At 71.5% G+C, this 113,066-nt stretch carries 100 protein-coding genes and 2 pseudogenes (1 of these 102 running past the window's edge); 46 read left to right on the top strand and 56 right to left on the bottom strand.

The features are described 5' to 3' along the window. Positions 1-390 carry the start of an NADP-dependent oxidoreductase gene (locus tag ACIOHP_RS41095; RefSeq protein ID WP_361549910.1) on the bottom strand. The gene continues 561 nt to the left of window position 1, outside the view, so the window shows 390 of its 951 coding nt (coding positions 1-390); its start codon is at positions 388-390; the stop codon falls past the left edge of the window. 80 nt (positions 391-470) lie between these two features. Between ACIOHP_RS41095 and ACIOHP_RS41090 the strand changes: the two genes are divergently transcribed. Both ACIOHP_RS41090 and ACIOHP_RS41085 read left to right on the top strand, forming a co-directional pair. Next, on the top strand, positions 471-1,421 hold the full coding sequence (locus tag ACIOHP_RS41090) for a GlxA family transcriptional regulator (RefSeq protein WP_401895619.1): 951 nt from the start codon (positions 471-473) through the stop codon (positions 1,419-1,421). A gap of 65 nt (positions 1,422-1,486) precedes the next feature. Next, the gene (locus tag ACIOHP_RS41085) at positions 1,487-2,344 is read left to right on the top strand and encodes a hypothetical protein (RefSeq protein ID WP_401895495.1); all 858 of its coding nucleotides are present in this window, start codon (positions 1,487-1,489) and stop codon (positions 2,342-2,344) included. A gap of 4 nt (positions 2,345-2,348) precedes the next feature. On the opposite strand, the gene ACIOHP_RS41080 is transcribed toward ACIOHP_RS41085, so the two are convergent. Together ACIOHP_RS41080 and ACIOHP_RS41075 are read right to left on the bottom strand one after the other, a co-directional pair. Next, positions 2,349-2,912 carry a TetR/AcrR family transcriptional regulator gene (locus ACIOHP_RS41080; protein ID WP_401895492.1) on the bottom strand — a complete coding sequence of 188 codons (564 nt, stop codon included), beginning with the start codon at positions 2,910-2,912 and terminating at the stop codon, positions 2,349-2,351. Then, a complete protein-coding gene (locus ACIOHP_RS41075) occupies positions 2,909-3,271 on the bottom strand; it encodes a DUF1304 domain-containing protein (RefSeq protein ID WP_361549916.1) in 363 nt (120 codons plus the stop codon). Before ACIOHP_RS41075 ends, ACIOHP_RS41080 begins: the two co-directional genes overlap by 4 nt. A gap of 83 nt (positions 3,272-3,354) precedes the next feature. Here ACIOHP_RS41075 and ACIOHP_RS41070 point away from each other — a divergent pair, with 83 nt between their 5' ends. The 8 genes from ACIOHP_RS41070 to ACIOHP_RS41035 all read left to right on the top strand — a co-directional run bounded on the left by ACIOHP_RS41070 (position 3,355) and on the right by ACIOHP_RS41035 (position 12,123). Beyond that, on the top strand, positions 3,355-3,861 hold the full coding sequence (locus ACIOHP_RS41070) for a GNAT family N-acetyltransferase (RefSeq protein WP_401895490.1): 507 nt from the start codon (positions 3,355-3,357) through the stop codon (positions 3,859-3,861). Between the two features lie 113 nt (positions 3,862-3,974). After that, the gene (locus ACIOHP_RS41065) at positions 3,975-5,216 is read left to right on the top strand and encodes a glycosyltransferase (protein WP_401895489.1); all 1,242 of its coding nucleotides are present in this window, start codon (positions 3,975-3,977) and stop codon (positions 5,214-5,216) included. Between the two features lie 155 nt (positions 5,217-5,371). Then, positions 5,372-7,537 (top strand): RNA polymerase recycling motor ATPase HelR, encoded by a 2,166-nt coding sequence (helR, locus tag ACIOHP_RS41060; RefSeq protein ID WP_401895488.1) that lies wholly within the window; start codon positions 5,372-5,374, stop codon positions 7,535-7,537. A 307-nt stretch (positions 7,538-7,844) separates the two neighbouring features. Further along, positions 7,845-9,506: an ATP-binding protein gene (locus ACIOHP_RS41055; RefSeq protein WP_401895485.1), complete on the top strand. Its 1,662-nt coding sequence runs from the start codon at positions 7,845-7,847 to the stop codon at positions 9,504-9,506. Further along, positions 9,503-9,922 carry a roadblock/LC7 domain-containing protein gene (locus ACIOHP_RS41050; RefSeq protein ID WP_046256912.1) on the top strand — a complete coding sequence of 140 codons (420 nt, stop codon included), beginning with the start codon at positions 9,503-9,505 and terminating at the stop codon, positions 9,920-9,922. Before ACIOHP_RS41055 ends, ACIOHP_RS41050 begins: the two co-directional genes overlap by 4 nt. After that, positions 9,919-10,290 carry a DUF742 domain-containing protein gene (locus ACIOHP_RS41045; RefSeq protein WP_361549926.1) on the top strand — a complete coding sequence of 124 codons (372 nt, stop codon included), beginning with the start codon at positions 9,919-9,921 and terminating at the stop codon, positions 10,288-10,290. Before ACIOHP_RS41050 ends, ACIOHP_RS41045 begins: the two co-directional genes overlap by 4 nt. Continuing rightward, positions 10,271-10,876 carry a GTP-binding protein gene (locus ACIOHP_RS41040; RefSeq protein ID WP_401895484.1) on the top strand — a complete coding sequence of 202 codons (606 nt, stop codon included), beginning with the start codon at positions 10,271-10,273 and terminating at the stop codon, positions 10,874-10,876. The genes ACIOHP_RS41045 and ACIOHP_RS41040 overlap by 20 nt, the downstream gene beginning before the upstream one ends. Then, positions 10,873-12,123 carry a cytochrome P450 gene (locus ACIOHP_RS41035; RefSeq protein ID WP_401895482.1) on the top strand — a complete coding sequence of 417 codons (1,251 nt, stop codon included), beginning with the start codon at positions 10,873-10,875 and terminating at the stop codon, positions 12,121-12,123. Before ACIOHP_RS41040 ends, ACIOHP_RS41035 begins: the two co-directional genes overlap by 4 nt. 75 nt (positions 12,124-12,198) lie before the next feature. Here the strand turns inward: ACIOHP_RS41035 and ACIOHP_RS41030 are convergent, their stop codons facing one another. The 3 genes from ACIOHP_RS41030 to ACIOHP_RS41020 form a co-directional block, all read right to left on the bottom strand. After that, complete coding sequence (locus tag ACIOHP_RS41030) at positions 12,199-13,902, bottom strand: hypothetical protein (RefSeq protein WP_401895480.1); 1,704 nt, start codon at positions 13,900-13,902, stop codon at positions 12,199-12,201. A gap of 180 nt (positions 13,903-14,082) precedes the next feature. Next, the gene (locus ACIOHP_RS41025; protein ID WP_401895478.1) at positions 14,083-15,723 is read right to left on the bottom strand and encodes an amidohydrolase; all 1,641 of its coding nucleotides are present in this window, start codon (positions 15,721-15,723) and stop codon (positions 14,083-14,085) included. Between the two features lie 136 nt (positions 15,724-15,859). Then, the gene (locus ACIOHP_RS41020) at positions 15,860-17,359 is read right to left on the bottom strand and encodes an APC family permease (RefSeq protein ID WP_401895476.1); all 1,500 of its coding nucleotides are present in this window, start codon (positions 17,357-17,359) and stop codon (positions 15,860-15,862) included. A gap of 137 nt (positions 17,360-17,496) precedes the next feature. On the opposite strand from ACIOHP_RS41020, the pseudogene ACIOHP_RS41015 reads away from it, so the two are divergent. From ACIOHP_RS41015 to ACIOHP_RS41005, 3 genes and pseudogenes are all read left to right on the top strand, one after another. Further along, positions 17,497-18,195 (top strand): annotated as a pseudogene (locus tag ACIOHP_RS41015) (TetR/AcrR family transcriptional regulator); the annotation flags it as partial. 75 nt (positions 18,196-18,270) lie between these two features. Beyond that, positions 18,271-18,735, top strand: a complete 465-nt coding sequence (locus ACIOHP_RS41010) for a pyridoxamine 5'-phosphate oxidase family protein (RefSeq protein ID WP_361550084.1) — start codon at positions 18,271-18,273, stop codon at positions 18,733-18,735. A gap of 79 nt (positions 18,736-18,814) precedes the next feature. Then, positions 18,815-19,207 (top strand): VOC family protein, encoded by a 393-nt coding sequence (locus ACIOHP_RS41005; RefSeq protein ID WP_401895474.1) that lies wholly within the window; start codon positions 18,815-18,817, stop codon positions 19,205-19,207. Between the two features lie 2 nt (positions 19,208-19,209). Here ACIOHP_RS41005 and ACIOHP_RS41000 read toward each other — a convergent pair whose 3' ends face one another. Beyond that, entirely contained in the window at positions 19,210-19,512 is a 303-nt protein-coding gene (locus ACIOHP_RS41000) for a DUF4235 domain-containing protein (RefSeq protein ID WP_361549940.1), read from the bottom strand. A 24-nt stretch (positions 19,513-19,536) separates the two neighbouring features. Continuing rightward, complete coding sequence (locus tag ACIOHP_RS40995) at positions 19,537-20,529, bottom strand: glutathione S-transferase family protein (RefSeq protein ID WP_401895471.1); 993 nt, start codon at positions 20,527-20,529, stop codon at positions 19,537-19,539. 85 nt (positions 20,530-20,614) lie between these two features. Between ACIOHP_RS40995 and ACIOHP_RS40990 the strand changes: the two genes are divergently transcribed. After that, positions 20,615-21,595 (top strand): cation diffusion facilitator family transporter, encoded by a 981-nt coding sequence (locus ACIOHP_RS40990; protein WP_361549944.1) that lies wholly within the window; start codon positions 20,615-20,617, stop codon positions 21,593-21,595. Between the two features lie 77 nt (positions 21,596-21,672). Here ACIOHP_RS40990 and ACIOHP_RS40985 read toward each other — a convergent pair whose 3' ends face one another. Further along, on the bottom strand, positions 21,673-22,122 hold the full coding sequence (locus tag ACIOHP_RS40985; protein ID WP_401895469.1) for a nitroreductase family deazaflavin-dependent oxidoreductase: 450 nt from the start codon (positions 22,120-22,122) through the stop codon (positions 21,673-21,675). A 185-nt stretch (positions 22,123-22,307) separates the two neighbouring features. On the opposite strand from ACIOHP_RS40985, the gene ACIOHP_RS40980 reads away from it, so the two are divergent. Further along, positions 22,308-22,745 (top strand): nuclear transport factor 2 family protein, encoded by a 438-nt coding sequence (locus tag ACIOHP_RS40980; protein ID WP_401895467.1) that lies wholly within the window; start codon positions 22,308-22,310, stop codon positions 22,743-22,745. A gap of 3 nt (positions 22,746-22,748) precedes the next feature. Here ACIOHP_RS40980 and ACIOHP_RS40975 read toward each other — a convergent pair whose 3' ends face one another. Beyond that, positions 22,749-23,378 carry a LysE family transporter gene (locus tag ACIOHP_RS40975; RefSeq protein WP_401895465.1) on the bottom strand — a complete coding sequence of 210 codons (630 nt, stop codon included), beginning with the start codon at positions 23,376-23,378 and terminating at the stop codon, positions 22,749-22,751. A 270-nt stretch (positions 23,379-23,648) separates the two neighbouring features. Here ACIOHP_RS40975 and ACIOHP_RS40970 point away from each other — a divergent pair, with 270 nt between their 5' ends. After that, positions 23,649-24,836: a cytochrome P450 gene (locus tag ACIOHP_RS40970; RefSeq protein WP_401895463.1), complete on the top strand. Its 1,188-nt coding sequence runs from the start codon at positions 23,649-23,651 to the stop codon at positions 24,834-24,836. 12 nt (positions 24,837-24,848) lie between these two features. Beyond that, positions 24,849-25,040 (top strand): ferredoxin, encoded by a 192-nt coding sequence (locus ACIOHP_RS40965; protein WP_401895461.1) that lies wholly within the window; start codon positions 24,849-24,851, stop codon positions 25,038-25,040. A 35-nt stretch (positions 25,041-25,075) separates the two neighbouring features. Here ACIOHP_RS40965 and ACIOHP_RS40960 read toward each other — a convergent pair whose 3' ends face one another. Next, positions 25,076-25,633: a TetR/AcrR family transcriptional regulator gene (locus ACIOHP_RS40960; RefSeq protein ID WP_401895459.1), complete on the bottom strand. Its 558-nt coding sequence runs from the start codon at positions 25,631-25,633 to the stop codon at positions 25,076-25,078. 95 nt (positions 25,634-25,728) lie between these two features. On the opposite strand from ACIOHP_RS40960, the gene ACIOHP_RS40955 reads away from it, so the two are divergent. Both ACIOHP_RS40955 and ACIOHP_RS40950 read left to right on the top strand, forming a co-directional pair. Next, positions 25,729-26,187 carry a nuclear transport factor 2 family protein gene (locus ACIOHP_RS40955; RefSeq protein ID WP_401895456.1) on the top strand — a complete coding sequence of 153 codons (459 nt, stop codon included), beginning with the start codon at positions 25,729-25,731 and terminating at the stop codon, positions 26,185-26,187. 9 nt (positions 26,188-26,196) lie between these two features. Continuing rightward, on the top strand, positions 26,197-26,712 hold the full coding sequence (locus ACIOHP_RS40950; protein ID WP_401895453.1) for a flavoprotein: 516 nt from the start codon (positions 26,197-26,199) through the stop codon (positions 26,710-26,712). Here ACIOHP_RS40950 and ACIOHP_RS40945 read toward each other — a convergent pair. The 5 genes from ACIOHP_RS40945 to ACIOHP_RS40925 all read right to left on the bottom strand — a co-directional run bounded on the left by ACIOHP_RS40945 (position 26,702) and on the right by ACIOHP_RS40925 (position 32,879). Then, positions 26,702-27,478 (bottom strand): MBL fold metallo-hydrolase, encoded by a 777-nt coding sequence (locus tag ACIOHP_RS40945; protein ID WP_401895450.1) that lies wholly within the window; start codon positions 27,476-27,478, stop codon positions 26,702-26,704. The genes ACIOHP_RS40950 and ACIOHP_RS40945 overlap by 11 nt on opposite strands. A gap of 57 nt (positions 27,479-27,535) precedes the next feature. Continuing rightward, complete coding sequence (locus tag ACIOHP_RS40940) at positions 27,536-28,333, bottom strand: alpha/beta hydrolase (RefSeq protein WP_401895448.1); 798 nt, start codon at positions 28,331-28,333, stop codon at positions 27,536-27,538. Between the two features lie 29 nt (positions 28,334-28,362). Beyond that, complete coding sequence (locus ACIOHP_RS40935) at positions 28,363-29,187, bottom strand: alpha/beta fold hydrolase (protein WP_401895447.1); 825 nt, start codon at positions 29,185-29,187, stop codon at positions 28,363-28,365. A 22-nt stretch (positions 29,188-29,209) separates the two neighbouring features. Beyond that, complete coding sequence (locus ACIOHP_RS40930) at positions 29,210-30,034, bottom strand: alpha/beta hydrolase (RefSeq protein WP_361549966.1); 825 nt, start codon at positions 30,032-30,034, stop codon at positions 29,210-29,212. Positions 30,035-30,131: 97 nt separating this feature from the next. Then, positions 30,132-32,879, bottom strand: coding sequence for an AAA family ATPase (locus tag ACIOHP_RS40925; RefSeq protein ID WP_401895445.1), 2,748 nt, complete (start codon positions 32,877-32,879; stop codon positions 30,132-30,134). Between the two features lie 178 nt (positions 32,880-33,057). Between ACIOHP_RS40925 and ACIOHP_RS40920 the strand changes: the two genes are divergently transcribed. Next, entirely contained in the window at positions 33,058-34,026 is a 969-nt protein-coding gene (locus tag ACIOHP_RS40920; RefSeq protein WP_401895616.1) for an aldo/keto reductase, read from the top strand. An 88-nt stretch (positions 34,027-34,114) separates the two neighbouring features. On the opposite strand, the gene ACIOHP_RS40915 is transcribed toward ACIOHP_RS40920, so the two are convergent. After that, the gene (locus ACIOHP_RS40915) at positions 34,115-34,921 is read right to left on the bottom strand and encodes a phytanoyl-CoA dioxygenase family protein (protein WP_401895442.1); all 807 of its coding nucleotides are present in this window, start codon (positions 34,919-34,921) and stop codon (positions 34,115-34,117) included. 63 nt (positions 34,922-34,984) lie between these two features. Between ACIOHP_RS40915 and ACIOHP_RS40910 the strand changes: the two genes are divergently transcribed. Together ACIOHP_RS40910 and ACIOHP_RS40905 are read left to right on the top strand one after the other, a co-directional pair. After that, a complete protein-coding gene (locus ACIOHP_RS40910) occupies positions 34,985-35,899 on the top strand; it encodes a helix-turn-helix domain-containing protein (protein WP_401895441.1) in 915 nt (304 codons plus the stop codon). A 311-nt stretch (positions 35,900-36,210) separates the two neighbouring features. Continuing rightward, on the top strand, positions 36,211-38,079 hold the full coding sequence (locus tag ACIOHP_RS40905; protein ID WP_401895439.1) for a ricin-type beta-trefoil lectin domain protein: 1,869 nt from the start codon (positions 36,211-36,213) through the stop codon (positions 38,077-38,079). A 9-nt stretch (positions 38,080-38,088) separates the two neighbouring features. Here ACIOHP_RS40905 and ACIOHP_RS40900 read toward each other — a convergent pair whose 3' ends face one another. The 4 genes from ACIOHP_RS40900 to ACIOHP_RS40885 form a co-directional block, all read right to left on the bottom strand. Then, entirely contained in the window at positions 38,089-39,345 is a 1,257-nt protein-coding gene (locus tag ACIOHP_RS40900) for an arsenic transporter (protein WP_361550088.1), read from the bottom strand. A gap of 74 nt (positions 39,346-39,419) precedes the next feature. Beyond that, positions 39,420-40,064: a DUF4232 domain-containing protein gene (locus ACIOHP_RS40895; RefSeq protein WP_401895437.1), complete on the bottom strand. Its 645-nt coding sequence runs from the start codon at positions 40,062-40,064 to the stop codon at positions 39,420-39,422. A gap of 80 nt (positions 40,065-40,144) precedes the next feature. Continuing rightward, a complete protein-coding gene (locus ACIOHP_RS40890) occupies positions 40,145-41,437 on the bottom strand; it encodes a serine/threonine-protein kinase (protein ID WP_401895435.1) in 1,293 nt (430 codons plus the stop codon). Positions 41,438-41,541: 104 nt separating this feature from the next. Continuing rightward, a complete protein-coding gene (locus ACIOHP_RS40885; RefSeq protein ID WP_401895434.1) occupies positions 41,542-43,920 on the bottom strand; it encodes a SpoIIE family protein phosphatase in 2,379 nt (792 codons plus the stop codon). 259 nt (positions 43,921-44,179) lie between these two features. Between ACIOHP_RS40885 and ACIOHP_RS40880 the strand changes: the two genes are divergently transcribed. Together ACIOHP_RS40880 and ACIOHP_RS40875 are read left to right on the top strand one after the other, a co-directional pair. Then, a complete protein-coding gene (locus ACIOHP_RS40880) occupies positions 44,180-47,278 on the top strand; it encodes a glycoside hydrolase family 2 TIM barrel-domain containing protein (protein WP_401895432.1) in 3,099 nt (1,032 codons plus the stop codon). Between the two features lie 257 nt (positions 47,279-47,535). Further along, a complete protein-coding gene (locus tag ACIOHP_RS40875; protein WP_401895430.1) occupies positions 47,536-49,779 on the top strand; it encodes a glycoside hydrolase family 9 protein in 2,244 nt (747 codons plus the stop codon). Positions 49,780-49,841: 62 nt separating this feature from the next. On the opposite strand, the gene ACIOHP_RS40870 is transcribed toward ACIOHP_RS40875, so the two are convergent. Together ACIOHP_RS40870 and ACIOHP_RS40865 are read right to left on the bottom strand one after the other, a co-directional pair. Then, positions 49,842-50,582, bottom strand: a complete 741-nt coding sequence (locus ACIOHP_RS40870) for a 2OG-Fe(II) oxygenase (protein WP_401895428.1) — start codon at positions 50,580-50,582, stop codon at positions 49,842-49,844. Next, positions 50,579-50,770 carry an MGMT family protein gene (locus tag ACIOHP_RS40865; RefSeq protein ID WP_401895426.1) on the bottom strand — a complete coding sequence of 64 codons (192 nt, stop codon included), beginning with the start codon at positions 50,768-50,770 and terminating at the stop codon, positions 50,579-50,581. Before ACIOHP_RS40865 ends, ACIOHP_RS40870 begins: the two co-directional genes overlap by 4 nt. Positions 50,771-50,927: 157 nt before the next feature. Between ACIOHP_RS40865 and ACIOHP_RS40860 the strand changes: the two genes are divergently transcribed. The 3 genes from ACIOHP_RS40860 (at position 50,928) to ACIOHP_RS40850 (ending at position 53,676) form a co-directional block, all read left to right on the top strand. Next, on the top strand, positions 50,928-51,173 hold the full coding sequence (locus ACIOHP_RS40860; RefSeq protein WP_361549988.1) for a hypothetical protein: 246 nt from the start codon (positions 50,928-50,930) through the stop codon (positions 51,171-51,173). Positions 51,174-51,176: 3 nt separating this feature from the next. Further along, positions 51,177-51,554 carry a toxin Doc gene (locus ACIOHP_RS40855; protein ID WP_361490757.1) on the top strand — a complete coding sequence of 126 codons (378 nt, stop codon included), beginning with the start codon at positions 51,177-51,179 and terminating at the stop codon, positions 51,552-51,554. Positions 51,555-52,077: 523 nt separating this feature from the next. Continuing rightward, positions 52,078-53,676 (top strand): RICIN domain-containing protein, encoded by a 1,599-nt coding sequence (locus tag ACIOHP_RS40850; RefSeq protein ID WP_401895423.1) that lies wholly within the window; start codon positions 52,078-52,080, stop codon positions 53,674-53,676. Here the strand turns inward: ACIOHP_RS40850 and ACIOHP_RS40845 are convergent. The 4 genes from ACIOHP_RS40845 to ACIOHP_RS40830 all read right to left on the bottom strand — a co-directional run bounded on the left by ACIOHP_RS40845 (position 53,673) and on the right by ACIOHP_RS40830 (position 58,238). Continuing rightward, the gene (locus ACIOHP_RS40845) at positions 53,673-54,650 is read right to left on the bottom strand and encodes a 2-hydroxyacid dehydrogenase (protein WP_401895421.1); all 978 of its coding nucleotides are present in this window, start codon (positions 54,648-54,650) and stop codon (positions 53,673-53,675) included. The genes ACIOHP_RS40850 and ACIOHP_RS40845 overlap by 4 nt on opposite strands. Next, positions 54,647-55,816, bottom strand: coding sequence for a lactate 2-monooxygenase (locus ACIOHP_RS40840; protein WP_401895419.1), 1,170 nt, complete (start codon positions 55,814-55,816; stop codon positions 54,647-54,649). Before ACIOHP_RS40840 ends, ACIOHP_RS40845 begins: the two co-directional genes overlap by 4 nt. Positions 55,817-55,898: 82 nt before the next feature. After that, positions 55,899-57,482: a purine-cytosine permease family protein gene (locus ACIOHP_RS40835; protein WP_401895417.1), complete on the bottom strand. Its 1,584-nt coding sequence runs from the start codon at positions 57,480-57,482 to the stop codon at positions 55,899-55,901. Between the two features lie 204 nt (positions 57,483-57,686). After that, positions 57,687-58,238, bottom strand: coding sequence for a hypothetical protein (locus ACIOHP_RS40830; RefSeq protein ID WP_401895416.1), 552 nt, complete (start codon positions 58,236-58,238; stop codon positions 57,687-57,689). A 324-nt stretch (positions 58,239-58,562) separates the two neighbouring features. Here ACIOHP_RS40830 and ACIOHP_RS40825 point away from each other — a divergent pair, with 324 nt between their 5' ends. Continuing rightward, entirely contained in the window at positions 58,563-58,985 is a 423-nt protein-coding gene (locus ACIOHP_RS40825; RefSeq protein WP_361550000.1) for a protease inhibitor, read from the top strand. A 131-nt stretch (positions 58,986-59,116) separates the two neighbouring features. Here the strand turns inward: ACIOHP_RS40825 and ACIOHP_RS40820 are convergent, their stop codons facing one another. From ACIOHP_RS40820 to ACIOHP_RS40795, 6 genes are all read right to left on the bottom strand, one after another. After that, on the bottom strand, positions 59,117-59,485 hold the full coding sequence (locus ACIOHP_RS40820) for an STAS domain-containing protein (protein WP_361490743.1): 369 nt from the start codon (positions 59,483-59,485) through the stop codon (positions 59,117-59,119). A 709-nt stretch (positions 59,486-60,194) separates the two neighbouring features. Then, positions 60,195-60,392, bottom strand: coding sequence for a CDGSH iron-sulfur domain-containing protein (locus tag ACIOHP_RS40815; protein WP_401895413.1), 198 nt, complete (start codon positions 60,390-60,392; stop codon positions 60,195-60,197). A 112-nt stretch (positions 60,393-60,504) separates the two neighbouring features. Further along, positions 60,505-61,518, bottom strand: coding sequence for an iron-containing redox enzyme family protein (locus ACIOHP_RS40810; RefSeq protein WP_401895411.1), 1,014 nt, complete (start codon positions 61,516-61,518; stop codon positions 60,505-60,507). Between the two features lie 210 nt (positions 61,519-61,728). Next, positions 61,729-62,736, bottom strand: a complete 1,008-nt coding sequence (locus tag ACIOHP_RS40805; protein WP_401895409.1) for a Ppx/GppA family phosphatase — start codon at positions 62,734-62,736, stop codon at positions 61,729-61,731. A gap of 27 nt (positions 62,737-62,763) precedes the next feature. Continuing rightward, positions 62,764-63,258 carry a methyltransferase family protein gene (locus ACIOHP_RS40800; protein ID WP_401895407.1) on the bottom strand — a complete coding sequence of 165 codons (495 nt, stop codon included), beginning with the start codon at positions 63,256-63,258 and terminating at the stop codon, positions 62,764-62,766. A gap of 70 nt (positions 63,259-63,328) precedes the next feature. Then, entirely contained in the window at positions 63,329-64,834 is a 1,506-nt protein-coding gene (locus ACIOHP_RS40795; protein ID WP_401895404.1) for an MFS transporter, read from the bottom strand. Positions 64,835-65,039: 205 nt separating this feature from the next. Here ACIOHP_RS40795 and ACIOHP_RS40790 point away from each other — a divergent pair, with 205 nt between their 5' ends. Beyond that, positions 65,040-65,384 (top strand): metalloregulator ArsR/SmtB family transcription factor, encoded by a 345-nt coding sequence (locus tag ACIOHP_RS40790; protein WP_361550014.1) that lies wholly within the window; start codon positions 65,040-65,042, stop codon positions 65,382-65,384. Between the two features lie 6 nt (positions 65,385-65,390). Then, positions 65,391-65,903: an SRPBCC family protein gene (locus tag ACIOHP_RS40785; RefSeq protein WP_401895402.1), complete on the top strand. Its 513-nt coding sequence runs from the start codon at positions 65,391-65,393 to the stop codon at positions 65,901-65,903. 4 nt (positions 65,904-65,907) lie between these two features. Here ACIOHP_RS40785 and ACIOHP_RS40780 read toward each other — a convergent pair whose 3' ends face one another. From ACIOHP_RS40780 to ACIOHP_RS40760, 5 genes are all read right to left on the bottom strand, one after another. Next, positions 65,908-68,724: an NHLP bacteriocin export ABC transporter permease/ATPase subunit gene (locus ACIOHP_RS40780; protein ID WP_401895400.1), complete on the bottom strand. Its 2,817-nt coding sequence runs from the start codon at positions 68,722-68,724 to the stop codon at positions 65,908-65,910. A gap of 1 nt (position 68,725) precedes the next feature. Beyond that, positions 68,726-70,948 (bottom strand): NHLP family bacteriocin export ABC transporter peptidase/permease/ATPase subunit, encoded by a 2,223-nt coding sequence (locus tag ACIOHP_RS40775; RefSeq protein WP_401895399.1) that lies wholly within the window; start codon positions 70,946-70,948, stop codon positions 68,726-68,728. Beyond that, positions 70,945-71,751, bottom strand: a complete 807-nt coding sequence (locus ACIOHP_RS40770; RefSeq protein ID WP_361550022.1) for an HlyD family efflux transporter periplasmic adaptor subunit — start codon at positions 71,749-71,751, stop codon at positions 70,945-70,947. Before ACIOHP_RS40770 ends, ACIOHP_RS40775 begins: the two co-directional genes overlap by 4 nt. Before the next feature lie 117 nt (positions 71,752-71,868). Then, a complete protein-coding gene (locus ACIOHP_RS40765; protein ID WP_327721157.1) occupies positions 71,869-72,084 on the bottom strand; it encodes a type A2 lantipeptide in 216 nt (71 codons plus the stop codon). A gap of 445 nt (positions 72,085-72,529) precedes the next feature. Further along, positions 72,530-72,943, bottom strand: a complete 414-nt coding sequence (locus tag ACIOHP_RS40760; RefSeq protein ID WP_401895397.1) for a PaaI family thioesterase — start codon at positions 72,941-72,943, stop codon at positions 72,530-72,532. Positions 72,944-73,132: 189 nt separating this feature from the next. Between ACIOHP_RS40760 and ACIOHP_RS40755 the strand changes: the two genes are divergently transcribed. Continuing rightward, entirely contained in the window at positions 73,133-74,506 is a 1,374-nt protein-coding gene (locus ACIOHP_RS40755; protein ID WP_401895394.1) for a S1 family peptidase, read from the top strand. 294 nt (positions 74,507-74,800) lie between these two features. Beyond that, on the top strand, positions 74,801-75,409 hold the full coding sequence (locus ACIOHP_RS40750) for a response regulator transcription factor (RefSeq protein WP_361490719.1): 609 nt from the start codon (positions 74,801-74,803) through the stop codon (positions 75,407-75,409). Between the two features lie 231 nt (positions 75,410-75,640). Here the strand turns inward: ACIOHP_RS40750 and ACIOHP_RS40745 are convergent. The 4 genes and pseudogenes from ACIOHP_RS40745 to lanKC form a co-directional block, all read right to left on the bottom strand. Then, positions 75,641-76,774 (bottom strand): annotated as a pseudogene (locus ACIOHP_RS40745) (ATP-binding cassette domain-containing protein); the annotation flags it as partial. A 407-nt stretch (positions 76,775-77,181) separates the two neighbouring features. Next, positions 77,182-78,870 (bottom strand): ABC transporter ATP-binding protein, encoded by a 1,689-nt coding sequence (locus ACIOHP_RS40740; RefSeq protein ID WP_401895391.1) that lies wholly within the window; start codon positions 78,868-78,870, stop codon positions 77,182-77,184. Between the two features lie 83 nt (positions 78,871-78,953). Beyond that, positions 78,954-79,067, bottom strand: coding sequence for a SapB/AmfS family lanthipeptide (locus ACIOHP_RS40735; RefSeq protein ID WP_327721162.1), 114 nt, complete (start codon positions 79,065-79,067; stop codon positions 78,954-78,956). A gap of 58 nt (positions 79,068-79,125) precedes the next feature. Then, positions 79,126-81,708, bottom strand: coding sequence for a class III lanthionine synthetase LanKC (gene lanKC, locus ACIOHP_RS40730; protein ID WP_401895387.1), 2,583 nt, complete (start codon positions 81,706-81,708; stop codon positions 79,126-79,128). A 198-nt stretch (positions 81,709-81,906) separates the two neighbouring features. Here lanKC and ACIOHP_RS40725 point away from each other — a divergent pair, with 198 nt between their 5' ends. From ACIOHP_RS40725 to ACIOHP_RS40700, 6 genes are all read left to right on the top strand, one after another. Further along, positions 81,907-84,363, top strand: coding sequence for a SpoIIE family protein phosphatase (locus tag ACIOHP_RS40725; RefSeq protein ID WP_401895385.1), 2,457 nt, complete (start codon positions 81,907-81,909; stop codon positions 84,361-84,363). Between the two features lie 77 nt (positions 84,364-84,440). After that, complete coding sequence (locus tag ACIOHP_RS40720; protein WP_361550096.1) at positions 84,441-84,620, top strand: hypothetical protein; 180 nt, start codon at positions 84,441-84,443, stop codon at positions 84,618-84,620. Positions 84,621-84,772: 152 nt separating this feature from the next. Next, positions 84,773-85,840 carry a glucose-1-phosphate thymidylyltransferase gene (locus ACIOHP_RS40715; protein ID WP_401895384.1) on the top strand — a complete coding sequence of 356 codons (1,068 nt, stop codon included), beginning with the start codon at positions 84,773-84,775 and terminating at the stop codon, positions 85,838-85,840. After that, positions 85,837-86,817 carry a dTDP-glucose 4,6-dehydratase gene (gene rfbB / locus ACIOHP_RS40710; protein ID WP_401895381.1) on the top strand — a complete coding sequence of 327 codons (981 nt, stop codon included), beginning with the start codon at positions 85,837-85,839 and terminating at the stop codon, positions 86,815-86,817. Before ACIOHP_RS40715 ends, rfbB begins: the two co-directional genes overlap by 4 nt. Beyond that, entirely contained in the window at positions 86,814-87,674 is an 861-nt protein-coding gene (gene rfbD, locus ACIOHP_RS40705) for a dTDP-4-dehydrorhamnose reductase (RefSeq protein WP_401895379.1), read from the top strand. Before rfbB ends, rfbD begins: the two co-directional genes overlap by 4 nt. Before the next feature lie 25 nt (positions 87,675-87,699). Further along, positions 87,700-88,557, top strand: coding sequence for a hypothetical protein (locus ACIOHP_RS40700; protein ID WP_401895376.1), 858 nt, complete (start codon positions 87,700-87,702; stop codon positions 88,555-88,557). 92 nt (positions 88,558-88,649) lie between these two features. On the opposite strand, the gene rfbC is transcribed toward ACIOHP_RS40700, so the two are convergent. Both rfbC and ACIOHP_RS40690 read right to left on the bottom strand, forming a co-directional pair. Beyond that, on the bottom strand, positions 88,650-89,258 hold the full coding sequence (gene rfbC, locus ACIOHP_RS40695) for a dTDP-4-dehydrorhamnose 3,5-epimerase (RefSeq protein WP_401895375.1): 609 nt from the start codon (positions 89,256-89,258) through the stop codon (positions 88,650-88,652). Positions 89,259-89,262: 4 nt separating this feature from the next. Beyond that, positions 89,263-91,215, bottom strand: a complete 1,953-nt coding sequence (locus ACIOHP_RS40690; protein ID WP_401895372.1) for a glycosyltransferase family 2 protein — start codon at positions 91,213-91,215, stop codon at positions 89,263-89,265. Positions 91,216-91,374: 159 nt separating this feature from the next. Between ACIOHP_RS40690 and ACIOHP_RS40685 the strand changes: the two genes are divergently transcribed. Together ACIOHP_RS40685 and ACIOHP_RS40680 are read left to right on the top strand one after the other, a co-directional pair. Next, positions 91,375-91,881, top strand: coding sequence for a metallophosphoesterase family protein (locus tag ACIOHP_RS40685; RefSeq protein WP_401895369.1), 507 nt, complete (start codon positions 91,375-91,377; stop codon positions 91,879-91,881). Between the two features lie 200 nt (positions 91,882-92,081). Further along, positions 92,082-92,312 (top strand): hypothetical protein, encoded by a 231-nt coding sequence (locus tag ACIOHP_RS40680; RefSeq protein WP_401895366.1) that lies wholly within the window; start codon positions 92,082-92,084, stop codon positions 92,310-92,312. On the opposite strand, the gene ACIOHP_RS40675 is transcribed toward ACIOHP_RS40680, so the two are convergent. Genes ACIOHP_RS40675 through ACIOHP_RS40645 form a run of 7 tightly spaced genes read right to left on the bottom strand, consistent with a single transcriptional unit; the run spans position 92,309 to position 99,691 of the window. Continuing rightward, positions 92,309-92,896, bottom strand: coding sequence for an SRPBCC family protein (locus ACIOHP_RS40675; protein WP_401895364.1), 588 nt, complete (start codon positions 92,894-92,896; stop codon positions 92,309-92,311). The two genes, ACIOHP_RS40680 and ACIOHP_RS40675, sit on opposite strands and share 4 nt — an antisense overlap. 11 nt (positions 92,897-92,907) lie before the next feature. After that, complete coding sequence (locus ACIOHP_RS40670) at positions 92,908-94,005, bottom strand: XdhC family protein (RefSeq protein ID WP_401895362.1); 1,098 nt, start codon at positions 94,003-94,005, stop codon at positions 92,908-92,910. Continuing rightward, positions 93,998-95,116: a VWA domain-containing protein gene (locus ACIOHP_RS40665; protein ID WP_401895360.1), complete on the bottom strand. Its 1,119-nt coding sequence runs from the start codon at positions 95,114-95,116 to the stop codon at positions 93,998-94,000. Before ACIOHP_RS40665 ends, ACIOHP_RS40670 begins: the two co-directional genes overlap by 8 nt. Positions 95,117-95,121: 5 nt before the next feature. Next, positions 95,122-96,006 (bottom strand): AAA family ATPase, encoded by an 885-nt coding sequence (locus ACIOHP_RS40660; RefSeq protein ID WP_401895613.1) that lies wholly within the window; start codon positions 96,004-96,006, stop codon positions 95,122-95,124. Between the two features lie 6 nt (positions 96,007-96,012). Further along, on the bottom strand, positions 96,013-96,867 hold the full coding sequence (locus ACIOHP_RS40655; protein WP_401895358.1) for an FAD binding domain-containing protein: 855 nt from the start codon (positions 96,865-96,867) through the stop codon (positions 96,013-96,015). After that, positions 96,864-99,224, bottom strand: a complete 2,361-nt coding sequence (locus ACIOHP_RS40650; protein ID WP_401895355.1) for a xanthine dehydrogenase family protein molybdopterin-binding subunit — start codon at positions 99,222-99,224, stop codon at positions 96,864-96,866. The genes ACIOHP_RS40655 and ACIOHP_RS40650 overlap by 4 nt, the downstream gene beginning before the upstream one ends. Continuing rightward, on the bottom strand, positions 99,221-99,691 hold the full coding sequence (locus ACIOHP_RS40645) for a (2Fe-2S)-binding protein (RefSeq protein ID WP_401895353.1): 471 nt from the start codon (positions 99,689-99,691) through the stop codon (positions 99,221-99,223). Before ACIOHP_RS40645 ends, ACIOHP_RS40650 begins: the two co-directional genes overlap by 4 nt. A gap of 269 nt (positions 99,692-99,960) precedes the next feature. Between ACIOHP_RS40645 and ACIOHP_RS40640 the strand changes: the two genes are divergently transcribed. The 4 genes from ACIOHP_RS40640 to ACIOHP_RS40625 all read left to right on the top strand — a co-directional run bounded on the left by ACIOHP_RS40640 (position 99,961) and on the right by ACIOHP_RS40625 (position 105,928). Beyond that, positions 99,961-101,940, top strand: a complete 1,980-nt coding sequence (locus ACIOHP_RS40640; RefSeq protein WP_401895350.1) for a GTP-binding protein — start codon at positions 99,961-99,963, stop codon at positions 101,938-101,940. A 92-nt stretch (positions 101,941-102,032) separates the two neighbouring features. After that, positions 102,033-103,883, top strand: coding sequence for an endoglycosylceramidase (locus tag ACIOHP_RS40635; protein ID WP_401895348.1), 1,851 nt, complete (start codon positions 102,033-102,035; stop codon positions 103,881-103,883). A 51-nt stretch (positions 103,884-103,934) separates the two neighbouring features. Beyond that, complete coding sequence (locus tag ACIOHP_RS40630; RefSeq protein WP_401895347.1) at positions 103,935-104,723, top strand: MerR family transcriptional regulator; 789 nt, start codon at positions 103,935-103,937, stop codon at positions 104,721-104,723. Continuing rightward, entirely contained in the window at positions 104,720-105,928 is a 1,209-nt protein-coding gene (locus tag ACIOHP_RS40625) for a glycosyltransferase (protein ID WP_401895345.1), read from the top strand. The genes ACIOHP_RS40630 and ACIOHP_RS40625 overlap by 4 nt, the downstream gene beginning before the upstream one ends. Positions 105,929-105,931: 3 nt before the next feature. On the opposite strand, the gene ACIOHP_RS40620 is transcribed toward ACIOHP_RS40625, so the two are convergent. Then, complete coding sequence (locus ACIOHP_RS40620) at positions 105,932-107,176, bottom strand: YncE family protein (protein ID WP_401895343.1); 1,245 nt, start codon at positions 107,174-107,176, stop codon at positions 105,932-105,934. A gap of 178 nt (positions 107,177-107,354) precedes the next feature. Here ACIOHP_RS40620 and ACIOHP_RS40615 point away from each other — a divergent pair, with 178 nt between their 5' ends. Continuing rightward, positions 107,355-108,002 (top strand): TetR/AcrR family transcriptional regulator, encoded by a 648-nt coding sequence (locus ACIOHP_RS40615; RefSeq protein WP_401895340.1) that lies wholly within the window; start codon positions 107,355-107,357, stop codon positions 108,000-108,002. 111 nt (positions 108,003-108,113) lie between these two features. On the opposite strand, the gene ACIOHP_RS40610 is transcribed toward ACIOHP_RS40615, so the two are convergent. Further along, a complete protein-coding gene (locus tag ACIOHP_RS40610; protein WP_401895610.1) occupies positions 108,114-109,343 on the bottom strand; it encodes a glycosyltransferase in 1,230 nt (409 codons plus the stop codon). A 212-nt stretch (positions 109,344-109,555) separates the two neighbouring features. Here ACIOHP_RS40610 and ACIOHP_RS40605 point away from each other — a divergent pair, with 212 nt between their 5' ends. Beyond that, on the top strand, positions 109,556-111,508 hold the full coding sequence (locus ACIOHP_RS40605; RefSeq protein WP_401895338.1) for a ricin-type beta-trefoil lectin domain protein: 1,953 nt from the start codon (positions 109,556-109,558) through the stop codon (positions 111,506-111,508). 75 nt (positions 111,509-111,583) lie between these two features. Here the strand turns inward: ACIOHP_RS40605 and ACIOHP_RS40600 are convergent, their stop codons facing one another. The 3 genes from ACIOHP_RS40600 to ACIOHP_RS40590 all read right to left on the bottom strand — a co-directional run. After that, on the bottom strand, positions 111,584-112,042 hold the full coding sequence (locus ACIOHP_RS40600; protein ID WP_401895336.1) for a MarR family transcriptional regulator: 459 nt from the start codon (positions 112,040-112,042) through the stop codon (positions 111,584-111,586). A gap of 33 nt (positions 112,043-112,075) precedes the next feature. Then, the gene (locus tag ACIOHP_RS40595) at positions 112,076-112,405 is read right to left on the bottom strand and encodes a hypothetical protein (protein ID WP_401895334.1); all 330 of its coding nucleotides are present in this window, start codon (positions 112,403-112,405) and stop codon (positions 112,076-112,078) included. Then, on the bottom strand, positions 112,402-113,066 hold a 665-nt coding region (locus ACIOHP_RS40590; RefSeq protein WP_401895332.1), incomplete at its 5' end, for a cbb3-type cytochrome c oxidase subunit I. The genes ACIOHP_RS40595 and ACIOHP_RS40590, both read right to left, overlap by 4 nt.

The following is a 113,066-nucleotide window of genomic DNA, read 5'->3' as shown; positions in this document are numbered from 1 at the left end:
GGGCAGCGCGCCCGCCTCGGCATGGCCGACCGACGCCGGCTTGTGCGCGAACGTCCGGGCCGGCGCCGTGACGTACTCGGCGTGCGAACCGTGTCCGTAGGGGTACGACAGCATGCCGAAGACCTCGTCGCCGGGCTTGAACCGGGCGACGCCGATCCCGACCGCCTCGACCACCCCCGACACGTCCCAGCCGAGCACGAAGGGCGGCTCGCCCAGGAAGCCGCCGGTGGCGCGATGCTTCCAGTCCGTCGGGTTGACGCCGGCGGCCCGTACCCGGACCAGTACCTCGTTGGTGCGCGGCTGAGGCCGCTCCAGCTCGACTTCCTTCAAGACCTCGGGACCGCCGAGGACGTCCTGGCTGATGGCTCGCATCGTCTTCACAGTGCTCATGGTGAACCAGCGTGCCCGCGTCCGCCCGCGCGGAAAATGGCATGATTGCCAACCTTCGATAGAATCGTGCCATGCGTGACATGCAGCGGGTCGAACGAGTCGTGGTCCTGGCTCTCGAGGGCGTGTACCCCTTCGAGCTCGGTATCCCCAGCCGGATCTTCAACGCCGCCGGCGGCCGGTACGAGGTGCTGACCTGTACGGTCGACGGCCGTCCGGTGCGCAGCAACGCCGACTTCACGATCGCGGTCGACCACGGTCCCGAGGTGCTGGCCACCGCCGACACGGTGGTGATCGCGCCCGTCTCAGCGGAGCGGGTGACCGCCGAGCTCTCCGACGAGGTGAGCTCCGCCCTCGCCCTGATCCCCTCCGGCGCGCGGATCGTGTCGATCTGCACCGGCGCCTTCGTCCTCGCGGCGGCGGGCCTGCTCGACGGTCACAGGGCCACCACCCACTGGCAGCTCGCCGACCGGTTCCGGGCGATGTTCCCGCACATCGCCCTCGACCCGGACGTCCTCTTCGTCGACGACGGGCGGATCCTCACCTCGGCCGGAGCGGCCTCCGGTGTCGACGTCTGTCTGCATGTGGTGCGCACGGACCACGGCAGCGAACTGGCCAACTTCGTCGCCCGCTGCTGTGTGGTCCCGCCGTTCCGGGACGGCGGCCAGGCGCAGTACATCGAGCAGCCCGTGCCGGAACTCGGGGCGACGAGCACCGCCGCCACCCGGGAGTGGGCGCTGACGCGCCTCGACGAACCACTGACCCTCACCGACCTCGCCGCCCACGCCCGGATGAGCCTGCGCACCTTCGCCCGCCGCTTCCAGGACGAGGTCGGTCTCAGCCCCGGCCGCTGGCTGATCCAGCAGCGGGTGGCCCGGGCCCGGCACCTGCTGGAGTCCAGCGACCTGCCGGTGGACCAGATCGCGGGCCATGTCGGTTTCGCCACCGGCGCCTCGCTGCGCCAGCATCTGCACGCGGCGATCGGGGTGTCGCCGCAGGCCTACCGGCGGACGTTCCAGACGGCCGCCCGCTGAACCGAACGTTTCCCGCCCCTGCCACGTCGGAGGATCAGGACTGCGGTCGGTGAACAGGGGTGGGGATGCGCAGAGGCTTGATGGCACTGACGGCGCTGATGGCGGTGGCCGCCGCGGGGTGCGGGAGCGGGACCGAGGAGGACATGGTCGTCGAGGGCGCGGCGCCGCCCACGCCCTACAGCGGACCGATGTACATCCACGGCAAGGCGTGGGACGAGGAGAAGGACGACCGTGCCGACCTCGTCGACACCGGCGCGGCGGCCCGGGCCCTGGAGTGCGACGGGGAGATCTTCACGGCCGGCGGCAGCGAACCGTGGAGCAAGGGCGACGGAGGAGAGACGCCGGAGGGCGGGCTCGAGGCGTACTTCGAGATCGAGCAGCCCGAGGTACCGCTCGAGGGCTACCGGGTGGAGCGCGAGGAGGGCGGCCGTGTCCTCTTCTCCTACGACGTGGACGGCCGGACCAAGGTGGCGGTGATCGTCGCCAAGGACCGCAAGAACCGGCCCGGTTGGGGCCCGGAGACCAGTGCCTCCTGCGATCCGGCCGAGTTCCCGGCGAGCTGGACCGACTCCAGGGACTACGAGGTCTGGACCGACCGGAACGGCGAGCGGGTGCCGATCACCGTCATCAGCAGCTCGGTCGGATCCGCCCACTGCGACTGGCAGAAGGCGCACTTCCTGGGCACGGGCGAGGGAAAGGACAGTGTCCTGTACGCCCGTGATCCGGACGGCGTGCTCGGCGACGAGATGCTGGAGACCCCCTACCGGGGGGACGTCACCATGCCCGCGGACGCCGAGGACACCGGATACCGCCTGCGGGACTGGAAGTTGTGGCTGACGGACGACAAGGAGACGGCGTACGTCCGCACCTCCGACGGCGTGGAGGCCTGGCCGCGGGTCAAGGACGGCATGGGCTGCGCGTGAGGCGTCACCGGCTGGCGTGCAGGGCGACCAGCAACTGCCAGACCTGGTCGGCGATGTCCTGCGGGCCGCCCCCCAGCAGTCCGTGCAGCCAGTCGCCCAGCACGCCCGCGAACGTCGCGGCGACCGCCGAGGCCACCAGCGGGGCGTCGGCGGCACCCGCGAGTTCGCGCTCGCGGAGACTGTAGGCCCGCAGGTCGCGGTGGAGGACCCGGCCGAGCGGGCCGCCGCCGCCCGGGCTGAGCAGGGCCCGGTACAGCGCGGCATGGGGGGCGAGCGAGGCGAAGAACGCCGGCAGCGCGGGCGGTGCGTGCACCGGGTCGGGCCGTCCGCGCCAGGCGTGCAATGCCTCCACGGCCTCGCGTACGACGTCCGCGCAGGCGTCGACGGCCAGCGCCTCCAGGCCGTCGTAGTGGACGTAGAACGTGGCTCGTCCGACCCCCGCCCGGCGTACCAGCGCGGCCACGCCGACCTCCGCGAGCGGGCGCTCGGCGCACTCCGCGAGCAGCGCCTCGCGCAGCTTCGCCCGGGTGCGCGCCGCCCGGGGGTCCTCGGGTGCGGTGCGGGTCATCGGGCCAGCAGGACCGCGCCCAGGGCGAGCGCACCGGGCAGGGCCTGCGCGGCGAGGATGCGGATGTTGGCGGTGACCGCGCCGTACACGCCCGCGACGACGACGCAGGACAGGAAGAACACCTGGGCGCCGAAGCCCGTCGGGTCGGCGGCGATCAGACCCCACACCAGGCCCGCCGCGAGAAAGCCGTTGTAGAGCCCCTGGTTGGCGGCCATCGGCGCGGTGGCCCTGGCCATCTCGCGGTCGAAGCCGTGGAAGGACATCCCCGGCTTCTTCTGCCACAGGAACATCTCCATCACCAGGATGTACGCGTGCAGCACAGCCACCAGGGCCACCAGCACGTTCGCTACCGCTTCCATGATCTCCCTCAGTATCTTGGACAGGCGTCCACTATAGCTGGACAGGTGTCCAGGATGTCAGCGGCTCCCGATACCCTCCCGGGATGACTGATCAGGACGTGACGGTGCGGCGTGCCCGCGCCGAGGACATACCGGGACTCGTCGCCTCCAGCGCGGCGCTCTTCGCGGAGGACGGCGGCACCCGGGACGCGACCATCAACGTCCACTGGCCGCACGAGCACGGGGCGGCGTCGTTCGCCGCCGCGCTGGAGGACCCGGAGCGCCTCGTGCTCGTCGTGGACCATCAAGGGCGGGTGGTGGGACACCTGATGGGTTCGGTCACCGGAGCCACGGCCAGGCGGCTGGTCACGTCCGCGACCCTGGTCAGCATGTACGTCCGCCCCGAGCACCGGCGGGCCCGCGCCGGGGCCGCTCTGGTGACGGAGTTCCTCGACTGGGCGCGGGGACAGGGCGCCGAGGAGGCCGAGGTGACGGCGTACGCGGCCAATACCGACGCGATCCGCTTCTACGAACGGGGCGGATTCGCACCGCGGTTGGTGACCCTGCGGCAGGCGCTCGGCGGCGACAAAAAGAAAGGGCAGGGGGACTGAGCCCTCCTTGCCATGTTCAACATATAGCGCACCGGGGGGCTTGCGGCAAGGCCCCCGTGGTACCGCAGAATCTCCGCTCGAAGCCGGAAAACACGAGAACGGGGAGTCACGACGTGCGAGTTCTGTTGTCGACGTACGGGTCGCGCGGGGACGTCCAGCCGATGGCGGCGCTCGCCGTGGAGCTGCGGGCGCTCGGCGCGGAGGTACGGGTGTGCGCACCGGCGGACGAGGAGTTCGCGAAGCTGCTGGACCGGATCGGCGTGCAGCTGGTGCCGGTCGGCCCGTCGGCGCGTGCGCTGACCACCCAGGCGCCGCCGCCGTCGGCCGCGAACCTGCCCCAGCGCGCGGCCGCCGTGCTGGCCAGTCAGATGGAGGCGGTCACCGAGGCCGCCGAAGGGTGCGACCTGGTGGTGGCGACCGGCATGATCTCGGCCGCGGCCGGCGCGCTGTCCGTGGCCGAGAAGTCCGGCATCCCTGCCGTGTCCGTCACCTTCCAGCAGCTCACCCTGCCCTCCCCACGGCGCCGCCCGCTGGCGTATCCGGGCAAGCCGCTGCCGACGGACGTGACCGACAACCGGGTGCTGTGGAAGCTGGACGCCGAGAACATCAACGCGCTGTTCGGCGAGGCGCTCAACTCCACCCGGGCGTCGATCGGCCTGCCCCCGGTGGACGACGTCCGCGACTACGTGATCGGCGACCGGCCGTGGCTGGCCACGGACCCCGTCCTGGACCCGTGGCAGGAGACGGCGGACTTCGACGTCGTACAGACCGGCGCGTGGGCCATGCCTGACGAGCGCCCGCTGCCGGAGGACCTGGTGGCCTTCCTGGACGCCGGTGCACCGCCGGTGTTCGTGGGCTTCGGCAGCATGCCCATGCGTGAGTCGACGGATGTCGTCGAGGTGGCGGTCGAGGCGGTCCGCGCGCAGGGGCGCCGCATCATCGTCGGGCGTGGCTGGGCCGACCTGAGCCTGATCGACGGCCAGGACGACTGCTTCGCCGTCGGCGACACCAACCACCAGGCGCTGTTCCCCCGGGTGGCGGCCGTCGTGCACCACGGCGGCGCGGGCACCACGACGACGGCCGCCCGGGCCGGCACGCCCCAGGTCGTCGTGCCCCAGCTCGCGGACCAGCCATACTGGGCCGGGCGGGTGGCCGAGCTGGGCATCGGCGCGGCCCATGAAGGTCCGACGCCGACCGTCGAGTCCCTGTCGGCCGCGCTCGGCACCGCCCTGGCCCCCGAGACCCGCGAGCGGGCGAGGGCCGTGGCCGACGCCGTCCGTACCGACGGGGCGACGGTGGCCGCGAAGCACATCCTCGACATCGTCGGTCAGGAGAGGACCACCGCGTCCGGGTGATCCACGCGTGACCCCGAGCCGGCACTCACACCTCCGGCGACGCGCCGACCACGGCGACGGCGCGTCGCCCGGCTCGACCCCAGGTCCGTCGAGTCGCCTTCGCACACCCCGCCGCGCGCCATGGCCGCACGCGACCTCATATCGGAGCTGATTACTTGAACACCCTGCCCACCAGCGCGTTCGACCTCCCCGACCGTCTCTCGTCCAAGGCCGACCCGGCGCTGATCGCCGGCGACGAGCAGCACTTCGCGGCCCTCGCCGAGTGCCTCGAGCAGTCCATCGCCGAGGTGTCCGGGCAACTCGACGCCGCGCGCAGGGCACCCGGCGGCATGGGCCGGCACGCGATGGACCGGGACACGGAAATCCACCGGCTGACCGCCCGCCTGCGCACCCTGCGCCGGTTCGGGCTCGACCTGTGCCTGGGCCACATGGTCTCCGCCGACGACCCCGAGCCCCTCTACGTCGGACGGCTCGGCCTCACCGACAGCTCCGGCCGCCGACTGCTGGTCGACTGGCGCTCGCCCGCCGCCGAGCCGTTCTTCGGCGCCACCCACGGCAACCCGATGGGGCTGACCAGCCGCCGCAGGTACCGCTGGACCGGCGGCCGGATCAGCGACTACTGGGACGAGGTCTTCACGGCCGACGGGCTGGAGCACCACGCCGCGCTCGACGACCAGTCCGCCTTCATCGCCAGCCTGGGCAGCAACCGCTCGCCGCGGATGCGGGACGTCCTGGGCACCATCCAGGCCGACCAGGACGCCATCATCCGCGCGGGATCGCGCGGCGCGCTCGTCGTCGACGGCGGTCCGGGCACCGGCAAGACCGTCGTCGCCCTGCACCGCTCCGCCTACCTCCTCCACTCCGACCCCCGCCTCGGTCACCGTCGCGGCGGCGTGCTCTTCGTCGGCCCACACCGGCCGTATCTGTCGTACGTCTCGGACGTCCTGCCCAGCCTCGGCGAGGAGGGCGTGCAGACCTGCATCCTGCGGGACCTCGTCGCCGAAGGAGCCGCTGCGGGGATCGAGGCCGACCCGGAGGTGGCCCGGCTGAAGTCGTCCGCGGCGCTGGTCGGGGCGATCGAGAAGGCCGTCAGGTTCTACGAGGAGCCGCCCGCCAAGGGGATGACGGTCACCACCCACTGGTCCGACATCCCGCTCAGCGCCGACGAGTGGGCGGTGGCGTTCGACGCGGCGGAACCCGGCACCGCGCACAACGAGGCGCGCGACCAGGTCTGGGAGGAACTGCTCACCATCCTGATGGACAAGCACGAGGGCGACGTGTCACCCGACCTGCTGCGCAAGTCGCTGCGGCAGAACAGGGAACTGCGCACCGCCTTCGACCGCGCCTGGCCGCTGCTCGAAGCGACCGACCTCGTCGGAGACCTGTGGACGGTACCCGCCTACCTGCGGATGTGTGCCCCCTGGCTCACCCCCGACGAGGTGCGCACGCTCCAGCGCGCGGAGGCCCAGGCCTGGACGGTGTCCGACCTGCCGCTCCTGGACGCGGCCCGGCAGCGGCTCGGCGACCCGGAGACGGCCCGGCGCCAGGTCCGGCACAAGGCCGCCCTCGCCGTCCAGCGGGAGCAGATGACGCGGGTCGTCGACAGCCTGATCGAGGCCGTCTCCAACTCGGGCGCCGACGGGGACGACGGCGAAGGCCTGGTGAAGATGTTGCGCGGCGAGGACGCCCAGGTCAGCCTGGTCGACGAGTCCGAACTGGCCATCGCCGACCCGGACCTGCTCGCGGGCCCGTTCGCGCACATCGTCGTGGACGAGGCCCAGGAGCTGACCGACGCCGAGTGGCAGATGCTGCTGCTGCGGTGCCCGTCGCGGAGCTTCACCATCGTCGGGGACCGCGCGCAGGCCAGGCACGGCTTCACGGAGTCGTGGCAGGAACGGCTGAAGCGGGTCGGGCTCGATCGGATCGAGATGGCCTCCCTGAGCATCAACTACCGGACGCCGGAGGAGATCATGGCGGAGGCCGAGCCGGTCATCCGGGCCGCGCTCCCGGACGCCAACGTGCCGACCTCCATCCGCAGCAGCGGTGTCCCGGTCGTCCACGGAGCGGTCACGGAGCTGGAGTCGGTCCTGGACACCTGGCTCGCCGCGCACGCCGACGGCATCGCCTGTGTCATCGGGGACCCCGCGTTCCGCGCGACGTCGAGGGTGCGGTCGCTGACCCCGGAGCTGTCGAAGGGGCTCGAGTTCGACCTGGTCGTCCTGGTCGACCCGGAGAAGTTCGGCGAAGGCGTCGAGGGAGCGGTCGACCACTACGTCGCGATGACCCGCGCCACCCAGCAGCTCGTCGTGCTCACCGGCTGACCCGCAGCCGCAGCCGCAGCCGCGTCCTCGTCCGGAGGGCGCGGCTGCCGCCGGTCCACCTCCGTTCTCACAACTGTGCTGGTCAGTATGGGCATTTGTCGATGTGTGGTTGCTGGCTGAGCGTGACGGAACCCTCACTTCCGCCCGGGTCGTGAGGTTGATCTTTTCGGGTCCAAACCCGATAAGCTCCCCTCTGACGCCGCGAGTTGACCCGCTCACCATCGGTCGTCACGCGACGCGTCCCACTCAGTGCGATTCCCCTTGCACACCCCCCCGTTGTTCGATTGTGTTGCTTCGAAGGATGCAGATGGAACTCGCCACTCCGCCACCGGCGGCGCGGGCCCCTGTCGCCTGGTACGGCTGGTGGCTGATGCCGCTGGCCTTGGGAGGCGGGACGGTTGCCGCCACGTTCATGAGCTCGGAGGGCGTCACCGCTGCCGTCGCCGGGGCCGCCGCGACGGCTGCGAGCTCCGTGTGCGTCCGGCTCCTGGTCCGCACCCGCAAGGAGTTGCGGCGCGCCGAGGGATCCTTCCGCACCTCGCAGGCCGAGCACTCCCAGCAGTGGCAGCAGCATGTGGCCGCCCTGGAGCGGAAGTTCGCCGCCGAGTACACCGCCCAGGACCACCGGCTGGCCGAGCGGTCCGCCGCCTACGAGTCCCAGCTCGCCGACCAGGCGCGCGCCTATGAGCAGCGGCTGACCGACCAGGCGGCCTCGTACGAGTCCCAGCTCGCCGACCGGGCCGAGATCTGGGAGGAGCGGCTGGCGCACCAGCTGTCCGCGGTCGCCCGGCTCGCCGACGAGCAACTCCCTCAGGCGCTCGTGCAGTTGCGGGCAGGCGACGCCATCGACGATCTGCTCCCGGCCACCGAACAGTGCGCCAAGGTGAGCGCCGAGCTCCAGGCCGAGCTGCGCAAGGTCCTCAGGACCTCGCTGATCGGTGTCGAGCGGGAGTTCGACCGCTCGACCTCCGCCGAGCAGGCCGTGATCAGCATCGGCAACCGTATCCATGTGCTGACCAGCAAGCTCCGTGGCCGTCTGCACGAGATGCAGGGCGAGCACGGCCGACTGCCCTCCGTGGCACGCGGTCTGATGGAGCTCGACCAGGAGATCGGCCCCGCCGACTGTCTCGCCGCCAGTATCGGTGTGCTGGGCGGCTCGGACCGGCCCGGCCGGCAGTGGCAGGAGCCCCAGCGGCTGCTCAGCGTGGTCCGCGGCGGCATCGGCCGGATCAAGGAGTTCCAGCGGGTCGACGTACGCCATCTGCCCGAACTCGGCGTCGACGGCGGTCTGGTGGACCACCTCACGCTGATCTTCGCGCACCTGTTGGACAACGCGGCCCGCTACTCGCCGCCCACCGAGCCGGTGATCGTCTCCGGCAAGGAGGTGCCCAACGGCGTCGGCATCGAGATCCAGGACTCCGGCAAGGGCCTGAGCGAGCAGAAGAAGCTCGAGGCCGAACAGGCACTGACCGGCACCGGGGCCGGACCGGGTCTCGGCGGCATCACCGAGGACGCCACCATCGGCCTCAGGGTCGTCGGCATCCTGGCCCGCCGCTACGGCATCCGCGTCACCTTCACCGACTCGCCCTGGCTCGGCACCTCGGTGGTCGTGGTGGTCCCGCACAAGTACTTCAGCCCGCTGCCCGCGGCGACACCGGTGGCGCAGCCCGCCGCCACCGCCCCCGCCAGGGCAGCGGCCCCGCAGGCACCGGCCGAGGAAGCGGCGGACAGCACACCGGGCGGACTGCCCCGGCGCCGCAGCAGGCGCGGTGAGGAAGAGCGGCAGCAGGCGGCCGAGCGGACCGGGGCGACCACGGGGGCGAGCGCCTTCGCCGTCCCTCCGGACGCGTCGTTCGCCGGCCTTGCCGCGTTCGCCACCGCCGGACGCGAGTCCCAGGAGGCGGCCGGCCGGCCCGACGGCCGCGAGTCCACCGAGCACCGCACTGAAGAGAGCGACAAGTCCACATGACGCAACAGGGAACCGACGTGAGCTGGGCGCTCCGGGACCTCGTGGAGTCCATCCCGGAGATCCGCTTCGCCCTCGTGGCCTCCAGCGACGGCAAGGCCATCACCTCCTTCGGCGCCGAGGACCCCGACGACGTGGACCGTTTCGCAGCGGTGGTGGCGGGTCTGCAGGCGCTGGCCCAGCCGGTCGCGGAGCAGTTCGTCCGGCCCGGCGGACAGCGGGGACAGTTGCGGCTGGCGATGATCGAGGTCGACGGCGGCCACCTCTTCGTCGTCCGTGCGGGGGTGGAGACGTATCTCGGTGTGCTCGCCCGTGAAGGCCTCGACCAGGGCCTGCTCGGGCACCAGATGAGGGACCTGGCCCGCAGGATGGGCGAGCTCCTCGGCACCTCTCCGCGCCTGGAGGAGCACTCTGGATGAGTGCTCGTTCCGGGCCCACGGACCCGTCCGGTCTCGAGCGTTACTACGTCCTCACCGGGGGACGCAGCGGGCCGGCCGGTTCGGCGTCGAGCCTCGATGTGGCGACCCTCATCGTCTCCCGCACCGCCCCTGTTCCGGGGCTCCAGCACGAACACGAGGAGATCCTCCGGCGCTGCCGCGAGCCGCTGTCGGTGGCGGAACTCGGCGCCCACCTGGGACTGCCCTTCAACATTCTCGCGGTGCTGCTGACGGACCTGCTCGAGGCGGACCGCGTGGAAGCCCGTGACCCCGTCCCGGCGCACGACGCCCGTCGCGGGCCCGACCTCGCGCTCCTTGAGGAGGTACTCAGTGGACTTGAACGGCTTTGACCGGCTCGGCCGGCCGGACGACGGGGAGACCCGCTCGGTCAAGGTGATGATCGCCGGTGGATTCGGCACCGGGAAGACCACGCTGGTCGGCTCGGTGAGCGACATCAGGCCGCTGACCACCGAGGAGACCCTCACCGAGGCCAGCGCCGGCGACGACCGCCTCATCGGGGTCGCCGACAAGACGGAGACCACCGTCAGCCTGGACTTCGGCAAGATCCGCCTCAACGACGGCCTGATGCTGTACCTGTTCGGCACTCCGGGCCAGGAGCGGTTCTGGTTCCTGTGGAACGGCCTGTTCAAGGGAGCGCTCGGCGCCGTCGTCCTGGTCGACACCCGGCGCCTGGCCTCCAGCTTCCGGGCGATCGAGGAGATGGAGCGGCAGAACGTCCCCTTCGTCGTCGCCCTGAACATCTTCCCGGACTCCCGGCATTATCCGGTCGAGGAGATCCGGGACGCCCTGGACATCCCCCCGCACATCCCGGTCGTGGCCTGCGACGCCCGGGACCGGGCCTCCAGCCGTGACGTCCTGGTCGCCCTGATACGTCATGTGAAGGACCGCTTCGCCGTCGCCCTGGAGCCCCGATGAACGAGCAGACTCCACCCGATCCCGAGGCGCCCCGCGGGTGCCCCGTCGCGCACGGCGGGGCAGAACTCACGCGGCTGTACGGTCCGGACGCGGCCACCGACCCGCCGGCCGTCTACGAGCGGCTGCGCAAGGAGCACGGCTCCGTCGCACCGGTGCTGCTGGAGGGCGACGTCCCCGCCTGGCTGGTGCTCGGCTACCGCGACAACCGGCGGGTGTTGGACAACCCTCGTCAGTTCAGCCGGGACGCCCGCATCTGGCGGGACTGGCGGGAGGGCCGGATAGCGGAGACCTCGCCGCTGGTGCCGATGCTGGGCTGGCGGCCCGACTGTGTCTCCCAGGACGGAGAGCCGCACCGCAGGCTGCGCGGCGCGGTCACCGACGGACTGCTGGCCGCCTCGAGCCGCGGCATCCGGCGGCACGCCACGTACTTCGCGCACCGGCAGATCGACATGTTCGCCGACGCCGGGCACGCCGACCTGGTGGCCGACTACGCCGAGCACCTGCCCATGCTCGTGCTCACCCGGATCCTGGGCCTGCCCAAGGCGGACGGGCTCCGCCTGATCGAGTCGTGCGCCCAGGTCTTCAAGGGCGGCGAGGGCGCCCTCGTGCACAACGAGCGCATCATGCAGATCCTGGGCGAACTCGCCCGGCGCAAGCGGTCCGAACCGGGCGCGGACTTCACCAGCGCCCTGCTGGAGCACCCGGCGGCGCTGGACGAGGACGAGGTCGTCAGCCATCTGCGGCTGGTGCTGATCGCCGCCCACACCACGACCAGCAACCTGCTGGCCCGGGTGCTGCAGCTGGTCCTGACGGACACGGCGCGGCTGTCCGGGCTGATCAGCGGTCAGCTGAACGTGTCCGCCGTGGTGGAGGAGGTCATGTGGAACAGCCCGCCGCTGGCCGTCCTGCCGGGGCGGTTCGCCACCAGTGAGCTGGAGCTCGGCGGGCACGGCATCCAGGAGGGCGACCTGCTCCTCCTCGGCCTCGCGCCGGGCAACGCCGACCCGGAGATCCGGCCCGACGAGGGTGTGGCGGTCCAGGGCAACCAGTCGCACCTGGCCTTCAGCGCCGGTCCGCACGAGTGCCCCGGGCAGAGCATCGGCCAGTCCATCATCGAGGTCGGTGTGAACGTCCTGCTGCACCGGCTGACGGGCCTGAGCCTGGCCGTGGCGCCGGAGGAACTCAGCTCGACCGCCTCCACGTGGGAGTTCCGGCTGGACAGTCTGCCGGTCGAGTTCGCCGTCTAGGCCGCGCCGGGGGGACCGCTGCCCGGCCGGCATCCGGCCGGGCAGTGCCGCGTCTGGAGGAACAGGACCGAGGCGTCAGCCGTCGAGCCAGTCCCCCTCGACGCCGGTGGGACGGTACCCGGTGGCGTTCCAGAGGAAATGCGGGTGGGCGCCTGCGAACATGTAGGCGAGCAGCGTGGTGTCCTCCCTCCCGGTCCGGGGGTCGTGCAGGGTGTGGAACCTCTCCGATCCGACCACGCCGGAGTCCTGCTGGACTTCACGGGCGCGGGCCGGGGACGGTGTGGCTCTGGACGCCTCCACGGCGGCGATGTAGGTGCGGCGCAAGATCTCCCAGGTGCTGTCGATGTCGCCGTACCAGGGGCCGTGCAGTGCTTCGAAGGCATGGAGCTCGGCGTCGAAGAGGGGCCAGGTCCCGGGGTACCGGTCTCGGCAGCGTGCGGAGAGCTCGGCGGTCCGCGTGCTCAGTGCCGGCGCGGTGGGCCGCGGGGCCATGGTGAGGGTGGTGCCGTCGGTGAGGATGCCGGTGCACGCGTTGGGCTGGAGGTCGCACAGGGGGCACGCCTCGACCGGGGGGAGGCCCTGGGTGATGCCGTCGAACCACAGGGCGTGGCGGCCGGTGAGCCCCATCCAGACGATGGTGGTGGTCATCAGCCAGGTGTTCCACATCGGTTCGTGCGCCTCGGGCATGCAGCCGTACTTGACGAGGGCTATGGCGCAGGCGGCGTAGAGGGCCTTGGTGTGGGTGGGCATGTCGGCGAGCCAGAAGTTGCTGATCTCGCCGGTGAGGGCGTCGGCCCGTACGTCGGTCATGTCGTCGATGACGCGGCACAGCAGCAGGGAGGCGAGGTTCTCCTCCTGCCAGAGCTCGGTGTCGGGTGCGACGTGCCAGAACAGGCAGTCCAGCATCTGCAGGACCGAGTAGGCGCTCTGGCTGAGCGGGTTGGTCTGGGGGAGCGTGACGCGGCCCGAGGCGTGCTGCTGGAGCCAGTACTCGTCGACGGATCGTTTGTGGGCCGAGAACAGCCCGCTGACCAGGGCTCGTGCGCTGTTGGTGCTGAAGTTCTCGGCCAAGCGGCCTTCGACGTGTCGGGTGAGGCGGGTCGTGTCGATGGTGTCGATCACGCGTTTGTACTCGTGGAAGACGAGGATGTCGTCCTCGAAGCGGTGGCGGTGGCCGAGGTCTCGTTCGAGGTCGTTCAACTGCCGGGTCCAGGACCAGCCACCGGTCAGGACGCTGTCGAGTTCCCGGCGGTGTGGCCAGGTCTTCACGGTGAGGGGACGACCGGCGCTCTGCCGCCAGCGGTAGTCGTCCAGGGTGCGTGCGGGGGGCGTGGGTATTCGACGGCACAGCGGGCAGGTGCAGACGGTCGTCCGCTCCTCCTCGCGCGGCGGGGTGAGCGCCCGGCTCCGCCAGGCCCCTTCCAGCATCGCGCAGGTCAGTCGGCAGAGCTCGATGTCGGTGCCGACCTGGGGGAAGGCTGCTTCGATCACGCGCAGGCCGGTGTCGAGGCGCCTCAGCCGGGCGTGTCCCTCCTCGTCGGGCGGGAGGAACGCGGGCTGCGCCTGCTGGAGGGCTCCCTCCAGATGGAGGGTGGTGCCCCGGTGGCGGGACCCGAGGGCCCCCAGCCGCTGCCGGGCGGCGTTCTGGGACTTTCGGGACTGTTCCGTGCTCCCCTTGACCCGCTTCGCCAAGAGACGGGCCAGGATGTCGCCCGCCTCCGCGGACCGGCCCTGGGCGGGGGTGTCGAAGGGGAGGCCGAGGGTGACGTCCTGAGGCATGCGGTTCCTTTCGGGAGACGGCGCGCAGAGCCCCCCGCCCCTGCGGACGCGGGCGGCAGGGGAACCGCCCACGCGCTCGAACTGCGCCTCCCGGTACGGAAGTTGAACCGAAAAGCGGAACGAGACTCCCCAGAGAGTAAATGATCTACGGCATGCCCCGGCCGTGATCTCCGTTACTGCTCAGGCCTCTTGAGCTGCGTACACTCCCACCCCTCCCACATAGGTGAGCGCCACCCTCGTCCCCGCGATCTCCTCAAGCGGACGATCGAACGGGTCCCGGTCCAGGACCACCAGGTCCGCCAGCGCCCCCACGCGCACCTGGCCGGATTCGTCGAGGTGGTTCACATACGCCGAGCCCGCGGTGTAGGCGGTCAACGCCTCGGTGAGGCTGATGCGTTCGGCGGGCAGGAACACCCGGGCGCCCTCGCCGTCGGGGGCCACGCGGTTGACCGCGACATGGATCCCCTCCAGCGGATCGGGGCTGCTGACCGGCCAGTCGCTGCCCGCCGCGAGCCGGGCGCCGGAGCGGAGCAGCGCGCCGAACGGGTACTGCCACGCGGCCCGTTCGGGACCCAGGAAGGGAATGGTGAGTTCGTCCATCTGGGGTTCGTGGGCCGCCCACAGGGGCTGGATGTTGGCGGTGGCGCCGAGCCGGGCGAAACGCGGCACGTCGTCGGGGTGCACGACCTGAAGGTGCGCCAGATGGGGGCGGGTGTCGCTCGGTCCGTTGGCGGTGCGGGCGGCCTCGATCGCGTCCAGGGCGTCGCGTACGGCCCGGTCGCCCAGGGCGTGAAAGTGGCACTGGAAGCCGAGCGCGTCCAACTCGGTGACGTACTTGGGCAGTTGTGCGGGATCGATGAAGCTCGTGCCCCGGTTGGCGGTGGCGCAGCCGCACCTGTCCAGATACGGGTCGAGCAGCGCGGCCGTCCCGGTCTCGGCGACCCCGTCCAGCATCAGCTTGACCGTGCCCGCCCGGAACCGGCCGTGGCTCAACGCGGCCCGCAGCTCCACGAGTTCGGGGATCTGCTCGGCCCCGCGCTCGCGGTCCCACCACAGGGAGCCGACGACACGCGCGGTGAGCGAGCCGTCCCGGGCGGCCGTCAGATACGCGTCGGAGGGGTCGTCCATGCCGAGGAAGGTTCCGACGAGGGCGTCCTGCCAGGCCGTGATGCCAAGGGAGTGCAGATGGCGCTGGGCGTGCAGCAGGGCGGCGAGCCGGTCGGCCGGTGTGGCCTTGGGAGTGAGGCGCCCGACGAGCTGCATGGCGCCTTCCTGGAGCGTGCCGCTCGGCTCGCCGGAGCCCGAGGCGTCCCGCTCGATCCGTCCGTCGGCGGGGTCGGGCGTGTGCCGCGTGATGCCGGCGAGTTCGAGGGCGCGGCTGTTGACCCAGGCGCCGTGATGGTCCCGGTTGGGCAGATAGACCGGCCGGTCGGGGACGACGGCGTCCAGCAGTTCCTTCGTCGGCGTACCGCCCTCGAAGGCCTCCATCGACCAGCCGCCGCCGGTGATCCACTCGCGCTCCGGATGGGCGGCGGCGTACGCGCGCACGGCGGCGACGGTCTCCTTCGCCGTCTTGGCCCGGGTCAGGTCGCACTGGGTGAGCTCGAGACCGGCCGGGACCGGGTGGATGTGCGCGTCCTGGAAGCCGGGCAGCAGCAACCGCCCCGCCAGATCGACCACTTCGGTCCGGGGCCCCCTGAGATCCAGGACCTCGTCGTGTCCTACGGCGGTGATGCGGTCGCCGGTGACGGCCACGGCGGTCGCGGTGCGGCCCTCGGGCGTGAGGACGGGGCCGCCGGTGAAGAGGAGGTCTGCGTACATGATCCGTTCCTGTGAGGTCGGTTGGGTGTGGCTGAGCGTGCCGGGTACGGCAGCGTCCCTTTCAGGGGCGCGGGGCTGTATCGATATGCGGCTCCGCCGTGTGGGCGCGACAAGCCCCCACTCGCCCGCGGACGAGTCACCGCGCCTCCAGCGAAGTGCTGAGCAGCTGCGGCGCGTCCGCATCCGTACCTGAGCCCGTACGGAAGTACGGCGAGCGCCGCACCCACCTGGCCCACGCGGCGGCCACGAAGCCCGACGCGATCATCGCCAGGGGAGTGCTGAGCAGGAACCAGCCGTTGTCCGCGCTGAGTTCGAAGTGGTCGGTGGAGGTGTAGAAGGACCAGCCGAGATAGCCGCCGAGGCCGAGCAGGGCCAGTGCGCTCAGGGTGGGCAGCACCACGGCCCGGACGCCCTGTCTCCAGTCCTCGCGCAGCAGTGAGCGGAAGCGGACCGCCGCCGCGAGGGCAGTCAGGGCGTACGACAGGGCGACCACGATGCCGACCGCGCTCACCGTCGCCATGATCATGTCCGCGAGCCGCGGGATGACCAGGGCGAGGGCCGCGACCCCCGCCGCCAGGGCGCCGATCAGCACGGTCCCGGCGGCCGGGGTCCCGTACCGGGAGCTGACCTTGGACCACACCGGGCCGAGGGTGCGGTCCCGGCTCATCGCGAACATCCCCCGAGCCGTCGGGATCACACCGGCCTGGAGCGAGGCCACCGCCGAGAACATGAGCGCCACCAGGGGCAGCGCGGCCAGCGGCTGCGAGGCGAGCCGGTCGCCGAAGTACGCCAGCCCCTCGGCCCCGTGCCCCGCCAACTCCTCTTCGGACAGCACCCGTTGGAACGCGACCGAACCGAGCAGGAAGAGCACCAGCATGGTCACCAGGGTGGTGAGTCCGGCGCGGGACGCGTCCCGCGGGTCGCGCACCTCCTCCGACACGCTGAACGCGCTCTCGAAGCCCCAGTAGCAGAACACCGACAGCAGCATGCCCTGTGCCAGCGCCGTCGCCGACGGGATCGCGAACGGGTCGAACCAGCTCAGGCTGAAGGGGTGCGGGCCGGTGACGATGCCGTATCCGCAGAAGCCCAGCAGGACGACGTACTCGAAGACCAGCAGTCCGCCCTGCAGCCGGGCCGCGGTCCGCACCCCTGTGACGGCGGTCAGTGTGACCGCGACCAGGACGAACACGCCCAGCGCGGTCGTCTGCGCCGTCGACCCCGGGTCCAGTGCGAGGCCGCCCAGCCGGTGCAGTCCGGCCTCGCCCGCCAACTGGATCAGTGCCGAGCCGGTGACGGCGGTGGTGTAGGCGAGGAAGGCCACCGTGGCCACGATGTTCACCCAGCCGACCATGAAGCCGAGCCAGGGGCTGAGTGAACGGCCCACCCACACATAGCCGTTGCCCGCGTTGGGCTCGACGCGGTTGAGCCGGGAGTAGGCGCCGGCGATGCCGAGGACCGGCAGGAACGCCAGCAGCATGATCGCCGGCAGATGCAGTCCGACGACCCCGGCCGTGACACCGAGCCCGATGCCGATGCTGGTGGTCGCGGCCGTGCTGGAGGCGGCGATGGCGACGCCGTCGAGGACGCCGAGGGACTTGCGCAGGGTGGGCCCTGTGGAGGGGGCGTGGTCGGGCATGGCCGGTTCTCCGCTCGCAGCGGGGGGCCTGACAGGCCCCGGTGAGCCGATATGAAACTGTCCCGGGGGTTAACAGGTCAACGGTGTTGTCATAAGGTGCGGCCACGAGCCGGCGACCACGGCCCACGGAGGCACCCATGAGTGACCGCGTCGTCCCGCCCGCCGCCCGGCGGCGCAGGCGCCCCACCAAACAGGGCGTCGTCCTGTCCGAGGAGCTGATCGTCGAGACGGCGCTCAGGCTGATCGAGGAGCACGGCGCCGACGCCCTCTCGGTGCGCCGCCTCGGGCACGCCCTCGGCGCGGACCCCAGCTCGCTGTACCGCTACTTCCGGCACACCGACGACCTGATGCTGGCCGTCGCCGACGAACTCATCGGCCGGACCCTGCGCATCTGGCGCCCCACCGGCGACTGGCGCGCCGACCTGCGCGACCTCGGCCTGCGCATGCACGCGGGCGCGCTCGCCCACCCCCGCGCGGCGGTGCTCAGCTCGCACCGGGTCACCGGCCGCGCTCACGAGATCCAGGCCGTCGAGACCATCCTCGGCGTGCTGCGCGACGCGGGCTTCCCCGACGCCGACGCGGTGCGGATCTACCACGCCTTCGTCGACCAGGCCCTCGCCTTCGCCGCCCTCGACTCGGCGAGCACCGCGCTGCCGAAGCCGGCCCGGGACGCGGAGGCGACCGTGTGGCGGACGACGTACGCCAAGCTGCCCGCCGACACCCACCCGCACATCGCCGCGACCGCCCGCCACCTCGTGACCGACATGCCGCGCAGCTCCTACCCGGCGGCCCTGGACATGCTGCTGAGCGCGGCGGCGGCCCGACTCGCGGAGATCGGCGACCAGCGCGAGGCCCCTCGGGTCACACTGGGTACGTCCGTCAACACCGCCCCGACAGGAGAGCGTTCACCCATGACCAACCCGCCCGCACGCCCCGCCGAGCAGCGCAAGCAGGACACTCTTAACCGCCTGGAGCACGACGAGGACGTGTGGGTCGCCACCGCGGACGCCGACGGGGGAGTGCCGTTCCTCGTGCCGCTGTCCTTCCGCTGGGACGGCTCGACCCTGCTCCTGGCCACCCCGGCCACCAGTCCCACCGGCCGGAACCTGAAGGCGACCGGCAGGACCCGCCTCGGCCTCGGGCCGACCCGGGACGTCGTGATGATCGAGGGCACGGTCGAGACGTTCACCGCCGCCGAGCTGGGCGACGAGGAAGCCGACCGCTTCGCGGCCGCCACCGGCTTCGAGCCGCGTGAACTCGCCACGCCCTACCTGTACTTCAGGGTCCTGCCGACCCGGGTGCAGGCCTGGCGCGAGGCCAACGAGCTCGCCGGACGCGAGCTGATGCGGGACGGCAAGTGGCTGGTCGCCGACTGAACCTGACGGTTCGGGATATCCGTGAGGTGGAGGGCGGCGGGACAGGAACGTTCCGCGCCCCGAACCGTTCGGAGGAGACATGGCACTGGTCAAAGCAGGCCTCGTGGTGCTCGACTGCGCCGAGCCGGAGAAGCTCGCCGAGTTCTACAAGGAGCTGCTGGAGGCCGAGGAGACCCACGAGAGCGCCAACCGCGTGGAGATCCTGGGCGCCGGCGGGACCCGGCTGGCGTTCCGCCGGGACATGAACGCGACGCCGCCGAGCTGGCCGCGCCCCGAGAACTCCCTCCAGGCCCACATCGACTTCGTCGTCGAGGACCTGGACGAGGCCGAGCGCAGGATCGTCGGGCTCGGCGGGCGGCCCCTGGAGACGAAGGACGCCTCCGGCCCGCACGAGGAACGCGGCTACGCCGACCCGGCGGGACACTCCTTCACTCTGCGCTGTGTCCCGCCGACGGCGCCCAAACAAGGCTGACGTCAGTCCCGGCCGCCCTTGTCGTCGGCCGGCCATACGCCGGTGGACCGCTCGATGGCCTTCGCGCCACCGCGGTCCACCGCGCTGCGCACCACCGCGAAGATGGCTCCCTGGACGGCCGCGGCCAGCAGGATCTCCCCCCAGCCGCGATCCCGGTCCAGCGCGTCGGGTGCGTCGTCCTCGTGCCGTATCGCCTTCCACGTCTTCTGGAAGGCGAGGCCCGCCAGCGCACCGCTCGACCAGCCCAGCGCGAACCCGACGGGCTTGTAGAAGAGGGGGAGCTTCAACTTCTTCTTCTTGGCCATGTATGTCTCCTGTGTTCGTGTCGGTCAGTGCCGGTCAGTGTCGTCCGGCACCGGGTCCGGCGGTGTCCCGTCGCCGAACGGCCGGCCGCCCAGCTCCTCGCGGTGGTGCGCGGTCAGCCAGCCCTCCGTGTCCGGGCCGAGCGGCACGATGCCGGTCGGGTTGATCCCGGAGTGCACCTGGTAGTAGTGCCGTTTGATGTGGTCGAAATCGACCGTGTCACCGAAGCCCGGCGTCTGGTAGAGGTCGCGGACGTAACCCCACAGCACCTGGTTCTCCGTCAGCTTCCAGCGGTTGCACTTGAAATGACCGTGGTAGACGGCGTCGAAGCGGACCAGCGTGGTGAACAGCCGGATGTCCGCCTCGGTGATCGTGTCGCAGACCAGATAGCGCTGCCGGGCCAGCCGCGGCGTCAGCAGCTCCAGGCGCCTGAAGACGCCCGCGCAGGCTTCCTCGTACTCCTCCTGTTCCGTGGCGAAGCCCGCCCGGTACACACCGTTGTTGACGTCCTCGTAGACGTCCGCCATCACGCTGTCGATCTCGTCGCGCAGCGCCCTCGGGTACAGGTCCGGGGCGCCGTCCCGGTGCAGGGCCGTCCACTCGGTGGCGAGGTCCAGGGTGATCTGCTGGTAGTCGTTGGTGACCAGCTTGCCGCTCGGCACGTCCACGAGCGCGGGCACGCTCACCCCGCCGGGGTGGCCGGGCTCGCGCCGGTCGTAGGCCTCGCTCAGGAAGCGGATGCCGAGGACCGGGTCGCGGTCGTCCGGATCGAGGGTGAAGCGCCAGCTGCGGTCGTCCTGGATCGGGTCCGCGACGGCCAGTGACAGGGCGTTCTCCAGGCCGAGCAGCCGCCGCGACACCAGGGACCGGCTCGCCCACGGACAGGCCCGGCTGACGACCAGCCGGTAGCGGCCCGCCTCCACGGGCCATCCGTCGCGGCCGTCCGCGGTGACGCGATCGGTGAAATGGGCCTTGGACCGCTTGAACGTCTTGTTGCCGTACGCGCGGTTGCCGCTCATGCTGCCTCCTGCCTTGCGGGCACTCTCCCCACCGCGTTCCCAGATTTCGGCGTGTGAGCCGCCCTGCCGGGGGCAGTCGGCGAAGGTGAGCGGGACATCCACCGAAAACTCCGAAACCAAGGCCGACCGGCGGACACGGGTCACCGTCCTGGTCGCGCTGCTCGCCAACCTGGTGATCGCGGTCGCCAAGGCCGTCGGCGGCCTGGTCGCGCACTCGCCGGCCCTGCTGTCGGAGGCGGCCCACTCCGTGGCCGACAGCCTCAACGAGGTCTTCCTCCTCGCCGCGCTGCGCCGCAGCCGCCGCCCCGCCGACCGGCGCCACCCCTTCGGCTACGGCAAGGAGCGCTACTTCTGGTCGCTGCTCGCCGCCGTCGGCATCTTCGTCATGGGCGGCTGCTTCTCCTTCTTCCAGGGCATCGAGGCCCTGCGCGGCGGCGCCGAGGAGAAGCTCAGCGGCTACGTCGCGGGCCTGGTCGTGCTCGGGGTCGCCCTCCTCGCCGAGGGCGCCTCCCTGGTGCGGGCGCTGTATCAGATGCAGCGGCAGGGGGGCGCCGGCGACGGCCTGCGCGACCCGGCCCTGCGCACGGTGATCGCCGAGGACGGCACGGCGGTGCTCGGCGTCACTCTCGCCATGGTGGGCATGGCCCTGCACATGATCACCGGGGAGGTCGTGTGGGAGGCGTCCGCGTCGCTGGCGATCGGGGCGCTGCTCGTCTTCGTCGCCTACCGGCTGGGCCGCGACGCACGCGACCAGCTGATCGGCGCCGCCGCCGACCCGCAGACCAGCGACCGGATCCGGTCCCTGCTGGCCGCGCAGCCCGAGATCGACAGCGTGGAGGCGCTGTTCACGATGCAGACGGGGCTGGAGTCCTGCCTGGTGGCCGCCCGGGTCGACCTGATGCCGGGCCTCGACAGCGAACGGGTCGAGGAGGTCGCCGTCCGTATCAAGCGGTCGGTCGCCGCCACCTTCCCCGAGACGGACCAGATCTTCCTGGACATCACCGACCGGCCCGCCCGGGAGGCACGGGAAAGCCCCGCCGCGACGGGGGAACGCGGCGGGGCCTGAGGCTCAGGTGCCCGGCGGGTGGAGCTTCATGCGTACCCGCGCAAGATTTTTATTCGAGGGCGGGCCGCACGTCCGGATCAGTCCGTGGCGGCCGGTTCGAGCACGAAGACCGGGATCTCCCGGTCCGTGTTCTTCTGGTAGTCGGCGTACGGCGGATAGGCCGCCACCGCGCGCTCCCACCACTCGGCCTTCTCGGCGCCGGTGACCTCGCGGGCGGTCATGTCCCGCTTCTCCGGCCCGTCCTGGAGCTCCACCCGGGGATCGGCCTTGACGTTGTGGTACCAGACCGGGTGGTTGGGTGCCCCGCCCAGTGAGGCGACGGCGGCGTACCGCCCGTCGTGCTCGACCCGCATCAGCGGAGTCTTGCGGATCTTGCCGCTCCTGGCACCCAGGGTGGTCAGGATGATGACGGGCATCCCCGTGTTCTGCAGAGTGGTGCCCTTGGTGCCGCCGGAGCCCTCGTACAGCTCCACCTGGTCGCGCACCCACCCGGTAGGACTGGGTTCGTACTCGCCCTCGAGAGGCATGGCATCCGTCCCATCGTCGTCGTGTCCTACGGCTTGCTGACTGCCATCGTGCCTCAACACCGGAGCCCCGGGGATTCATCCGTTCCGGAGGTTCGGGTTCGATCGGGCTTCATGACCTCGGAGGTAATCGCGCACGGCCGGTCCCCGCGGGCACAGTGAGACCCGGCCGAAGGAGAGGAACAGCGATGACCACCACCGCCACCACCGCGACGACCCGTGCCGTGACCGAGGAACTGCTGCGGCGCATCGGCGCGGGCGACCCGGAGCGGATCGCCGAGCTCTACGCCGACCGGGGCGACTGGAAGCTGAACTGGCCGCAGGACGAGCACGGCAGCCCCGCCACCCCGTGGATCCGGCCCCGCTCCAGCCGGGCGGACGCCGCCGCCCACTACCGCGAACTGGCGGCCCATCACCTCCCGGGTCAGGCGGCCACCGAGATCGAGCGCATCCTCGTCGACGGCGCCGACGCGGTGGTCCTCGGCGAGATCCGGCAGACCGCCCGGGCGACGGGGCGTCCCTATCGCGCCAGGTTCGCCCTGCACCTGACCGTCGAGGACGGACTGATCGTGCGCCACCACGTCTACGAGGACAGCCTCGCCGTCGCCCGCGCCTTCGCACCGTGACGGTCACGACGGCAGCATCATCCGCACGGCCAGCCCCATGATCACGCCGCTCGACACCACGGCCGTCACCAGCCGCCCCCGTCTGCCGGTCAGCACCCTGCCGAGCAGTGCGCCGCCCCCGGCCAGCAGCAGCTGCCAGCTCGCGGAGGCGAGGAAGGCCGCCACGACGAACACACCCTGTTCCAGGGGGCGCACCGGGTCGGTGGTGCGGGTGCCGAGGACCAGGGCCGCGAAGTAGACCACGGTGGTCGGGTTGAGCAGGGTGATCCCGAGCAGCGCCAGATACGCCCGCGCGGGGGTCGGGGGAGGCGGGTCGGTGCGGGTGGTGAGCCGACGGCCGCGGTACTGCCGTACGGCGATGACCGCACCCCGTACCGCCAACGCGAGCAGCAGCAGGGCGGAGGCCCAGCGCAGCGGCCCGAGCGCCGGACGCAGGGCGGCGGCGAGGGCGGAGCCCCCCAGCGCGGCCACCAGGGCGTACAGCCCGTCGGCGGTCGCGACGCCGAGCGCGGCACAGACCCCGGTGCGCAGCGAGGTACGGGCGGTGAGGGAGACGAGGTAGGTCGCGACCGCGCCGACGGGCACGGCGATGCCGTAGCCCGCGAGCAGCCCCGCGACGAGCGCGGCGGTCACGACGTGGGAAGCGTCGGTCCCCACGGTCGGCCGGACTGCTGCTGGAACCGCACCGGACGAACGGCGGCGGTCAGCGGCAGAAGGACATCGAAGGTGGACATGGCCGGATTCTGAGGGCGGCCGGGGGCCGGCGACAACCGAATTACGAGGGCGATCCCCGGCCAGATCGCGCATCCGGGGGATCTGGCCGGACTTGCCGTCCCACAACTAGATGCCTGGGGCATCCAATGAGGGTACGTGCACAGGCATCCTTCGTCTGCGAGGTCTTCCATGACGGAAACGGAACCCGTCGCCTTCCCCCAGGACCGGACCTGCCCCTACCACCCGCCCGCCGCCTACGCCCCGCTGCGCGCCTCCCGCCCACTGACCCGCATCCGGCTCTACGACGGCCGTCCTGCCTGGCTGGTGACCGGACACGCACTCGCCCGCGACCTGCTCGCCGACCGACGGCTGTCCACCGACCGCACCCACCCCGACTTCCCGGCCCCCACCGAACGCTTCGCGGCGGTCAAGGACCGGAAGGCCGCGCTGCTGGGCTACGACGATCCCGAGCACCAGGCCCAGCGCCGCAGGATGATCCCCAGCTTCACGCTCAAACGCGCCGCCGGACTGCGCCCGCAGATCCAGCGGATCGTGGACGAGCGACTCGACGTGATGATCGAACAGGGGCCGCCGGCGGAACTGGTGAGCGCCTTCGCGCTGCCCGTGCCCTCGACGGTGATCTGCGCCCTCCTCGGTGTCCCGTACGCCGATCACGACTTCTTCGAGGGGCAGTCGCGCCGGCTGCTGCGCGGGCCGACGGCCGCCGACACCCGGGACGCGCGCGACCGGCTGGACGCGTATTTCGAGGAGCTGATCGACCGCAAGCGGCGGGACCGCGAGCCCGGCGACGGCGTGCTGGACGAACTTGTCCACGAGGGCGCCGTGGACCGCGGGGAACTGATCGCCCTGGCGACGATCCTGCTGGTCGCCGGGCACGAGACCACCGCGAACATGATCTCGCTCGGTACCTACACCCTCCTGCAACACCCCGACCGGCTCGCCGAGTTGCGGGCCGATGCGACTCTCCTGCCCACCGCCGTGGAGGAGTTGATGCGCCTGCTGTCCATCGCGGACGGACTCCTGCGGATGGCGGTCGAGGACATCGAACTCGCCGGGGCGACGATCCGGTCCGGCGACGGCGTGGTGTTCTCGACCTCGGTCATCAACCGCGACGAGAACGTCTACCCCGCCCCGGACAGCCTCGACTGGCACCGTTCCGCCCGCCATCACGTCGGATTCGGCTTCGGCATCCACCAGTGCCTGGGGCAGAACCTGGCCCGCGCGGAGATGGAGATCGCCCTGCGCACCCTCCTGGAGCGGCTGCCCACGCTGCGCCTGGCCGCTCCGGCGGACGAGATCCCCTTCAAGCCCGGCGACACCATCCAGGGGATGCTGGAACTCCCCGTGACCTGGTAAGAGGCTCCGCCCATGCACATCGACATCGACAAGGACGTCTGCATCGGGGCCGGCCAGTGCGCCCTGGCCGCTCCGGGCGTGTTCACCCAGGACGACGACGGATTCAGCGAACTGCTGCCCGGCCGGGAGGGCGGCGCCGGCGACCCGATGGTGCGCGAGGCGGCCAGGGCCTGTCCCGTCGGGGCCATCAAGACGTCCGGCTGATCACCCGCAACGGGGGATCCCTGCGGGGGCGGCCGTCATGGCCGGGCGAGGTCCATCAGTGACCGGGCCGCCTCCCGCGCCTCCCTGGCCGGCTCGGTGCTCCGGGTGATACCGGCCGTGACCATCGCCCCCTCGGCCAGCAGGAACAGCCGGCCGGCCAGGGCGTCCGGGAGCCCCGCGTCCGCCACGAGAGCGGCGAGGTAGGCGCGGAACGCCCCTTTGTGCGCCCGCACCTGGGCCGTCACCCGGCTCGACGTCGCGCCCAGTTCCCCGTAGGAGTTGATCCACGCGCACCCGCGGAACCCCTCCTCCCCGAACCACCGCTCCAGCCAGTCGAAGACGGCGAGGATCCGCTCCCGGGGGTCCTCGCCGCTCTCGACGTACTGCGCGAGCCGCCCCCGCCACCGCACGTCACGGCGTTCCAGGTAGGCCTCCACCAACTGTTCCTTCGCGGGGAAGAGTTGGTACAGCCGCTTGAGCGAGACGCCCGACGCGCCGCGGATGTCGTCCATGCCGACGGACTGGATGCCCCGGCCGTAGAACAGCTCCTCGGCGGCGTCCAGTGCCTGTTCCCGGGCGGTCGCGCTGTCCATTCTGGGTCACTCCTTGACGTGAGAACGTGCGTTCTCTTACGGTAGCAGCCAAGCGGGAGAACGCACGTTCTCCCTTTCTGGCCACGGAGGATGACATGACCGACCGTCCACCCCTGCCGCCCTTCACCCGGGAGAGCGCGGCGCGGAAGGTGCAGGCCGCCGAGGACGCCTGGAACACCCGGGACCCGCACAAGGTGGCGCTCGCGTACTCCGAGGACTCGGTGTGGCGCAACCGCGACACCTTCGTCACCGGCCGCGCGGAGATTGTCGAGTTCCTCACCGCGAAGTGGGCGCGAGAGCAGGACTACGCACTGCGCAAGGACCTGTGGGCCTTCGACGGCAACCGCATCGCCGTCCGCTTCCAGTACGAGTGCCGGGACGCCGACGGCCAGTGGTGGCGCGCGTACGGCAACGAGCTCTGGGAGTTCGACGAACACGGGCTGATGACCCGGCGCGAGGCCAGTATCAACGACGTACCGATCGAGGAGAAGGAACGCCGTGTTCTCGGCCCGCGGCCCGAGACCGAGCGTGGGGAGACCTTCCCGCTTCAGTAGGGTCGGCGGATGACCGAACAGGCCGGGAAATCCTTCCTCTACGTCGTCGTCTGCGCCGCCGGGATCGCCGCGGGCGTCGGCGAACTCATCACCGCTGCCCAGGAAGAGGGCTGGGAGATCGGGGTCATCGCCACGCCCGTCGCGATGAACGGCTTTTTCGACACCGCCGCCGTCGAGGCCCAGGCCGGCCGTCCGATCCGCTCCGCCTGGCGCAGCCCCGCCGACCCGCGCCCCTTCCCGCCACCGGACGCCGTGGTGGTCGCGCCCGCCACGTTCAACACCGTCAACAAATGGGCGGCCGGTCTGGGCGACACCCTCGCCGTGGGCACCCTGTGCGAGGCGTCGGGCCTCGGCGTCCCCATCGCCGTACTGCCGTGCGTGGCCGACGCGTTGGCCGCCCATCCCGCCTACCAGGACAGCCTGATACGGCTGCGGGGGATGGGCGTGCGGTTCGGTCCGCCCTTCGCGGGGGAGCCGGGGGCCGAGTTCCCGTGGGAGCAGGCGCTGGACCTGATCAGACCGTGAGCCGCCAAGGCGTGCCGATGGGCAGCCAGTGCACCTGCGGGCCCTCGGCGAGCAGCTTCTCCGCGGTCCGCCGGCCCTCCTGGAAGTGCGACCAGCCCTCGTAGTGGACGGGCAGCACGGTGCGGGGGCGCAGCAGGCCGCACAGCTCCACCGCCCGGGCCGCGGTCATCGTGTAGCGGACCGGTCCGGTCACCGGGAAACGCACACCGCCCAGGTGCAGCAGGGCGGTCCCCACGTCCAGCCGGCGGGCGACCTCGCGCACCCCGTCGTACAGGACCGTGTCGCCCGAGATCCACAGCGCGCCGTGCTCCTGCCCCTGCCAGCTCAGCGCGAAGCCGGTCACCTCGCCGACGACGGGGCGGGAGAAGCGGGGGCCGTGGCGGGCCGGGGTGGCCGTGACCTCGATGGTGGGGCGGCCCGGTGTCTGGAGGCGCCACGTCGTCCACGGGTCGAGTCCGCGGGCGTTGCCGCCCAGCCGACGGGCTCCGGACGGTGTCGTCAGCACGACGTCCGCCCTAGGCAGCAGGGCGCGTCCGGCCGTGTCCAGGTTGTCGGCGTGATGGTCATGCGTGAGCAACACCGCGTCCAGCGGCGGGAGTTCGGCGGCCGGTACGGCCGGCCCCGCGGTCTTGCGCGAGGAGGTGCCCCAGCCGAAGGAGTAGCGGCGACCGGGCGGATCGAACGTCGGATCCGTCAGCAGCCGCCGGCCGTCGACCTCGATCAATGTGGTCGGACCGCCGATGTGCGTGATACGGATCTCGGTCATACGACGGTCCCTTCCGGAGGTCCGGGACGGCATGCGACAACCGCCCCGGACGGTGGGCTATTCGGTGTGCGACACGGCCCAGTCGAGGGCGTAGTCGGCGACCTCCTCCCAGCCGGCTGCGGCGGGCAGCAGATGCGGGCGGCCCGCGAACTCCCTGACCTCGGTGATCGTGTGCGATGTGTAGTGCCTGGCGTTGGACTGCTGCACCTTGGGCGGCATCAGATGGTCCTGCTCGCCCGAGACGAACAACAAGGGCGCGCGGTCGTCGTTGCGGTAGTTCACGTACGTGCTCTGGTGGCCCGGCCGCAGCGTCGCCAGGGCGCTGTCCCAGAAGATGCTCCCGGACGCGGGGACCGCGTAGCGCTGGTACAGAGCGCGGGACTCCTCCTCCGGGAACGTGTTGGTGAAGGCGTAGTGCCACTGTTCGAAGGTCAGGCCGACCGCGCGGTGCCGGTTGGCGGGGTTCCTCAGTACGGGGAACGCCGCCTTGATCTGGGTCAGCGGCACCACCGCGACGCCTTCCGTGGGCGCCGAGTTGAGGGCGACCCCCGCCGCCCCGAACCCCCGGTCGAGCAGCAGCTGGACGAAGACGCCCCCGGCGGAGTGGCCGATCAGAACGGGTGGCCGGTCCAGGCCGCGGACCAGGGTCTCCAGACTGTCGATGATCTGTGGGACCGTCACCTTCTCGATCGGTGTCGGATCGGCGTTGAGCGACTCGACCTCCGCCTCGAAGCCGGGGTAGGCGGGGGTGAGTACGCGGTAGCCGCGCTTCTCGTAGTGGGCGGCCCACTGCTCCCAGCTCCGTGGGGTGACCCAGAAGCCGTGGATGAGGACGATGGTGTCCGGAGCGCTCATGGCGCCTCCTTCACGGGTGTCAGAGGGTGTCAGCGGGTGGCGCGGTACGCGGCCTCGATGTGCCGGACGACGGTGTCCGGGCGCGACATCATCACGACGTGCGAAGCCCCCTTGACCTCGACGACTCTGCTGCCGGCGCGCTCGGCCATGAACCGCTGCACGGCGGGCGGGATGACCCGGTCGGCGCCGGCGACGACGTACCACGACGGCAGGGACTTCCACGCCGGTACGCCGCTGGGGGAGCCCAACCCGCCAATGCTGCCGGGGCGTTGGGAGACCGCCATCACCCGGGTCAGCGAGCGCGGCAGGTCCTGGGCGAAGACGTCGTGGAACTTCGCCGGATCGATGTAGCCGTCGATGCCGGGATCGCTGCTGCCGGGTATCGGGTAGGGCCGGGTGACCAGCGCGCTCGGCAGCTGGCTGCCGGGGAACTGTCCCGCCAGGTCCAGCGCGGTCTCGCCCTTGTCGGGGGCGAACGCGGCCACGTAGACGAGTGCCTTGACGTTCGGGTTGGCGAGCGCGGCGTTGGTGATGACCTCGCCGCCGTAGGAGTGGCCGACCAGGATGACGGGGCCGGGGAACGTGGCGACGACGCTGGAGACGTAGGCCGCGTCACCGGCGAGGTCACGCAGCGGATTGGCCGGGGCGATGACGTCGTAACCCGCCTTGAGCAGACGGGCACTGACCTCGTTCCAGCCGGACGCGTCGGCGAACACGCCGTGCACGAGCACGACGGTCGGTCTGGTGCCGGAGGCGGCCGAGGCGGGCGTCGCCGCGGTGCCGACGGTGAGCGCACCGCCCGCCGCGACGAGACCGCCGAGGACGCGACGGCGGGAGTGGCTTTCGGAGACCATGCCTTGGGGATTCCTTCCGGGGTCAGGAGTTGAGGAAGTCCAGCAGGTCGGCGTTCAGCTGGTCCTTGTGCGTGTCGGTGATGCCGTGCGGGGCGCCCGCGTAGACCTTCAGCGTGGAGTTCTTGATCCGCGCCGCCGACGCCTTGCCGCCCACCTCGAAGGGGACGACCTGGTCGTCGTCGCCGTGGACCACCAGCGTCGGTACGTCGAACGCGTCCAGGTCGGGGCGGAAGTCGGTCGCGGAGAAGGCCGCGACGCACTCGTAGGCGTTCCGGTGCCCGGCCTGGAGTCCCTGTCGCCAGAAGGCGTCCCGAGCGCCCTGGGAGACATCGGCGCCGGGCCGGTTGTTGCCGAAGAACGGTCCGTCGGCCAGATCCCGGTACAGCTGAGACCGGTCGGCGAGCGAACCGGCGCGGATCCCGTCGAACACCTCGATCGGCACGCCGCCGGGGTTGTCGTCGGTCCTGAGCATGAACGGCGGTACGGCGGAGACGAGCACCAGCTGGGCGATACGGCTGGTGCCGTGCCGGCCCACGTAGCGGGCGACCTCGCCGCCACCCGTGGAGAAGCCGACCAGGGTCACGTCCCGAAGGTCGAGCGTGTCGATCAGGGTGGCGAGGTCGTCGGCGTAGGTGTTCATCTCGTTGCCGGTCCACGTCTGGGTGGAACGGCCGTGCCCGCGCCGGTCGTGGGCGATGACACGGAACCCGTGGGAAGCCAGGAAGAGCTGTTGGGCCTCCCAGCTGTCGGAGTTCAGCGGCCAGCCGTGGCTGAGCACCACGGGCCGGCCCAGGCCCCAGTCCTTGTAGAAGATCTCGGCCCCGTCGGCTGCGGTGACGTACGGCATGGGAGCGCTCCCGTCTGCGAGACGTTGTCCGACGCCCTGATCCTCGTTCGACCGACGGTGGTGCCGAACCCCGTGGAGCGCGTAGTCGTGACCGGCCTCAGAGTCCGGGTGTCTCCCTCAACTGCCGCCGGGACCGTACGTCGAGCTTCCGGAAGATCTTCCGCAGGTGGTAGTCGACGGTGCTCGCGCTGATGAACAGCTGCGCGGCGATCTCGGCGTTGGTCGCGCCGCCGCGGGCGAGCCGGGCGATGGCGAGCTCCTGCGGGGTGAGCGCACCCGTCCTTCCGGCCGTCGCCCGGCCCGGGCTCTCGCCGGTCGCGGCCAGCTCCTGGGCCGCCCGGCCCGCGTACGCCGTGGCACGCATCCCGTCGAACAACTCCCAGGCGGTACGCAGCTGTTCACGGGCGTCCTTGCGGCGCTTGCGGCGGCGCAGCCACTCGCCGTAGTGAAGGTGGGTGACGGCGAGGTCGGCCCGGGCCCGGGTGCCGGACAGCAGGGCGATCGACCTGCGGTACAGGGCTTCGGCGTCGTCCGCGGTGGCGAGCAGGGCCTGGCAGCGCGCCAGCAGACCGCGGCTCCACGGGGTGTCGGTGGCCGCGACCCGGGCGGCGAGGACACCCAGGGTCGAGGTGGCCAGGACACGGTCGCCGCAGCGGACGGCCGCCTCGATCAGCGGGGGGAGCAGCCGGGAGTGGAAGCCGATCAGGTCGTGCCCGGTCAGTTCGTGGGTGATGGTGCGGGCCCGGGCGTAGTCGCCCTGCCCCAGGGCCAGGATCACCATGCCGATCCGGGCGATGGACTCGACCGCGCCGTTGCCCAGCCAGGTGCCGGCCTCCATCGACCCACGCAGGACCGCTTCCAGATCCGTCGTCTCGGCGCGCCAGGCCAGCAGCTCCGGATGGCGGTACAGCTCCCAGAGGTCCTCGGTGGCGCCCATCGCCGTGCGGATCTGGTGGCCCTGGGTGAACGCGTCGTCGGCCGTGGCGAGTTGGCCCAGGATCGTCTCGTGCATGACGGTGCAGTACAGGGCGCTGTCCAGCTGGAACAGGGCGCCGGTACGACGGGCGACGTCCGCGGCTCGCTCCATCACGGCGCTCTGCGCCTGCTCGTCCCACAGCATCATCGACAGCGTGACGGTGGGCAGATAGGTGCGCAGCACCTCCTCGTCGGGGGTGCCGGAGTTCAGCACGTACGCGTGGGCGCGCCGCATGTGCGGCACCGCTTCCTCGTAGCCGTCGATGACGAGGACGGCGAACGCCCGTAGCACCAGGTCGGATCCGGTGGCGTCGGCGGTGCGCGGCAGCAGGTCGTCGATGGTGCGGGCGATCTCGGCCACCGTGGTGTCGCGGATGAGGTGTTCCGCGGTGATGGCCCGGTCGACCGCCCGCAGCAGAGCCTCGCGGGCGAGGTCCGGGGCCCGGTCGGCGAGGGCCCGCGCGGCACGCAGGCAGAGCGCCGGAGCCAGGGCGAACGATCCGGCGTCACCGAGGGCGAACACCGCATGGGCGCGGACCAGCAGCGCCCGCCCTTGCTCGGTGTCGTCCAGGAACCCGATGTCGATCGCGTCGAGAAGCGCCTCCGCCTGCAGCGCCGCCCCGGCGGCCAGCGCGGCCTCGGCCGCGGCGAGCAGCCGTCCGGCGCGCAGCCCGCCCTCCGGCGTCAGTTCGGCCGCCCGGGTCAGAAAGGTGGCCCGGGCCGTGAAACCGCCCCGGGCACCCGCCCGGTCGGCCGCGCGCTCCACCTCCGCGGCCACGGCGGTGGCCGGACCGATCGCGGACGCGGCGAGATGCCAGGCTCGCCGGTCGGTGTCCGCCGGGCGGTCGGTGACCTCGGCCAGCGCCTCGTGGGCTCGCCCCCGCTCGACACTGGTGGCTCCGCTGTAGACCGCGGAGCGCACCAGCGGATGCCGGAACTCCACCGTGGAACGCACCACCACCAGCCGTGCCGCCTCCGCCGGACCGGAAGCCTCGGGCCCGATCCCCAGCCGTCGCGCGGCCCCCGTGACATAGCCGAGGTCGCCGCCGGGCTCGGCGGCCGCGAGCAGCAGCCACATCTGTGAGGGTGCCGGCAGCGCACGCACCCGCCGCAGGTAGTGCGCCTCCAACCGGCCCCCCACGGGGAGCGGTTCGGGCAGTGCGAGCGAGCCGGAGAGCTGGTCGGCGGTCAGCTCCTGGCCGAGGTCGGCCAGTGCGAGCGGGTTGCCCTGTGTCGCCGCCACGATGCGTGCCGCGACGCGTGCGTCGAGCGGTCCGGCGACCGTCTCCCGCAGCAGCTCCAGGGCGAACGGCTCCTCCAGACCGGCGACTTCGGTGACGGGCAGTCCCGCGGGCGCCTCGAACCCCGTCCGCGCCGCGAACAGCAGCCCGACACCCTCCGCGTGCACCCGCCGGCCCACGAACGCGAGCACCGCCAGGGACTCGTCGTCCAGCCACTGCGCGTCGTCCACGCAGGCCAGCACCGGCCGCCGCTTCGCCGCCTCCGCGAGGAGGGTGAGGGTGGCGAGCCCCACCAGGAACCGGTCGGGGGCCGGCCCGTCGGCCAGTCCGCATGCCACCCGCAGCGCCTCGTGCTGGGTGACGGGCAGCGCACCCGGTTCCTTGAGCCCCTCCGTCACCGGCACCAGCAGCCGGTGCAGCGCGGCGAACGGGAACCCGGACTCCGACTCCACTCCGGCCACCCGCAGCACCCGCAGATCGGCGCCCTCGGAGGCCGCGTGGTCGAGCAGCGCGGTCTTCCCGACGCCGGCGTCACCGCGCAGCAGCACCACCCGGCTCAGCCCCTCTCGCAGGGCCGACACCAGGCCTTCGAGCTCTTTGCGTTCTCTGAGCCGTCCCTTGAGGATCACGTGAACGCCCTTCAGGGAGGCCTCAGTTGTGAGGAAGACTTGGAGTTCTGGTGAAGTCCCGTCATTCAACCAATTACGGACGAGCCGTGTCCCGGGAACGGTTGACACCTCGGGCCCCGCGCGCACCTCACGCCGTACGCTCCCCTTCATGACCATCCGGAAGGCGGGAGCAGCAACGGTGCAGTACGTGAAGCTCGGTTCGACCGGCCTGGACGTGTCGCGGATCTGTCTGGGGTGCATGACCTACGGCCTGCCCGACCGCGGCGTCCACGAGTGGACCCTCGACGAGGAGGCGTCGAGGCCGCTGATCCGGCAGGCGCTGGACGCCGGCATCAACTTCTTCGACACGGCCAACGTGTACTCCGACGGCACCAGCGAGGAGATCGTCGGCAAGGCGCTGCGGGACTTCGCGAACCGTGACGAGATCGTCCTGGCGACCAAGGTGAACGGCCGGATGCGGACCGGGCCGAACGCCGCCGGACTGTCCCGGAAGGCGATCATGGCGGAGATCGACCACAGTCTGAGCCGTCTCGGCACCGACTACGTCGACCTCTACCAGATCCACCGCTACGACCCCCACACCCCCGTCGAGGAGACGATGGAAGCCCTGCACGACCTGGTCAAGGCGGGCAAGGTGCGCTACATCGGGGCGAGTTCGATGTACGCCTGGCAGTTCTCCAAGATGCAGTACACGGCCGAGCGGCACGGCTGGACCAGGTTCGTGTCCATGCAGAACCACTACAACCTCCTCTACCGCGAGGAGGAGCGCGAGATGCTGCCCCTGTGCGCGGACCAGGGCGTGAGCGCACTGCCCTGGAGCCCCCTGGCCCGCGGCCGGCTGACCCGTGACTGGGGCACCGTCACCGAACGCAGCGCGGGCGACAACTTCGGCGGCCGTCTCTACCTGGAGGGCGACCGCTCCATCGTCGAGGCGGTCACCCGCATCGCGACCGACCGAGGCGTCCCCCGCGCCCAGGTGGCCCTGTCCTGGCTGCTGCACCAGGACACGGTGGCGGCACCGATCGTGGGCGCCGCCAAGCCGCATCACATCGAGGACGCGGTGGCGGCGGTGGAACTGGAACTGAGCGAGAAGGAGATGGAGGAACTGGAGCAGCCGTACACGGCACGTCCGATCTCCGGCCACTGAACCTGCCTCAGGGGCGTGGGGCTGTATCGATGTGCGGCTACCGCCGCGTGGGCGCGACCAGCCCCCACGACCCGCGGCCGCGAGATGACTAGTGGGCCCCCTGCGGTGCGAACTCCGTACCGCAAGGGCCCGCACCCTCACTCTCCGCCAGAGCGACGCGGTCACCCCGCATCGACATTGTCCGGTAGTACTCCCCGATCCGCTCGGCCGACCGCCCCACGTAGTGACCGATGAACGACCGCCGAAAACGCCCGTCGCTGCGATTCGGCTGCGACCCGTGCACCAGGCTCCCGTTGAAGAACAGAACATCGCCCGGCGCCATGTCGACCGGCACCGCCGTCAGTCCCGCCGGCGGCGGCACGTACTCCCGCGCGAACGACACCCCCGCGTCCGCCTCCTCGGGGCAGAACAGGTCCATCCGGTGCGTCCCGGGCACGACTTCGAGCCCCCCGTTCTCCCGGTCGATCACATCGCAGGCCACCCACGCCGCGACACACGTGCCCGGCTCGACCCGCAGATAGAAGTTGTCCTGGTGCAGCGCCTGCCCCCGTGCTCCCGGCGGCTTGAAGTAGAACATGCTCTGCGCGGCCAGTACCTCCTCGTCGAACAGCGTCTCCAGCACCTCCCGCAACCGCGCGTCGAGCAGCACGTCCCGGGCGCGCGCGTTGATCTCGTGCGGCTGCATCACCCGCGGGTACACACCCAGCGGATCCGTGCCGCCCCGCGGTTCGAAGTGCCCGGGCACCGCCCCGGCCGCGTGCAGTGCCGTGAACTCGCCGCACAGCCGGTCGATCTCGTCGTATCCGAACAGCCCCCGTACGACGGTGAACCCGTCCTCCCGGAACTGCCGCAGCCCGGCCTCGGTCAGGATGGGGGTGCTGCCTGTGACGGTCATGCGTCCACTCCTCGCTCGGGTGTCCTCCGCATGTCACGCTAGGTCGGCCCACATCCCGGGAGGATGCCCGTGACCGCCGACGGACTGCCTGAGACTGCTGCGCCGGACGTCCCCGCGCCGCCGCCGGGCCTCGTGATGCTCGGCCGTTTCGACGAGGCGCGAGGCTATGACATCAACCGACCGCAGGGGTCGGCCAGTTGGCTGTTCACCTGGACCACGGGAGGCCAGGGGAGGCTGTGGCAGGGCGCGACCACCGCACAGGCCGCGGCAGGGGACCTGGTCGTGCTCGCGCCGGGTGTCCCGCACCGCTACGGCGTCGCACCGGACGCGCGGCGCTGGCGGTTCTGGTGGGTGCACTGCCAGGCCCGGCCGTCGTGGCTGCCCTGGCTGATCCCTTACGGCACCGGCGACGGGGTGTATGCCGTCACCTCGGCCGCGGCCACGCCGCGGGACCGGGTCGAGGCGGCGTTCCGCCGTATGCTCGTCGACGCCCGCCGGCCGGGTGCGGTGAAGTCCGCGGCCGTCCCGGACGACCGGATCGCCGTGGCGCACGACACCGCCGCCCGTGAGCTCGCGCTGTGCGCCCTGGAGGAGGTCGTCCTGCTCATGGCCGCCGGTGCGCGGGAGCCGACGCCCGCACCGGGCCTCGACCCCCGTGTCCGCCGGGTCCAGGAGCTCCTCGCAGCCGACCCGGGTGCCGCGCACACCGTGGACTCGCTGGCCGCGCACGTCTCGCTGTCGCCCTCCAGGCTGGCGCACCTGTTCACCCGCCAGGTCGGTGAGTCCCCGATGCGAGCGCTGCGCGAGGCACGGCTGCGGCACGCCGCGCGGCTCCTCGAGGCCACCGGCCTGCCTGTCGAACGGGTCGCGGCGGCTTCGGGCTTCGTGAGCCCCTTCCATTTCCACCGGGTCTTCCGGGAGCGATTCGGTATGACGCCCGGCGTGTACCGGGCGGGCGGCCCAATGGTTGGGGCGTGACGTGCGTAGACCTGCTGTACGCGGGGTGGAGTGGCTGTTCAATGGTTGGGGCCGACGCCTGGTGAAAATCGTTCTCTATAACGGCGTCGATAAGGCGTCATGGATCGGTTCTAATTATTGACGAGCCGTCAATAGGGCTGGCCGCGCACGCAATGCACAAAACTGAATGATCTCTTGTTACATCTCGCTGACCTGTGCAAAGGTTATGCCTTGTCGGCGTGCAGACATTAAAATCCGCCCGCCTTGACCGCTCCCGTACGTCCCCCACGCTTCACAAGAGCTGTCGTCGTCGGGACCGCATACCCCTTGGTATGGACTTGGTTTTGTATGCCCCCGAGAGGAATGCAGCCGTGAATGCCGACGCCACGGACGAACAACTCAGCGCTGAGCTGAAGAAGTGGACCGGAGCCGCGCCCGCGCTCCATCCCGTCGGTGAACTCCTCGACCGCCACTGGGAGGCGGCCTTCGCCTATGCCCGGCTGTGCACCGACAGCGCGCGGTCCGCCGGAATGCTCACGACCGCGGCTTTCACCCGGCTCTTCGGTGAGACCCTGCGGCAGAACGGGCCGACGGCCGCCTGGCGTCCCCAACTGCTCGTCACCGTGCGCCGGATCGCCGCGGAGTGGGACGGCGACCACCGACGTGAACAGCTCCACCCCGAGCTGCGCTCCGGGACCGGGGACGGGGACCGCGCCGCGGCCCGTCTGCTGCCGCCCGCGGAGCGACGACTGCTGTCCGGCGCGTTCCAGCGGCTTCCCCAGTCGGCCCGCTGCCTGCTGTGGCACAGCGAGGTCGAGGCCGAACCGCTGTCCGTCCCGGCCTCCCTGCTGGGGCTGGACGAGGAGGACGCCGGCGTCGAACTGCGCCGGGCCCAGGAGCGGTTGCGCGAGGAATGCCTCCATGTGCACCGCGAACTCGCCCCGGAACAGGAATGCCGCAGCTACGTCAGGATGCTGGACGTCACCTACCGGCGCGGTGGCGTCGACGTCGACCCCGATCTGCGCGCACACCTGGACCGCTGCAAGCACTGCCGCGACACCGCCGACCAGCTCCAGCAGTTCAACGACGGACTCGGCGTCGCCCTGGCCGAAGCGGTCCTCGGGTGGGGCGGCCGCGCCTACGCGGAATTCCGCACCGCTGTGCGGGAGGCGCCGGCTCCGGCGCCTGAGCGGCCGCAGGCTCCGCCCGCCGTCGTGCCGGGCGAGTCCTTCTTCGATGTGACCCCCGCCGCTCCGCGCGCGGCCCGTGGTGCCTGCCCCTCGCGTACGGCACGCAAGGAAGCCCGCCGTGCCGCCGCCCGCCGCCGCAACCTCGCCGCCGCGGTCCTGACCGTCAGCGGGCTGGTCGTCCTGCCCCTGGTCCTGTGGTCGGTCCTCAGCGGTGGGGACGGCACCACCTCGGCCGGCGGCACCCAGGCCTCCGAGACGCCGGGCGCCGGAGCGGGCAAGTCCTCCTCCGACTCCTCGTGGGTCGGCTCCGGCAAGGACGTGGAGGGCACGCTGCGCGGCCGGCTGCACAACGTCGACTCCGGACTCTGCATAGGCGTCGTCGGCAAGAAGGCCGTCAAGGGCGCGGAGACCGAGGTCACCAAGTGCTCCTCGAAGACCGACCAGCAGTGGACCTACGAGACGGACGGAACGCTGAGCAGCGTCGCGGACCCGGACCTGTGCCTGGACTCCCACCTCGGCTACTCGGTGCGGCTGGCCCCGTGCACCGGCGCCGACAAGGCGGAGACCAAGAACATCCGCTACGACTTCACCCTCCAGGGCAACCTGGTGCCGCGCTGGGACCAGGACCTGGCCCTGACACCCGCCGCCACCGACGGCACAGGCGCCGTGGTCCTCAAGTCCCGTGCCGACATCGCCGTCCAGCGCTGGGTGTTCGACACCTCCAAGACCGACCTCCAGATGGAGGTGGTCAACTGGGACGCGCAGAGCGACATCGCGCGGAAGACCCCCGTCGCGACCCCCACGCCCACCCCCACGCCGACGAAGAAGAAGGCCTCACCGACGCCGTCCCCGAGTCCGTCGACCGCTCAGCCGACCCCGACGAGCCCGTCGTACCCCAGCGGTATGCCCTGCTACGGGTACTACTGCTCCTGGGACGGCCAGTACGGCAGCGGATACGGCGGCGGCTACGGGTACGGATACGGCTACGGCGGGTACGGCGACCGGCGCTGACCGCCCGGCTCACACCCCGACGACCTGGAGCGACACCCACAGGGCCAGCGTGGCCGGCACCAGCGCGGCCGGGACGGCGAGCAGACCGAGCCGGGTGAACTCCCCGAGCCCGACCTCGTGCCCGTGCCGCTGCACGATCCGCCGCCACAGCAGGGTGGCGAGCGATCCGGCGTACGTCAGGTTCGGGCCGATGTTCACCCCGATCAGCACCGCGAGCACCGCCCCGGGACCGGCCGTGGCGGTCAGCGGCAGCAGGACCAGCACCGCGGGCAGGTTGTTGATCAGGTTCGCCAGGACGGCGGCCAGTGCGGCGATCCCGAGCAGCGCCACCAGTCCCGAGCCCTCGGGCAGGACGTGCCGCAGCGCGTCGGCGAGCCCGTTGTCGACGACCGCGCGCACGACGACGCCGAGCGCCAGCACGAACGCCAGGAACCCCGGAGCGGCGGACCGCACCACCGTGAGCGGGGTGGCCTGCCGGCGCACGAGCGCACGCCCCGCCAGCACCAGCGCACCCACGAGGGCCACCCACGCCGGCTCGATGCCGATCGCCGACGCCACGACGAACCCGGCCAGCGTGCAGCCCACGGTGACGAGCGCGAACACCGGCAGCCCGGGCGTCTCCCCGGTGTCGGACGAGGTCGCGGAGGCCTTGAGGTCGTCCTCGAAGAAGCGCCGGAACACCAGGTACTCGGCACCGATCGCGACCAGCCAGGGCAGCGCCATCAGTGCCGCGAACCGGGTGAAGCTCAGCCCGCTCGCCGCGAACGCCAGCAGGTTGGTGAGGTTGGACACCGGCAGCAGCAGCGACGCCGTGTTCGACAGGTGCGCGCAGGCATAGAGGTGCGGCTTGGCCCGGACCCCGCTGCGGGCCGCGGTGGCCAGCACGACCGGCGTCAGCAGCACCACGGTGGCGTCGAGGCTGAGCACGGCCGTGATCGCGGACGCGAGCGCGAACACCGCGGTCAGCAGTCGGCCGGGGCGCCCCGCGGAGCTGCGGGCCATCCACGCTCCGCAGGCCCGGAAGAGCCCCTCGACATCGCAGAAGTGGGCGAGGACCAGCACCGCGGCCAGGAAGCCGACCACCGGTCCGAGCCGCTCGACCTCCGCCCACGCGTGGTCCGGGGAGATCGCCCCGGTGGCGATCACCAGCCCCGCCGCCGGGACGGCGAGCACCGCCTCCGGCAGGCCCTTGGGGCGGACGACGGCCCAGGCGAGTACGGCGGCGAGCAGCGCTATGGACAGGGTTTCGGCGAGCGGGGTGTTCAGCGGTGATCCTTAGAGCGTGGTCGAGCCGTGCCCGTCCATGAAAGCAGGCCCGGGTAAGAGACCCCCTTACCGGGTCAGGAGCCGGGGCCCCGGTCGAACGGCGTGACGGACACCGTGGACTCGTTGCCGGACACCGGCACCTCGCCGGCCGACCACGACACCTTCAGCGGGTCCCGCTCGTCCGGCGGGGTCACCAGCAGCGCGTCCGGGTTGGCGGTACGGGCCCCACTGATCTCGGGGTTGGAGAACGTGATCCCCGACCACGCGTTCTGCCCCGGCGCCAGCTTCACGGTGGCCGGCGTGCCGGGGGTGCGCTCCGGGTCCGGCCCCAGCTGCCTGCCGGAGGCGTCGACGAACGCGGCGCCCGGATAGCCGTGGACGATGCAGGTACGGGACGAGGTGTTGGTCAGGATCACGGGGAAGTTCTCCTGCCCCGCGCCCGGGTCGTTGCGGCCGAGCGTGGCCTCCAGCTCGGAGGTGTGACAGCGGTCACTCCTGCCGGGCGTGCCGGGCGTGCTGGTGGCGGGGGAGGGCGTCGCGGCTGTGGCGGTCGGCTCCACCGAGGACGCGGCCGTCGTCCCGTCGGTGGTGGCCGGGGCGGCCGTGCCGGGCAGCGTCCTCGGCGCGGACGCGGAGTCGCCGCCGTCACCGCAGGCGGTCAGCAGGCTCAGCAGCGCGGCCGCACTCACGAACAGAGCCGACCGGTAGGTGTTCACCATGACTCTTCACACTCCTCGTACGGCGCGGTGTGCCCCGTCATGACGGTCCGATGCGGGCGCGGCCGGAAAAGTTCGCGCGGTCACCCCCCGACCCGGACCGAGCCGAGGACACGCCGGATGCCCGACGGCTCGCCCTGCTGCCGGATCTGCACGTACATCTGCGGCTGCCCGCTGCCGTCCGGGGGAGTCAGCCCGGCCTCGACGACGGAACCGCCGCCCGGACAGTCACTCCACGTGCGTACCCGGCCGTGCCACACGGACAGGGTGTGGTCGCGGGCCCCGTCGTAGTGACAGCCGGGATGGGTGAGGGCGTTCACCAGGGCCGTGACCTCGCCCCGCCCGACCATGCCGACGAACATTCCGTCGACGTCCGCACCGAGATCCTGCCACCGCGCCAGATCGTCCGCGACGGCGAAACCCGGCTGATGACCGGCGGGCAGACCCAGCACGCGCGGATCCCATCCCGAGCCACGCACTTGACCGGCCCACGTGGCGGGCACCACGGCCTCGACCCGGCCGGTGGCGTCCTGGATCCGCAGCTCGGTCGGCGCCGGACCATGGTCCATCAGCGTGAAGGCCATGCCGGCCGCGGCCGCCCCGGCCGCCAGACCGAGCAGCCGGTGGCGCCGCCGCCGCGGCTTCGGGCCCGCCGCCAGCCGCTCCAGCTCCTCGGCGAAGGCCCGCGCGTCGGGCACGCGGCGCCCCCGGTCCGTCCGCAGCGCCCGCATCAGGGCCCGCCGTACGCCGGGATCCAGGCCCGGACGCAGCCGGTCCGGCCGTACGACCTCCCCCGGCGGGCCCGGCACGCTGCCGGTGATCAGGTGGTAGCCGACCGCGCCCAGGCTGTACACATCGGCCCGCACGTCGGTGTCCGCGTGCGGCTCGCACGGCGTCCCGGCCGGCCCGAGGTCGGCGAGCACGACCTCCCGGGCGCCGTCCGGGCCGGTGCGCAGCAACAGGCTGGACGGTTTGAGGTCCCGGTGCACGAGGCCCACGTCGTGCAGCGCGGCTGCGGCGCGGGCCGCGAGCGCGGTGAGCCGTAGCGCCTCGGGGACGGGAAGCGGACCGTCGTCGAGCAGATCGGCGAGGGTGCCGCCGTCGGCGTACTCCATCACGAAGTACGGTCTTCCATCGGGCAGTTCGCCGATGTCGATGACCTGTACCACCCGCCGCGACCCTGCCCGGCGCAGCAACCGGGCCTCGGACAGGAAGCGTTCGCGGATGTCCGGTCGGTGCGACCAGGTGTCGGCGAGGACCTTCACGGCGACCGGTGCGTCGAGTGTGTCGTCGTGTGCGAGCCACACGGTTCCGAACGTGCCCGTGCCCAGGGGGCGTTCGATCCGGTAGCGGCCGATGCGCTCGACGGAGTGCATACGGTCATCATGCCTGCTCTGCCGTGCGGACGCGGAGGAGGCGGCGCGGACCAGCCGCTCCAAGTGGCCCGGAAAACAGGCGCGTTGAGGACCGCAGGCGTCCGTCAGCCGTCCTCGTCGAGGAGACCGATCTCGGCCCAGATGGTCTTGCCCTCGGTGGTGTGCCGGCTGCCCCAGCGCTGGGTGAGCTGGGCGACCAGGAGCAGTCCGCGGCCGCCCTCGTCCCAGGTCTTGGCGCGCCGCAGATGCGGGGCCGTGTGGTTGGTGTCCGACACCTCGCAGATCAGCGTGGTCTCGTCGTGGATGAGCCGCAGCCGGATGGGGTGCGCGCCGTAGCGGATGGCGTTGGTGACGAGTTCGCTCACCACCAGCTCCGCGGTGAACGACGCCTCCAGGAGGTCCCAGGTGCCCAGCTGGTCGACGACCTGCTTGCGGATCGGGCCGACGAGCGCCGGGTCGGCGGGGATGTGCCAGGTCGCGACCTGGGCGGCGGGCAGCCCTCGGGTGCGGGCCAGCAGCAGCGCCACGTCGTCGGCGGAGCCGCCCGCCGGGAGCAGGGTGTGCAGGACCCGGTCGCAGGTCTCCTCCAGCGACTCCGAAGCCACCGACAGGGACTCGCGCAGCAGTGCGTGACCGGCGTCGGCGTCCCGCTCACGGGACTCGATCAGGCCGTCGGTGAAGAACGACAGCACCGTGCCCTCGCGCAGCTCCAGCTCGGCGGACTCGAAGGGCAGCCCGCCCACGCCCAGCGGCGGCCCCGAGGGCAGGTCGACCAGCCGCGGCGCACCGCCCGGCGCGATCATCACCGGCGCGGGATGTCCGGCGCGGGCCAGGGTGCAGCGCCGCGACACCGGGTCGTAGACCGCGTACAGACAGGTGGCGCCGACCTCGCCGGGGCTGCCCTCGCCGCCGGCCTCCGCGGACAGCCGGACGACCAGGTCGTCGAGGTGGGTGAGCAGCTCGTCGGGGGCGAGGTCGATGTCGGCCAGTGTGCGTACGGCGGTGCGCAGCCGGCCCATCGTGGCCGAGGCCTGGATGCCGTGGCCGACCACGTCCCCGACGACCATGGCGACCCGCATCCCGGACAGCGGGATCACGTCGAACCAGTCCCCGCCGACCCCGGCCCGCGCCGCCGGGAGATAGCGCGAGGCCGCGTCCACGGCGGCGGTGCGCGGCAGCTTGCGGGGCAGCAGACTGCGTTGCAGGGCGAGGGCGGTCTCCCGCTCGCGGGAGAAACGGCGGGCGTTGTCGATGCAGACGGCCGCGCGGGCCGTCACCTCCTCGGCCAGCAGTACGTCGTCGGGCGTGAACGGGTCCGGCCGCCGGAACCGTGTCAGCACCGCGACTCCGAGGGTCAGGCCGCGGGCCTGGATCGGTACGGACATCGTCGAGTGGATGCCGTACTCCTGGACCCGCTCGCTGCGCGCGGGGTCCCAGGACAGCCACTGGTCGAGCTCCCCGGAGGCCACGGTGGCGACGATGGTGCCGCCCGCCACCAGCGAGTCGGCCTGCGGTGAGGTGGCCGGATAGGACTCCAGCTGACCGGGCTTGACGACGGCCTCGGGGGTGCCGGGGTTGACCGACTGGTGCGCGGCCCGGCGCAGCCCGATCGGTGCGGTGAGCACCGGCGGCGGATCGCCGTTCTCCTGCGGATCCAGCAGGTCGATGCTGACGAAGTCGGCGAGCGCGGGCACACAGACGTCGGCGAGTTCCTGCGCCGTCCGGGTGACGTCGAGGGTGGAGCCGATGCGCACGCTCGCCTCGTTGACCAGCTGGAGCCGCTCCCGGGCGAGGTAGTTCTCGGTGAAGTCGTGCGCCGCCAGGCACACCCCCCGCACCCGCCCCTCGGCGTCGGTGACCGGGGCCATCCGGGCGAGCCACGCGTGCGCGGACCGCTCCCCGCCGGTCCGCATGTACGTCTGGACGTCCTCGGCGCGGCCCGAGGCGAGCACCCGCAGCAGATGCCGCTCCAGTTCCGCGCTCTCCGGCTTGCCGCCGATCTCCGACAGCCTGAGGCCCCGGATGCGCTCCTCGGGCAGTCCGATCACCTCGGCCATGGCGTCGTTGACCCGTCTCAGCCGCAGCCGCTCGTCGTAGACCGCGACGGCACAGGGCGACTGGACGAGCGCCGCCGTGGCGAGGGGGCCGTCCGGGGAGGCGGTGTCCTCCAGCGGGGTGACCACGAGCCAGTGACCCGGTGTGCCGTCCCGCGAGCGGCTGTGGTGGGCGAGCAGCCACACGGACACGGTGCCGCCGTCGCGGTGGCGGAGGGTGACGGTGCCGTCCCAGCGGGGGCCCCCGGGCGTGAACAGCGTGTCCGGATCGCCGCTGACCAGCAGATTCGCGGCGGGGTGACCTACGACCTCAGGAGCGGGGTGGCCCAGCAGGCGCTCGGCGCCGCCGTTCCACTCCCGCACCGTGCCGAGGTCGTCGATGACAGCCCGTGCCGTCGCGGCATCGTCGAACGGGTAGTCCGGGCTCATCGTCGCCACTCCATCGCGGACACTCACAGTGAACAGGCACGTCACTTGAGTTCCAGACTAGTCCGTCACGCTCGCGCGCGGACGGGAACCCCCTGCGCACCCGGGGGCACGGGCAAGGGGGACATCCGGCCGTTGTGACGCCCGGGGCAGCCGTGTGTGAGCGCACCCTTGACGGTCCGGTGTGGCGCGGCGTCAGAATCTGTTTGTTCACGATCAGTTGTGAGTACTTCTGGGCCCTGATGAGGGAGAGCCGCACGCCATGACGGTCACTCGCAGATCTGTCCTGATCGCCTCCGCCGCCGCGCCCGCGGCGGGAGCGTTCCTGAGCCCCTCGGCGGCGCTGGCCGCCGAGGCCGCCGCCGGGGGCGCCTCGGGCCGCGGCACGGTCGCCCTGCGCGACGGCTGGCGCTTCGCGCTGGTCGACCCGGGCGGGATCACCGACCCGACCGGCGCCTACGACGGCGCCGCCGACCCCGCCTACGACGACTCGGCCTGGCGCCAGGTCGCCGTACCGCACGACTGGAGCATCGAGCTCGCCCCCACCACACAGCACGGCACCACCAGCGGCACCGGCTTCTTCCCGGGCGGCCTCGGCTGGTACCGCCTCGCCTTCACCCTTCCGCCCGCCTACGCCGGCAAGCGGATCTCGGTGGAGTTCGACGGCGTCTACATGGACGCGTACGTCTACTGCAACGGCACCGAGGCCGGCCGCCACCCCTACGGCTACACCGGCTTCGCCTTCGACGTCACCGACCTGCTGCACACCGACGGCACCACCGAGAACGTGATCGCGGTCAGGGTGCGGAACCGGCTGCCCAGCAGCCGCTGGTACTCGGGCAGCGGCATCTACCGCGAGGCCCGCCTCGTGGTGACCGAGCCGGTGCATGTGAAGCGCTGGGGCACCTGCGTCACCACGCCGGACGTCACCGGGGAACGGGCGGTGGTCCGGGTGGAGACCTCCGTGGCGAACGAGTCGGGCGCCGCGCGGCAGGTCGAGATCAGGTCGACGGTCAAGGACGCGCGCGGCTGGACGGTGACCCGCGCGGCGACCACCGTCGACCTCACCGACGAGACCACGGAGACCCATGAACTCACCGTCCCCGAGCCCAGGCTGTGGGACTTCGGCGACCCCCACCGCTACACCCTGCTGACCGAACTCCGCGTGGCCGGCCGGACCGTCGACACCTACCGCACCCCCTTCGGCATCCGCACCTTCCGCATCGACCCCGACGAGGGCCTCCACCTCAACGGCACCCACGCCAAGTTCAAAGGCGTCGACCTCCACCACGACCTCGGCGCACTCGGCGCCGCCGTCAGCGTCGACGCGATCCGGCGGCAGATGACCCTCATGAAGTCGATGGGCGTCAACGCGTTCCGCACCTCCCACAACCCGCCCTCGCCGGAGATGATCCGGGTCTGCGAGGAGCTGGGCATCGTGATGCTGGTGGAGGCGTTCGACTGCTGGAGGACCGGCAAGACGCGCTACGACTACGGCCGGTTCTTCGACGAGTGGTGCGAGCGGGACGCGACCGAGATGGTGCTCGCGGCCCGCAACTCGCCCGCCGTGCTGCTGTGGTCGATCGGCAACGAGATCCCCGACTCCACCTCCACCGCCGGACTCGCCATGGCCGACCGGATCATCGACGCCATCAGGGCCGTCGACGACACCCGCCCGCTGATCATCGGCTCCGACAAGTACCGGGGGCTGCCCGCCAAGGGCTCGGCGGCCGATCTGATGCTGGCCAAGCTGGACGGCCTGGGCCTGAACTACAACACGGCCAAGTCGGTGGACCAGTTGCACGAGGCGTACCCGCATCTGTTCCTCTTCGAGTCCGAGTCCTCCTCGGAGACCTCGACCCGCGGCGTCTACCAGGAGCCCGAACACCTCAACACCGGCGAGAACCACACCCCGGGCAGACGCGCGGTCTCCTCCTACGACAACAACCTCGCCTCGTGGACCATGAGCGGCGAGTACGGGCACAAGAAGGACCGGGACCGCAAGTGGTTCACGGGCCAGTTCCTGTGGTCGGGCATCGACTACATCGGCGAGCCGACGCCGTACGACGTCTTCCCGGTCAAGGCCTCCTTCTTCGGGGCGGTCGACACGGCCGGCTTCCCGAAGGACATGTACTACCTCTTCCGGAGCCAGTGGACCAGTGAACCGATGGTCCATCTGCTGCCGATGACCTGGAACCACGCGGAGGGCGACACGGTCGAGGTGTGGGCGTACTCCAACGTCGCCACCGTCGAGCTGTTCCTCAACGGGACGTCCCTCGGCACCCGGACCTTCGACACCAAGAAGACCGTCGACGGCCGGGAGTACCTGGAGACCACCGAGGCCACCGGCGACGACAAGACCTTCACCGACGGCCCCTACCCCGGCAGTTACACGAGCCCCGGCGGCAGCGCGGGCAAGCTCCATCTGACGTGGAAAGTGCCGTACCGGGCGGGGGAGTTGAAGGCCGTGGCCCGCCGCGGCGGCAAGGCCGTCGCCACCGACGTGCTGCGCACGGCGGGCCCGGCGCGTGCTGTACGGCTGACGGCGGACCGCAAGTCGCTCGCGGCGGACGGGCGTTCGCTGGTCTTCGTGACCGCGGAGATCGTCGACGCGCGCGGGGTGGTCGTACCCGACGCGGAGAACCTGATCACGTTCGAGGTGAAGGGCGGTTCCCTCGCCGGGCTCGACAACGGGCGCGAGGAGAGCGCCGAGCGCTACCAGGCCAGCACCCGGACCGCCTTCCGCGGCAAGGCGCTCGCGATCGTGCGGGCGGGCACGGAGCCGGGCGCGCTCAAGGTGACCGCCCGCGCGGAGGGCCTCAAGGCGGGCACCGCGAGCCTGCGCACCAGGCCGGCCCGGTCGGCCGCGGCCACCCCGGCGGCCGAGTTCGCCCCCGACCACCCCGCGCCGCCGAACCACCCCTACGCGGACGCCAGTTACTCCGGCCGCCCCGACACCCTGCCCGCCGCCATGCTCGACGGCGACGCGGCCACCGGCTGGTCCAACGCCTTCAGCAAGGCCGCCACGGCCCTGCTGCCGCTCTTCAACGGGGCCAGGGCCGAGGACTGGGTCTCCGTGGACTTCGGACGCGCCCGGACCCTGGACCGTGTCGAGGTCTCCTTCACCCTGAGCGCGACCCACAGCCTGCCCGCGGCGGTCGAGGCCGAGGTGTGGGACGGCAAGCGGTACGTGCCGGTACAGGGCGCGGCGGTCGAGTGGGCCACTGCCTCGGACGCGCCGACGGTGATCACCTTCGACGCGGTCCGGGGCTCCCGACTGCGGCTGAACCTGACCAGCGGCCACCCGGGAGAGGTGCAGGGGGCGATCCGCATCAGCAGGCTGGAGATACCGGCGACCTGAGTCACGTCACGGTCCGGACGGCCGGTCCGCCGACGCCGACAGGGGCGCGGGGCTGCATCGACTGTGCGGCTCCGCCGCGGGGCGCGATCAACCACGACGGTGGCGCACCCGAAAGCCGACCCAAACGGCGCAACCTGGCGGAGCGTTACGTCCGGACCGTTGACGCGGTGTCATGCCTGGAACAAGCATGGCCGTCGACCGTCTTTTGGGAGCGCTCCCATATCGAGCGCGCCCGCAGCTCACCGAGGAGCCCGGACGTGAAAAGACGCAGAACCGCACTGTTGTCCCTGACGGCCCTGCTGGGAGCGGCACTTGTCGCCTCCCCGGTGTCCACGGCCGCCGCCGAGGAGGTCGAGCAGCTCAAGAACGGCACGTTCGACACCACCACCGAGCCCTGGTGGGCATCCACCAACGTCACCGCGGGCCTGTCCGACGGACAGCTGTGCGCGGACGTGCCGGGGGGCACGACCAACCGCTGGGACGCCGCCGTCGGCCAGAACGACGTGACCCTGGTGAAGGGGGAGTCGTACAAGTTCAGTTTCACCGCGAACGGTTCGCCCGCCGACCATGTCGTCCGCGCGATCGTGGGCCTCCAGGTCGCGCCGTACGACACCTACTTCGAGGTCAGCCCACAGCTCAGCGTGTCCGGCGACTCCTACGCGTACACCTTCACCTCGCCCGTCGACGCCACCCAGGCCCAGGTCGGCTTCCAGCTCGGCGGCAGCGCGGACCCCTGGCGGTTCTGCGTGGACAACGCCTCGCTCCTGGGCGGCGTGCCGCCCGAGGTGTACGAGCCGGACACCGGGCCCCGGGTGCGCGTCAACCAGGTCGCCTATCTGCCCTCCGGTCCGAAGAACGCCACGCTGGTCACCGACGCGACCGCGAAGCTGCCCTGGCGGCTGAAGAACGCCGCGGGCCGTGTGGTCGCCCAGGGTTCCACCACACCTCGCGGAACGGACGCCTCGTCCGCGCAGAACGTCCACTCGATCGACTTCGGTTCCTACAAGAAGCAGGGCAAGGACTTCACCCTGGTCGCCGACGGCGAGACCAGCCGCCCCTTCGACATCGGCACCAGCGCCTACGAGCAGCTCCGCACGGACGCCGCGAAGTACTACTACACCCAGCGCAGCGGCATCGCGATCCGTGACGACCTGCGCCCGGGCTACGGCCGCGCGGCCGGCCACGTCGACGTCGCGCCCAACCAGGGCGACAGCAAGGTGCCCTGTCAGCCGGGCGTCTGCGACTACACCCTCGATGTCACCGGCGGCTGGTACGACGCCGGTGACCACGGCAAGTACGTCGTCAACGGCGGCATCTCCACCTGGGAGCTGCTGAGCACCTACGAGCGCTCCCTGCACGCCCGCACCGGACAGCCCGCGAAGCTCGGCGACGGCACGCTCGCCATCCCGGAGAGCGGCAACAAGGTGCCGGACATTCTCGACGAGAGCCGCTGGGAGCTGGAGTTCCTGCTGAAGATGCAGGTGCCGGCCGGTCAGCCGCTGGCCGGGATGGCGCATCACAAGGTCCACGACGAGGCATGGACGGGCCTGCCGCTGCTGCCGAGCGAGGATCCGCAGAAGCGCGAACTGCACCCGGCGAACACCGCGGCGACCCTGAACCTGGCGGCGACGGCCGCACAGGCGGCCCGCCTCTACCGGCCCTACGACAAGGCGTTCGCGTCCAAGGCGCTCGCCGCGGCCCGCAAGGCCTGGACCGCGGCCCTCGCGCACCCGGACATCTACGCCGACCCCAACGACGGCACCGGTGGCGGCGCCTACCCCGACAGCGACGTGACCGACGAGTTCTACTGGGCGGCGGCCGAGCTGTATCTCACCACGGGGGAGAAGACCTTCGCGGACCATGTGCTGGCCTCGCCGGTCCACACCGCCGACATCTTCGGCCCCATGGGCTATGACTGGGCCCGCACCGGCGCGGCCGCCCGCCTGGACCTCGCCACGGTGCCGAACAAGCTGCCCGGCCGGGACAAGGTGCGCCAGTCGGTGGTCAAGGGTGCGGACGGCTATCTCGCTACGCTCAAGGCACAGCCGTACGGCATGCCGTACGGCCCCGCCGACAACCTCTACGACTGGGGCTCCAACCACCAGATCCTGCACAACGGCATCGTCATCGCCACCGCGTACGACATCACCGGCGGCTCCAAGTACCGTGACGGCGCCGTGCAGTCCATGGACTACATCTTCGGCCGCAACGCGCTGAACATGTCGTACGTGACGGGCTACGGAGAGGTGAACTCGCACAACCAGCACGCCCGTTGGTACGCCCACCAGCTCGACCCGAGCCAGCCGAACCCGCCGAGGGGAACCCTGGCCGGCGGACCGAACTCGAGCATCCAGGACCCCTACGCACAGAGCAAACTCCAGGGCTGCGTCGGTCAGTTCTGCTACATCGACGACATCCAGTCCTGGTCGACCAATGAGCACACCATCAACTGGAACTCCGCCCTGACCCGGATGGCGTCCTTCGTGGCCGACCAGACGTAGCGCGGAAACAACCCGCCCGGGGCTCCATGACCCTCTTCACGAGGTCATGGAGCCCCTCGTGTTCAGGACGCGTCGTGGAAGACGAGCCCCAGCGCGTGCCGCCGGCCCGAGCGCACCGTGCTCACGCCGTGCCGCATCGCCCCGGCCGACCAGCCGCGCCGGGTGGGCACCGGACGGTCCCGGGTGGTGAACACCAGACCGTGGCCCTGCCGCAGCACGGTGGCCGTGCCCCGTGACTGGGCCCTGGGCCGCTGCTCGACCATCAGGAACTCACCGCCCGTGTAGTCCGTGCCGTACGCGTCGAGTCCGACCACCACCTGGAGCGGGAAGACCAGCTCACCGAACACGTCACGGTGCAGGGCGTTCCAGTCGCCCTCCCCGTAGCGCAGCAGGATCTGCGCCGCCCGGTCCTGCCCGGCCGCGTGACACCGCTCCAACCACTCCTCCAAGGAGTCCGGCCACGGTGCCGGGCGGCCGAGCCGGGCCGCCCAGTCGCGGGCGACGGGCAGCAGACGCGGATAGAGCGCGGCCCGCAGGGCGGCCACCGGTGCGGGCAGGTCGTGGGTGAAGTACCGGTACTCGCCCGAACCGAAGCGATGGCGGGCCAGATCGACGGTGGTGCGGAACAGCTCCGGCTTCTCGTACAGCGCGGCCAGATCGGCGCACTCGGCGGGCGTCAGCAGCTGCTCCGTGGGCGCGCTGCCGTGCTCGTCCAGCGCGGCGGCCAGCGCCTCCCAGTCGGTCCGCGCGACGCGTCGGCGGGCCTGTGCGAGCGTGGGGGTCACGGTGGTTCCTCCCGTCATCCGAGCATCGGCTGCAGCGCACCCTCGAGCGTGAGCAGCCGTACCTTGCGCTCCACACCGAGGAGCCGGGCGAGCGCGCCGTACGTGGTCGTGGTGCCGTACGGGACGTTGTCGAGCCACTCCGGGGACTCCCCGCCGACCAGGAGCAGTTCACCGAGCGGACTCTGCATCGTCGTGCACGTTGTCATGGGTCCGTTCCCTTCCCTTCCGTTACGAGTCTGCTGCGCGGCCAGGGAGGGTGCTGGCGGAAATCGGACAGGGCGCTCAGACCTCGCGGTACCCCTGCTTACTTGCGCTGAGCAGGGAGTATTTACGAGTAAGTACCCCAGCGGTACCGTGAAGGACATGCCAGCTCTCAACGTGGAGTTCAGTGACCGCGAGCTAGAGGACCTGCGGCAGATCGCCAAGGAGCGCGGTACGTCGATGAAGGCCCTCGTGCGGGAGGCGGCCGCGGCCGACATCGCACGGCATCGCGCGCTCCAGGAGGGTGCGGAGGCCTTCCGGCGGTTCTTCGCGTCCCACGCGGACGAGTTCGCCGCGGCGTTCCCCGACGACGAACCGGCGGTCAAGGGTGGGGGACGGGGCGTCTGACCGATGGCTCCCGTCGTCCACATCGACGTGCCCTGGCTGCTCCAGCGTCACGAAGAGGTCCTGCCCGACCAGCCCACGGTCAACGACTTCTCCGCCTTGGTGGCAGCCGTCGCCCGCCACCGTGTCGACCCGCCGCGCCTCGGCGTGGACTCCGACCCCGCCTGGCGGGCCGCCGCGCTGCTGCACACCCTCGCCCTGCTCAAACCGCTGCCGTCGGCCAACGCCCGTTTCGCCTGTGCGACGGCGGTGGCCTACATGTTCGTCAGCGGCGCCGGCATCGATCCGCCCTACGGCGCCCTCGTCGACCTCGCGCGCGATCTGATCTCCGGCAAGACCGATGTGTACGGCGCGGCCGACCGGCTGCGCTCCTGGCAGATATAGGGTCCGACCGCCGACCGGACGCCCGCGGCCCCGGCCGGGACCGACCCCGGCCCGCCCTCGGGGCCGCCGACCGAGGGCGGGAGGATCGGGGTCGGCGGCCGTTTCGCGCAGGAGAGCCGCCGTCTTGCGCGTGGCCTCCGAGGGGCCGGTACCAGTGCACTACCGGGTGGCGCGCGCCGGGAGCGTGCGCGTCGCTCCGGCGCGTGCGCGTGTTTCACACGGGGCGCCTGAAATGCCGTGAACCCACGAGGACGACCTGCGTGGCGGCCGTTTCTGACTTTCTTTCAACGGTACGTATGTTGCCCGAGTGCCTTGTTGGTCATGACAGTGTTGTGCAAGGGTGAACTACCCGTGCGGGGGGTAAATGGCCGGGTCTTCTTTCGTCCGGTGGGGAACCCGGGCGGACGGGTCGTCGGCGAATTCCTACTCCTCGCGCCCTCGCCAAAAGGTATACACCAATCCCCGACTTTTTCGGCGAGCAGAACTTCTCAGAGTCACCTGCGCGTGGGAAGGAATCCGCTCAGTGCCCACCCCCCACCCCCCTCGTCCCCCTTACCCGCCACCAGGCGGCGTTACGGGGGAATCCGACGACGACCTCGCCTCCCTGCTCAGGGGTCGTCCGGACGGCGAGGCGGCCCAGGCGGCCGCGCTGTTGATGGCGCGGCACTGGCCCGCCGTCCATGAATACGCCGTCATCTGCCTCGCTTCCCGGTCGGACGTCGCCTCCATGGTGACCGCGGCCGCCTTCCACCAGGTCCTGGACCGGCTGGCACTCGGCGAGCAGGCCACCGCCCTGCGCCCGAGGCTTCTGGTGCGCGTCCGCGACACCGTCCGTGAGTGGTCGGCCGAGGACCGAATATCCGGTGTTCTGCCGGACCTCGGGAAACCGGCCGGTGGCCGCGGTATGCGGGCGGCGAAGTCCATGACGCCCGAAAACCGGAAACTCGCCGAGCGCTCTTTCCAGGTTCTGCCCGGACTCGCCCGCTGTCTGCTCTGGCACACCGAGGTCGAGGCCGAACCGATTGCCGTCCCCGCCGGACTGCTCGGCATGGAGACCGACACCGCGTCGGCCGCTCTCGAACAGGCGCGGGAAAAATTCCGCGAGGGCTGTGTACACGCCCATCGGGAACTCGCGCCGACCAAGGATTGCCGGTTCTACAACCGCCTCCTCGACGTCCCGATACGCCGGGGCGGAGCCCTGCTGCCCGATGTCCAGCAGCATCTGACCGAGTGCCGCTACTGCCGTTTCGCCGCCGAGCAACTGAGCCATTTCGAGGGCGGCCTGGGCACGCTGCTCGCCGAGGCGGTGCTCGGCTGGGGCGCCCGCCGCTACCTCGAGTCCCGCCCGGGACGTACCGATCCCGGCCCGCGCGGTCGTGGCGGCGCCCGGCACGGTGGTGGACGCCGTGGCCTCCTGTCCCGTGTCCCGTCCCCCGGCCGCCGCCCCCCGGAAGGGCCGCGGCCCTCACGGGTGCTGCTCACCGGGGTGGGCCTGGCCTCCGTCGGACTGCTCGCCAGCGTGCTGGCCGCGAACCTGTGGTCGGACGACGGTGCCGAGCCGGGCGCTTCCGCCAGCGCCTCCGGGGGCCGCGCGTCGGCCTCCGACGGTGTGTCCTCCTCCCCGCCGGGCACGGCCCAACTCCCCCTGATTCCAAAGCAGTCCAGACTGCGAAACGTCGCCGCCGACCTCTGCCTCGACATCCGGGGCGAGGTGAAGAAGGGCGCCGGCACCGAACTGGAGACCTGTTCGGACGCCGAGAGCCAGAAGTGGACGTACGACGACGACGGACTGCTGCACAGCGCCGCGAACCCCGACCTCTGCCTCGACTCGCACGTGGACGCCGGTGTGGTGATCCTCGGGACGTGCGCGGACGAGAAGAGCGAGCGCGCGGACGACGTGCGCTACGACATCACCGTGCAGGGCGAGTTGCTCACCCGCTGGGACGAGCAGCTCGCCCTGACCTCCACCACCGGGGCGGCGGACGCCGACATCGTCGTCAAGGTGCGTGACGGTTCCGGCGGGCAGCGCTGGGTGACCGACCCGGTGGTGCCGACCGCCGGTGCGCTCTCGGTCCCGGGCACCGGCACCCCGACCGCCCGGGCGGTCGGGGGACCCGTCTAGTTCACGACGTCGCGGGGCGGATCGCCCGCCAGATGGCCGGCCACGTTCTGGACGGCGGCCAGGGCGATCCGCACCAGCGTCTCCCGGGTGACACCCCCGACGTGCGGCGACAGCACCACGCCCGGGGCCCGCAGCAACCGCAGGGCCGGCGTGGGCGGTTCGGGGTCGAAGACGTCGATGCCCGCCCCGGCCAGGGCGCCCTTCTCCAGGGCGTCGGCGAGGGCGTCCTGGTCGATCAGGGCGCCCCGCGCCGTGTTGATCACGAACGCGGTGGGCTTCAGGAGCGCGAGCCGGCCGGCGTCGAGGAGCTGCCGGGTCTCCTCGGTCAGCGGCACGTGCAGGGAGACGTAGTCCGACGTGCGCAGCAGTTCGTCGAGGGGGACATGACGGGCGCCGCCCAGCTGTGCCTCGGTCTCCTGCGGCAGTCGGCGCCGTCCGGCGTAGACGACGCTCATGTCGAACGCGACCGCGCGCCGCGCGACCTCCCGCCCGATCTGCCCCAGTCCCACGATGCCGAGCGTCTTCCCGGACAGTTCGGTCAGGGAGCGCTGGAGCCGGGGCAGCGCCCAGTCCGCCTCGACGAGCGCGGTGTGCGCCGGGACGAGCTGCTTGGCGAGCGCGAGCATGAGGGCGAAAGTCTGCTCGGCCACGTTCTGCGCCTCGGCGCCGCTGGAACCGATGGTGCAGACGTCCACGGCGCGGGCCCGCGCCGCCTCCACGTCGACGTAGTCGAAGCCGTGGCTGGCGCACTGCACCAGCTCCAGCTCGGGCGCGGCGCCTAGGTGCTCGGCCGTCACGGGGGAGAGCGCCGTGATGATCACCTGGGCCGCGCGCAGCGCCCGCGGGTCCTCGTCGGTCTTCTCCACGACGGTCACGTTCGCCTCGCCCGGGAAGAGCGTGGCGAGCCCGGCCCCGGAGGTGCGGCCGCCCACATGGGGCGCGACGACGGCGAGCACGTTCTTCGGGGCCGTCATACGGGGTCCTCGATCAGGTCGGCGGGGCCCACAGTGGTGGGGGAGGCGTGCCCGGACAGGGCGAGGGTGAGGTCCAGTTCGGCGAGCAGACAGCGGATCACATGCTCGACACCGGGCTGTCCGTCCAGGCCCAGGCCGTACACGTACGGACGCCCGACGAGCACCGCCTGCGCCCCCAGCGCGAGCGCCTTGAAGACGTCGTCGCCGGTGCGGATCCCGCTGTCGAAGAGGACCGTCAGCCGGTCGCCGACCGCCTCGGCGACCCGGGGCAGCGCGTCGGCCGCCGCCACGGAACCGGCCACCTGCCGGCCGCCGTGGTTGGACACCACCACCCCGTCCATCCCGGCGTCCGCGGCCGCCCGTGCGTCGTCCGGGTGCAGGACGCCCTTGAGGACGATCGGCCCGTCCCAGTGCTCCCGCAGGAACGCCAGGTCCGGCCAGGTCTTGCCCGGGTCCGCGAACATGCCGACGAAGTGCATCACGGCCGCGTTCGGATCCTCGGCCACCGGCTTGGCCAGGCCCGCCTGGAACGCCGGGTCGGAGAAGTAGTTGGCGGTGCCCACCCCGTGCAGGAACGGCAGATAGGCCTGGTCGAGGTCGCGCGGCCGCCAGGCCAGCAACGGGGTGTCCAGCGTGACGACGAGCGCGGTGAACCCGGCGGCCTTGGCCCGGTCGAGGAAGCTGAGGGCCACCTGCGGGTCCTTCGGCCAGTACAGCTGGAACCAGCGCTCGGCGTCCCCCATCGCCTCCGCGACCTGTTCCATCGGGGTGCTGGACGCCGAGGACAGGATGTACGGCACGCCCTGCGCCGCGGCGGCCCGGGCGGCGGCTGACTCGGCGCCCGGGTGCATGATCGACAGCACGCCGACCGGTGCCAGGGCCAGCGGGGCGGGCAGGGCGCGGCCCAGCACCTCGACCGACAGATCCCGTTCGTGTACGTCCCGCAGCATCCGCGGCACGATCCGACGGCGCTCCAGGGCCGCCCGGTTGGCCCGGGCGGTGCTCCCGTCACCGGCGCTGCCCGCCACGTACCCGACCGGGCCGGGGCCGAGGCGCTGCTCGGTGAGCTCCTCCAGCCGGGTCAGATCGGTGGGCAGCCGCGGTACGGCGCCCGACATGCCGTTCAGATAGATCTCGTACTGGAAGTCCGCCCAGTGCTTGGCCATGTCGTACGTCCCGCCTCTCGTCGCTGAGAACGCGTTGCGCTCCGACGATACTGGCGAGTAAACGCCGGTCAGAACACCGGGGTCAGCCGCCGTTCGCCACCGCGACGGGCTCCGGCTCGCCGGGCTTGGCGCCCGGTCCCGTGATCGGCGGCACCGGCACGTCGACGGTACGGGCCAGCCGGGCGCCCTCGGGTCCGTACACCGCCCGGGGCTCGGGGAAGAGCCGCAGCAGCGACAGGAACAGCGCCGCGGCCACGATCAGGGACAGCGGCAGACCGATGTCGACGCCGTTGGCGAGGTCGCCCAGCGGTCCGACGAACTGGCCGGGGATGTTGGTGAACAGCACACCGATCACCGCCGACACCCACCAGGCGGTCATGCCCCGCCAGTTCCAGCCGTGCGCGAACCAGTAGCGGCCGCCGCGCTGGCGGCGGTTGAAGACCTGGAGGGCGTCGGGGTCGTACCAGCCGCGGCGGGTCCAGAAGCCCAGCATCATCACGACCATCCACGGGGTGGTGCAGGTGATGATCATCGTGGCGAAGGTCGAGATCGACTGCACGAGGTCCAGCCCGAACCGGCCGATGAAGATGAAGGCGATGGACAGCGCACCGATGAAGAGCGTCGCCTGCACGCGGCTCAGCCGGGGGAACACGGAGGAGAAGTCCAGGCCGGTCCCGTACAGCGCGGTCGTGCCCGTCGACATGCCGCCGATCAGCGCGATCAGACACACCGGCAGGAAGAACCAGCCCGGTGAGATCGCCAGCAGGCCGCCCACGAAGTCGGGGGCCGCGGGGTCGACGTAGTCCGGTGCCTTGGCCGCGATGATGCTGGCGGTCGACAGGCCGAAGAGGAACGGCAGCAGCGTGGCGATCTGCGACAGGAAGGCCGCGCCGATCACCCTGCGGCGCGGGGTGCTCGCCGGGATGTAGCGCGACCAGTCGCCGAGGAACGCGCCGAACGACACGGGGTTGGACAGCACGATCAGCGCCGCGCCGATGAAGGACGGCCAGAACAGCGCGTCGGTGGCCGCGTCCGCCGAGTCCGTGAAGACGCCCGCGTACGACGGGTCGAAGTCGCCGGCGAACGCGATCGCGCCGAGCAGGAACAGCAGGCTCGCCGCGGCCACCGCGATCTTGTTGACGAACAGCATGAACCGGAAGCCGTACACGCACACCGCGAGGACCAGACAGGCGAACAGCGCGTACGCCACGACGTACGACAGGTCGCCGCGCGGCAGGCCGAAGAGCCGGTGGGCGCCGCCGACCAGGGCGTCCCCGGAGCTCCACACCGAGATGGAGAAGAACGCGATCGCGGTCAGCAGCGACAGGAACGAGCCGATCACCCGGCCGTGCACACCGAGGTGCGCGGACGAGGACACGGCGTTGTTGGTGCCGTTGGCCGGACCGAACACCGCCATGGGGCACAGGATCAGCGCACCCGCCACGACTCCGAGCAGTGTGGCCGCCAGGCCCTGCCAGAAGGAGAGTCCGAACAGGATCGGGAAGGCACCCAGCACACAGGTGGAGAACGTGTTGGCGCCGCCGAAGGCGAGCCGGAACAGGTCCAGCGGGGTTGCGGTGCGCTCGGCGTCGGGAATGCGGTCGACGCCGTGGGTCTCGACCTCGGTCAGGGACGGCGCGGGGGAGATGTCGGGCTGCGGGGACAAGAGGGCTCCAGCGAGGGGACCGGCGGTGGAGCGCGTCGTGACGCGAGCGGGTCTGGGTGAGGGGCGGGCGCTCGCCTCGGCGGGGGTGGGCGGGGCGAGGGGGTGCCGTCCTCTCGGGGGTCTGCCGACGGTAAGGCCGGGTTCACGAGCCACACCAGAGGACGGTTCATCCATCTTTCGTCATGTGACTGTACGAAACCTCCATCACTCCGTGTCCGAGGGCGTGTCCTCCGTTTCGGCGTCGGGGCCCTGGGCCCGTACTCGCTGGACGTGTTCGAGGGAGTCCCGCAGCTCGGCGAGCCAGTCGTCGGTGTGCTTCTGGACCAGGCGCACGCACCAGGCGAGCGCGTCGCTGCGGCTGCGGGCCACCCCGCCGGCGATGAGGGTGTCGAGGACCTGCCGCTCGGGCTGGCGCAGCCGGGTCATGACGGGTGCGGACACATGGGTGAACAGGGCGCGCTCCCCGTCGCACTCCACACCCCAGGAGACCTTCCTGCGGAACCGGTGCTCGGCCTCGACGGCCACCTCGATCCGGGCCTGGCGGGTGCGCTCCCGGAACTCCTGTACGCGGCTCTGTACGGCGGCCTCCCGTTCGGTGGCCGAGGCGCCCTCGGCGAGCCGGGGCGCGGGGATGCGGCCGATCACGGTGATCTCCTCGCGGTCGACCGTCAGCTCGGCCAGCTCCTCGAAGAGGTCGTCGGGCAGGCGGCCGGCGAACCAGCCGCGCAGCTTCTCTCGCTGCTCTGTCGTAATCATGTAATGACGATTACTCGACTGGAACGTGAACGCAAGGGGTGTGCGGAGGGTCCGCCGAGAGCTCAACCGGAATGTTTCAGGCCTATTGCGGAGGCGGGGTGAACCGGCCATTCGGTCGGTTGAGACGATCAAGAACCCCATGGTTCCGGCGCTGACACGTTCGAATTACGTGACTTCACGCCACTGATTCAACACGCAAGGTTACTGAAACCCGTGGGGTCGATGTGAGATTCGGCCCCGGACTCGGCAGACTCCCGCTCGCCGGTCCGGCACCGATCGCGCCGGGCCCGGTACCACCCCCGTATCAGCGGAAGGATGCACACAATGCGGAACACCGCGCGCTGGGCAGCGACCCTCGCTCTGACGGCCACCGCCGTCTGCGGCCCCCTCACCGGGACCGCCCTCGCCGCCCCCGCCTCGCTCTACGCCCCCTCGGCCCTGGTGCTCACCGTCGGCCACGGTGAGAGCGCCGCCCTCGCCACCCCGGCCCGCGCGGTCACCCTGACCTGCGCCCCCACGCCCTCCGGAAGCCATCCCGCGGCAGCCCTCGCCTGTGCCGAACTGCGTGGCGCCGGCGGCGACTTCGACGCGCTGACGGGCCGGGGCGACGTGCTGTGCACCAAGCAGTACGACCCGGTGGTCGTCACCGTCGACGGTGTCTGGCAGGGCAAGCGCGTCTCCTACGAGCGGACCTTCGCCAACGAGTGCGTGAAGAGCACCCACGGGACCAGCCTCTTCGCGTTCTAGAGACCGGGGTCGCAGGGACCCGCACCGACAGCGGCTCGTGGCTGGGGAGCGCGAGTCCTGACGCGGGGATCCCTCGCGATCTCGTACGGGGGCCGGTCGGGCGGAGTGGGGCCGCCCGGCCGGCCTTCGGATCAGCCCCGCCGCTCCGGCAGCTCCGGCAGCGGCGGGAAGCGGCCCAGTAACCCCGAGGCGCGCAGGAGTCTCCGGATGCGCTCACTCCGGGAGACGATCCGCAGCCGCCCGCCGTGCTCCCGCGCCCGGGAGTCCGCCCGGCACAGGACCCGCAGGCCGGAACAGTCGAAGAAGTCGACCGTGCGCAGGTCGACCAGGACGTCCGGTCGCGTGCCCTCGGTCGCCGCGTGCAGGTGCTCGGCCAGGGAACCCGCGGTCGCCATGTCGATCTCGCCGGCGGCCTCGACCACTGTGAAGGGGTCGCGCCGGTAGGTGCGGGCGTACGGGTTCGCGGCCGGGGGCCCGGATCCGCCGGACTCCGGTGTCATGTCGGCTCCACCTCGGCAGGGGCGCGTATTCGATCTCGGTAGCTACCCCGGTGGGGCGCGGGGCATCCCTGAGGAACCCGGCACCGGATCTGGTTCACTCGACGTGGTGAATTTCGCGAGCAGCCATTGACTTTGAGTCGGTTTTTCTGCAAGTCGGTGCCCTGTTCAAGCGGTTGTCGGCGCCGTAGAGTCACCGTGCCGCCCCGGCCCCCGGCTGCACCGCTGTCGCGCAACAGGGGGTGGGACGTGGGTTCGCCCGCACACACTTCCTCCGGCGAGCCTCCGCTGCTCACCCAGTTCGGACTGCTGGAACCCGCGCTGGAGATGGAGTTCACGGCACACTTCGCCCGTCGTGGCGGCGAGGTGGCGGCAGGCGCGGCGACGGCCGCGGTCACCGGGGTCGTCGAGGCGCCGGCGTGGTTCCTGGCCTCCCTGCTCGACGCCGGCCGGCGGGTGAGCAGCTGTCTGCTGGCCCGGACGACGGCGGACGTGTGCCGGATCGTCCTGACGGCGGACAGCGGGGGCATCAAGGTGGCGGGCACGGACGACGTGCTGATCCCCCTGGACCGGGTCCACGACGACGGAGCGACGAGGTTGCCCCTGCTCGGCGTCGTCGACGGACTGCGGATCCATCGCGGCTCCGAGGGGCCGGTGTGGGTGGTGTGGGAAGGGCACTGGTGCCCGGCCGGTGACGCGCGGGGCGCGGAGCCTAGGACCGCTCGCGGTGGCTGGTGTCGCACCACGGATAGCGGCGGCTGCGGCGGCAGGTGCACAGGGCGACGCGGAAACGGTCCGAGGAGACCGTGGTCCCGTCCTCCAGCTCCACCTCGACGGGGCCGTCCACCAGCAGCGGGCCACGGCGTTCGAGCCGGATGCGGCAGGTCGGGTCAGCGGGTGACTTCGGCACGGGCCACCTCCAGTTCCTCGCTCTTCTCGGCCGCGGACAGCGGCCCCACTCACACAGCCGGTCCACCGACACCCGGTGATACCGGCGTCACGCGGCTCGGGTACCCCGGCAATCAGGAGATATGGGAGCTTTCGGAATCGAGTGGTGTCCGCAGGGACGACCGCCCCGAGCGCCAGGCGGCCAGGAGGCGATCGGCGAAACGGTCCTCGAGGTGTCCGGTGGCGTCGACGCCGAAGGCGACGTCGGACGCGAGATGCGGCTCCTCGGCGAGCAGTCCGCCGATGACCTCGTGGCGGACGACCTGCTCATGGACCGCGTCGGCCTCGACATGTTCGTCGTAGAAGTGTTCGGCGGCCGCCCCGGCGCCCGTGCGGCGCATGGCCTCGGCCAGTCGTCGGGAACCCGGCGAGGAGGAGACCTCCACCGCCGCGAAGTGGCCCACGAGGGCGCCCCGCAGGGCTCGGTGCAGACCGAAGAGGGACATGAGGTTCACCGTCGCCAGGACTTCCGCGCAGGCGGCGTCCAGGTAGTGCCCGTAGGTCGTCTCCAGGCCCAGGTCCGTCATCAGGTCCGCGAACAGCTGTGCGTGCACCCGGTCGGGGCGGCCGCCGCCGTACTCGTCGAACTCCACGGCCGCCATGGCCGCCTTGGCCCGTCCCCACAGCCGTGGCAGCACCCAGGCATGGGGGTCGGCCTCCTTGAGGTGGTACAGGGAGCGCTGGGCCGCGTACTCGCGCAGCTGCCACAGTTCGCCCTCGTCGCGCAGATAGTGGCTGGTGCCCGTGCCGTCGACGGGCTCGACGAGGAGTTCACCCAGGGCGTCCTCGACGCTGTCGTGCGCCGGGGTGTCGGCCCGCAGTGCCGTCAGGAAGCGGTGCTCCAGCGCCGCCCGGGTGCGCAGCAGGGCCGGATCCCACTCGGAGTCCGGCGAGACGCCGGCGAAGCCCCGGTAGTGCAGTTCGTAGCAGAGGTAGAGGGCGAGCTGGAGGTCGTCGCCGTAGACGGCCGCGCGGGCCACGTCGGCGTCGCCCGGCAGGGGGCCGGCGCCCAGCAGATACTCCGACACGGCTGCGGAGACCGGCCCCCGGGCGGGCGGCAGTCGTGGTCCTTGGGGGTCCTGTGCCATGCGCCCCGGGTACCCGGGCGGCACGAGGTCATCCGTCCGTGGGGGAGCGGGCCCCGTCGGGCCCGCCGCCCGTGCGGTGCCGTCAGTCGCCCGTGGACTTCTCCTGGGCGCGGGTGTTGGGCGTGACGGCATCGTCCGCCTCGCCGTCGGGGCGGTTCCTGTCGTCGGACCCGGACATGGTGTCTCCTTTCCCGGCGGTCCTCGCCTTGGTCAGCTCCGTGCGGCCGCGATGCGCAGGGGCATCGGTCCCTGGGGGGCGTCCTCCTCCTCGAGGCGACTGACCTCCGTCCACCAGGAGGGGCCGTCCTCGATGCGGCGCAGCAGGACGCCCTCACGGATCGCCCATGGACACACGGTGACCGTCTTGATGCCGGTCAGCTTCATCGCCGTGTGTCCGACCACCGCACCGGCGAGGCTCTGGGCGGCGCGTGGTGCGGAGATGCCGGGCAGCCGGGAGCGCTCGGTGGCGGGGAGCGCGGCGAGGCGGACGATCGCGTCCCGCAGGTCCGAGCGGTGCAACCGGCGTTCCGTGAAGGGTCCGTGGCGTCCGGGCGGGGCCCCGCACAGTCGCCCCAGCTGCTGGAAGGTGCGGGAGGTGACCACCGCGGTGTGCGGCCCTTCCCAGCGGATCCGGGCCGCGACGTCACGCAGTTGGTGGCGGACCCGGCGGCGCAGCGCCCGCACCAGGTCCGGCGTCGGCTGGTCATCGCCCGCGAAGAACTCATGGGTCAGCCGTCCCGCGCCCAGCGGCAGCGAGGCCACGAAGTCCGGCAACCGGCCTCGCCCGAAGGCCACTTCGAGCGAGCCGCCGCCGATGTCGAGCAGCGCCAGCGGACCCGAGCGCCAGCCCATCCAGCGCCGCGCTCCGAGGAACGTGAGCTCGGCCTCCACTTCGCCCGGCAGGGTGTAGAGCCCGACACCGGTGCGCGAGCGCACCTCGCGCAGTACCTCACTGCGGTTGGAGGCGTTGCGCACCACGGCGGTCGCGAAGGCCTGCGGCGGCGCCGCGCCCCACTTCGCCGCGGTCCTGCTCGCCTCGGCCACCGCCATCACGAGCCGTTCGACGGCCTCTTCGGGCAACGGGCCGCCGGGGCTGACCTGTTCGGAAAGTCTCAGGCGCCACTTCGCGGTGTGTACCGGCAGTGGCACCCCGCCCTCCGCATCGGCCACAACCAGTCGGACCGTGTTCGAGCCCACATCCATCACGCTGAGTCGCATGGGTTCGTGAGTACCCGTTCGAGGGCGTCACTCACCGTGCCAGGGCGTGAGCCGGGGCAACCAGCCAGGCACGGCACCGCGGTAACGCGAGTACTGTGCGCCGAACCGGTCGGCGAGCGCGGGCTCCTCGTACCATCGCGCGAACGCCCACATCAGCGCCCAGGCACCGGCGCCGTAGCCGAACAGCACCGGCCGGGCGAGCAGCAGACCCTGGCCGCCGATCACCGCGACCACGGCGACGTACATCGGATTGCGTACATGCCGGTACAGCCCGCCCACCACCAGGTGCTCGGTCGGCGCGACCGGCGCCGGAGTGCCCAGGCCCTCGCGCACGAACCGCACGAAGGCGGCCGACAGAACGGCCACGCCCGCGAGGAGCGGGAGCAGACCGAGCAGGCGGACGGGCGGCCACCAGTCGCCGGACCGCCAGTCGGTCAGCCACCACGGCAGCAGCCCGGCCACCGTGCCGGGCGCGAGCGCGAAGAAGACCGTGCTGCCGATGGCCGACGCCGGTGTGCGCATGCCGCCACCATGACAGCGAGGAGGGGCCGCCGTCTCCCTGCAGACGGCGGCCCCTCGGTTCAGGTGTCGGTCACATGTGGACGACGGGTGCGGCGTCCGCGTCCTGCTCCGGAACTCCGCGCCGGTAGAGCAGGAAGGCGATCAGCGCACCGGCGGCGAAGAAGCCCGCCGACCACCAGAAGGCGGTGGTGTAGCTCTCGATCGTGGCCTGTGCCTGGACCAGCTTGCTGCTCGCGTCCTTACCGGCCAGGTAGTCGGTCGCGGCGCTCGCGGCCAACGTGTTCAGCAGCGCCGTACCGATCGAACCGCCCACCTGCTGCATGGCGTTGACCGTGGCGGAGGCGACGCCCGCGTCCTCGGCCGCCACCCCGCCGGTGGCCAGCTGCATCGCCGCCGGCATGACCAGGCCGAGACCGGCGCCGATGATGATCAGCTGGGGCAGCACGGCGGTGAGGTAGGCGGAGTCGTTGCCGATCCCGGTCAGCCAGGCCATGCCGACCACGGAGATCGCGAAGCCCAGCGGGACGACGGTCTTCGGGCCGATCCGCGGCACCAGCACGGTCGTGCCGAGCTGGGCCATCACCATCAGCGCGGCGACCATCGGCAGGAAGGCGACACCGGTCTTGGTCGGGCTGAAGCCGAGGTTGAGCTGGAGGTAGTAGGTGAGGAAGAGGAAGACGCCGAACATGCCCGCGCCGGAGATCAGCACCGCGAAGAACGAGGCCGCCCGGTTGCGGTCGGTCAGGATGCGCAGCGGCAGCAGCGGGTGCGCGGCCTTGGTCTGCCACCAGGTGAAGGCGGCCAGCAGCACACCGCCGGCGATCAGGAAGCCCCAGGTCTCGGGCGAGCTCCAGTCGTGCGTCTCGGCGTTGGAGAAGCCGTAGACCACGGCGAACAGACCGGCGGCGACGAGGATCGTGCCGGGCACGTCCAGCTTGGAGTTGGCGGCGTCGCGGTGGTTGTTGAGCAGGAACCAGCCGCCGACGAAGGCGACCACGGCGATGACGACGTTGACGTAGAGGGTCCAGCGCCAGTCGAGGGCGTCGGTCAGGATGCCGCCGAGCAGCAGACCCACCGCGCCGCCCGCGCCGGCGATGGCGCCGTAGACGCTGAACGCCTTGGCGCGCTCCTTGGCGTCGGTGAACGTCGTGTTCAGGAGCGAGAGCGCGGCGGGCGCGAGCAGTGCGCCGAAGGCGCCCTGGAGGGCACGGGCGGTGACCAGCATCTCGAAGTTGGTGGCGGCACCGCCGAGCGCGGAGACCCCGGCGAAACCGACGACACCGATCAGGAAGGCCGGCTTGCGGCCGAAGAGGTCGGCGATCCGGCCGCCGAGCAGCAGGAGGGAGGCGAAGGCCAGCGCGTACGCGGTGACGATCCACTGCCGGTTGCCGTCGGAGAACCCGAGGTCGGCCTGGGCCGAGGGAAGGGCGATGTTCACGATGGTCGCGTCGAGGACCACCATCAGCTGGGCGAGGGCGATGACCGCGAGGATCCACCACCGCTTGGAGGCGGAGGCCTCGGGCGACGCTTCGGGAGCGCCTGTCGCGGCGTTCTCGGTCAGGGTCTTCTGGGACATGGCGGAACCACTCCAGGGAAGTCGTTCGGATTTTACCAATTCGTAAACGAAACTGTTTCGTACACCTTGAGGCTAGAGCACTTTTAGCGAAACGGCAAAGTTTCGATGAGGGAGGCGGTCGATTGTGATCGGCGGCACATTAGGGTCCGCCGGGACAGTCCGATATGCCTTGACTGGCATATAACCGAAGAGACATATTGGAGTCATGTCCGACGCCGCGCTCTGGACCGCCCTCGCCGACCCCCACCGGCGGACCATCGTCGCGCTGCTCCTGGAGCGGCCGCGGTCCGTCGGGGAGATCGTGGAGGAATGCGGTCTGAGCCAGCCGAGCACCTCGAAGCATCTGAAGGTGCTCAGGCAAGCGGGTCTGGTCCGGGTCCGGCAGGACGCGCAGCGCCGTGTCTACGCCCTCGACCCGGCCCCGATCGCCGCACTCGACGCCTGGCTGGCCCCCTACCGCAGGCTGTGGAACACCAGCCTGGACGCACTGGGCCGCCGCCTCGACGAGACCGCGCCGGACGACCCCGAGGAACCCTCTCCGAAGGACTGATCCGCCATGTCCGCAGACCTCACCGGCACCTATCTGACCCTGGACGACGGCCGCCCGGCCGTCCGCTTCAGCCGTATCTACGACCACCCTGTCGAGCGCGTCTGGCAGTTCGTGACCGACGCCGACGAACTCGCCCACTGGTTCCCGTCCCGCGCCGAGATCGACCCGCGCCCCGGCGGGGAGATCACCTTCAGCGGCGACCCGAACATGGCGGACTCCAAGGGTCGGGTCCTTTCCGTCGACGCGCCCCGGCACCTGTCCTTCGAGTGGGACGGTGACGAACTGCACTTCGACCTGGAGGCGTTGGACGACAAGCGCACCCGCTTCACGCTCACCAACGTGCTGGGCGAGGCGAACACCGCGGCCCGCAACGGCGCCGGCTGGGAGGTCTGCCTGGCCGCCCTGGAGACATACGCCGACGGGTCGCCCACCAGGGGTCAGGCCCCCTGGAAGGAGTTCTACGACGGCTACGTGGCCGTCGGTGTCCCCTCCGGCGCCCCCGTCCCGGGCCTGGACTGACCCCTCACGCCAGCTGTCGGCGCACCAGCTCGTGCAGTCGCCCGCCCGTGTCCGCGAGCAACTGCGCGGGCGGTCCCTGCTGGGCGACCTTGCCGTCCTCCATCACGATCACACGGTCGGCGTCCAGCACCGTCGAGAGGCGGTGTGCGATGACGATCCGGGTGGCGTTGAGGGCCTTGGTGGACTCGATCACCCTGCGCTGTGTCTCGTTGTCGAGGGCACTGGTCGCCTCGTCGAAGAACAGGATGCGCGGCCGGCGGATCAACGCCTGCGCGATCATGAGCCGCTGGCGCTGGCCGCCGGAGACCGCACCGCTGCCGGAGACGATCGTGTGGAGCCCCATCGGCATCCGCTTGATGTCCTCCGCGAGCCCCGCCATCTCGGCCGCCACCATGACCTCCTCCGGCGTGAACGGCTCGGTCCCGCAGATGACGTCCATGATCGAGCCGTTGAACGGCTGGGCGTGCTGAAGCACCACCCCGCACTGCCGGCGCACGGCCGACTGGTCGAGCGCCGCCAGGTCCTGACCGTCGTACAGCACACTGCCCGAGACCGGCGGATCGAAGCCGATCAGCAGCCTGAGCAGCGTCGACTTGCCGCAGCCGCTGGGTCCTACGACCGCCACGAACTCGCCCGGGCGCACCTCGAACGACACGTCGTCCAGCACGAGCGGGCCGTCGTCGGAGTAGCGGAAGGACAGCCTGCGCGCCTCGATCCCGCCGGACAGCGGGCCCGGCCGGGTGGTGGCCGTGCGCACCTCGGGCGCGGCGTCGAGGACCGGCTTGATCTCCTCGAACAGCGGCAGCGCGCCCACCGCTGAGACGAAGGAGCCGGTCAGCTGGGTGACGGAGGTCAGCACCATCGTCACCGAGGTGTTGAAGGTGAGGAACGCCGCCGCCGACATCGAGCCGCGCGCCGGCCCGGCGAGCAGCATGAACATCAGCAGGGTGCAGACGGGCAGATAGACGGCGCCCATCACCGTGGTGAGGTTCTTGATCCGCCCCACCTTCTGCTGGAGCTCCCGGCTGCGCGCGAACTGCGAGGCCCACGCCGCGTACGCGTAGTTCTCGGCGGCCGCGACCCGCAGCTTGGGCAGACCGCGCAGGGTCTGGAAGGCCTGGTTGTTCAGCTTGTTGCCGAGCACCACCAGACGCCGCTGCCAGCGCACCTGCCACAGCCCGAGCCCCAGGAACACCCCGGCGATCACCACGAGCATGCCGATCGCCGCCATCGCCATCGAGGCGCTGTACCAGAACAGCAGCCCCAGGTTCATCGCACCCACGGTCACCGACTGGGCGACGACCGGCCCCACCCCCGCCAGCAGCCGGCGGATCGAGCTGATCCCCATCGCCGCGCTCGCCAGCTCACCGGTGGACCGCTCGGTGAAGAACTTCGTCGGCAGCCGCAGCAGCCGGTCCCAGACCGCCGGCTGGAGGGTCGCCTCGATACGGCCCTCCAGACGCAGGATGGTGAGGTTCTGCAGCAGCATGAACGCCGCCGCGACGAAGCTGCTGATCATCACCGCGAGACAGACCTGCGCGATCAGGTTCGTCTGCGCCTTCGGTACGAACTCGCCGAGGATCTTGCCGGTGGCGATCGGCACGATCGCCCCGATCGCGACCGTGACGAGACCGCTGAGCAGGAGGTTCGTCAGGTCCCCGCCCATGCCCTGCATGCTGAACCGCAGCAGTGCGAGCGGACTGAGCCGCCGCTCGGGCAGTGGCCGGTAGAACATGACGGCACGCGGCTCGAACTCCTCCGCGTTGGCCTTCTCGATCGGCGTCTCACGACCCGTCGCCGGATGCACCGCCACATAGCCGCCGCGCCGCCACAGCAGGGCGACCGGAGCACCGGACAGCGCGCGATGGCCCACCAGCGGGCCGACGTTGTCGCGCCACCAGCTGCCGTCCAGACGCACGGCCCGGGCCCGTATGCGGGAGGCGAGCGCTATCTGCTCGACCGGGTCGAGGCGATCGCTGCCGGTACCGCTCTGCGCCGGGTCGGCGAGCGTGATCCCGGCGGCCTGGGCGACCAGCCTGCACGCGGCGTAGGAGGCGTCCGCGTCGGCGGGCGTCGTGCGCTTGCCCGAAGGCTTGCCGATCGACGCGAGCAGCGTCCGGTCGGCCTGGGCGCGGACCGCCTCACCGGCCTTGATGCCCTCGGCCGTCCGGTTCTCGTGGGTACGTTCCAGCTGCTCGATCCAGCGGTCCAGCGTGGTCAGCAGCCGGTACTGCTGGTCGACCATGCTCTGCCAGACGGCGGGGTCCATCAGGAGGTCGGCGGCCGCCTCGGCGCCGTACAGCGATCCGTACTGCACGCTGCCCGGCGGCACCTGCATCCAGAACACGTCGTCGTCGGTGACTTCGGCGGCCCGCTCGTTCGCCATCGGTGCCTGGAAGAGGATCGAGAGGCTGCGGCCGACGCCGAGGGCGAGGGCGTACTCCAGCGGGCTCGTCGTCGGCGGCACGTACTGAGGGTTGCCGTACTCGTCGTAGGACCAGGTCTGGGTGTTCGCGGGCTGGTGCAGCTCCCGCAGTCCGATGCGGTGGACCACGCAGTCCCTGAGCGGGCGGGCGACCAGGGTGTGCTGGGGGCCGGGGCCGGGGCCGAGGATCAGGGAGCCCGCCTCCAGGCGGCCCAAGTGGTGCCAGTGGCCCTGCTGTTCGACGTCCACCGCGAACAGGTCCACGGCTCCGGACGCGACCAGCCACAGCACCTGCGGACCTTCGAGGTCGAGGCGGTTGAACCCCGAGCAGTCGATGGGGGTGCCCATGGCGCCGAGCGCGGTGAGGACGACGTCCCCTTCGTATGCGGTCGTCATCTCATCGCTCCCTGACCAGCGCCGCGTAGGCGCCGCCGTGCGCCACCAGCTCCTCGTGCCGCCCGCGTTCCACGATCGTGCCGTGCTGGAGCACGACGATCTCGTCGCTGTCGCGAACGGTGCTGAGCCGGTGTGCGATCACCACACACGCACAGCCGCGCCTGCGGAGGTTGTCCATCACGATCTGCTCGGTCTCCGCGTCCAGCGCGCTCGTCACCTCGTCCAGCACCAGGATGCTGGGGCGGCGGACCAGGGCCCGGGCGATCTCCAGGCGTTGGCGCTGGCCGCCGGAGAAGTTGCGGCCATCCTGCTCGACCCGGCTCCGGATGCCGCCGGGGCGCCGCATCACCACGTCGTACAGCGCCGCGTCCCGCAGCGCCTCCACCACCGCCTCGTCCGGGATCGACGGGTCCCACAGCGCCACGTTGTCGCGGATCGAGCCCTCGAAGAGGAAGACGTCCTGGTCGACGAAGGAGACGGAGGAGGCGAGCGCCCCGCGCGGGATGTCCTCCAGGCGCTGCCCGTCGATGCGGATGACACCCTCCCAGGCCGTGTACAGGCCCGAGATCAGCCGGGAGACCGTGGACTTACCGCTGCCCGAACCGCCGACGAGGGCGACCTGCTGGCCCGGGCCGACGGTCAGGTCGAAGCCGGTCAGCAGGGGCTTGTCGAGCGGGTTGTAGCCGAAGGTGATGTTCTGCAGCTCGACATGGCCGTGCAGGCGGCGCGTGGAGTCGCCGGCGCCGGGACGGCCGTAGAGCGGGTCCGCCTGGAAGTTCTCCACGTCCTTCAGACGGGCCACGTCCGCCGCGAAGTCCTGGATGCGCCCGGCCACTCCGTTGAGCCGGGTGATCGGGGCGGTGAAGCGGGTGACCAGCGCCTGGAACGCCACCAGCAGACCGACCGAGATACCGCCCTCGACCGCGCGCATGCCGCCGATCCACAGGATCAGCGCGCTGTTGAGCGAGGCAAGCGTCGGGGCGACCACACCCAGCCAGGCGCTCGGCACGCCGAGCCGCTGCTGCTCCTCCAGCGTGGTGGCGTGCTGCCCGGCCCACTTGCGGAAGTAGCCGTCCTCGCCGCCGGTCGCCTTCATCGTCTCGATCAACTGGAGGCCGGTGTAGGCGGTGTTGGTGAGCCGGGCGCTGTCCGCGCGGAGTTTCGCCGTACGGGTGGCCCGCAGCCGGATGACGACCCGCATGGCGACGATGTTCAGCAGGGCGACGGCGATGCCGACGAACGTGAGCTGCGGATCGTAGGTGTAGAGCAGCAGGGCGTAGAGCACGACCACCACCGCGTCCACGCCCGCCGCCGCGAGGTCGCGGGCCAGCGTCTCGGACACGGCGTCGTTGGACTGGAGGCGCTGCACCAGGTCGGCCGGGCTGCGCTGGGAGAAGAACGTCACCGGCAGCCGCAGCAGATGGCGCAGGAAGCGGGCGCTGGAGAGCGTGGAGGAGATGATGCGGCCGCGCAGCAGGTTCGCCTGTTGCAGCCAGGTGAGGACGAGGGTGAGCAGGACGCACGTCCCCATCGACGCGAACAGCACGCCGAGCAGGGAGGTCTGCCCCCCGATCAGGAACATGTCGATATAGGTGCGGCTCAGCGCGGGCACCGCCGCGCCGACCAGCACCAGGAGCAGGCTGGAGAGCACCGCGGCGGGCATCGTGCCCGCGGTGCCGCGCAGCCGGGCCGGCATCGCGCCGAGCACCCCCGGTTTGCGCCCACCCCTGGTGAAGTCGTCGCCCGGCTCCATCACCAGGACGACACCGGTGAAGCTGGAGTCGAAGTCCTCCATGGGCACGAACCGGCGGCCCTTGCCGGGGTCGTTGATGAACACCCCGCGGCGGCCGAAGCGGCGGCCCATGCCGTCGTAGACGACGTAGTGGTTGAACTCCCAGAACAGCACGGCCGGCGTCCTCACCTCGGCGAGGGCGGCCGTGTCCATCTGCATGCCCTTGGCGGTCAGACCGTAACTGCGGGCCGCCTTGAGGAGGTTGCTGGCGCGGGAGCCGTCGCGCGAGACACCGCAGGCGATGCGCAGCTCCTCCAGCGGGACGTGCTTGCCGAAGTGGCCGAGCACCATCGCCAGCGAGGCGGCACCGCACTCCACGGCCTCCATCTGGAGGACGGTGGGTGTACGGACGGTCTTCGCCCTGCCCTTGGGGACGGGCCGTTTGGGCGGGGTGGCGCGGCGTCTGCTGCGGGTGTCCTGTGCGGTGCTCACGGCAGCAGCCAATCGACGGGGCGCTGGTCGGCCAGCCGGATCGAACCCGTGGCCACGGTCATGGAGGTCAGGGTGAAGGGCGGCCCGTCCTTGGAGGACCACTTGTAGCCGCTCTTCGTGCCGGCGGCCTTGTCCAGCTTCACCAGGACGGCCACCGGCCTGCCGTCCTTGGTGAACTGCTCGCCGAGCTGGCTGTCCCCGAGGAAGGCGGAGATCTGCTGGGCCGACTGCGCGGAGCGGTCCACCGACTTCACGTGGCCGCGCAGCACCCCGTACTCCTGGGTGGGCACCGAGGAGACGGTGAGATCCACGGCGGCGTGCGCGGGGATGGAGGCCGCGTTCTCGGCGGGCACGTACACGGTGGCGTACAGGGGGTCCTTGGTGTGCGCGACCTTCTCCACGGCGGCGACGTTCGCCCCGGTCTGGATGATCTGCCCGATGGTCGCGGCCAGTGCGGTGACCCGCCCCGCGGCGACCGAGCGGACCACGGAGTCGCCCTGGGACGTACGGACCTTCAGTACGGGGGAGTTGGCCGGCAGTTGCTCGCCCTCCTCGGCGAGGACCGCGGTGACCTGGCCCGCGACAGGGCTCTGCAGGATGTAACTGCCCTGCCCGTGGGTGAGGATCGCGGACGCGCTCACGGTGGAGGCGACCGAGCCGGTCACCGCCCACACGGACGCGGCGGCCATGACGACCACGGTCACGGAGAGCGCGAGCCAGCCCTGGGGGCGGGCGAAACGCACCGGAAGGTCGAGCTCCTCCGGTGACTGGAGCTTGGCGAGGGCCTGTTGGCGGAACTGCACGGGACTTTCCCCCACCTGAAAATGACAGTGGACCGGCCCTTGGGAGCCGGTTGCTTCAGGGCATCCGTGAGTCCCGGAGCCGGGAAACGGCTCCGGGACTCAGGACACAAGGTGCGATCAGAGACCGGCGACCAGGTTCGTGACCGGGGCCACGGAGAGGCCGGTGACACCCTCGACGGTGCCGACGGCCGTGTCGACCAGGCCGGAAACCGGGGCGACGCCGTCCACCAGGCCGGTGACGGTGCCCAGGGCGTTCAGCTGCAGGCCGCCGGAGACGTTGTCGAGCTCCGCGTCGGAGATCTCGACGGTCTCAACCTGGGGGGTGGAGTTCATGATGGAACTTCCCTTCATATGGATATTCACAAGGGGGAGCGGTGACCCCTCTGGGGACGGCCGCGACCGCAGGCGCCAAGCGCCCGTTTCCGAAGCCCTGTGCGGCTCCTGCGGTGCGATGGATCAAAGCACGCGGCGGCCGTGCCCTTCCAATCAACCCATGGCCTCACCAGGCAACTTGGGCCCCACAAGCACCGAACCGTGCAGGAGTGCGCACGGCTCGGTGGCGACTTCTTCACACCTGGCGCGCGTTCCGTTCATACGCGCCCTTGCGGCCCGGGAAGCGAATCCGACACTCCCGCCCCAATGACGTACGAGGCCGCGCGGGCTTGTGCAGAACCACCGCGCCCGGTGACTTCGGTGAGTATTGGATGTGCAGATTCCCTGAAGCCAGGATTCGGTACGAAGTTCGGAACGGACCGTTGCCGTCCGGTCGCGGACCGTGTCAGCCCAGCAGTGCGTACACCGTGCTCGCGCGGGCCGCGAGTTCACCCGACTCCGCGTCGGTCATCGTGATGTCGGCGAACGCCATGCGCCGGCCCAGCTTGGTGACGACCGCTTCGATCAGGACATCCGAACCGGCCACCGCACGCTGGAACGACGTCGACTGCTGCACTGTCGTCATCGGTCCGTAGGCGCCGCGCGCCCCCGAGACGGCGATCACCGTGGCCGTGTCGGCGGCGGCCATCAGCGCCTGCCCCGACAGCGCCCCGCCCTCCCGCGACAGACGGTCCGACCAGGGCAGACGCAGGATGGCGCGGTGGTCGTCCAGGGACTCGACCGACAGGCCCAGCTCAAGGACCCAGGGGGCGAAGTTGTCGGCGAGGATCTTGTCGGCTTCGGCGGTGGTCATCGTCATATAGGGGATTGTTCCCGCTCCCCGCCCGCCGGACGCGGACCCTGGCCGATTCGCGGTTGCGTAAAGAGATTGCCTGCAAACGGAATTGAACGCCCCACGTGACTCCTGCGTACCCACTGCCATCCAGGCGCCCCGACAAGCCGCCGACGACCGGCGGCACTGACCCCGTCCTTCAGGAGGTCGAGTAGTTTGAGTCACAAGCGAATTCCGAAGCGCAAGGCCGCGATCGCAGCGGGCGGCGTGGTGGCGCTCGGAGCAGCCGCAATTCTCCTGCCGCAGGCGAACGCCAACCAGGACGGCTCCTCGGGCCAGACCGCAGCACCCAAGACCCTCAAGGCATCGGACGCCTCGGATCTCGCCTCCCAGCTCGCCGACCTGCTCGGCGAGTCGTTCGCCGGTTCGTACTACGACACGGACCAGCAGCAGCTCGTCGTCAACGTCATCCCGGGCGACAACAACAATGTGATCGTCCAGGCGAAGAAGGCCGGCGCGGAGATACGCGAGGTCGACAACAGCCTCGCCGAACTGGCCGCCGGCGCGCAGACGCTGAAGTCCGACGCGACCATCCCGGGCACGGCCTGGGCCGTGGACCCCCGGACGAACAAGATCCTCGTCACCGCCGACAGCACGGTCACCGGCGGCAAGTGGGACCAGCTGGAGTCGACCGTCCAGACCCTCGGCTCCGGCATGGCGACCATCAAGAAGTCGGCCGGCACCTTCAAGACGTTCCTCTCCGGCGGCGACGCCATCTTCGCCGGCGGCGCCCGCTGCTCGGCGGGGTTCAACGTCACCGCGGGCGACGGCTCCCCGGCCTTCCTGACCGCCGGTCACTGCGGGGTCGCGGCGGCGGAGTGGTCCGACGCGGACGGCGGCGCGCCGATCGCCACGGTCGACCAGGCCACGTTCCCCGGTGACGGCGACTTCGCACTCGTCAAGTACGACGACCCGGCGACCGTCGCGCCGAGCGAGGTCAACGTCGGCGACCAGACCGTCGCCATCTCCCAGGCCGCGGACGCCGAGGTCGGCCTCCAGGTGTTCCGGATGGGCAGCACCACCGGGCTCAACGACGGCCAGGTCCTCGGACTCGACGCCACCGTGAACTACCCGGAGGGCACCGTCACCGGGCTCATCCAGACCAACGTCTGCGCCGAACCCGGCGACAGCGGCGGCTCGCTGTTCACCCAGGACGGCCTGGCCATCGGTCTGACCTCCGGCGGCAGCGGCGACTGCACGGTCGGCGGCGAGACCTTCTTCCAGCCGGTCACCACCGCCCTGGAGGCGGTCGGCGCGACCCTCGGCGCGGGCGACGCGGCGGGCGGCGGCGAGGCCGGCGCGGGTGCCGGTGACGAAGCCGGTGCGGGCGAGGAAGCGGGTGCGGGCGAGGAAGCCGGTGCCGGTGAAGAGGTCGGTGGCGAGGAAGCCGGTGCCGGCCAGGAGGTCGGTGGCGAAGAGGTCGGCGGCCAGGAGGTCGGCGGTGAAGAGGTCGGCGGCCAGGAGGTCGGCGGCGAGGAAGCCGGCGCGGGCGCGGAGGACGGCTCCTCCGGTGTGACCGAGACCCACTGACCCAGCGCCCCACAACGCCCCACCAGCAACCCACGGACACGGTCCGGCCCTCCGGCGGGAGGGTCGGACCGTTCGTGTGTCCCGGCACGCCGACGAACGCCGGCATCTACCCCCTCGGCTCCCTCCCATGCCCCCACAGTCGAAGCGCGCGGCGGCGTACGGGGCTCCGGGAGTGCGCCCCCACGCACCCTGTTGGCCGGTTCTTCGCGCCCGGGAAAGGTGCGGGGCGCGAACAATGGGGCACGCGCTTTTCACCCCACGGAACGGCGAACGGTGAGTCGAAGGGACGGGCAGTTGATCCGGGTTCTTCTGGTGCACGACGAGTGTCTGGTCAGATCGGTTCTGGCGGAGTGGCTGCGCCGGGAGCCGGACCTCGGGGTGTTCGACGCCCCGTGGCGCAACGCGCCGAACCGGCTGCGAACCGTGGCGCCGGACGTCTGCGCGGCCGACCTGGAGTGCTCGGACAGCTATGGCATCCCCCCACTGCGCGACCTGGGCGCCCGCCAGTCGGACGTGCCGCCGCCCCGCCTGCTGGTCCTGGCCAGCGCCAACCGCCCGGGGCTGCTGAAGCGCGCGGCCGAGGCGGGAGCGCTCGGCTATGTCGACAAGGAGGGCTCACCGGAACGTCTGGTGCGCGGCATCCGGCGCGTCGCCGAAGGGAAGCGTTTCGTCGACGACTCGTTGGGCTTCGGCTTCCTCAGGGCCGCCGAAATGCCTTTGACCAGACGGGAGTTGAGTGTCTTAGTCCTGGCCGCCGAGGGGGCCTCCATCGCGGAGATCGCGGGGAGCCTGCATCTGTCCCACGGGACGGTGCGCAACTACATGGCGGCCATCACCCGCAAGACCGGGGCCCGCAACCGCGTCGACGCGATCCGGATCTCCCAGGGCGAGGGCTGGCTCTGACGGCACGGGCGTCCAACTGCCGACGAGATCCCGGTAGAGCGCCGAGCGCCGCATGAGCTCGTCATGCGTCCCGTACGCCGTCTCCCGCCCGTCCATGACCAGGACCCGGTCGGCACGACGGGCCGAACTCATACGGTGCGCCACGACCACCAGGGTGCCGCCGGGCCGTTCGGCGAAGGCCCGCTCCGCACGCTCCTCGGCCTCCGGGTCCAGATGGCAGGTCGCCTCGTCGAGCAGGACGAGCGGGGCGTACGACAGATAGGCGCGGGTCAGCGCCACGAGCTGCCGCTCGCCCGCGGAGAGCGCGGCGGGATCGATCGTCGCCCGCGGTCCGCCGAGCGTCTCGAGCAACGGCAGGAGTCCCACCGCCCCGGCCGCGGCGAGGAGTTCCTCCTCGGGCACGGGGTCGGGTCGCAGGTGCCCGAGATTCTCGGCGAGGGTGCCGGTGTGGACGTATGCCTGCTGCGGGATGAGCACCCGGCACGCGGCGGCCTCCGCCCCGGGCACGGGGTGCCCGCACACCCGGACCGAGCCCTTCGTGGGCTCCAGCAGCCCGGCGACCAGTGCGGTGAGCGTGGACTTCCCTATGCCGCTCGGGCCTACGACGGCGAGGTGGGCGCCGGGGGCGAGGGTGAGGTGGAGGTCCTGGACGACGGGGGCGGCGGCGGGGCCGTAGGCGAAGGTGAGCGAGGTGAGGCAGAGGGCGGGGGCGCCGGGCGGGTTGCCGGAGGGGCGGGGGAGCCGGGCGGGCAGCGCGCCGCTGGTCCGCCGCAGCCCCTCGAACGGCTCGCGCGCCCTCCCCGCCGTCGCGCCGGCCTCCCGCGTGCTGTTCCGGACCAGCCGCCGCACCACGACCACCAGCCGCGATCCGCTCGTGCCCAGCCCGTGCACCAGGTTGCTCAGGGCGGGCAGCAGCGACTGGGTGACGTAGGCGAGGGCGCCGACCAGGCCGCCCGTGGTGACGCCGTTGCGGAGCAGCCAGGGCGCGGTGGCGAGCAGCAGCACGATCGGCAGCTGGCCGCCGATCGCGAGGGACACCACGCGCAGCACACTCCAGCGGGCCAGGGAACTCGCGGCCCGCAGTTCGGCGTCGACCCGGTCCCCGGTGCCGTCGGCGACCTGTTCCTCCGCACCGGCCGCCGTGATGTCCCGCAGCCCCGGACAGACGGCACCGAGCCGCTCCGCCAACGCCTCGTCGGCGACGAGGAACGCCTCCTGACGGCGGGCCAGCGGCCGCAGCGTCGCCGCGAACAGCGCCACCCCGGCGAGAAGCGGGAACCCGACCACCACGAGGAGCAGCGGGGCGAGCGAGAACAGGCCGACGAGGGCGCCCGCCGCGGTGAACACGAACGAACGCGACACCATCACCAGGCCGGCGAACGTGTCCCGCGCGATCTCGGCCTGCTGGGTGAGCCCGGACAGCGCCCCGGCGTCCCCCTCCCGGACCCCGCGCGCGACGACCCGCGCCACCAGCCGGTCCCGGAGCGGTTCGACGAGCGCGGCGACCGCGGCGTACACCCGCACCGTGCCGTACGCCCCGACGAGGACACCGAGCCCGGCCACCCCCAGCCACACGAGTCCCGTGCCCACCCGTCCCGCCAGGAACCCCTCGTCCAGGGCGCGGGCGGGCGCGTACCCGGTGAGGAAGGTCTGCCCGGTCTCCAGCACGGACCAGGCCCCGAGCCGCAGCACGACCCGCCACCGCTCCCACAGGAAACGCAGACCGGGACGCAGAACCCTCTCCGTCGGCTCCGCTCCGGCGGCCCCGCCCGTCATGCCCCCTCCCCGCCCGCGAACACCGCCCGATACCCCGGCATCCGCCACAGCTCCTCGTGCGGTCCGACCGCCCGGATCCGTCCCCCGTCCAGCCAGGCCACCGCGTCCGCGCGGGCCGCCGTCGACGCTCGGTGGGCGATCAGCAGCCGGGTGCCGTCCGTGCCGGCGCCCACCAGGGACTCGGTGATCCGGGCCTCCGTCACCGTGTCGAGGCTGGACAGGGCGTCGTCGAGGACGAGGAGGCGGCCGCCGTGGGCGAACGCCCGGGCGAGGCCCAGGCGTTGGGACTCGCCGCCGGAGCGCGGGGCGTCGGCGCAGCGGGTCGCGTACCCGGCGGGGAGCCGGCTGACGAAGTCGTCCGCGTGGGCCGCGCGGGCCGCTTCCCTGATCCGGGCGGGGGAGGGGGAGGCGAGGCCGAGGCCGATCTCCTGCGCCAGGGTGCCGCCCAGCAGGGCGGGTCGTTCGAAGGCGTGGCCGATCGCCCGGCGCAGTTCGTCACGGGGCAGGTCCCGCAGCGGCACGCCGTCGAGCAGGACCTCCCCGGCGTCCGGGTCGGCGAGGCGTCCGGCGAGCGCCGCCAGCAGCGACTTGCCCGCGCCGGACCGGCCGACCACGGCGAGGGTCGTCCCGCCGGGTACGACGAGGTCCACGCCGTCGAGCACGGCCCGTCCGCCGCGCCGGGCGGTGACACCGCGCAACTCCAACCGGCCGGGACCGGAGGGCAGTCGGCGCTCACCGTGCGCAGTGGCGGGCTCCGCGAGCACCTCGGTGAGCCGTCCGGCGGCGGCCCGGGCGCGGGCCAGGCCCGCGAGCTGTCCCACCAGGACGCCGACGCCGGTCGCGAGCACGGCGTAGCGCGAGGCCGCGAGCACCTCGCCCACCGTCAGCCGGTGCCGGGCGAGCAGGACGCCGGCCACCGCGACGACGCCCAGCTGGAGCAGCGGTGCCACGGCGACGGACTGGCCGGCCGCCCGGCCCTGCACCCGCCACATGCGATGACCGGCCGAGGAGAGTTCGGGCAGCGGTCGCAGGATCCGCGCCGTCTCGCGGTCCGCCGTCCCGGCCGCCGCGATCGTGCGGTGTCCGCCGACGGCCTCGGACAGCGCCGCCGCGATCCGCCCCTGCGCCTCCTGGTAGCGCGTCACGCATTCCCGGGTGTCGCGGGCGAAGGCGCGCAGCAGCAGCGCCAGGACCGGTGCTCCGGCCAGCCACACGGCCGCGAGCCACGGATCGATCAGAGCGAGGGCGACCAGGCCGCCGACCGGTCCGGCCAGCGCGGAGAGCAGGGCGGCGCGGGAGGTCGGCGCGGTGCCGGCCTGCGCGGCGTTGCCGACGAGACGGGCGACGAGATCGCCGGGCCCGAAGCGGGCGGCGGCGCGCGGTCCGACGGCCAGGACATGAGCGGTGAGGCGCCGGCGCAGCCAGGCGGTGGTGCGGGCGTCGACCGTGCCGCCGAGCACGGTCTCGCAGGCGTCGAGGAGAGCGATCAGCAGGACGAGTGCGGCGCAGTACAGCACCCAGCGGGTCGCCGGGTCGTGCGCGAGGAGCAGGTCCAGGGTGCGGCCCAGCGCGGCGGGCAGCAGCAGAGCGGCGCCGGTCGCCGCCGTGCTCGCCAGGCACAGGGCCAGCCAGCGGGCGGGGGCCGGACCGAGCGGCCCGTGCGGCGTGCCGACGTTCTCAGCCATGTCACCCCTCGATGTGCGGGGGCTCCGGGCGGCCTCTCCCTCGCGGGAGCGGCCGCCCGGAGCCTAGGTACGCAGGGTGCTCGTCAGAGACAGAGCGTGACGCTCGCGGCGCTGACGCAGGACAGCAGACTCAGGGTGCTGTTGCCGCCGCCGGTGAGCTCGTCGGACTCCATCGTCTGCAGGTCGAGAAGTGCCATGTCGCTTCCTTCCATCGGTGTCGTCCACCCGTGGGGACGGGGTTGGGTCACGGCTCCGTCAGTTCGCGGAACCGCGCTGTGGGGGCCGCCCGAGCGGCGGCAGGAACGGCAGGTGCGCGTGCGTACCGCTGTCGAGGGCCGCGCCGAGCGCGAGCAGGCACCCTGCCGTTCCGGTGCCCAGGTCCATCGACAGCCGCATCATCTGGTGTCCGGGGAAGGCCAGTTGGCCCTGGTAGTCCATGGCGAACCAGCCGAGCCCGGCGATCTGCCCGGCGAGCCGCTCGTCGCCGGTGCGGGCGAGGTGCAGGATCAGTCCGGCACGGCCCTGGAAGAGGCCGGGCTGCACATAGAAGCGGCAGGTGGCGGCCGTCAGGATGCCGTCCCGGGCGTGGACGAACTCCTCGCCGGGGGCGTCGGCATGGGCGAGGTAGTCGTCCAGGACCATCCCGATGCCCGCGCTGCCGTCGCCGAGATACGGCAGCGTGCGCCAGCCCTCGTCGACCTCCATCGCACCGCCCTCGCGGGTCGCGCAGCACTCCAGGTCACGCCGCAGCGCCACCTCGGCCGCCGCCAACAACCCCGGTTCACCGGTGCGTTCGTACTGCCGCAGCAGGAACAGCGCGGCCCCGCTCGCACCCCGCAGCAGCCCGGCCCGTCGCCGCCGGGGCGTGTCCGGGGGCGGCTCCGCGAGACGTCGTACGAGGATGTCGGCGGCCTCCGCGGCCCGGTCCCGCAGCTCCGGCTCGCCGGTCGTGCGGGCCAACTCGCCCAGCACCAGGCCGAGTCCGGCCAGCCCGCCGTGCAGGTCGGAGGAGAGGTTCTGCCAGCGCTCGGCGAGGATCGAGTCGATCAGGTCGAGCGCGCGCTGCCGGTGCCCGAGCCGGTCCAGGACGTGGGCGACGCCCGCGAGCCCGTCGTACAGGCCCAGCGGTGTGCCCCGGGGCGGCGGCGCGGTGCGGGCCAGGAGCCAGCGTTCGCCCTCCTCGTACCGGTCGGCGCCGATCGCGTCCAGCGCGTACAGCACCCCGGCCGCGCCGTGTGCGAGGCCCAGGCCGCCGCCGTCGGAGAACTGCGCGATGTCGCCGGGGAAGAGCCGGTCCTCGCGCTCCGGGGTGGCCGAGGCGAGGATCGCCTTGACCATCGAGTCGCGGCTGAACGGCCAGTCGCCCGGCTCCACGTAGGACGGGGCGCGCACCGGCGTCTCCCGGGTGATCTCCGCGACCGCCTCGTCGAGGAACTCGCGCGGCACGTCCGGGAACTGACGGGAGATCACCTCCGCCAGATGGGCCGCCTTGCCGCGGTCGACCACGAACAGCGTGGTGACCGGCAGGAACAGCGCGAGCCGGAGACAGGCCAGCGCGTACCGGTCGACGTCGATGCCGGTACGGTCCGGCGGAGCGAAGAACCCGGGGTGGGCGACCACCTGACGGCCGTTCTCGCTGACCGGCGCGGCCGCCTCGAAGTCGAGCAGGGACACCGACTCCTCGTCCGGGCCGACCATGACGTTGAAGACGTGCAGGTCGTTGAAGACGATCCCGCGCGCGTGCACCGCCGCCACCGCCCGCTCCACGGCTCCGTGGATGCGCACCGCCCACGCCGTGTAGTCCGCCACGGCCTTCGGATCCGGATCCGGGGTGAGCAGCGGATGGCGCTCCGCGAAGAACGAGTTCAGCGGGCGGCCCTCCAGGAAGTCCATGACGAGGAACCGGTGGTCGCCGAGGGTGAACCAGTCCCGCACCTCCGGCACCACACCCGTCCCCGCCACCTGTTCCAGGGCGTACTTCTCCCGCTCCAGCCGCGAGATCGCGTCCGCCCCGTCCGCGGCCAGCCCGGCGTGCGGCCGCCCCTCCTTGAGGACGACCTTGCTGCCGTCCCGGGTGTCGGTGCCCGCGTACACCCCGCCGCCGTTCGAGAAGTGCAGCGCCTTCTCGATCCGGTACGGCAGGTCGCCCACCGTCGTCGTGTTCCGCGCCGCCAGATGCGGCTCCAGGAACGCCGGCAACGTCACCCACTCGGGCACCTGGAAGGACGGCGCCCGCCGGTCGGGGATCAGCTTTCCCGCGCCGTCCCGCACCGCCGGCACCAGCGAGCCCCGCTCGTCGACCACGAAGGTGCGGGCGAACGCGCCGTAACGGACATAGAGCGGGCCGTCGTACCAGCGCAGATCGGTGAGGATGTAGGGCCCCTCGAAGCCTTCGAGGAGCTTGCCCAGCTCACGCAGGACGGTGTGCAGCTGCTCCTCGTCGGCCGGGTAGATCGTGACGAACTTGCCGCTGGTGTCGCGGCCCGCGTACTTGGTGTTGCGCAGGTGCAGCAGATGCGGTCCCGGGACGAACTTGAACGCGATGCGCCGCGGCACGCAGTAGTCCCACACGATCGCCGCGATCCGCTCGGCGTTCGCCCGGGTGGCCGAGGCGTGGATCTTCCAGCCCTGGGCCGGCCCCGGCGCGGGGGCGCCGTCCGCGCCGAGCGGTGTCAGCGCCAGCCAGTCGCCGATCCGCGAGGCGTCCCAGCCGCCGGGCACCTCGCGGCGCGCCGTCTCGTACTGGGGCGCCGCCTCGGTCACCCCCGCGGACAGCCGGTCAGGCGTCTCGTAGAAGTGCCGGTCGGCGAGCGCGTACACCTCGTACCGCTTGTCCATACGACCCCCTCCGTGGCCCGGCATCGAGCTTCCTGCGGGGACGGCGGGCACGGACAGTCATGCCTGTCACGACCTCACCGTGCGGAACGCATGGGTCAAGACTTGTTCGGTGGGTTTCGAGCGTGAGCACCCCGGAGCCGCCGCGGGAACTCCACGGAACGGTCACAGGGGCTGCGCGGGTGTCTCATAAGCGCTGTAATGGCGAACGTGGTCAGTGAGGGCGCTGCGGGACGCAGAACGGGAACGCCGCGTGCCGAAATCGCCCTCAAAGCGGTCACGGCCGATCCGGGCTCGCCCGAGCGGCTGCGGCGCGTCCTGGAGCAGGTGCTCGTCTTCGCCAGGGCCTCCTTCGCCGCCGTGTACACGCCGAGCCAGGACGGCGAGCTGCTGTGCCTGGCGGAGTCGGTCGGAGTGCCGCGGACCCTGTACGGCGTGCGTGACGGCTATCCCGCCTCCGGAAGGTCTCCGGTGGCCGACGTCCACCGCACCGGCAAGGCCGCCTGGCTCGGTCCCGACGAGCTCGCCGAGGCCGCCGAGTCGCGGCGCACCCCGGCGGGGGACTTCTGCCTCGCGGCCCTGCCCGCCCGCGGGGGCGGTGGCGGAGGCTGTCTGGTCGCGGTGAGTGAGCGCCCCGACGGCTTCGACGCCGACGACCGCGCATGCCTGGAACTCATCGCCGACGCGGTGGCCTACTCCGCTCCGGCCCGGCCCGCCGAGGGCGAGGAACTGCCCGCCAACGCCTTCACCCTGGCCATGGACACCGGACGCGTCGAGGTCGGCGTCGACATCCTGGAACTGTTCCGCATGGGCCGGGAGGACTTCGACGGCCGGGTCGAGACCCTGCTGGCGCTGACCGTGCCCGAGGACCTGCCCTCCCTGATGTCGGTCGTCGAGGCCGACCACATGTCCATCGGCGAGCGCGAGCTGGAGTTCCGGGTCCTCCAGCCCACCGGACCACCCAAGTGGCTCAGACTGCGCGGCCGGCTCCTGCCGGGCGGCGAGGGCCGGCCCGCCCGTCTGGTGGGCACCGTCGCCGACGCCTCCACGCTGCGTTCCGACGTCACCGACGTGGCCCGTGTCCAGCGCCTGGCCGCCGCCCTGGCCGCCGCCGGCACCGTCCGTGACGTCAGCCAGGCCGTGGTCGCCGCCCTGCGCAAGCCGCTCCAGGCCGACCGCATCGCGCTGGCCGAGCTGGAGGGCGACCGGCTCATCGTCACCGTCCTGGACCCGCCCGAGGCGGAGTCCTGGCCCGAGCTGTGGCGCCTGGAGTGGCGCACCGAGTGGCCCGACGCGCCGGTACGCGCCATGCCCACCCTCGCCGCGGCCCTGAGCGAGGGCCGCGCTCACATCTGGCCCGCGGGCACCGCCCTGGAACCCGCCCTCGCCGAGGTCGGCCCCGGCGGCCTCGCCGTGCTGCCGCTGCCCGGCGGGGGCCGCATGGTCGGTGCCTGTCTGATCGGCTGGGACACCCCGCACGACTTCGGCCCCGACGAACGCGCCCTGCTCACCGCCTCCGCCGGCCTCGCGGGCCAGGCGCTGATGCGGGCCCACGCCTTCGACGCCGAACACGAACTCGTCGGCATGCTCCAACGCCAGCTGCTGCCGCGCCGTCTGCCCAAGCTGCCCGGCGCGGTCGCCGTCGCCCGCTATCTGCCCAGCACCGCGGGGCTGGAGCTGGGCGGCGACTGGTACGACGTGATCCCGCTGCCCGACAACCACGTCGCCCTCGTCATCGGCGACGTCCAGGGCCACAGCGCGGCCGCCGCCACCCTGATGGGCCAGATGCGCACCGCCCTGCGCGCCTACGCCGTCGAGGGACACCCCCCGGACGTCGTCGTCTCCCATGCCAACCGGCTCCTCATGGACATGGAGACCGACCTCTTCGCCACCTGCTGCTATGTCGACGTCGACATGGAGGAGGGCTCCGCCTGGTACGTGCGCGCCGGACACCTGCCGCCGGTGCTGCGTCACCCGGACGGCGGTACCGAGATCGTCGAGGCCGAGGGCGGCCCGCCCCTGGGTGTGGTCATGCAGGCGGACTTCCCGATGACCCCGCTCAGACTCCAGCCCGGCACCCTGATCGCCCTGACCACCGACGGCCTCGTGGAGTCCGTCGACTCCGACATCGACGAGGGCATGGACCGCTTCGCCCACGGGCTGTCCGTCTCCGACCCCGCCCACCTGGGCCTCGTCGCCGACGCCCTGCTCGGCAACGCCCGCCGCAGCGACGACGTCGCCCTGCTCCTCATGCGCTACGACGGCATGGCCACCCGTCCGCAGCGCGAGAGCTGGACGGTGTGGCGCGTCCCCCAGGCCGTCGGGCACGCCCGCCGCTTCACCCGGCGCACCATGCGCACCTGGGGTGTGTCCGACGACGCCCTGGACACCGTGCTGCTCGTCGTGTCCGAACTCGTCACCAACGCCCTCGTGCACACCGACGGCCGGGTCCGTCTCGAACTCACCCTCGTCAACCACCGGCTGCGCGTCGCCGTCGCCGACTCCTCGCCGCGCACCCCCGCGAGGGCGACCCGCATCGGCTGGGAGGCCACCGGCGGGCGCGGCATCCTCCTCGTCGAGGCCATGTCGGACACCTGGGGGACGCTGCCGGTCAGCGGGGGCAAGCAGGTGTGGAGCGAGATCTCACTGGAGCGGTGAGTGCCGGGCAGCGCCGACGGGGTACCCGGTGCCCGACAACGCCGTGCACCCGTGCAGCAGAAGGAAGATGAACCGCCGTGACCGCACACATGCTGGAGAAACCCGTCGCCCGCCGGCCCGAGACCGGCTGGGCCAGGGCCCGCCGACTGCGAGGCCGGACCGTCGTGCGCACCTGGGTGCCGGCCGTCGTGGATTCGGACGGCACGTACGCCATGGGCCCGGTCGCGGAGGGCAACATCGTCAGGGGTGAGGACTGACGGCTGGGGTTGACCACTCGTACGAGTGCACCGGGAACTGATCGAACACATGGCGAGTTGATCGAAGACGCCCGTGTCACCACGGGATTTCGGCACGCGCAAGCCATAGAGCGAACGGTCCGTTACCGGCGAACCAGACTAAGGTGAACCAAATGAAGGCTCTTGTCCTGTCTGGTGGCGCCGGTACGCGATTGCGGCCGATCACCCACACATCGGCCAAGCAACTCGTGCCCGTGGCCAACAAACCCGTCCTCTTCTACGGCCTGGAGTCCATCGCGGCCGCCGGGATCACCGAAGTCGGGGTGATCGTCGGCGACACCGCCGCGGAGATCGAGGAAGCCGTCGGAGACGGCTCGAAGTTCGGCCTGGAGATCACCTACATCCCGCAGGACCGCCCGCTCGGGCTGGCCCACGCGGTACTGATCGCACGGGACTTCCTCGGCGACGACGACTTCGTGATGTACCTCGGCGACAACTTCATCGTCGGCGGCATCTCCGAACTCGTCGACGAGTTCCGTGTCAACCGGCCCGCCGCGCAGATCCTCCTCACCCATGTGCCCGACCCGCGCTCCTTCGGCGTCGCCGAGCTCGACTCCGAGGGCCAGGTGATCGGCCTGGAGGAGAAGCCCGAAACCCCCAAGAGCGACCTCGCCCTGGTCGGCGTCTACCTCTTCACGCCCGCGATCCACGAGGCGGTCCGCGCCATCGAGCCCTCCTGGCGGGGCGAGTTGGAGATCACCCACGCCATCCAGCACCTCATCGACCTCCACGCCGACGTCCACTCCACGGTCATCAAGGGCTACTGGAAGGACACCGGCAACGTCGTCGACATGCTGGAGGTGAACCGGACGGTCCTGGAGACCATCGAGCACCGCATCGACGGCGAGGTCGACGAACGGTCCGAGCTCGTCGGACGGGTGGTCGTCGAGGAGGGCGCGCGGGTCACCGGCTCCCGTGTCGTCGGACCCGTGATCATCGGCGCCGGTACGGTCGTCATCGACTCCTACGTGGGCCCCTTCACCTCCGTCTCCGAGAACTGCCGGATCCAGGACAGTGAGTTGGAGTTCTCGATCGTGTTGCGGGACTCCTCGATCCAGGGCGTCGGGCGTATAGAGTCCTCCCTCATCGGCCGTCATGTCGAGGTGACCCCGACGGTCGGTATGCCCACCGTCCACCGCCTCGTGCTCGGAGACCACAGCAAGGTGCAGATCCATTCATGAATCTCCTCGTCACCGGCGCCGCCGGCTTCATCGGCTCCCAGTACGTGCGCAGACTCCTCGCCTCGGAGACCCCCGACGCGCCGCGGATCACCGTGCTGGACAAGCTGACCTACGCGGGCACCCTGGACAACCTCGAACTCGACCACCCGCGGCTGGAGTTCGTCCAGGGCGACATCCGTGACGCCGAGCTGGTCGACAAGCTCATGGCCGACGCCGACCAGGTCGTGCACTTCGCGGCGGAGTCCCATGTGGACCGCTCGATCGCCGGGGCGACCGACTTCGTGATGACCAACGTGGTCGGCACCCAGACCCTGCTGGACGCGGCCCTGCGGCACGGCACCGGCCCGTTCGTGCACGTCTCCACCGACGAGGTCTACGGTTCCATCGAGCACGGCTCCTGGCCCGAGAGCCACCCGCTGCAGCCCAACTCGCCGTACTCGGCCTCCAAGGCCTCCTCCGACCTGCTCGCCCTGGCGTACCACCGCACCCACGGCATGGACGTCCGCGTCACCCGCTGCTCCAACAACTACGGCCACCACCAGTTCCCCGAGAAGGTCATCCCGCTCTTCATCACCAACCTCCTCGACGGCCTGAAGGTCCCCCTCTACGGCGACGGCCGCAACGTCCGGGACTGGCTGCACGTCGACGACCACTGCCAGGGCGTCGACCTGGTGCGCACCGGGGGCCGGGCCGGCGAGGTCTACAACATCGGCGGCGGCACCGAACTCAGCAACAAGGAACTGACCGGACTGCTCCTCGAAGCGAGCGGCGCCGACTGGGACATGGTCGAGTACGTCGAGGACCGCAAGGGCCACGACCTGCGCTACTCCGTCGACTGGACCAAGATCCACACCGAGCTCGGCTACCAGCCGCGCCACGACTTCGCCACCGGCCTCGCCGAGACCGTCGCCTGGTACCGGGAGAACCGTTCCTGGTGGGAGCCGCTGAAGCGGCGCGTCGCCCAGGAGCACGTATGAAGTGGCTGGTCACCGGGGCCGGCGGAATGCTCGGCCGGGACACGGTCGACGAACTGACGCGCCGCGGTGAGCAGGTGACGGCCCTGGACCGCGCCGGGCTCGACATCACCGACCCCGACGCCGTCGACGCCGTCCTCGCCGAGCAGCGCCCTGACCTCGTGGTCAACTGCGCCGCGTACACCGCCGTCGACGACGCCGAGACCGACGAGAAGCAGGCGCTGCTGATCAACGGCGACGGGCCGCGGAACCTCGCCCGCGCCTGCGCGGCCCGGGGAGCGCGCCTGGTCCACGTCTCCACCGACTACGTCTTCGACGGCGACGCCCGCAGCGCCCCGTACCCCGAGGACCACCCGACCGCTCCGCGCACCGCCTACGGCCGCACCAAACTGGCCGGGGAACAGGCCGTGCTGGAGGAGCTCCCCGAGTCCGGCGCCGTGCTGCGCACCGCCTGGCTCTACGGCGCCCACGGCCGCAACTTCGTCAGCACCATGATCGCGCTGGAGGCCTCCCGCGACACCGTCGACGTCGTCGACGACCAGCGCGGACAGCCCACGTGGAGCGCCGACGTGGCGACCCGCATCGCCGACCTCGGCCCCCGCATCGGCCAGGGCGCGAGCGGCGTCTTCCACGCCACCAGCTCCGGCGAGACCACCTGGTACGGACTGGCCCGTGAGGTGTTCCGGCACCTCGGTGCCGACCCCGGCCGGGTGCGGCCGGTGGGCAGTGCCGCCTACCCGAGGCCCGCACCCCGTCCCGCGTACAGCGCGCTGGGTCATGCGCGCTGGGAGCAGGCCGGCCTCACCCCCATCCGAGACTGGCGGGAGGCGCTGGCAGCGGCCTTTCCGTCCCTGGCGTGACCATCACAGAGGGAGAATCCGGAGCATGTCGATCAAGTCGGCCGTGAAGAAGGCCGTCAAACCCGTCGTCGGTGAGCGTGGCTGGGAGACGCTGCGCAAGGTCAAGCAGCGGACGGTCGGCCCCCAGCCGAAGCCCAAGCCGAAGGCCCTCACGGGTGTCGCCGCGATCTCCGACGACCTGTGCAAGCTGGCCGCGCACTTCAAGACCGACAAGTGGGGCGCCCACAAGTACGCGAAGCACTACCAGCGCTACCTCCAGCACCTGAAGAACAAGGAGTTCAACCTCCTGGAGATCGGCATCGGCGGCTACGCCCGGGCCGGTCAGGGCGGTGCGTCGCTGCGGATGTGGAAGGCCTTCTTCCCCAACGCGCAGATCCACGGCGTGGACATCCAGGACAAGTCGTTCGTCGACGAGGACCGGATCACGACGTACATCGGCGACCAGTCCGACCCCGACTCGCTGCTGTCCATCGCCGGGAAGATCGGCAAGCTCGACGTCATCATCGACGACGGCAGCCACCGCAGCCCGCATGTCATCACCACGTTCAAGACCCTGTTCCCGCTGCTCGCGGACGGCGGCATCTACGTGGTCGAGGACACCCAGAGCTCCTACTGGCCCGAGTGGATGGGCAGCGAGGACCTCGACTCCCCGGACACCAGCATGGGCCTGCTCAAGCGGCTGACGGACGGGCTGAACTACGAGGAGTTCGTGGACGAGGACTACAAGCCCACGTACACCGACCGCAACATCGTGGGCGTGCACTTCTTCCACAACCTCGTGATCATCGAGAAGGGCGTGAACGCGGAGGGCAGCAACAAGCGCCAGGCCCTCAAGGCCCGCTACGGCACCCCCGCCGCTCCCAAGGCGACGAAGACGTCGTAGGACGCAGGCCGTGCCCCCGGCATGGCAGCAGTGGACCCCGCCCTTCGATCCGAAGGGCGGGGTCCACTGCTGCCATGCTCGACGCAGCGCCGTCAGTCGCCGGGCCGCCCGGCGCGCAGCCGCTCGTAGTAGCCGGAGCACTCCTCGTACGACGGAAGCAGTCCGGACCGCTCCGCCTCGGCCAGCGACGGCGCCTGGTCGTCCTTCTCCGACAGCACCGGCGCGATCCCCTCGGGCCAGGCGATGGCCAGCTGCGGGTCGAGCGGGTGCACGCCGTGCTCACGCCCCGGCGCATATCCCGTCGAGCACAGGTACACCACGGTGGCGTCGTCGGTCAGTGCCATGAACGCGTGCCCGAGCCCCTCCGCGAGGAACACGGCGTGCCGCGTGTCGTCGTCGAGCCGCACCGCCTCCCAGCTGCCGAAGGTCGGTGAGCCGACGCGGATGTCCACCACCACGTCCAGGACGGCGCCGCGCACGCAGGTGACGTACTTGGCCTGACCGGGCGGCACGTCCGCGAAGTGCACTCCGCGCAGCACACCCCGCTTGGAGACCGAGCAGTTCGCCTGCGCCAGCGACAGGTCGTACCCGGTGGCCTCGCGGAACTCCTCGCCGCGGTACCACTCGTGGAAACTGCCCCGCTCGTCCGGGAAGACCTTGGGCTCCAGCACCCAGGCGCCCTCAATGCCCAGCGGTCGCACGCCGCTACCTCCTGCCGTTCTTGATCCGGGATGTCGCACCGCGCAGCACCCTGCCGAGCTTGCGGCGGACCCGGCGGGCCAGCCGCTCCAGGCCACCGGGGTTGGGCGCACGCACCGCGCGGACCGTCTCGCCGGTGACGCGCAGGGCGAACGGCAGGACGAGGAAACGCGGTTCGGCCGCCTCCGGGACGGGACTCAGCGCGACCCGCCAGGTGGAGGCCCTGAGTTCGGCGAGGGGCAGTTCGGCCTCCAGCACCGATCCCGAACCGTCCGCGGCGGGGGAGAGGGTGCCGGGCACGTCCACGATGCTCGCGGAGCCGAGCCGCAGCACGACCTTGCGCTCACCGGACACATGCAGCGGCAGCGGCACCTGGATGTGGTCGTCGGAGACGGTGACGGTCCCGGGCGTGGCACGGTCCAGGCCGAGCCGTTCGGGCGCGCGGTCCACGGCGAGGGCGAGGTTGCCGTGGGGGTGGGTCCAGTACGGCAGGACCGTACGGCCGCCCGCGAGGGCCGCCTGCGGTGCGGGCCGGTCGTGCGCCGGGGCGGGGCCCAAGCGGCACTCCTTGGTCCAGCCGCCGAGGCGGACGCGGACGAAGGCGTCCCACAGTCCGCCGGCCGGGGGCGCGCCGCCCGCCGCGGTGGCCGGGTCGACCGTGGCCGTCACCCGCAGCACCAGCCGCACCCGCTCGCCGTCGCCTTCCGGCACCGTCTCCCGGGTGACCTGCACCGACTGGAAATGCTGCGCGGAGCTGGCGCGCTCGCGCAGCAGCAGGTCGCCGGCCGCCGTGTCGAAACGCGCGACGGAGTCGGCGGACACCCACGCGATGGCCTCGGTGGCGTCCAGCGGCGGACCGCCCGTCGCCGGAACGCCCTGGGCCGGGAACACCATCGGCTCGCCGCCCGACGTGAACTCGGTGCGCAGAGCGACCCGCAGCGTGCCGTCCTGCCACTCGACGCCCTCCGGGACGGCCCTGAGGGCGATGCCGGCCTCCCACTCGGCGAAGGCGACGACATCGGCGTAGCGGTCCGCGGCGATCAGCTCGGCCACGACCCGTTGTGTCGGCGGGAGCCCGGCCGCGACGCCGGGACCGAAGCGCTCGACGACGGTGGAGTGGATCTCCGTGAACAGGGCGCGGCGGTAGTCCTCGGGCATCGCCAGCAGGCGCTTGCCGCGCATCCGCTCGACCATCTCGTTGCGCAGCCAGCGGCGGAAGAGACGGTCCCGCAGGTCTCCCGGCTTGGTGTACGTCTCGACGACGTCGAGGGCCTCGCGCAGGTTCTTGAAGTACCCCGCCGGTTCGAACTGCTGGAAACCGGCGTTGGAGGCGTCGTCGCGGCGCACGTGGTAGTAGCACACGTAGTCACTGAGCACGGAAACGTTGTCCGCGCGCAGATACGCCTCGGCGATGAAGACGTGGTCCTCGAGGCGCCGCCGGCCCTCGGGGAAGCGCAGTCCGATGTCGTCCAGGAAGGCCCGGCGGAACATCTTGTGCGGGGTGAGGCTGTCGATGAGCGGAGCGTTCTCGACCGACGCGCGCGGGTGGTTGCGTCGGAACAGCTCGACGGGGACGGGACGTCCCTTGCCGGCCATCTTCCCCACGATCACATCGGCGCCGTTGGCCACGCCGTAGTCGTACATCCGCTCGAGGGCCTCGTCGCCGAGGTAGTCGTCGTTGTCGACGAACATGACGTACTCGCCCCGGGACGCCTCGATCCCCACATTGCGGGGCTTGCCCGACCACCCGGAGTTCTCCTGGTGGATGACATGTACGCGGGTATCCTCGGCAGCGAGTTCATCGAGCCGGGCTGGTGTTCCGTCGGTGGAACCGTCGTCGACGAAGACCACTTCGAACTCGTCGGGAGGCAGTGACTGCCTCTTCAGAGATGCGATGCAGTCCTCGATGTAAACCCCGGGGTTGTACACGGGGACGACGACGCTGACCTTGACCGGCATGAGGCTCGGTCCCCCTTGGGTCGCTTGTCGTTTCTGTCATGGTGCGGTGCTTGTGGCCAGATGCTAACCCGACGACACCACGGTTCTCGCTTCGGCCACCGCCCGGATCGCATACCGATCAGGTGAACGTTGACGATCTCTCACCGATAGTCTGACCGCGTGCGTCTGCTCCTCATGTCCGACACGCATCTCCCGAAGCGGGCGAAGGTGCTGCCGAACCCGCTGCTGGCCGAACTCCCGCGCGCCGACGTCGTGTTGCACGCCGGGGACTGGGTCGACACCGCGACCCTCGATCTGCTGGAGCGCCTCAGCGGGCGTCTGGTCGGTGTGTACGGCAACAACGACGGACCGGGGCTGCGCGCCCGGCTGCCGGAGGTCGCGTACGCGGAACTCGGCGGTCTGCGCTGGGGAGTGGTCCACGAGACCGGTCCAGCCCAGGGCCGCGAGGCACGCTGTGCCGCGCGCTTCCCCGACCTCGACGTGCTCGTCTTCGGGCACAGCCACATCCCCTGGGACACCACCGCCCCCTCCGGCCTGCGCCTGCTCAACCCGGGCTCTCCGACGGACCGCCGCCGTCAGCCGCACTGCACCTACATGACGGCGACCGTCGACGACGGCCGGCTCATGGACGTACGACTGCACGAGCTGCCGCCGCGGGCGGCCTGAGGAGACAGGATCCGGGCCGCTCCGCGTTCGCGGAAGCGGCCCGGGCGCTGCGAGTGTGCGCTGTCACGGACCTCCTTCCGTCAGAGGTGCCCAAGAGGGAGTGCGCCCCTCTTCCGTCGCGCGGCGGCTACCCGTCGGCGCCGGCCCCAACCCCCTGATTCGTTGGACGCCGGTGGCGTCGCCCCGCTGAGGTGGACGGCGTGCCGATCGACGCCACGCTCGTACGCCGTCTGCCCACCACCCGGTTCCCGCAATGGGCCGACCTCCCCCTCGCCCCGCTTCAGCAGTCCGGCATGGACAACGCGACCTTCCGGCTCGGCCACGACCTGTCCGTACGCCCGCCCCGGTACCCCCACTGGGCGGGCCAGGCGCACCGCGAGCACCGCCGGCCGCCACGGCCGGCCCCGCGGTTGCCGGAGGGCCAGGCCTAGCGGCGCCGCCACCGCCGTAGCACCACTACCAGCGCGACGATCACGGCGGCCGCGGCGGCCGCGCGCTTGGCGACCGGCACCCCGGCCGTGCGGAACAGGTCCAGTGGTTCGTCCACCACCGGCGGCGGTGTCTCCTGCGGCTCGTCGCCCAGTTGCTCGGCGAGGTTCTGCGCGAACCGGCCGATGATCCGGTCGCCCACCTCCGCCATCACCCCGCGTCCGAACTGCGCCGGACGTCCGGTGACCGTCAGATCGGTGCGCACCGACACGGCCGTACCACCGTCCTGTCCCATGAGCGTGCCGGTGACGGTGGCGCGGGCGGTGCCCTGGCCGCGGGTCTCGCGGCCGCTCGCGATGAGGACGACGCGGTGGGCGTCCTCGTCCTGTTCCTCGAAGACGGCGGTGCCCTTGTACGTCACCGTGATCGGGCCGACCTTGACCTTCACCGAGCCGTTCACCGTCTTGCCGTCGTAGTCCTGCACGGTCGCCCCCGGCATGCACGGCGCGACGCGCTCGATGTCCAGGAGCGCCCGCCAGGCCTCGTCGACCGGGACGGGCACGGTGAATTCGTGGAGCAGTTCCATGACTTCCTCCGTCAATGGGGATGGATGGCTCCCGCGGTGGCGGTCAGAGGGGTTCCCGTGCCGCCCCACCTCAGTGCGACGATCTCGGCGGCGACGGACACGGCCACCTCCTCCGGTGTGCGGGCGCCGAGGTCGAGCCCGACCGGGGAGCGGAGGCGGGCCAGTTCACGGTCCGTGAGCCCGGCCTCGACCAGCCGCTTCATCCGGTCGTCGTGCGTACGGCGGCTGCCCATCGCCCCGATGTAGGCGGCGGGCCGGCGCAGCGCCTCCTCCAGGAGCGGGACGTCGAACTTGGGGTCGTGGGTGAGGACGCAGATCACCGTGCGCCCGTCGGTGTCCGTGTCCCGGAGGTAGCGGTGCGGCCAGTCCACGACCACTTCCACGCCCTGCGGGAAGCGTTTGGGGGTGGCGAAGACCGGGCGGGCGTCGCACACGGTGACCCGGTAGCCGAGGAAGTCACCGATACGGGCGACCGAGGCGGCGTAGTCGATCGCGCCGAAGACCAGCATGCGTGGGGGTGGCGCGAAGGAGTGCAGAAAGACGGTGACCGCGTCCTCGCGGCGCTCGCCGCGCGGGCCGTAATGGCGCAACCCCGTCGCTCCCAGGGCGAGTTCGCCGCGCGCGTCGGCGGTGACCGCCACGTTCAGACCGTCGGTGCCGAGGCTCCCCGTGACCCGGTCCGGCCACACCGCGAGGGTCGCCCCGCGCGGCGCCGGTCCGTCGGTCACCGTCGCCACGGTCACCGGGCGGCCCGCCGCCACCGACTCGGCGACCTCGCCGAAGGCCGGGTCGGTTGCCGGGGAGACGGGCCGCACCAGCAGGGTGATCTCGCCGCCGCAGGTCAGCCCCACCGCGAACGCGTCCTCGTCGCTGTACCCGAAGGTCTGCAACCGCGCCTCGCCGCTCGCCACCACCTCCTGCGCGAGCTCGAACACCGCCCCCTCCACACAGCCGCCGGACACACTGCCGACGACCTCGTCCCCGGGCCCCACGGCCATCGCCGCACCGGGGTCGCGCGGCGCGCTGCGGCTCACGGCGACGACGGTCGCCAGGCCGAACGGCACTCCCGCCGCGTACCAGGCGCTCAGCGCCGGGAGAATCTCACGCACGATCCGCTCCTCTCACCACCGCCGCCAGGCTCTCCAGCGCGGCCAGGCTGTGCCCGTCGACGAACGCGTCCACGCTCGGCAGTGCCGCCGCCATACCGGCCGCCAAGGGTGCGTACCCGGGGCGTGCCCTGCGCGGATTGGCCCAGATCACGCGGTGGGCCAGCCGCCGCAAGCGTCGCATCTGTGCCGCCAGCACCTCCGGATCGCCACGCTCCCAGCCGTCCGACAGCACCACCACGACCGCGCCGCGTGCCATCCCGCGCTGCCCCCAGCGGTTCAGGAACTCGCGCAGCAGCACTCCCAGCCGGGTACCCCCGCGCCAGTCGGGCACGGCGGCCGCGACCGCCCTCATCGCGAGGTCGGGGTCGCGGTGGGAGAGCTCGCGGGTCACCCGGGTCAGCCGGGTGCCGATGGTGAACACCTCGGTGCGCGGACCCCGGGCGGCCGCGTGCGCGAACCGCAGCAGCGCGTCGGCGTACGGCGCCATGGAGCCGCTGACGTCCACCAGCAGTACGACCCGCCGAGGCCGCTCGGTCCGCGCGTGCCGGCGCAGCCGCCCGGGCTCCCCGCCGCGGCGCAGCAGCTCTCGCACCGTCCGGTGCGGATCGACCTCCCCGCGCCGGGCCGGCCGCCGCCGCGCACTGCGCCGGGACGCGCCGTGCAGGGCGAACGCGGCCAGCAGGCGCCGCAGTTGCGCACGATCGGCGCCGGTCAGTTCCGCGACGTCGCGGTGGCGCAGGACCTCGGCGGAGCCGGCGAGGGAGGCGGTGGGCGGTCCTTCGCGCTCGCCCGAATCGGTCGTACGAGGTTCCCGGGCATCCCGCACGAGCAGACGCAGCCGGGACGGCGAAGGCGCGGACACCGCCTTCCGGTCCGTCTCACCGGTGCCGAAGTACGCGGCGAACACCCGCTCGTAGCGCTCCAGGTCGTCCCGGTCCCCGCACAGGGTCAGCCGCCCCGCCCAGTACACGTCCGCCCGCAGCGAGGGGTCCAACTCGTCCACCGCCCGCAGGAAGGCGTGCAGCCGGTCGGCGCTCGCGTCGACGCCCGCCGCGCGCAGTGCGCGGGCGAAGCCGAGGAGCGCGGCGTCCGCGGCGAGTACGTCCCCCATGCCCCTCACGCCCCCCGGGCGGAGAGCAGGGCCGTGAAGTCCAGCCTCCGCGCCCGCTCCGCGTCCTCCCGGTACTTCAGCACCGACCCCAGAGTCGTCACCGCCAGCTCCGCGTCCACCTCGCTCGCGCCCAGCGCGTCCAGGGCTTCGGCCCAGTCGATCGTCTCGGCCACGCCGGGCGGCTTGAGCAGGTCCTGCGCACGCAGGGCCTGCACCAGCGTGGTCACCTGTTCCGCCAGCCGCGCCGACACTCCGGGCAACCGCCGCCGCACGATGGCGAGTTCGCGGGCGAACCCGGGATGGTCGAACCAGTGGTAGAGGCAGCGCCGCTTCAGGGCGTCGTGCACCTCACGGGTGCGGTTGGAGGTCAGCACGACCACGGGCGGGGACGGGGCGCGCAAGGTGCCCAGCTCCGGAATGGTCACCGAGTACTCGGAGAGCAGCTCCAGCAGGAACGCCTCGAACTCGTCGTCGGCACGGTCGATCTCGTCGACCAGCAGGACCGACGGCTGTGTCTCCAGCGCGCGCAGCAGCGGCCGGGCGATCAGGAAGCGCCGGTCGTACAGCTCGCTCTCCAGCCGGTCGGCGTCGCTGACCCCGGCCGCCTCGGCGGCGCGCAGGTGCAGCAGCTGGCGGGGGAAGTCCCAGTCGTACAGGGCCTGTGAGGCCTCGATGCCCTCGTGGCACTGGAGCCGGATCAGCGGGGCGTCGAGTGCCTCGGCGAGGGCGGAGGCGAGCGCGGTCTTGCCGACGCCCGCGTCGCCCTCGCAGAAGATCGGCCGGGCCAGCCGGAGGGCCAGGAAACAGGCGACGGCCAGCCCGTGGTCGACGAGGTACCCCGTCTCCTCCAGGCGGGCCCGCACCTGTTCCGGGCCGTCGAACCCGGTGATCGCCCCTCACCCCATTCCGGCCGCGGTGAGCACCGCCCGCTTGGTGAGCACCCGCGCCAGATGCGCCCGGTACTCGGGCGAGGCCGAGATGTCCTGCGACGGCTGGGTCCCGATCGCCGCCGACTCCGCGGCCCGCGCCACGGCTTCCGGGTCCCCGGCGCCGGTCAGGGCCTCCTCGGTCGCCGTGGCGCGCAGCGGGGTCGTGCCCATGTTGGTCAGTCCGACCCGGGCCGCGGCGATGTGCCCGTCGTCGCGCCGCACCAGAGCGGCCACGCCGACCGTCGCCCAGGACTGGGCGACCCGTTGGAACTTCTCGTAGTGGAAGCCCCAGCCGTCGGCCTTCGGTACTCGTATCTCCACGAGCAACTCGTCCGGTTCCAGGGCCGATTGGAGGTAGTCGACGAAGAACTGCCGGGCGGGGACGGTCCGTCGTCCGCGCGGGCCCTGGGCGACCAGTTCGGCGTCGAGCGCCAGGACCACCGCGGGCAGGTCACCGGCCGGGTCGGCGTGCGCCAGGGAGCCGCCGAGGGTGCCCCGATGACGTACGGCGGGATCCGCGACGGTCGCCGTGGCGGCGGCGAGCAGGCCCGCGTGGCGGCGTACCAGCGGGTCGCGGATCACGTCGTGGTGGGTGGTCATCGCGCCGATGACGAGGGTGTCGCCGTCCTCGCGGACCCCGCGGAGTTCGGGGATGCGGCCGACGTCCACGACCAGTTCGGGGAAGGCGAGGCGGAGCCTGAGCAGGGGCAGCAGGCTCTGTCCGCCGGCCAGTACCTTGGCGTCCTCGCCGGCCCCGGCGAGCGTGCGTACCGCTTCGGCGACGTCGGCCGGACGGGCGTAGTCGAATGCCGGGGGAATCATGCCGAGGCCTCCTCGATGGCTCGCCACACCCGTTCGGGCGTGCAGGGCATCCCTACCTCCGTCACGCCCAGCGGGCGCAGCGCGTCCACGATGGCGTTGACGACGGCGGGCGTGGACGCGATCGTCCCTGCCTCGCCGACTCCCTTGACGCCCAGGGGGTTGGTGGTCGACGGCGTCTCGGTGCGGTCCGTCACGAACTCGGGCAGGTCCGGCGCGGACGGGACGAGGTAGTCGGCCATCGTGCCGGAGACGAGGTTGCCCTGGTCGTCGTAGACCGCCTCCTCGTACAGCGCCTGTGCGATGCCCTGGGCGAGGCCGCCGTGCACCTGGCCCTCGACGATCATCGGGTTGATGACCTTGCCGACGTCGTCGACGCAGACGTAGGAGCGGATGTGGGTCCGTCCCGTCTCGGTGTCGACCTCGACCGCGCACAGGTGGGTGCCGTGCGGGTAGGAGAAGTCGTCCGGGTCGGTGACGTGTCCGGCGTTGATGGTGGGTTCCATGCCGTCGGGCAGGTCGTGCGAGGAGAACGTCTCGAAGGCGAGCTCCTGGAGGGTCTTGCGGGCGTCGGGTGAGCCCTTGACCGAGAAGACGCCGCCGGTGAACTCCAGGTCCTGCTCGCTCGCTTCGAGCAGGTGGGCGGCCACCTTGCGGGCCTTGTCCACCACCTTCCGCGCCGCGTGGTGGATGGCGGTGCCGCCCACCACGAGGGAGCGCGAGCCGTAGGTGTCCATGCCCTGCGGGGCCGCCCTGGTGTCGCCGTGCACGACCTGGACGTCGTCGAACGGCACACCGAGGACGTCGGCGGCGATCTGGCTCCAGCACGTCACATGGCCCTGGCCGTGCGGACTGGTCCCGGTGACCACCTCGACCTTGCCGGTGGGCAGCACCCGGATGCTCGCCGCCTCCCAGCCGCCGGCCGCGTACCGCAGGTCCCGCAGCACCCGGCTCGGCGCGAGCCCGCACATCTCGGTGTAGGTCGACACCCCGATGCCGAGGCGTACGGAGTCTCCCCTGCGGTTGCGGTCCGCCTGTTCGGCGCGGAGCTTGTCGTAGTCGAACAGCGCGAGCGCCTTCTCGGTGGCGGCCTCGTAGTTGCCGCTGTCGTAGGTCAGACCCGCGATCGTCGTGTACGGGAACTCCTCGTGCCCGATCCAGTTCCGGCGCCGCAACTCCACCGGATCCAGGTCGAGTTCGACCGCGAGCTCGTCCATGATGCGTTCGATGGCGTACGTCGCCTCCGGGCGCCCGGCGCCGCGGTAGGCGTCGGTCGGCGTCTTGGTGGTGAAGACGCCGGTGACGTTGAGTTCGTAGGAACCCATCTTGTAGATCCCGGGATACATGAACGCGCCCAGGATCGGGATGCCCGGCGTGACCAGCATCAGGTAGGCGCCCATGTCGACCAGCAGGTCGGCCTTGAGGCCCAGCAGCCTGCCGTCGCGGTTCGCGGCGATCTCGACGTCCTGGATCATGCCGCGGCCGTGGTGGGTCGCGAGGTAGCCCTCGGAGCGGGACTCGGTCCACTTGACCGGGCGTCCGAGGCGGCGGGCGACCGTGAGGGCGATGGCCTCCTCGCCGTACACCTGGAGCTTGGAGCCGAAGCCGCCGCCCACGTCGGGGGCGATCACCCGCAGCTTGTGCTCGGGGACCCCGGTGACCACCGCGAGCATGAGCCGCAGGATGTGCGGGATCTGGGTGGAGGAGTAGAGGGTGTACTCGCCGGAGGCGGCGAGCGGGGTGACGACGACTCCGCGCGGTTCCATGGCGTTGGCGATGAGCCGCTGGTGGACATAGCGGCGCTTGAGGGTGACCTCGGCGCGCCGGCGTACGGCGTCGAAGTCCTCGCCGGTCTTCAGCGGCCAGAGGTAGCTGCGGTTGGTGCCCTTGTCGGAGTGGACCAGGGGAGAGTTCTCGGTGAGCGCGGCCTCCAGGTCCAAAACCGGCGGCAGGGGCGTGTAGTCGACCTCGATCGCTTCGAGGGCGTCGGCGGCCGCGTACCGGTCGCGGGCCACGACGACCGCCACCGGGTCACCGGCGTACCGCACCTCGTCGACGGCGATCGGCGGGTGGTCGGGCAGCACGATGTCCTCGGTCACCGGCCACGCGCAGGGCAGCGATCCCATCCCCTCCGCGAGGTCGCTGCCGCTGAACGCCGCGACGACGCCCGGGCGTTCGAGAGCGGGCGCCACGTCGACACGGTCGATGTGCGCATGGGCCATGGGGCTGCGCAGGATCGCCAGATGGAGCAGTCCGCCCACGTTGATGTTGTCGGTCCAGTTGGTCTGCCCGGTGAGCAGGCGCGCGTCCTCCTTGCGGGGGCGCGAGCGGCCGACCTCGCGCTCTGCGGTCCCGCTCATGTCCGTACCTCCTGTTCGGAGGCGTCGAGCACGGCGCGCACGATGTTCTGGTAGCCGGTGCAGCGGCAGAGGTTGCCCTCCAGGGCGTGGCGCACCTCGTCGGAGGTGGGGTGGGGGTTGTCCCGCAGCAGATCCCGCGCCGCCATGAGCATGCCCGGAGTGCAGTAGCCGCACTGGAGTGCGTGCCGCTCGTGGAAGGCCCGCTGGAGCCCGGTCCACTCGCCGTTCGACGTCAGGCGCTGGACGGTGGTCACTTCGCTCCCGTCCGCCTGGACGGCCAGGACCGAGCAGCTCTTGACGCTCGCACCGTCCAGGTCGACCGTGCAGGCCCCGCAGTTGGAGGTGTCGCAGCCCACGGGGGTGCCGGTCAGGCCCAGCCGGTCACGCAGGTAGTGGATCAGCAGGAGACGGGGTTCGACCTCGTCCTGGTAGTTCGTGCCGTCCACCTTCACCGAGATACGGGTCATGTGCCCTCCCAGGGAACCGTGCGAGGGGATAGCAGGGGGCGGGGGAAATCGGCCACCTGACGTGATGGGCGTCACTCTAGGACCGGCCAGGGGAGGGGGCGAGGGCTGGGACGCGGGTTTGTTGACCGTTAATTCGTTGGCGCCCGGTGCGCGGATCTGCTGCACTGCGAGGGACCGGTAGGCGATCAATGGAGGAGCGCGGTAATGCGAGGAGCACGCATGTCCACCCAAGAAGGAATGACCCCCCTCTTCGAAGGACATGACGCTTCGTGCACTTGCTCAACCTCGGGATCCTCGCCCACGTAGACGCCGGTAAGACCAGCCTCACCGAGCGGCTGCTGCACTCCGTCGGAGTCATCGACGAGATCGGCAGCGTCGACGCCGGCAGCACTCGGACCGACTCGCTCGCGCTGGAGCGCCGGCGCGGCATCACCATCAAGTCCGCCGTCGTCTCGTTCGCGGTCGACGACGTCACCGTCAATCTCATCGACACCCCCGGCCACCCGGACTTCATCGCCGAGGTGGAACGGGTGCTCGGCGTCCTCGACGGCGCCGTGCTGGTGGTCTCGGCCGTCGAGGGCGTCCAGGCGCAGACCCGCGTCCTGATGCGCACCCTCCAGCGGCTGAGCATCCCCACGCTGATCTTCGTCAACAAGATCGACCGTCGCGGTGCGCGGTGCGACGGTGTCCTGCGCGCGCTCTCCAAGCGGCTCACGCCCGCGGTCGTACCCATGGGGCGGGCCCTCGGGCTCGGCACCCGCAAGGCCGCGTTCGCCCCGGGCCGCGTTCCCGTCGACGTCCTCGCGGACCACGACGACGAGCTGCTCGCCGCCTATGTCGAGGGGACCCTCTCCGAGGACCGGGTGCGCGCGGCACTCGTCGCCCGGACCCGCGAGGCCCTCGTCCACCCGGTGTTCTTCGGCTCCGCGGCCACCGGTGCGGGCGTCCCCGAACTCATCGCGGGGATCAAGGAGTTGCTGCCCCGCGCCGACAGTGACCCCGACGGCCCGGTCTCCGGCACCGTCTTCAAGGTCGAGCGGGGCCCGGCGGGGGAGAAGGTCGCCTACGCGCGGATGTTCTCCGGAACGCTGCGCACCCGCGACCGGGTCCCCTTCGGCGACACCCGGACCGGCGACGCCCGCGACGAGGGCCGGGTCACCGCGGTGAGCGTCTTCGACCACGGCACGGACATCCGTGAGGACGCCGTAGCGGCGGGGCGGATCGCGAGAGTCTGGGGTCTGGCCGACGTGCGGATCGGCGACGCGATCGGCGAACCCCGCAAGGCGCACGGGCACTTCTTCGCCCCGCCGACCCTGGAGACCGTGGTCGTACCGGGCCCGGACACGGACCGCAGGGCGCTGCACCTCGCGCTCGGTCAACTCGCCGAACAGGACCCGTTGATCGGACTGCGCCACGACGAGGTACGCCAGGAGACCTCCGTCTCCCTGTACGGGGAGGTCCAGAAGGAGGTCATTCAAGCCACTCTGGCGGAGGAGTTCGGGCTCGCCGTCGGCTTCCGGGAGACCACGCCGCTCTGCATCGAGAGGCCCGCGGGGACGGGGGCCGCCGCCGAGTTCATCAAGAAGGACGCCAACCCGTTCCTCGCGACCGTCGGCCTGCGCGTCGACCCCGCCCCGCCCGGAACCGGCGTCGCCTTCCGGCTGGAGGTGGAGCTGGGTGCCATGCCGTACGCCTTCTTCAAGGCCGTCGAGGACACCGTCCGCGAGACCCTCGGCCAGGGCCTCAACGGCTGGCAGGTCACCGACTGCGCGGTCACGATGACCCACTCCGGCTACTGGCCCCGCCAGAGCCACGCCCACCAGGGCTTCGACAAGAGCATGTCCACCACCGGAGCCGATTTCCGGGGCCTGACACCGCTGGTGCTGACCGAGGCGCTGCGCAGGGCCGGGAGCCAGGTGTACGAGCCGATGCACCGCTTCCGGATCGAGGCCCCGGCCGACACCCTCGGGGCCCTGCTGCCGGTGCTGGCCGCGTTCCAGGCCGTGCCGCAGACCACCGAGACACGCGGGGGGAGCTGCGTCCTGGAGGGTGCGGTGCCGGCGGCCCGCGTGCACGCGCTGGAGCAGCGGCTGCCCGGACTCACGCGGGGAGAGGGCGAGTTGGAGAGCGGGTTCGACCATTACGCGCCCGTCGTGCGCGGTGATGTGCCCAGCCGTCCGCGCACCGATCACAACCCGCTGAACCGCAAGGAGTACCTGTTGAACGTGACGCGCAGAGTGGGGAACTGAGCTGGCTGAGAAAGAACGTGTAAAAAAACCTGAGACTTACTCATGAGTCAGAAGTGTTGACGGTGTCCGGAAACCGCCCGACTGTAGTGAACATGCCGAATATCCGGTTGCGTTTGCTGGCGGTTCTGGTCGTCCTCTTCGGATCCCTGACGGTGGCGGGCGCCGGGCCCGCCACCGCCGCCGTCCCTCATTCCCTCTGGTTCGACGGCACGGCGCTCACCGTGTCGAACGGCCGCTTCGTCGACGGCCAAGGCCGCGAGGTGGTTCTCCGCGGCTACAACGTCTCCGGCGAGACCAAGCTCGACGAGAACCACGGTCTGCCCTTCGCCTCGGTGGCCGACGCCAAGAAGTCGGCGACCGCGCTGAGAGCCCTCGGCGGCGGCAACTCGGTCCGTTTCCTGCTCTCCTGGGCCTACGCCGAGCCGGTGCGGGGCCAGCTGGACACGGCCTACCTGGCCGCCGCCACCGCACAGATGGGCGCCTTCCTGGACGCGGGCATCCGCGTCTACCCCGACTTCCACCAGGACCTCTACTCCCGCTACCTCTTCGACTCGGACAGCTGGTACACGGGCGACGGCGCCCCGCAATGGGCGGTGGACCTCGGCAACTACCCGGACGAGTCCTGCGGGATCTGCTTCCTCTGGGGCCAGAACATCACCCAGAACGGCGCCGTGAAGGCCGCCCAGTACGACTTCTGGCACAACGCCCACGGCCTTCAGGACTCCTTCCTCACCACGGCCCAGAAGACCATGGCCTACATCAAGCAGAACCTGTCCGCGGAGCAGTTCACGGGCGTCCTCGGCTTCGACCCCTACAACGAGCCCTACGCCGGCACCTACGACTCCGGCCAGGCCAGCCGCACCTGGGAACGCGACCTGCTGTGGCCCTTCTACGTGAAGTTCCGGGCCCGGATGGACGCGGCCGGCTGGACGGACAAGCCCGCCTTCGTCGAGCCGAACCTCTTCTGGAACGGCAACGTCAGCAAGGAGGAGGGCGGCCTGCTCGACGCGGGCGCCATCGGCTCCCGGTACGTCTTCAACACCCACTTCTACGACCAGAAGGCCATCTCCGGCGTCCTCATGTGGGGCAACGCCTCGGACGGCCAGTACGTGAGCGACTTCGCCACGGTCCGCGACCGGGCCTCCGCGCTCGGCACCACGGCCATCGTGAGCGAGTTCGGCCACCCCCTGAACGGCTCCACCGCCGGCAAGGCCCCGACCGTCCTCAAGGCGATGTACCAGGCCCTGGACTCCCGGGTGAAGGGCGCCAACTGGTGGACCACGCCCGCCACTTCGGGTCCGGTGCTGTCCGGCTCGCAGTGGCAGTGGGACATCTACAACGGCCGCCACAGCGAGCTCATGAACGGCAACCCCGACAAGGAGCTCACCACCGGGGACGCCTGGAACGACGAGGACCTGTCCGCCGTACGCCTCGACGACTCCGGCAAGGCGGTGCTGCGGCAGGACGCCCGGCTCCTCGATCGCGTCTACCCGAGCGCCACGTCGGGCAGCGCCCTCGCCTTCACCTACGAGGACCGCTCCCGCGACGGTTCCACGACCCTGACCTGGAACCCGGTGCCGAGCAGCCTGCCGAACGTGTCCTCGCTGGTCGGCTCCGGCCAGTACTCCCTGCTGGTGTGGCGCTCGGGCAGCGGCTCGGCACCGACCGAACTGCACCTTCCGGCGTCCTTCCCGAACGCCTCCACCACCGTGGTCTCCGACCTCGGCACGGTGTACGCCCCGCCGGCGTACACCTCGACCACCCCGGTAGGCACGACCGCCGAACCGGGCGGCACCGGAAGCCGCCGTCTCCTGCTCACCGACACCGACAGCGGCACCCTGCACTACGCGCTGGTCACCAACGGGGCCACCTCGCCCTCCGTCACCGTGCTGAACGCGGCCAAGTCCGAGCTGGCGGCCTGGATGGCGTCGAAGTTCGCTTGACCCTCTCCTTACGTCAGGGTTGAGGCTGGACCCTGACGAAAGGGCAGGTGAATGAGCTACTCCGTGAAGCAGGTCGCGTCCTGGGCCGCGGTGACGGTGCGCACGCTCCATCACTACGACCGGACCGGCCTGCTCACGCCCAGCACCCGCAGCCGGGCCGGGTACCGCCTCTACGACGAGACGGACCTGGCCCGGCTCCAGCAGATCCTCTTCTACCGCGAACTCGGCTTCTCCCTCGACGAGATCGCTGCCATCCTCGAAGACCCGCAGGCCAACGCCCTGGATCATCTTCGGGACCGGCAACGGCGGTTGAGCGAGGAGATCGCGCGGCTCCAGCGGCTCTCCGAGGTCGCCGAGCGGGCCATCGAGGTCCAGCGGACCGGCGTGACCCTCACCCCGCAGGAACGCTTCGAGGTCTTCGGCGAGATCGGCTTCGACCTCAGCTACGCCACCGAACGGCAGCTGAAGTGGGGCGACTCGCAGGGGCAGCGCGAGTCGATGGCACGGGCGGCCGCCCACACCAAGGAGGACTGGCGGCGGCTCATGGCGGAGGCCGGGGAGTGGCGCGCACGGCTGCTCGCGGTCTTCGACGCGGGGGAGCCGAGCGACGGCGGGGCGGCCATGGACCTTGCCGAGGAGCACCGTCGGCACATCACCCGCTGGTTCACCGAGTGTCCGCCCGCCATGCACCGGCGGCTCGCGGACGACTTCGTGGCCGATCCGCGCGCCTTCGCCCTCGTCGTCCCGCCGTCGCAGCAACGGCCCGGTCTCGCCGCCTACTTGGGCAAGGCCGTGCACGCCAACGCGGCCCGCAACGACTCCCCGGAGGAAGAGAGATGAGGATCCTGATCGCCGCGGCCGGATCGCGCGGCGACGTGGCGCCGTACACGGGACTCGGCAACGCGCTCCTGAGGGCCGGGCACGAGGTCGCCCTCGCCGCCCCGGACGCCTTCGCGCCTCTGGTGCGGGAGGCGGGGCTGGAATTCCGTGGTCTTCCCGGCCGTGGGGAGAGCGGTGGAGCGGCGACCAAGCGTGAACTGATGCGCACCGCAGCCGAGTTCGTCACCGAGCTCGGCCAGGGATTCGCCGCGGCGATGGACCGGGGGACGGATCTGCTCCTGCTGTCGACGACCACGGCTCCCCTCGGCTGGCATCTGTCCGAGGCCACCGGCACCCCGGCGATCGGCGCGTACCTCGTGCCCGCCGCCCCGACCGGCGACTTCCCGCCCGTGGTCACCGCGGCCCGCTCACTGGGCCGCCCCGGCAACCGTACGGCCGGGCGCTTCGCGCTGCGCATGGCCGACCGTCTCTACGCGGGGGCGGTCGCGGACCTCCGCCGGAGCCTCGGCCTGCCCTCGCTTACGCCGCAGGCGATGCGCCGCCGACAGGAGCAGGCGGACTGGCCCGTCCTGCACGGCTTCAGCACGGCTCTCGTGCCGCGCCCCACCGACTGGCGGCCGGGGCTGGAGGTCGTGGGCACCTGGTGGCCGTACGTCGACGAGGCGCGGCGGCTGACCGCGGAACTGGAGGACTTCCTCGCGGCCGGAGCGCGGCCGGTGTTCATCGGGTTCGGCAGCATGGCGGCCGGGCAGGGGGAGCGGCTCGGCGACATCGCGGTACGGGCCCTGCGGCGGGCAGGGATGCGCGGGATCCTCCAGACCGGCGCCGCCGGACTCGCGGCCGACGGTGACGACGTCCTGACCGTCGGGGACGTGCCGCACGCGCTGCTGTTCCCGCGGGTCGCCGCCGTGGTCCACCACGGCGGAGCGGGCACCTCGGCGGCCGGACTGCGCGCCGGGGTGCCCGCGGTGCCCGTGCCGGTGACGGCGGACCAGCCGTTCTGGGCGGGACGGCTGGCCGCACTCGGGGCCGCCGGCGACCCGGTCCCGTTCAGGTCGCTCACGGCCGAGGCACTCGCCGACGCGCTCGGCCGTGTCGTACGGCAGCAGTCCTACAGCTGTGCGGCCGCGACCGCCGCGCAGGCCATGGCCGCCGAGGACGGGGCGGGCGCGGCGGTCAAGGCCGTGGAACGGGCGGCGGGCTGAGTCTCAGGAGGCCGGGCTCGTCCAGTTCGGCGCGACATGGCCCAGGCGGACGCGCTGGGGGTGGTCGCCGACCGGGACGGACACCGTCTTGCGGCCGGTGGCGAAGTCGATGGCCGTGACCTGGTCGGTGCCGCTCTCGGAGACCACGCAGAGCTTGCCGTCGCCGCTGACCGTGGCCCAGTAGGGCTTGGAGGCGGTGACGAGCGGGCCCTCCTGGAGTGTCGTGCGGTTGACGACGGTCGCGTAGTCGTCCATGGTCCCGGCGATGCACAGCTTGGTGCCGTCGGGGCTCATCGACATGCCGTGGTGGCGGGAGTCGTTGACGAACGTGGTGCGGTCGTCGCTGGTCGCCGGGTTCTTCGGGAGGGTCTTGGTCCGGGTGATCTTGTCGGTGGCGAGGTCGTACTCGAAGAAGCCGTTGAAGAACGACACCTGGAAGTACAGCTTGGACTCGTCCGGGGAGAACACGGCCGGGCGGACCGCGTCGGAGTAGTCCGTGAGACCGATCGCGTCCAGCTTCGGCCGCATGTCGATGACCTTGACCTGCTGGTACGTCGTGGCGTCGACGACCGTGATGCGCCGGTCGCCCTTCGTCCAGTCCAGCCACGCGGCGTCGGTGCTGGTGTTCACGTCACCGATCGCCATGTTGTAGATGTACTTGCCGTCCTTGGTGAAGATGTTCTCGTGCGGCTTGTCGCCGGTGGTGAACTTGCCGAGCTGCTTGCCGGAGTTGATGTCGAGCACGTGCACGGTGTTCGAGGTCGAGGCGGACACCGCCACCCGGGTGCCGTCGGGGGAGACCGCCATGTGGTCCGAGCGGTAACCCGACACGGGGAACCGCCAGTTGATGGCCCCGGTGGACAGGTTGATCGACACCACGTCGGCGAAGCTCGGCCGGGAGACGACGACCGACGCGCCGTCCGGTGTGGTGTACATGTCGTCGACGAACTGGTCGTGGCCCTCGCCGACACCGTTGCGGATCGCCATGAAGTAGATCCACTTGATCGGATCGGCGTTGATCTCCGCCATCCGCGCGTCCTTGTCGGGGATGACGTTGATCCGGCCGATCTTCGCGAGATCGCCCGTGGACCTGAGGACGTCGGCGGTGCCGTCCCAGTTGTTGCCGACGAACAGCACCTCGCGCAGGGCGGCGGCGTCCGCGGCGGTGGCGGCGGTCGCCGGGGCGGTGACGGTCAGGGCGACGGCGGCGGCCAGAGCGCCCAGGTGCCTGGCTCTGAAAGCGGGCATGACGGCTCTCTCCTCTGAGTGGGGTTCATGAGTAGGACATGCCAAGGCGAAGCTCGTGAATCTGAACACAGACGCTTTCAGAATCAACTTACTGAAAAGTAAGGAAGGGGCGCCCTGTCCACAAGACCGCGGACACGATAAAAATTGGCGCGTCGAAGGACGATCAACGGAGGTGACCGTGGCGGGCAGGCTCAAGGCGCCGACCGGCCGCTACGGCGGCAAGACGGCCGAAGAACGGCAGGCACTGCGGCGCGGGCGTTTCCTGGACGCGGCCCTGCAACTGTTCGGCGACACCCCCGGCTACCGCAACACCACGGTCGCCGCGCTCAGCGAGGCCGCGGGCCTGTCGACCCGGCAGTTCTACGAGGAGTTCCGCACCCTCGAGGATGTCCTCGCCGCCCTCCACCTCCAGGTCAACGGCTGGGCCGAAGAGGCGGTCCTGACGGCGGTGGCCGACGCGGAGTCGCTGCCGCTCGCCGAACGGGTGGCGGCCATCTTCCGTGCGTACGCCGCGAACGTCACCGGCGATCCTCGCCGTGTCCGCATCACCTTCGTCGAGATCATCGGCGTCAGCCCGCGTCTGGAGGAACAGCGCCTCGCCCGCCGCGCCGGGTGGATCGACCTGCTGTGTGCCGAGGCGAACGCGGCCGTCGCGCGGGGCGAGGCGGTGCCGCGGGACTATCGGATTCCGGCCGCGGCGTTCATCGGCGCGGTCAACGGGCTGCTCCACGACTGGAGTGCCGGATGGGTGGAGGCGACGTTGGACGAGGTGGTGGAGGAGCTGGTGCGGCAGTTGTTGGCGATCCTGCGGCCGGTCGAGTGGTGAATCCGCTCTGCGGCCGGTCGGGTGGTGCATCCGCGGGCCCGCGGGGGCTGGTCGCGCCCGCGCGGCGGAGCCGCACATGGATGCAGCCCCGCGCCTCCTCGGGGGCGCTGTTCAGCGCGTCAGCCTGTTGACCGCCTCCACCACCGGCCCGACCCCGTCCTCCTCGCGAATCCGCGCCCCCAGCGCCCGCGCCCGCTCCCGGTAGCCGGGATCGCGGGTGACCCGCGTCAGCGCCGAGGCCAGCGTGTCCGTGTTCAGCCCCCGCAGCGGTACCGCACGCGGTGCCACGCCCAGCGCGACCAGCCGGGCCGACCAGAAACCGGCGTCGAACTGGACCGGCACCGGTACGGCGGGTACCCCGGCCCGCAGCCCCGCGGCGGTCGTGCCCGCGCCCGCGTGATGGACGACCGCCGCCATGTGCGGGAAGAGTGCCGAGTGGGCGACCTCGCCGACGGTCAGCATGTCGTCGCCGTCGGCCGCGAGCCCGCCCCAGCCCTGCTGGATCACCCCGCGCAGCCCGGCCCGGCGCAGCGCGCGCACGATGTCGGCGCTGAGCCGCCCGGGGTCCGGGACCGTCGCACTGCCCAGACCCACGAACACCGGAGGTTCGCCCGCGTCGAGGAAGTCCCGCACCTCGGGCGGAAGTTCGCTCTTCACGTCGTACGGCCACCAGTAGCCGGTCACGTCCAGCCCCGCCCGCCAGTCCCGCGGCCGGGCCACCACCAGCGGGCTGAAGCCGTGGTGCACCGGCCACGCCTGCCGCTCCCGGGCCCGCAGTGCCGCCGTGCTGCGGACGCGGGGCATCCCCAGCCGTCCGCGCACCGCCGGGACGGTCGCGGCGAAGACCTGCTCCACGGCCAGGCCCACGCCGTGTCCGGCGAGCCGGTTGCCGGCGGCTCCCCAGGAGCGGCCGCCGAGCAGGGGCGGGCCGAACTCGCGGGTGGGGGCGACGGGTTGGAGGTAGACGCCCATGCTGGGCAGCGACAGACCCTCGGCGACGGTGTGCCCCAGCGGTGCGAGCGAGCCGGACAGCAGCAGCACGTCGCTGCCCCGCGCGGCCGCCAGCACGTCGTCGGCCACCTCCTGGGCCAGGGTCCGCGCCATGCGCACCACCCGGAGCAGCTTCCCGGTGCCCGTCGCACTGTCGTGCAGCGCCCGCCCGCGTGAGGACTCCAGCTCCGCCCGGGGATCGAGCGGCAGGGCATGGAATCCGACCCCGGACCCCGCCACCAACGGCTCGAAGGAGCCGTGCGTGACCAGGGTGACCTCGTGTCCGGCCCGCACGAGGCCGTGCCCCAGTCCGGTGAACGGGGCGACGTCGCCCCGGGATCCCGCCGTCATGATCGCTACGCGCACAACGGCCAGTATGGCGCGGCGGCTTGCGGCGGGGGGTGAACGACCCAAGGGGACCGGCTACTTCACGCCTGTCGCATCCGTTGACTTCCCCCTCCCGTGGCTCTACTTTCGGCGCGCGACACGTTCGAATTGTCGATCCTCGTTCGAAATATCGTCGTCACCCTTGAGTGTTTCCCCGCACGAAGGAGCCGAGCCGCATGTACCCCCCACCGCGTTCCGCACGCCGCCTCAGAGCAGCCGCCGTACGCGCCCTCGTCCTCGCCCTGACCGCCACCGCCGCCCTGCTCTTCGCGCAGCCGGACCAGGCGCGGGCGGCGACCAGCCGTCAGATATCCGTGCCCGCCGCCCCGATGGGCTGGGCCTCCTGGAACAGCTTCGCCGCGAAGATCGACTACAACGTGATCAAGCAGCAGGTCGACGCGTTCGTCGCCTCGGGTCTGCCGGCGGCGGGCTACCAGTACATCAACATCGACGAGGGCTGGTGGCAGGGCACCCGTGACAGCGCCGGCAACATCACCATCGACGAGGCGGAGTGGCCCGGTGGCATGAAGGCCATCGCCGACTACATCCACAGCAAGGGCCTCAAGGCCGGCATCTACACCGACGCCGGCAAGGACGGCTGCGGCTACTACTACCCGACCGGCCGCCCCGCCGCGCCCGGCTCCGGCAGCGAGGGCCACTACGAGCAGGACATGCTCCAGTTCTCGCAGTGGGGCTTCGACTTCGTGAAGGTCGACTGGTGCGGCGGCGACGCCGAGGGCCTCGACGCGAAGACGACGTACCAGGCCATCAGCGACGCGATCACGAAGGCCACGGCCACGACCGGCCGCCCGATGACCCTGTCGCTGTGCAACTGGGGCCGGCAGAACCCGTGGAACTGGGCCCCGGGCCAGGGCGCGATGTGGCGGACCAACGACGACATCATCCTGTACGGCAACAAGCCGTCCATGACCAACCTGCTGACCAACTACGACCGGAACCTGCACCCCACGGCCCAGCACACCGGCTACTACAACGACCCCGACATGCTGATGGTCGGCATGGACGGCTTCACCGCCGCCCAGAACCGCACCCACATGAACCTGTGGGCGATCTCCGGCGCCCCGCTCCTCGCCGGCAACAACCTCGCCACCATGACCACCGAGACCGCGAACATCCTCAAGAACCCCGAGGTCATCGCCGTCGACCAGGACGCGCGCGGCCTCCAGGGCGTCAAGGTCGCCGAGGACACCAGCGGACTGCAGGTGTACGGCAAGGTCCTGTCCGGCGCCGGCAACCGCGCGGTCGTCCTGCTCAACCGCACCTCCACCGCCCAGAACATCACCGTCCGCTGGTCCGACCTCGGCCTGACCAACGCCAACGCGACCGTCCGTGACCTGTGGACGCAGCAGAACATCGGCTCGTACGGCACGAGCTACACCACCGGCGTCCCGGCGGGCGGCTCCGTGATGCTCACGGTCAAGGGCGGCACCGAGGCCGCGAGCAGCACCTACACCGGCACGTCGAGCTTCTCCGGCGTGGTCGCCGGGAGCACCGGCCTGAAGACCGTCGACGTCGCCTACACCAACAACACCTCGGCCGCCCGCAAGGCCACCCTCAAGGTCAACGGCCAGGGCCCGACGGCGATCTCCTTCCCGCCGACCGGTTCGAGCCAGGGCACGATCAGCGTCCAGGTCGCCCTGTCCAAGGGCTCCTCGAACACGCTGACCTTCACCGGCGCCCCGACCCTTGCCGACATCACGGTCAGGCCGCTGCCCGGCGCCAACGGCAGCCTGGTCGTCGGCACCCAGTCGGGCCGCTGCGTCGACATCAACGACAACACCCTCACCAACGGCACCCAGGCCCAGCTCTGGGACTGCAACGGCGGCCAGAACCAGGCCTGGACGTACACCTCCCGCAAGGAACTCGTGGTGTACGGCAACAAGTGCCTGGACGCCTACAACCAAGGCACGGCCAACGGCACCAAGGCCGTGATCTGGGACTGCAACGGCCAGAACAACCAGAAGTGGAACGTCAACACCGACGGCACCCTCACCAATGTCCACTCCGGACTCTGCCTGGACGCCTACAACAACCAGACGGCCAACGGCAGCCAGCTGGTGCTGTGGTCCTGCGGCACCGGTGACAACCAGAAGTGGACGCTGAACTAGCGGAGGCGAACCCCCGCACGGGCGAGGCTGTGTCCGGCACGGCCTCGCCCTCCACCACCCGCAGGCGCGACCCGGTCAGTCGGGGAGGTTCCCCTCGCCGCCGAGGTTCGCGACCATCCGGCGCAGGACATCGACCGTCACGGCGTAGTCGGCCGGGTCGATCCCGTCATGCGTCCGCTCGTGGACCCGCAGGTTGCGCTCCCGGGCACGGACGCGCCCCGCCTCACCCGCCTCGGTCAGCCGCATGCCGTCCGGCTCCTCCCTGAGCCAGCCGCGGGCGACCAGGTCGTCGAAGACGCCGTCGAAGTCGATGCCCTGGTCGTCGTACGGAGTCAGCCGCTCGACGAGCGCCGCGCGGGTCCACCGTCCGGGATCCCCGGCGGCGTGATTGAGCGTCCACCAGTGGGGCTGCGTCAGGTTCTCCACAGCCAGCTGCGCGCGGATTCCTCCCACCACCCGGCGGTACACCTCACCGCTCCACGCCCCGATCGGCTGAGCGGCCAGTTCCTCCTGCGAGTACTCCTTGATCGCCATATGGCGACCGTAGAACCTCGACTTTGCTCGAGGTCAAGGCCGAAGCTGCGGTACGAGACACACCACCAGGACACCGAAGAGCCCGGCACAGCCCAGCAGTCCACTCGCCAGCACTCTGCGCCGCAGCTCGCGGTACTTCGCCTCGTACTCGTCCCGGAGCCTTCCGGCGCGCACCGCGGTGTGCTGCCAGGAGTCGCGGGCGAGGGCGAGGTACTCCGCCTCGAACCGCCGCTCCACCTCGGCCCGTTGGGTGTCCGTGAGCCAGGGCAGGGGTGCGGTGAAGCGCTGGGCGGCCGTGCGGCCCTCCTCGCGGGTGGCGGCGAGCAGCAGATGGCCCTCGACGTCGGCCAGGAACTTGCTCACGGAGCGGTCAACTCCCTCTGCTGCTCGGTGGTGTGGTGCAGGTCGAACGCCGGGGACTCGCTGCGGATCCGCGGCAGGGCGAGGAAGTTGTGCCGCGGGGGCGGGCAGGACGTCGCCCACTCGAGCGAGCGGCCGTAGCCCCACGGGTCGTCGCTCTCGACCTTCTTGCCGTACTTCGCGGTCTTCCACACGTTGTAGAAGAAGGGGAGCAGCGAGGCGCCGAGCACCAACGAGAAGATGCTCGACAGGGTGTTGAGGGGGGTGAGTCCCTCCACCGCGAGATAGTCCGGAATCCGGCGCTGCATACCGTTCACGCCCAGCCAGTGCTGGACCAGGAAGGTGCCGTGGAAGCCGATGAACAGCGTCCAGAAGGTGATCTTGCCGAGGCGCTCGTCGAGCATCCTGCCGGTGAACTTGGGCCACCAGAAGTGGAAGCCGGAGAACATCGCGAAGACGACGGTGCCGAACACCACGTAGTGGAAGTGCGCCACCACGAAATAGGAGTCGGAGACCGCGAAGTCGATCGGTGGCGAGGCGAGCATCACGCCGGTCAGACCACCGAAGACGAAGGTGATCAGGAAGCCGGTGGCCCAGAGCATCGGTGTCTCGAAGGACAGTGAGCCCTTCCACATCGTTCCGATCCAGTTGAAGAACTTCACGC

Origin of the sequence: Streptomyces sp. NPDC087859 (assembly GCF_044742595.1) — a bacterium.
Taxonomy (GTDB): domain Bacteria; phylum Actinomycetota; class Actinomycetes; order Streptomycetales; family Streptomycetaceae; genus Streptomyces; species Streptomyces canus_F.
The sequence above is the reverse complement of the archived record's forward strand: the minus strand, read 5'-3'. Positions and strand labels throughout refer to the sequence as shown.

What these genes read in the sequence shown, in the direction of transcription:
- ACIOHP_RS41090 (WP_401895619.1), top strand. Translation starts at nt 471, where the DNA reads ATGCAGCGGGTCGAACGAGTCGTGGTCCTGGCTCTCGAGGGCGTGTAC.
- ACIOHP_RS41085 (WP_401895495.1), top strand. Translation starts at nt 1,487, where the DNA reads ATGCGCAGAGGCTTGATGGCACTGACGGCGCTGATGGCGGTGGCCGCC.
- ACIOHP_RS41080 (WP_401895492.1), bottom strand. Translation starts at nt 2,912, where the DNA reads ATGACCCGCACCGCACCCGAGGACCCCCGGGCGGCGCGCACCCGGGCG.
- ACIOHP_RS41075 (WP_361549916.1), bottom strand. Translation starts at nt 3,271, where the DNA reads ATGGAAGCGGTAGCGAACGTGCTGGTGGCCCTGGTGGCTGTGCTGCAC.
- ACIOHP_RS41070 (WP_401895490.1), top strand. Translation starts at nt 3,355, where the DNA reads ATGACTGATCAGGACGTGACGGTGCGGCGTGCCCGCGCCGAGGACATA.
- ACIOHP_RS41055 (WP_401895485.1), top strand. Translation starts at nt 7,845, where the DNA reads ATGGAACTCGCCACTCCGCCACCGGCGGCGCGGGCCCCTGTCGCCTGG.
- ACIOHP_RS41050 (WP_046256912.1), top strand. Translation starts at nt 9,503, where the DNA reads ATGACGCAACAGGGAACCGACGTGAGCTGGGCGCTCCGGGACCTCGTG.
- ACIOHP_RS41045 (WP_361549926.1), top strand. Translation starts at nt 9,919, where the DNA reads ATGAGTGCTCGTTCCGGGCCCACGGACCCGTCCGGTCTCGAGCGTTAC.
- ACIOHP_RS41035 (WP_401895482.1), top strand. Translation starts at nt 10,873, where the DNA reads ATGAACGAGCAGACTCCACCCGATCCCGAGGCGCCCCGCGGGTGCCCC.
- ACIOHP_RS41030 (WP_401895480.1), bottom strand. Translation starts at nt 13,902, where the DNA reads ATGCCTCAGGACGTCACCCTCGGCCTCCCCTTCGACACCCCCGCCCAG.
- ACIOHP_RS41025 (WP_401895478.1), bottom strand. Translation starts at nt 15,723, where the DNA reads ATGTACGCAGACCTCCTCTTCACCGGCGGCCCCGTCCTCACGCCCGAG.
- ACIOHP_RS41020 (WP_401895476.1), bottom strand. Translation starts at nt 17,359, where the DNA reads ATGCCCGACCACGCCCCCTCCACAGGGCCCACCCTGCGCAAGTCCCTC.
- ACIOHP_RS41010 (WP_361550084.1), top strand. Translation starts at nt 18,271, where the DNA reads ATGACCAACCCGCCCGCACGCCCCGCCGAGCAGCGCAAGCAGGACACT.
- ACIOHP_RS41005 (WP_401895474.1), top strand. Translation starts at nt 18,815, where the DNA reads ATGGCACTGGTCAAAGCAGGCCTCGTGGTGCTCGACTGCGCCGAGCCG.
- ACIOHP_RS41000 (WP_361549940.1), bottom strand. Translation starts at nt 19,512, where the DNA reads ATGGCCAAGAAGAAGAAGTTGAAGCTCCCCCTCTTCTACAAGCCCGTC.
- ACIOHP_RS40995 (WP_401895471.1), bottom strand. Translation starts at nt 20,529, where the DNA reads ATGAGCGGCAACCGCGCGTACGGCAACAAGACGTTCAAGCGGTCCAAG.
- ACIOHP_RS40985 (WP_401895469.1), bottom strand. Translation starts at nt 22,122, where the DNA reads ATGCCTCTCGAGGGCGAGTACGAACCCAGTCCTACCGGGTGGGTGCGC.
- ACIOHP_RS40980 (WP_401895467.1), top strand. Translation starts at nt 22,308, where the DNA reads ATGACCACCACCGCCACCACCGCGACGACCCGTGCCGTGACCGAGGAA.
- ACIOHP_RS40970 (WP_401895463.1), top strand. Translation starts at nt 23,649, where the DNA reads ATGACGGAAACGGAACCCGTCGCCTTCCCCCAGGACCGGACCTGCCCC.
- ACIOHP_RS40965 (WP_401895461.1), top strand. Translation starts at nt 24,849, where the DNA reads ATGCACATCGACATCGACAAGGACGTCTGCATCGGGGCCGGCCAGTGC.
- ACIOHP_RS40960 (WP_401895459.1), bottom strand. Translation starts at nt 25,633, where the DNA reads ATGGACAGCGCGACCGCCCGGGAACAGGCACTGGACGCCGCCGAGGAG.
- ACIOHP_RS40955 (WP_401895456.1), top strand. Translation starts at nt 25,729, where the DNA reads ATGACCGACCGTCCACCCCTGCCGCCCTTCACCCGGGAGAGCGCGGCG.
- ACIOHP_RS40950 (WP_401895453.1), top strand. Translation starts at nt 26,197, where the DNA reads ATGACCGAACAGGCCGGGAAATCCTTCCTCTACGTCGTCGTCTGCGCC.
- ACIOHP_RS40945 (WP_401895450.1), bottom strand. Translation starts at nt 27,478, where the DNA reads ATGACCGAGATCCGTATCACGCACATCGGCGGTCCGACCACATTGATC.
- ACIOHP_RS40940 (WP_401895448.1), bottom strand. Translation starts at nt 28,333, where the DNA reads ATGAGCGCTCCGGACACCATCGTCCTCATCCACGGCTTCTGGGTCACC.
- ACIOHP_RS40935 (WP_401895447.1), bottom strand. Translation starts at nt 29,187, where the DNA reads ATGGTCTCCGAAAGCCACTCCCGCCGTCGCGTCCTCGGCGGTCTCGTC.
- ACIOHP_RS40930 (WP_361549966.1), bottom strand. Translation starts at nt 30,034, where the DNA reads ATGCCGTACGTCACCGCAGCCGACGGGGCCGAGATCTTCTACAAGGAC.
- ACIOHP_RS40915 (WP_401895442.1), bottom strand. Translation starts at nt 34,921, where the DNA reads ATGACCGTCACAGGCAGCACCCCCATCCTGACCGAGGCCGGGCTGCGG.
- ACIOHP_RS40910 (WP_401895441.1), top strand. Translation starts at nt 34,985, where the DNA reads ATGCCCGTGACCGCCGACGGACTGCCTGAGACTGCTGCGCCGGACGTC.
- ACIOHP_RS40905 (WP_401895439.1), top strand. Translation starts at nt 36,211, where the DNA reads ATGGACTTGGTTTTGTATGCCCCCGAGAGGAATGCAGCCGTGAATGCC.
- ACIOHP_RS40895 (WP_401895437.1), bottom strand. Translation starts at nt 40,064, where the DNA reads ATGGTGAACACCTACCGGTCGGCTCTGTTCGTGAGTGCGGCCGCGCTG.
- ACIOHP_RS40890 (WP_401895435.1), bottom strand. Translation starts at nt 41,437, where the DNA reads ATGCACTCCGTCGAGCGCATCGGCCGCTACCGGATCGAACGCCCCCTG.
- ACIOHP_RS40885 (WP_401895434.1), bottom strand. Translation starts at nt 43,920, where the DNA reads ATGAGCCCGGACTACCCGTTCGACGATGCCGCGACGGCACGGGCTGTC.
- ACIOHP_RS40880 (WP_401895432.1), top strand. Translation starts at nt 44,180, where the DNA reads ATGACGGTCACTCGCAGATCTGTCCTGATCGCCTCCGCCGCCGCGCCC.
- ACIOHP_RS40870 (WP_401895428.1), bottom strand. Translation starts at nt 50,582, where the DNA reads ATGACGGGAGGAACCACCGTGACCCCCACGCTCGCACAGGCCCGCCGA.
- ACIOHP_RS40865 (WP_401895426.1), bottom strand. Translation starts at nt 50,770, where the DNA reads ATGACAACGTGCACGACGATGCAGAGTCCGCTCGGTGAACTGCTCCTG.
- ACIOHP_RS40860 (WP_361549988.1), top strand. Translation starts at nt 50,928, where the DNA reads ATGCCAGCTCTCAACGTGGAGTTCAGTGACCGCGAGCTAGAGGACCTG.
- ACIOHP_RS40855 (WP_361490757.1), top strand. Translation starts at nt 51,177, where the DNA reads ATGGCTCCCGTCGTCCACATCGACGTGCCCTGGCTGCTCCAGCGTCAC.
- ACIOHP_RS40845 (WP_401895421.1), bottom strand. Translation starts at nt 54,650, where the DNA reads ATGACGGCCCCGAAGAACGTGCTCGCCGTCGTCGCGCCCCATGTGGGC.
- ACIOHP_RS40840 (WP_401895419.1), bottom strand. Translation starts at nt 55,816, where the DNA reads ATGGCCAAGCACTGGGCGGACTTCCAGTACGAGATCTATCTGAACGGC.
- ACIOHP_RS40830 (WP_401895416.1), bottom strand. Translation starts at nt 58,238, where the DNA reads ATGATTACGACAGAGCAGCGAGAGAAGCTGCGCGGCTGGTTCGCCGGC.
- ACIOHP_RS40825 (WP_361550000.1), top strand. Translation starts at nt 58,563, where the DNA reads ATGCGGAACACCGCGCGCTGGGCAGCGACCCTCGCTCTGACGGCCACC.
- ACIOHP_RS40820 (WP_361490743.1), bottom strand. Translation starts at nt 59,485, where the DNA reads ATGACACCGGAGTCCGGCGGATCCGGGCCCCCGGCCGCGAACCCGTAC.
- ACIOHP_RS40810 (WP_401895411.1), bottom strand. Translation starts at nt 61,518, where the DNA reads ATGGCACAGGACCCCCAAGGACCACGACTGCCGCCCGCCCGGGGGCCG.
- ACIOHP_RS40805 (WP_401895409.1), bottom strand. Translation starts at nt 62,736, where the DNA reads ATGCGACTCAGCGTGATGGATGTGGGCTCGAACACGGTCCGACTGGTT.
- ACIOHP_RS40800 (WP_401895407.1), bottom strand. Translation starts at nt 63,258, where the DNA reads ATGCGCACACCGGCGTCGGCCATCGGCAGCACGGTCTTCTTCGCGCTC.
- ACIOHP_RS40795 (WP_401895404.1), bottom strand. Translation starts at nt 64,834, where the DNA reads ATGTCCCAGAAGACCCTGACCGAGAACGCCGCGACAGGCGCTCCCGAA.
- ACIOHP_RS40790 (WP_361550014.1), top strand. Translation starts at nt 65,040, where the DNA reads ATGTCCGACGCCGCGCTCTGGACCGCCCTCGCCGACCCCCACCGGCGG.
- ACIOHP_RS40785 (WP_401895402.1), top strand. Translation starts at nt 65,391, where the DNA reads ATGTCCGCAGACCTCACCGGCACCTATCTGACCCTGGACGACGGCCGC.
- ACIOHP_RS40780 (WP_401895400.1), bottom strand. Translation starts at nt 68,724, where the DNA reads ATGACGACCGCATACGAAGGGGACGTCGTCCTCACCGCGCTCGGCGCC.
- ACIOHP_RS40765 (WP_327721157.1), bottom strand. Translation starts at nt 72,084, where the DNA reads ATGAACTCCACCCCCCAGGTTGAGACCGTCGAGATCTCCGACGCGGAG.
- ACIOHP_RS40760 (WP_401895397.1), bottom strand. Translation starts at nt 72,943, where the DNA reads ATGACGATGACCACCGCCGAAGCCGACAAGATCCTCGCCGACAACTTC.
- ACIOHP_RS40740 (WP_401895391.1), bottom strand. Translation starts at nt 78,870, where the DNA reads ATGGCTGAGAACGTCGGCACGCCGCACGGGCCGCTCGGTCCGGCCCCC.
- ACIOHP_RS40735 (WP_327721162.1), bottom strand. Translation starts at nt 79,067, where the DNA reads ATGGCACTTCTCGACCTGCAGACGATGGAGTCCGACGAGCTCACCGGC.
- lanKC (WP_401895387.1), bottom strand. Translation starts at nt 81,708, where the DNA reads ATGGACAAGCGGTACGAGGTGTACGCGCTCGCCGACCGGCACTTCTAC.
- ACIOHP_RS40725 (WP_401895385.1), top strand. Translation starts at nt 81,907, where the DNA reads ATGGCGAACGTGGTCAGTGAGGGCGCTGCGGGACGCAGAACGGGAACG.
- ACIOHP_RS40715 (WP_401895384.1), top strand. Translation starts at nt 84,773, where the DNA reads ATGAAGGCTCTTGTCCTGTCTGGTGGCGCCGGTACGCGATTGCGGCCG.
- rfbB (WP_401895381.1), top strand. Translation starts at nt 85,837, where the DNA reads ATGAATCTCCTCGTCACCGGCGCCGCCGGCTTCATCGGCTCCCAGTAC.
- rfbD (WP_401895379.1), top strand. Translation starts at nt 86,814, where the DNA reads ATGAAGTGGCTGGTCACCGGGGCCGGCGGAATGCTCGGCCGGGACACG.
- ACIOHP_RS40700 (WP_401895376.1), top strand. Translation starts at nt 87,700, where the DNA reads ATGTCGATCAAGTCGGCCGTGAAGAAGGCCGTCAAACCCGTCGTCGGT.
- ACIOHP_RS40690 (WP_401895372.1), bottom strand. Translation starts at nt 91,215, where the DNA reads ATGCCGGTCAAGGTCAGCGTCGTCGTCCCCGTGTACAACCCCGGGGTT.
- ACIOHP_RS40675 (WP_401895364.1), bottom strand. Translation starts at nt 92,896, where the DNA reads ATGGAACTGCTCCACGAATTCACCGTGCCCGTCCCGGTCGACGAGGCC.
- ACIOHP_RS40665 (WP_401895360.1), bottom strand. Translation starts at nt 95,116, where the DNA reads ATGGGGGACGTACTCGCCGCGGACGCCGCGCTCCTCGGCTTCGCCCGC.
- ACIOHP_RS40655 (WP_401895358.1), bottom strand. Translation starts at nt 96,867, where the DNA reads ATGATTCCCCCGGCATTCGACTACGCCCGTCCGGCCGACGTCGCCGAA.
- ACIOHP_RS40650 (WP_401895355.1), bottom strand. Translation starts at nt 99,224, where the DNA reads ATGAGCGGGACCGCAGAGCGCGAGGTCGGCCGCTCGCGCCCCCGCAAG.
- ACIOHP_RS40645 (WP_401895353.1), bottom strand. Translation starts at nt 99,691, where the DNA reads ATGACCCGTATCTCGGTGAAGGTGGACGGCACGAACTACCAGGACGAG.
- ACIOHP_RS40635 (WP_401895348.1), top strand. Translation starts at nt 102,033, where the DNA reads ATGCCGAATATCCGGTTGCGTTTGCTGGCGGTTCTGGTCGTCCTCTTC.
- ACIOHP_RS40630 (WP_401895347.1), top strand. Translation starts at nt 103,935, where the DNA reads ATGAGCTACTCCGTGAAGCAGGTCGCGTCCTGGGCCGCGGTGACGGTG.
- ACIOHP_RS40625 (WP_401895345.1), top strand. Translation starts at nt 104,720, where the DNA reads ATGAGGATCCTGATCGCCGCGGCCGGATCGCGCGGCGACGTGGCGCCG.
- ACIOHP_RS40620 (WP_401895343.1), bottom strand. Translation starts at nt 107,176, where the DNA reads ATGCCCGCTTTCAGAGCCAGGCACCTGGGCGCTCTGGCCGCCGCCGTC.
- ACIOHP_RS40610 (WP_401895610.1), bottom strand. Translation starts at nt 109,343, where the DNA reads ATGACGGCGGGATCCCGGGGCGACGTCGCCCCGTTCACCGGACTGGGG.
- ACIOHP_RS40605 (WP_401895338.1), top strand. Translation starts at nt 109,556, where the DNA reads ATGTACCCCCCACCGCGTTCCGCACGCCGCCTCAGAGCAGCCGCCGTA.
- ACIOHP_RS40600 (WP_401895336.1), bottom strand. Translation starts at nt 112,042, where the DNA reads ATGGCGATCAAGGAGTACTCGCAGGAGGAACTGGCCGCTCAGCCGATC.